Annotated in this window: 100 protein-coding genes and 4 pseudogenes; 33 read left to right on the top strand and 71 right to left on the bottom strand. The window is 62.2% G+C overall.

The window, feature by feature from the left end; translation table 11 throughout:
• Window positions 1-46 precede the first annotated feature (46 nt).
• Window positions 47-439, top strand: a complete 393-nt coding sequence (locus A2I95_RS14345; RefSeq protein ID WP_291730533.1) for a hypothetical protein — start codon at window positions 47-49, stop codon at window positions 437-439.
• Here A2I95_RS14345 and A2I95_RS14340 read toward each other — a convergent pair.
• The 3 genes from A2I95_RS14340 to A2I95_RS14330 form a co-directional block, all read right to left on the bottom strand.
• Window positions 425-1,099: a DsbA family protein gene (locus tag A2I95_RS14340; protein WP_291730532.1), complete on the bottom strand. Its 675-nt coding sequence runs from the start codon at window positions 1,097-1,099 to the stop codon at window positions 425-427. The two genes, A2I95_RS14345 and A2I95_RS14340, sit on opposite strands and share 15 nt — an antisense overlap.
• 61 nt (window positions 1,100-1,160) lie before the next feature.
• Window positions 1,161-1,973 carry a hypothetical protein gene (locus tag A2I95_RS14335; RefSeq protein WP_291730531.1) on the bottom strand — a complete coding sequence of 271 codons (813 nt, stop codon included), beginning with the start codon at window positions 1,971-1,973 and terminating at the stop codon, window positions 1,161-1,163.
• Window positions 1,974-2,034: 61 nt separating this feature from the next.
• Window positions 2,035-3,000, bottom strand: a complete 966-nt coding sequence (locus tag A2I95_RS14330; RefSeq protein ID WP_291730529.1) for a glutathione S-transferase family protein — start codon at window positions 2,998-3,000, stop codon at window positions 2,035-2,037.
• Between the two features lie 110 nt (window positions 3,001-3,110).
• Here A2I95_RS14330 and A2I95_RS14325 point away from each other — a divergent pair, with 110 nt between their 5' ends.
• From A2I95_RS14325 to A2I95_RS14315, 3 genes are all read left to right on the top strand, one after another.
• On the top strand, window positions 3,111-4,028 hold the full coding sequence (locus A2I95_RS14325) for a LysR family transcriptional regulator (RefSeq protein ID WP_291730528.1): 918 nt from the start codon (window positions 3,111-3,113) through the stop codon (window positions 4,026-4,028).
• 1,085 nt (window positions 4,029-5,113) lie between these two features.
• Window positions 5,114-5,365 carry a helix-turn-helix transcriptional regulator gene (locus A2I95_RS14320; RefSeq protein ID WP_291730527.1) on the top strand — a complete coding sequence of 84 codons (252 nt, stop codon included), beginning with the start codon at window positions 5,114-5,116 and terminating at the stop codon, window positions 5,363-5,365.
• On the top strand, window positions 5,365-6,690 hold the full coding sequence (locus A2I95_RS14315; protein ID WP_291730526.1) for a type II toxin-antitoxin system HipA family toxin: 1,326 nt from the start codon (window positions 5,365-5,367) through the stop codon (window positions 6,688-6,690). The genes A2I95_RS14320 and A2I95_RS14315 overlap by 1 nt, the downstream gene beginning before the upstream one ends.
• Here A2I95_RS14315 and A2I95_RS14310 read toward each other — a convergent pair.
• From A2I95_RS14310 to nuoH, 19 genes are all read right to left on the bottom strand, one after another.
• Window positions 6,687-7,016: a hypothetical protein gene (locus tag A2I95_RS14310; protein WP_291730525.1), complete on the bottom strand. Its 330-nt coding sequence runs from the start codon at window positions 7,014-7,016 to the stop codon at window positions 6,687-6,689. The genes A2I95_RS14315 and A2I95_RS14310 overlap by 4 nt on opposite strands.
• Entirely contained in the window at window positions 7,013-7,234 is a 222-nt protein-coding gene (gene mobC, locus A2I95_RS14305; RefSeq protein ID WP_291730524.1) for a plasmid mobilization relaxosome protein MobC, read from the bottom strand. Before mobC ends, A2I95_RS14310 begins: the two co-directional genes overlap by 4 nt.
• A gap of 195 nt (window positions 7,235-7,429) precedes the next feature.
• Window positions 7,430-9,829: an NADH-quinone oxidoreductase subunit NuoG gene (nuoG, locus tag A2I95_RS14300; protein ID WP_291730523.1), complete on the bottom strand. Its 2,400-nt coding sequence runs from the start codon at window positions 9,827-9,829 to the stop codon at window positions 7,430-7,432.
• Between the two features lie 5 nt (window positions 9,830-9,834).
• Window positions 9,835-11,094, bottom strand: coding sequence for an NADH-quinone oxidoreductase subunit NuoF (nuoF, locus tag A2I95_RS14295; protein WP_291730522.1), 1,260 nt, complete (start codon window positions 11,092-11,094; stop codon window positions 9,835-9,837).
• Window positions 11,091-11,609 (bottom strand): NAD(P)H-dependent oxidoreductase subunit E, encoded by a 519-nt coding sequence (locus A2I95_RS14290; RefSeq protein ID WP_291730521.1) that lies wholly within the window; start codon window positions 11,607-11,609, stop codon window positions 11,091-11,093. Before A2I95_RS14290 ends, nuoF begins: the two co-directional genes overlap by 4 nt.
• On the bottom strand, window positions 11,606-12,823 hold the full coding sequence (nuoD, locus tag A2I95_RS14285; protein WP_291730520.1) for an NADH dehydrogenase (quinone) subunit D: 1,218 nt from the start codon (window positions 12,821-12,823) through the stop codon (window positions 11,606-11,608). The genes A2I95_RS14290 and nuoD overlap by 4 nt, the downstream gene beginning before the upstream one ends.
• Window positions 12,820-13,329: an NADH-quinone oxidoreductase subunit C gene (locus A2I95_RS14280; RefSeq protein ID WP_291730519.1), complete on the bottom strand. Its 510-nt coding sequence runs from the start codon at window positions 13,327-13,329 to the stop codon at window positions 12,820-12,822. Before A2I95_RS14280 ends, nuoD begins: the two co-directional genes overlap by 4 nt.
• A gap of 2 nt (window positions 13,330-13,331) precedes the next feature.
• On the bottom strand, window positions 13,332-13,841 hold the full coding sequence (locus tag A2I95_RS14275; protein ID WP_291730518.1) for an NADH-quinone oxidoreductase subunit B: 510 nt from the start codon (window positions 13,839-13,841) through the stop codon (window positions 13,332-13,334).
• Window positions 13,829-14,191 (bottom strand): NADH-quinone oxidoreductase subunit A, encoded by a 363-nt coding sequence (locus tag A2I95_RS14270; protein WP_039164479.1) that lies wholly within the window; start codon window positions 14,189-14,191, stop codon window positions 13,829-13,831. Before A2I95_RS14270 ends, A2I95_RS14275 begins: the two co-directional genes overlap by 13 nt.
• 259 nt (window positions 14,192-14,450) lie before the next feature.
• Window positions 14,451-15,902, bottom strand: coding sequence for an NADH-quinone oxidoreductase subunit N (locus A2I95_RS14265; protein ID WP_291730517.1), 1,452 nt, complete (start codon window positions 15,900-15,902; stop codon window positions 14,451-14,453).
• Window positions 15,893-17,392 (bottom strand): NADH-quinone oxidoreductase subunit M, encoded by a 1,500-nt coding sequence (locus tag A2I95_RS14260; protein ID WP_291730516.1) that lies wholly within the window; start codon window positions 17,390-17,392, stop codon window positions 15,893-15,895. The genes A2I95_RS14265 and A2I95_RS14260 overlap by 10 nt, the downstream gene beginning before the upstream one ends.
• Window positions 17,389-19,161, bottom strand: coding sequence for a Na(+)/H(+) antiporter subunit D (locus tag A2I95_RS14255; RefSeq protein ID WP_291730515.1), 1,773 nt, complete (start codon window positions 19,159-19,161; stop codon window positions 17,389-17,391). The genes A2I95_RS14260 and A2I95_RS14255 overlap by 4 nt, the downstream gene beginning before the upstream one ends.
• Complete coding sequence (locus A2I95_RS14250) at window positions 19,154-19,408, bottom strand: hypothetical protein (protein WP_291730514.1); 255 nt, start codon at window positions 19,406-19,408, stop codon at window positions 19,154-19,156. The genes A2I95_RS14255 and A2I95_RS14250 overlap by 8 nt, the downstream gene beginning before the upstream one ends.
• Complete coding sequence (locus A2I95_RS14245; RefSeq protein ID WP_291730513.1) at window positions 19,408-20,898, bottom strand: monovalent cation/H+ antiporter subunit D family protein; 1,491 nt, start codon at window positions 20,896-20,898, stop codon at window positions 19,408-19,410. The genes A2I95_RS14250 and A2I95_RS14245 overlap by 1 nt, the downstream gene beginning before the upstream one ends.
• 4 nt (window positions 20,899-20,902) lie before the next feature.
• The gene (gene nuoK, locus A2I95_RS14240; protein WP_291730512.1) at window positions 20,903-21,205 is read right to left on the bottom strand and encodes an NADH-quinone oxidoreductase subunit NuoK; all 303 of its coding nucleotides are present in this window, start codon (window positions 21,203-21,205) and stop codon (window positions 20,903-20,905) included.
• Complete coding sequence (locus tag A2I95_RS14235) at window positions 21,202-21,753, bottom strand: NADH-quinone oxidoreductase subunit J (RefSeq protein ID WP_291730511.1); 552 nt, start codon at window positions 21,751-21,753, stop codon at window positions 21,202-21,204. Before A2I95_RS14235 ends, nuoK begins: the two co-directional genes overlap by 4 nt.
• Before the next feature lie 60 nt (window positions 21,754-21,813).
• Entirely contained in the window at window positions 21,814-22,257 is a 444-nt protein-coding gene (locus A2I95_RS14230; protein WP_291730510.1) for a CBS domain-containing protein, read from the bottom strand.
• A 59-nt stretch (window positions 22,258-22,316) separates the two neighbouring features.
• Window positions 22,317-22,895 (bottom strand): 4Fe-4S dicluster domain-containing protein, encoded by a 579-nt coding sequence (locus A2I95_RS14225; RefSeq protein ID WP_291730509.1) that lies wholly within the window; start codon window positions 22,893-22,895, stop codon window positions 22,317-22,319.
• A gap of 16 nt (window positions 22,896-22,911) precedes the next feature.
• The gene (gene nuoH, locus A2I95_RS14220; RefSeq protein WP_291730508.1) at window positions 22,912-23,898 is read right to left on the bottom strand and encodes an NADH-quinone oxidoreductase subunit NuoH; all 987 of its coding nucleotides are present in this window, start codon (window positions 23,896-23,898) and stop codon (window positions 22,912-22,914) included.
• 569 nt (window positions 23,899-24,467) lie between these two features.
• Between nuoH and A2I95_RS14215 the strand changes: the two are divergent.
• Window positions 24,468-24,684 (top strand): annotated as a pseudogene (locus A2I95_RS14215) (IS3 family transposase); the annotation flags it as partial.
• 498 nt (window positions 24,685-25,182) lie between these two features.
• Here the strand turns inward: A2I95_RS14215 and A2I95_RS14210 are convergent.
• Both A2I95_RS14210 and A2I95_RS14205 read right to left on the bottom strand, forming a co-directional pair.
• A pseudogene (locus A2I95_RS14210) lies at window positions 25,183-25,371 on the bottom strand (integrase core domain-containing protein); the annotation flags it as partial.
• An 809-nt stretch (window positions 25,372-26,180) separates the two neighbouring features.
• Complete coding sequence (locus A2I95_RS14205; RefSeq protein ID WP_367151577.1) at window positions 26,181-26,909, bottom strand: GSU2403 family nucleotidyltransferase fold protein; 729 nt, start codon at window positions 26,907-26,909, stop codon at window positions 26,181-26,183.
• Between the two features lie 214 nt (window positions 26,910-27,123).
• Here A2I95_RS14205 and A2I95_RS14200 point away from each other — a divergent pair.
• Window positions 27,124-27,228 (top strand): annotated as a pseudogene (locus A2I95_RS14200) (IS6 family transposase); the annotation flags it as partial.
• Window positions 27,229-27,261: 33 nt separating this feature from the next.
• On the opposite strand, the gene A2I95_RS14195 reads toward A2I95_RS14200, so the two are convergent.
• The 6 genes from A2I95_RS14195 to A2I95_RS14170 form a co-directional block, all read right to left on the bottom strand.
• On the bottom strand, window positions 27,262-27,951 hold the full coding sequence (locus A2I95_RS14195; RefSeq protein WP_291730507.1) for an ABC transporter ATP-binding protein: 690 nt from the start codon (window positions 27,949-27,951) through the stop codon (window positions 27,262-27,264).
• Window positions 27,948-28,703 (bottom strand): ABC transporter ATP-binding protein, encoded by a 756-nt coding sequence (locus tag A2I95_RS14190; RefSeq protein WP_291730506.1) that lies wholly within the window; start codon window positions 28,701-28,703, stop codon window positions 27,948-27,950. The genes A2I95_RS14195 and A2I95_RS14190 overlap by 4 nt, the downstream gene beginning before the upstream one ends.
• Window positions 28,696-29,679 (bottom strand): branched-chain amino acid ABC transporter permease, encoded by a 984-nt coding sequence (locus A2I95_RS14185; protein ID WP_291730536.1) that lies wholly within the window; start codon window positions 29,677-29,679, stop codon window positions 28,696-28,698. Before A2I95_RS14185 ends, A2I95_RS14190 begins: the two co-directional genes overlap by 8 nt.
• A gap of 2 nt (window positions 29,680-29,681) precedes the next feature.
• Entirely contained in the window at window positions 29,682-30,602 is a 921-nt protein-coding gene (locus tag A2I95_RS14180) for a branched-chain amino acid ABC transporter permease (RefSeq protein ID WP_291730505.1), read from the bottom strand.
• A 67-nt stretch (window positions 30,603-30,669) separates the two neighbouring features.
• A complete protein-coding gene (locus A2I95_RS14175) occupies window positions 30,670-31,806 on the bottom strand; it encodes an ABC transporter substrate-binding protein (RefSeq protein ID WP_291730504.1) in 1,137 nt (378 codons plus the stop codon).
• A gap of 315 nt (window positions 31,807-32,121) precedes the next feature.
• Window positions 32,122-33,009: a LysR family transcriptional regulator gene (locus A2I95_RS14170; RefSeq protein ID WP_291730502.1), complete on the bottom strand. Its 888-nt coding sequence runs from the start codon at window positions 33,007-33,009 to the stop codon at window positions 32,122-32,124.
• Between the two features lie 144 nt (window positions 33,010-33,153).
• Between A2I95_RS14170 and A2I95_RS14165 the strand changes: the two genes are divergently transcribed.
• From A2I95_RS14165 to A2I95_RS14145, 5 genes are all read left to right on the top strand, one after another.
• On the top strand, window positions 33,154-33,774 hold the full coding sequence (locus A2I95_RS14165) for a glutathione S-transferase family protein (protein ID WP_291730501.1): 621 nt from the start codon (window positions 33,154-33,156) through the stop codon (window positions 33,772-33,774).
• A gap of 63 nt (window positions 33,775-33,837) precedes the next feature.
• Window positions 33,838-35,889 carry a pyridoxamine 5'-phosphate oxidase family protein gene (locus A2I95_RS14160; protein WP_291730499.1) on the top strand — a complete coding sequence of 684 codons (2,052 nt, stop codon included), beginning with the start codon at window positions 33,838-33,840 and terminating at the stop codon, window positions 35,887-35,889.
• A gap of 144 nt (window positions 35,890-36,033) precedes the next feature.
• Window positions 36,034-38,439, top strand: coding sequence for an FAD-dependent oxidoreductase (locus tag A2I95_RS14155; protein ID WP_291730498.1), 2,406 nt, complete (start codon window positions 36,034-36,036; stop codon window positions 38,437-38,439).
• 4 nt (window positions 38,440-38,443) lie between these two features.
• On the top strand, window positions 38,444-40,000 hold the full coding sequence (locus A2I95_RS14150) for a trimethylamine methyltransferase family protein (RefSeq protein WP_291730496.1): 1,557 nt from the start codon (window positions 38,444-38,446) through the stop codon (window positions 39,998-40,000).
• Window position 40,001: 1 nt separating this feature from the next.
• The gene (locus tag A2I95_RS14145; RefSeq protein ID WP_291730494.1) at window positions 40,002-40,673 is read left to right on the top strand and encodes a TetR/AcrR family transcriptional regulator; all 672 of its coding nucleotides are present in this window, start codon (window positions 40,002-40,004) and stop codon (window positions 40,671-40,673) included.
• A 127-nt stretch (window positions 40,674-40,800) separates the two neighbouring features.
• Here A2I95_RS14145 and speB read toward each other — a convergent pair whose 3' ends face one another.
• Window positions 40,801-41,766, bottom strand: coding sequence for an agmatinase (speB, locus tag A2I95_RS14140; RefSeq protein WP_291730492.1), 966 nt, complete (start codon window positions 41,764-41,766; stop codon window positions 40,801-40,803).
• 128 nt (window positions 41,767-41,894) lie between these two features.
• On the opposite strand from speB, the gene A2I95_RS14135 reads away from it, so the two are divergent.
• The 4 genes from A2I95_RS14135 to A2I95_RS14120 all read left to right on the top strand — a co-directional run bounded on the left by A2I95_RS14135 (window position 41,895) and on the right by A2I95_RS14120 (window position 43,978).
• The gene (locus A2I95_RS14135) at window positions 41,895-42,788 is read left to right on the top strand and encodes a LysR family transcriptional regulator (protein WP_291730490.1); all 894 of its coding nucleotides are present in this window, start codon (window positions 41,895-41,897) and stop codon (window positions 42,786-42,788) included.
• A gap of 242 nt (window positions 42,789-43,030) precedes the next feature.
• Entirely contained in the window at window positions 43,031-43,162 is a 132-nt protein-coding gene (locus A2I95_RS14130; RefSeq protein WP_291730488.1) for a hypothetical protein, read from the top strand.
• 100 nt (window positions 43,163-43,262) lie between these two features.
• Complete coding sequence (locus tag A2I95_RS14125) at window positions 43,263-43,802, top strand: hypothetical protein (protein ID WP_291730486.1); 540 nt, start codon at window positions 43,263-43,265, stop codon at window positions 43,800-43,802.
• Window positions 43,727-43,978: a TonB-dependent receptor gene (locus A2I95_RS14120; RefSeq protein WP_291730484.1), complete on the top strand. Its 252-nt coding sequence runs from the start codon at window positions 43,727-43,729 to the stop codon at window positions 43,976-43,978. Before A2I95_RS14125 ends, A2I95_RS14120 begins: the two co-directional genes overlap by 76 nt.
• 67 nt (window positions 43,979-44,045) lie before the next feature.
• Here the strand turns inward: A2I95_RS14120 and A2I95_RS14115 are convergent, their stop codons facing one another.
• Window positions 44,046-44,915 (bottom strand): LysR substrate-binding domain-containing protein, encoded by an 870-nt coding sequence (locus tag A2I95_RS14115; RefSeq protein ID WP_291730483.1) that lies wholly within the window; start codon window positions 44,913-44,915, stop codon window positions 44,046-44,048.
• Window positions 44,916-45,030: 115 nt separating this feature from the next.
• On the opposite strand from A2I95_RS14115, the gene A2I95_RS14110 reads away from it, so the two are divergent.
• The 5 genes from A2I95_RS14110 to A2I95_RS14090 all read left to right on the top strand — a co-directional run bounded on the left by A2I95_RS14110 (window position 45,031) and on the right by A2I95_RS14090 (window position 51,502).
• A complete protein-coding gene (locus tag A2I95_RS14110) occupies window positions 45,031-46,068 on the top strand; it encodes a sterol desaturase family protein (protein ID WP_291730480.1) in 1,038 nt (345 codons plus the stop codon).
• Window positions 46,069-46,434: 366 nt separating this feature from the next.
• Window positions 46,435-47,943 carry an FMN-binding glutamate synthase family protein gene (locus A2I95_RS14105; RefSeq protein ID WP_291730479.1) on the top strand — a complete coding sequence of 503 codons (1,509 nt, stop codon included), beginning with the start codon at window positions 46,435-46,437 and terminating at the stop codon, window positions 47,941-47,943.
• Between the two features lie 36 nt (window positions 47,944-47,979).
• Window positions 47,980-49,653, top strand: coding sequence for an acetolactate synthase large subunit (locus A2I95_RS14100; RefSeq protein ID WP_291730478.1), 1,674 nt, complete (start codon window positions 47,980-47,982; stop codon window positions 49,651-49,653).
• Window positions 49,650-51,035, top strand: coding sequence for an aldehyde dehydrogenase family protein (locus A2I95_RS14095; protein WP_291730477.1), 1,386 nt, complete (start codon window positions 49,650-49,652; stop codon window positions 51,033-51,035). The genes A2I95_RS14100 and A2I95_RS14095 overlap by 4 nt, the downstream gene beginning before the upstream one ends.
• 122 nt (window positions 51,036-51,157) lie before the next feature.
• Window positions 51,158-51,502, top strand: coding sequence for a RidA family protein (locus tag A2I95_RS14090; RefSeq protein ID WP_291730476.1), 345 nt, complete (start codon window positions 51,158-51,160; stop codon window positions 51,500-51,502).
• A gap of 89 nt (window positions 51,503-51,591) precedes the next feature.
• Here A2I95_RS14090 and A2I95_RS14085 read toward each other — a convergent pair whose 3' ends face one another.
• The 4 genes from A2I95_RS14085 to A2I95_RS14070 form a co-directional block, all read right to left on the bottom strand.
• The gene (locus tag A2I95_RS14085; protein WP_291730474.1) at window positions 51,592-53,283 is read right to left on the bottom strand and encodes a BCCT family transporter; all 1,692 of its coding nucleotides are present in this window, start codon (window positions 53,281-53,283) and stop codon (window positions 51,592-51,594) included.
• 223 nt (window positions 53,284-53,506) lie between these two features.
• Entirely contained in the window at window positions 53,507-54,928 is a 1,422-nt protein-coding gene (locus A2I95_RS14080) for a carnitine 3-dehydrogenase (RefSeq protein WP_291730473.1), read from the bottom strand.
• An 88-nt stretch (window positions 54,929-55,016) separates the two neighbouring features.
• The gene (locus A2I95_RS14075; RefSeq protein WP_291730472.1) at window positions 55,017-55,934 is read right to left on the bottom strand and encodes a 3-keto-5-aminohexanoate cleavage protein; all 918 of its coding nucleotides are present in this window, start codon (window positions 55,932-55,934) and stop codon (window positions 55,017-55,019) included.
• Between the two features lie 18 nt (window positions 55,935-55,952).
• The gene (locus tag A2I95_RS14070) at window positions 55,953-57,899 is read right to left on the bottom strand and encodes an acetoacetate--CoA ligase (RefSeq protein WP_291730471.1); all 1,947 of its coding nucleotides are present in this window, start codon (window positions 57,897-57,899) and stop codon (window positions 55,953-55,955) included.
• 128 nt (window positions 57,900-58,027) lie between these two features.
• Between A2I95_RS14070 and A2I95_RS14065 the strand changes: the two genes are divergently transcribed.
• The gene (locus A2I95_RS14065) at window positions 58,028-59,014 is read left to right on the top strand and encodes a GlxA family transcriptional regulator (protein WP_291730469.1); all 987 of its coding nucleotides are present in this window, start codon (window positions 58,028-58,030) and stop codon (window positions 59,012-59,014) included.
• Here A2I95_RS14065 and A2I95_RS14060 read toward each other — a convergent pair.
• Window positions 59,011-59,901 (bottom strand): AraC family transcriptional regulator, encoded by an 891-nt coding sequence (locus A2I95_RS14060; protein ID WP_291730468.1) that lies wholly within the window; start codon window positions 59,899-59,901, stop codon window positions 59,011-59,013. The two genes, A2I95_RS14065 and A2I95_RS14060, sit on opposite strands and share 4 nt — an antisense overlap.
• 214 nt (window positions 59,902-60,115) lie before the next feature.
• On the opposite strand from A2I95_RS14060, the gene A2I95_RS14055 reads away from it, so the two are divergent.
• Complete coding sequence (locus A2I95_RS14055; RefSeq protein ID WP_291730467.1) at window positions 60,116-60,577, top strand: (2Fe-2S)-binding protein; 462 nt, start codon at window positions 60,116-60,118, stop codon at window positions 60,575-60,577.
• 1 nt (window position 60,578) lies between these two features.
• Complete coding sequence (locus tag A2I95_RS14050) at window positions 60,579-62,762, top strand: molybdopterin cofactor-binding domain-containing protein (protein ID WP_291730466.1); 2,184 nt, start codon at window positions 60,579-60,581, stop codon at window positions 62,760-62,762.
• 51 nt (window positions 62,763-62,813) lie between these two features.
• On the opposite strand, the gene A2I95_RS14045 is transcribed toward A2I95_RS14050, so the two are convergent.
• From A2I95_RS14045 to A2I95_RS14035, 3 genes are all read right to left on the bottom strand, one after another.
• The gene (locus A2I95_RS14045) at window positions 62,814-63,716 is read right to left on the bottom strand and encodes a complex I NDUFA9 subunit family protein (RefSeq protein ID WP_291730465.1); all 903 of its coding nucleotides are present in this window, start codon (window positions 63,714-63,716) and stop codon (window positions 62,814-62,816) included.
• A 214-nt stretch (window positions 63,717-63,930) separates the two neighbouring features.
• Entirely contained in the window at window positions 63,931-66,342 is a 2,412-nt protein-coding gene (locus A2I95_RS14040; RefSeq protein ID WP_291730464.1) for an FAD-dependent oxidoreductase, read from the bottom strand.
• Window positions 66,339-68,726 carry an FAD-dependent oxidoreductase gene (locus tag A2I95_RS14035; RefSeq protein ID WP_291730463.1) on the bottom strand — a complete coding sequence of 796 codons (2,388 nt, stop codon included), beginning with the start codon at window positions 68,724-68,726 and terminating at the stop codon, window positions 66,339-66,341. Before A2I95_RS14035 ends, A2I95_RS14040 begins: the two co-directional genes overlap by 4 nt.
• Before the next feature lie 100 nt (window positions 68,727-68,826).
• On the opposite strand from A2I95_RS14035, the gene A2I95_RS14030 reads away from it, so the two are divergent.
• The 3 genes from A2I95_RS14030 (at window position 68,827) to A2I95_RS14020 (ending at window position 72,728) form a co-directional block, all read left to right on the top strand.
• The gene (locus A2I95_RS14030; RefSeq protein WP_291730462.1) at window positions 68,827-69,792 is read left to right on the top strand and encodes a LysR family transcriptional regulator; all 966 of its coding nucleotides are present in this window, start codon (window positions 68,827-68,829) and stop codon (window positions 69,790-69,792) included.
• 99 nt (window positions 69,793-69,891) lie between these two features.
• Window positions 69,892-71,424 (top strand): trimethylamine methyltransferase family protein, encoded by a 1,533-nt coding sequence (locus A2I95_RS14025; RefSeq protein ID WP_291730461.1) that lies wholly within the window; start codon window positions 69,892-69,894, stop codon window positions 71,422-71,424.
• Window positions 71,421-72,728, top strand: coding sequence for an aspartate aminotransferase family protein (locus A2I95_RS14020; RefSeq protein WP_291730460.1), 1,308 nt, complete (start codon window positions 71,421-71,423; stop codon window positions 72,726-72,728). The genes A2I95_RS14025 and A2I95_RS14020 overlap by 4 nt, the downstream gene beginning before the upstream one ends.
• Window positions 72,729-73,041: 313 nt before the next feature.
• On the opposite strand, the gene A2I95_RS14015 is transcribed toward A2I95_RS14020, so the two are convergent.
• Window positions 73,042-73,398: an Eco57I restriction-modification methylase domain-containing protein gene (locus A2I95_RS14015; protein ID WP_291730459.1), complete on the bottom strand. Its 357-nt coding sequence runs from the start codon at window positions 73,396-73,398 to the stop codon at window positions 73,042-73,044.
• Window positions 73,399-74,176: 778 nt separating this feature from the next.
• Between A2I95_RS14015 and A2I95_RS14010 the strand changes: the two genes are divergently transcribed.
• Both A2I95_RS14010 and A2I95_RS14005 read left to right on the top strand, forming a co-directional pair.
• A complete protein-coding gene (locus A2I95_RS14010) occupies window positions 74,177-74,776 on the top strand; it encodes an efflux RND transporter permease subunit (protein ID WP_291730458.1) in 600 nt (199 codons plus the stop codon).
• Window positions 74,777-74,811: 35 nt separating this feature from the next.
• Window positions 74,812-75,153, top strand: coding sequence for a copper-binding protein (locus tag A2I95_RS14005; protein WP_291730457.1), 342 nt, complete (start codon window positions 74,812-74,814; stop codon window positions 75,151-75,153).
• A 211-nt stretch (window positions 75,154-75,364) separates the two neighbouring features.
• On the opposite strand, the gene A2I95_RS14000 is transcribed toward A2I95_RS14005, so the two are convergent.
• Both A2I95_RS14000 and A2I95_RS13995 read right to left on the bottom strand, forming a co-directional pair.
• Complete coding sequence (locus tag A2I95_RS14000; protein ID WP_291730456.1) at window positions 75,365-76,039, bottom strand: hypothetical protein; 675 nt, start codon at window positions 76,037-76,039, stop codon at window positions 75,365-75,367.
• A 226-nt stretch (window positions 76,040-76,265) separates the two neighbouring features.
• The gene (locus A2I95_RS13995; protein ID WP_291730455.1) at window positions 76,266-76,691 is read right to left on the bottom strand and encodes a MerR family DNA-binding protein; all 426 of its coding nucleotides are present in this window, start codon (window positions 76,689-76,691) and stop codon (window positions 76,266-76,268) included.
• A gap of 90 nt (window positions 76,692-76,781) precedes the next feature.
• On the opposite strand from A2I95_RS13995, the gene A2I95_RS13990 reads away from it, so the two are divergent.
• Window positions 76,782-77,810 (top strand): lysylphosphatidylglycerol synthase domain-containing protein, encoded by a 1,029-nt coding sequence (locus A2I95_RS13990; RefSeq protein ID WP_291730454.1) that lies wholly within the window; start codon window positions 76,782-76,784, stop codon window positions 77,808-77,810.
• The gene (locus tag A2I95_RS13985) at window positions 77,797-79,065 is read left to right on the top strand and encodes an MFS transporter (RefSeq protein ID WP_291730453.1); all 1,269 of its coding nucleotides are present in this window, start codon (window positions 77,797-77,799) and stop codon (window positions 79,063-79,065) included. Before A2I95_RS13990 ends, A2I95_RS13985 begins: the two co-directional genes overlap by 14 nt.
• 43 nt (window positions 79,066-79,108) lie before the next feature.
• On the opposite strand, the gene A2I95_RS13980 is transcribed toward A2I95_RS13985, so the two are convergent.
• The 8 genes from A2I95_RS13980 to A2I95_RS13945 all read right to left on the bottom strand — a co-directional run bounded on the left by A2I95_RS13980 (window position 79,109) and on the right by A2I95_RS13945 (window position 88,034).
• The gene (locus tag A2I95_RS13980; protein WP_291730452.1) at window positions 79,109-79,549 is read right to left on the bottom strand and encodes a cytochrome c; all 441 of its coding nucleotides are present in this window, start codon (window positions 79,547-79,549) and stop codon (window positions 79,109-79,111) included.
• A complete protein-coding gene (locus tag A2I95_RS13975) occupies window positions 79,546-80,847 on the bottom strand; it encodes an ABC transporter ATP-binding protein (protein WP_291730451.1) in 1,302 nt (433 codons plus the stop codon). Before A2I95_RS13975 ends, A2I95_RS13980 begins: the two co-directional genes overlap by 4 nt.
• A 102-nt stretch (window positions 80,848-80,949) precedes the next feature.
• Window positions 80,950-81,645 carry a copper-binding protein gene (locus A2I95_RS13970; protein ID WP_291730450.1) on the bottom strand — a complete coding sequence of 232 codons (696 nt, stop codon included), beginning with the start codon at window positions 81,643-81,645 and terminating at the stop codon, window positions 80,950-80,952.
• A gap of 41 nt (window positions 81,646-81,686) precedes the next feature.
• Entirely contained in the window at window positions 81,687-83,045 is a 1,359-nt protein-coding gene (locus A2I95_RS13965; RefSeq protein ID WP_291730449.1) for a copper oxidase, read from the bottom strand.
• A gap of 14 nt (window positions 83,046-83,059) precedes the next feature.
• Window positions 83,060-84,520, bottom strand: a complete 1,461-nt coding sequence (locus A2I95_RS13960) for a TolC family protein (RefSeq protein ID WP_291730448.1) — start codon at window positions 84,518-84,520, stop codon at window positions 83,060-83,062.
• Window positions 84,520-84,744, bottom strand: coding sequence for a hypothetical protein (locus A2I95_RS13955; protein ID WP_291730447.1), 225 nt, complete (start codon window positions 84,742-84,744; stop codon window positions 84,520-84,522). The genes A2I95_RS13960 and A2I95_RS13955 overlap by 1 nt, the downstream gene beginning before the upstream one ends.
• A gap of 82 nt (window positions 84,745-84,826) precedes the next feature.
• Entirely contained in the window at window positions 84,827-85,255 is a 429-nt protein-coding gene (locus A2I95_RS13950) for a hypothetical protein (protein WP_291730446.1), read from the bottom strand.
• Window positions 85,256-85,523: 268 nt separating this feature from the next.
• Complete coding sequence (locus A2I95_RS13945) at window positions 85,524-88,034, bottom strand: heavy metal translocating P-type ATPase (RefSeq protein WP_291730445.1); 2,511 nt, start codon at window positions 88,032-88,034, stop codon at window positions 85,524-85,526.
• 177 nt (window positions 88,035-88,211) lie between these two features.
• On the opposite strand from A2I95_RS13945, the gene A2I95_RS13940 reads away from it, so the two are divergent.
• Entirely contained in the window at window positions 88,212-88,409 is a 198-nt protein-coding gene (locus A2I95_RS13940; RefSeq protein ID WP_291730444.1) for a heavy-metal-associated domain-containing protein, read from the top strand.
• Window positions 88,410-88,663: 254 nt separating this feature from the next.
• On the opposite strand, the gene petA is transcribed toward A2I95_RS13940, so the two are convergent.
• From petA to A2I95_RS13845, 19 genes are all read right to left on the bottom strand, one after another.
• Window positions 88,664-89,212 carry a ubiquinol-cytochrome c reductase iron-sulfur subunit gene (gene petA / locus A2I95_RS13935; protein ID WP_291730443.1) on the bottom strand — a complete coding sequence of 183 codons (549 nt, stop codon included), beginning with the start codon at window positions 89,210-89,212 and terminating at the stop codon, window positions 88,664-88,666.
• Between the two features lie 62 nt (window positions 89,213-89,274).
• The gene (locus A2I95_RS13930; protein ID WP_291730442.1) at window positions 89,275-89,775 is read right to left on the bottom strand and encodes a c-type cytochrome; all 501 of its coding nucleotides are present in this window, start codon (window positions 89,773-89,775) and stop codon (window positions 89,275-89,277) included.
• 42 nt (window positions 89,776-89,817) lie between these two features.
• Window positions 89,818-90,261, bottom strand: coding sequence for a hypothetical protein (locus tag A2I95_RS13925; protein WP_291730441.1), 444 nt, complete (start codon window positions 90,259-90,261; stop codon window positions 89,818-89,820).
• The gene (locus A2I95_RS13920) at window positions 90,258-90,548 is read right to left on the bottom strand and encodes a DUF2933 domain-containing protein (protein ID WP_291730440.1); all 291 of its coding nucleotides are present in this window, start codon (window positions 90,546-90,548) and stop codon (window positions 90,258-90,260) included. Before A2I95_RS13920 ends, A2I95_RS13925 begins: the two co-directional genes overlap by 4 nt.
• Window positions 90,545-91,930, bottom strand: a complete 1,386-nt coding sequence (locus tag A2I95_RS13915; RefSeq protein WP_291730439.1) for an APC family permease — start codon at window positions 91,928-91,930, stop codon at window positions 90,545-90,547. The genes A2I95_RS13920 and A2I95_RS13915 overlap by 4 nt, the downstream gene beginning before the upstream one ends.
• Before the next feature lie 141 nt (window positions 91,931-92,071).
• Complete coding sequence (locus A2I95_RS13910; RefSeq protein ID WP_291730535.1) at window positions 92,072-94,369, bottom strand: copper-translocating P-type ATPase; 2,298 nt, start codon at window positions 94,367-94,369, stop codon at window positions 92,072-92,074.
• Between the two features lie 64 nt (window positions 94,370-94,433).
• The gene (locus tag A2I95_RS13905) at window positions 94,434-95,381 is read right to left on the bottom strand and encodes a ribose-phosphate diphosphokinase (protein WP_291730438.1); all 948 of its coding nucleotides are present in this window, start codon (window positions 95,379-95,381) and stop codon (window positions 94,434-94,436) included.
• Entirely contained in the window at window positions 95,378-96,883 is a 1,506-nt protein-coding gene (locus tag A2I95_RS13900; protein WP_291730437.1) for a thymidine phosphorylase family protein, read from the bottom strand. Before A2I95_RS13900 ends, A2I95_RS13905 begins: the two co-directional genes overlap by 4 nt.
• The gene (locus A2I95_RS13895) at window positions 96,880-98,265 is read right to left on the bottom strand and encodes an MBL fold metallo-hydrolase (protein ID WP_291730436.1); all 1,386 of its coding nucleotides are present in this window, start codon (window positions 98,263-98,265) and stop codon (window positions 96,880-96,882) included. Before A2I95_RS13895 ends, A2I95_RS13900 begins: the two co-directional genes overlap by 4 nt.
• A gap of 60 nt (window positions 98,266-98,325) precedes the next feature.
• Entirely contained in the window at window positions 98,326-98,700 is a 375-nt protein-coding gene (locus A2I95_RS13890; protein WP_291730435.1) for a DUF5676 family membrane protein, read from the bottom strand.
• Window positions 98,701-99,244: 544 nt separating this feature from the next.
• A complete protein-coding gene (locus A2I95_RS13885) occupies window positions 99,245-99,805 on the bottom strand; it encodes a VTT domain-containing protein (RefSeq protein WP_291730434.1) in 561 nt (186 codons plus the stop codon).
• Between the two features lie 340 nt (window positions 99,806-100,145).
• Complete coding sequence (locus A2I95_RS13880) at window positions 100,146-100,877, bottom strand: DsbA family protein (protein WP_291730433.1); 732 nt, start codon at window positions 100,875-100,877, stop codon at window positions 100,146-100,148.
• A complete protein-coding gene (locus A2I95_RS13875; protein ID WP_291730534.1) occupies window positions 100,874-101,296 on the bottom strand; it encodes a cytochrome c in 423 nt (140 codons plus the stop codon). Before A2I95_RS13875 ends, A2I95_RS13880 begins: the two co-directional genes overlap by 4 nt.
• Before the next feature lie 62 nt (window positions 101,297-101,358).
• A complete protein-coding gene (locus A2I95_RS13870) occupies window positions 101,359-102,753 on the bottom strand; it encodes a multicopper oxidase family protein (RefSeq protein ID WP_291730432.1) in 1,395 nt (464 codons plus the stop codon).
• Entirely contained in the window at window positions 102,729-103,010 is a 282-nt protein-coding gene (locus A2I95_RS13865) for a hypothetical protein (RefSeq protein WP_291730431.1), read from the bottom strand. Before A2I95_RS13865 ends, A2I95_RS13870 begins: the two co-directional genes overlap by 25 nt.
• Before the next feature lie 306 nt (window positions 103,011-103,316).
• Entirely contained in the window at window positions 103,317-103,904 is a 588-nt protein-coding gene (locus A2I95_RS13860) for a L,D-transpeptidase (protein ID WP_291730430.1), read from the bottom strand.
• A gap of 183 nt (window positions 103,905-104,087) precedes the next feature.
• On the bottom strand, window positions 104,088-104,414 hold the full coding sequence (locus A2I95_RS13855) for an SHOCT domain-containing protein (protein ID WP_291730429.1): 327 nt from the start codon (window positions 104,412-104,414) through the stop codon (window positions 104,088-104,090).
• Window positions 104,415-104,427: 13 nt separating this feature from the next.
• The gene (locus A2I95_RS13850; protein ID WP_291730427.1) at window positions 104,428-105,828 is read right to left on the bottom strand and encodes an ATP-binding protein; all 1,401 of its coding nucleotides are present in this window, start codon (window positions 105,826-105,828) and stop codon (window positions 104,428-104,430) included.
• Complete coding sequence (locus A2I95_RS13845; RefSeq protein WP_291730426.1) at window positions 105,825-106,550, bottom strand: response regulator; 726 nt, start codon at window positions 106,548-106,550, stop codon at window positions 105,825-105,827. Before A2I95_RS13845 ends, A2I95_RS13850 begins: the two co-directional genes overlap by 4 nt.
• 173 nt (window positions 106,551-106,723) lie before the next feature.
• Between A2I95_RS13845 and A2I95_RS13840 the strand changes: the two genes are divergently transcribed.
• Entirely contained in the window at window positions 106,724-107,287 is a 564-nt protein-coding gene (locus A2I95_RS13840) for an EF-hand domain-containing protein (protein WP_291730425.1), read from the top strand.
• Between the two features lie 474 nt (window positions 107,288-107,761).
• The gene (locus tag A2I95_RS13835) at window positions 107,762-108,202 is read left to right on the top strand and encodes a hypothetical protein (protein ID WP_291730424.1); all 441 of its coding nucleotides are present in this window, start codon (window positions 107,762-107,764) and stop codon (window positions 108,200-108,202) included.
• Window positions 108,203-108,420: 218 nt separating this feature from the next.
• On the opposite strand, the pseudogene A2I95_RS13830 reads toward A2I95_RS13835, so the two are convergent.
• Window positions 108,421-109,167: pseudogene (locus A2I95_RS13830) on the bottom strand (IS5 family transposase); the annotation flags it as partial.
• Window positions 109,168-109,313: the final 146 nt, after the last annotated feature.

Here is a 109,313-nt window from a genome sequence, read left to right as displayed (position 1 = left end):
GTGATGATGCGGAATCAAGTCAACCAAGAGCCAGGAAACTCCGGGAATGTCCGTGGCCCTAAGAGGCCGTAGAGCCGATTGGAACCTCGCTTGCGGAAATCATCAGGGCCAGTGGCAGACCGCCACGAAAACAGGCCGGACAGACGACTGTGCTGACAAAAACGCCGCTGAAACCACCAAAAAATGTCTTGCAATGCAGGAGCCATCCACAGAGGGCATTCGCAATCATTTGCAGAATTTCAAACCAAGCGGTGACCCAGGTCGGGAAAATTCCACCACACCAGCCGCTGGAGACAACGACTTCAAGCAGCCCGTTGCAGACCTTCGTTCAGGGCGCCGCTCAGATCCAGCCCTGAACGCAGAAGGCGAGAAGCTAATAATTTCTGTGTCATTTACGAATAGCCGCATTCGCTTAGCAGCGAAATCACTGCATATCTGAACCAGCTGGGGTTCTGGCCTGCTCATCAGAGACAACCAAAGCCAGCTCCGCGCGCATCTGGCTGAGCGAGCCATGGCGCAGCTGCCATTTGCCGCCGGAAACCGCCAGCGTCGGCACCGCGCTGATCCGCCAGGACGCAGCCAGCTGCCGGTCCCGGGAAACCAGTTGCGCAACTTCGGGACTATGTATGTCCTTGCGCAGCCGACCGGCATCCAGCCCGCAGGCGCGGGCCGCGTCCAGCAGCACGGTTTCATCTGCGATATTTCGGTTTTCTATCAAATGCGCCGCCTGCACTGCATCAAAATAGTCCCAGTGCCCGGCGTCCGCTGCCTGCAGTTCTGCGGCTTTGCAGGCTTTGGCGCTCAGCAGTCCGGTGGGATAGGGAAAGCGCTGGCGGCGCATCCCCTCCACATTGATGCGGCCGCCTTCGTCATGTTCGGCGCATCGCTCCCAATGGCCCAGAATGGCGGACTTGGCTTTCTCTGCAGAGCCGAAGGCGGCGGCCAGTTTGGCGGGTGTGTCCTGCAGGACAAAGGTGTGATGACGCACCCGGATTGGAAATTCGGCTGCCAGCTTGCGCAACTTCGGGGACATCACAAAGCACCAGCCGCAAACCGCGTCGTGGAAGAAGTTGATAGTAAGAACGGGGTATTTCATCATTTCACCTGTAAGATAGGGGAAAGCGCTGCCGGCGGGTCAGGCGCCGGCAGCCGGGGAAGTGTCAGTTGCCGGTCAGCGGGGTATCAAGAAGCAGCGGCTTGTCCCCGGACATGTCGATCCAGGCATTGGTGCCGTTCAGGCGGGAGCCGGCCACATTGTCCGCGTCAAAATGGATCTCGAACTGCTCCGGCCCGTGGGCATAGGCGACGACCAGGCCATAGTCCGGGTCCAGGAAGCCGCCGTGCGGGCGGATGCCGGGGTAGCTGATGCGCCAGGCCTCGCCCTCCGGGCTGACATGGCCCAGAGTCAGTTTGCCGATGACATCGCCGGGCAGTTCGAAGAACCAGACCCAGGCGCCGCCGCTTACGATGGTCATCACCTCGTCGATGCCGGTGCCGTCTTCGGCGTGGTTGATGTGCAGCGGGCCGAACTTCTTATGGACCCAGACCCGGGTGTCCGCGTCCATCTTGTTCATGTCATAGACCTTGGGATAAGGCGCGACGCCCGGCTCAGAGGTGGTCAGGGAGCCGCCGTTTTCGACCGCAGGCTGCCGTCCTGCAGCGGCGATTTCCGCCAGCAGGTCTTTGCGGCTGAGTGCGAAATCGGAGATCAGCTGCGCCTCTTCCTCCGCGGTGATGGCGCGGCGGCGGGAAGCTTCAAGGACCGGCAGTGCTTGATCCGGGATCGCAACGGTGCTGACGCGGACCCCGATGCCCTGCAGCACGGCGTTCACGTCCTCCACGCCGACCGAGGCCGGGCGGCCGTCGGTGTATTCCAGTTTCAGGATGCCGGCAGTGTCCTCTGCGCCGGCAAAGCCTTGGGCGGGCAGCCACAGCACGGCGGCTGCGAGGGCAAGTTTCGAAAACAGTTTCATAGTGGAATTCTCCAGTTCAGTGTTCGGGGAAGCGGCCCCGGTCCGGTTGCGGGTGACGGGGTCAGGCGGGATGGGCTGTGCCGTCCCGCCCGTGCTGCTGGCTAAGATCTTGCTCCGGGCCGGCAGAGATGATTCCATGCGGGTTGATGTGCCGGTGGCTTAGGAAATAGTGCTGGCGGATGGCCTCCATATCGATCGTTCCGGCGACGCCGGGCACCTGGTAGAGGTCGCGCAGATAGGGGCCGAGGTTGCGGTAACCGGCGATCCGCTTGCGGTCGGTCTTGAAGTGGGTCGCATAGACCGGATCAAACCGGACAAGGGTGGTGAACAGGCGCCAGTCCGCCTCGGTGATCCGCTCGCCCGTCAGGTAGCGGCGGGTGCCGAGCAGGGCGTCCAGTTCGTCCAGCTTGCCGAACAGGGCGGTGATTGCTGTGTCATAGGCGGCCTGGGTGGTGGCAAAGCCTGCGCGGTAGACGCCATTGTTGACCGGGGCATAGATTTCGGCGCTGATCCGGCCGATCTCCTGCTGCAGCTCCGGCGGATAGAAATCCGGGGCGGCATCTGTCAGCTCGCCGAAGGCCGAATTCAGCATCCGCATGATGTCGCCGGAATCGTTGCTGACGATGCGGCCGGTCTGCTTGTCGAGCAGAACCGGCACCGCGACCGGGCCGGTGTGGCCGGGATCTGCCCGCTGATAGACCTGATAGAGGTACTCATCCCGCGGCACCCCGGCCGCCGGGTCATGGGCCGAGGTGTCGATTTGCCACCCGTCAGGGCCTGCCAGCGGCAGCATTTGGGTGACGGTGATGATCTCTTCCAGCCCCTTCAGCGCGCGCAGGATCGTGGTCCGGTGGCTCCAGGGGCAGGCCATGGACACATAGAGGTGGTAGCGGCCCGTTTCAGTCGGGAAATCGGCGTCCGGCCGCGGCTCGACCCATCCGCGGAAGCCGCTGCTCATGCGGCGGAACACCCCGTCGCCGGGTTTTGGCTTTTCGGTGAGCACACCGTCGATCAGCATCTTTGCCATGGTTCATCTCCTTGATGACCAGGCAAAGGTAAGGCGTTTCCGTTGGCGCGATAATCGGTCTAAGGTGAAACCTAATGTTGAGAAAAACTCACCCAAGCCGGAGATAGCTAATGGAAGGAATGGGAGATATCCCGGTGGTCGTGGCGGTTGCCGAAACACAGGGGTTTGCCGCAGCGGCGCGGCGGCTGGGGGTGACCAAGTCCGCGGTCAGCAAGCGGATTACCCAGATCGAGAAGCGGCTGGGGGCGCAGCTGTTTCACCGCTCCACCCGCAACGTCAGCCTGACCGAGGCGGGCGAGCATTTCTATGCCCATGCGGTCCGGGCGCAGGAGGCGGCGCAAGAGGCCGAAGACAGCGTGCTGGCGCTGCAGGAGGCACCCAAGGGGCGTCTGAGGGTGAATGTGCCGATGGCGTTCGGGCGGTTGCATGTGGCGCCGCTGATCTGCGGATTTCTGGCGCGCTATCCCGGCGTGTCTGTGGACATGGTGATGGATGACCGGGTGGCAGATCTGATTGCGGACGGGTTCGACCTGGCACTGCGCGGCGGCACGCTGGCGGATTCCGCGCTGGTGGCCCGCAAGATTGCGCCATTGCACAACGTTCTGGTTGCCGCCCCGGAATATCTGGAGCGCCACGGCGTGCCGGAAACGGTCAGTGATCTGCACCGCCACAACTGCCTGCAGTATTCCTATAGCAGGGATTTTCAGGAGTGGGTTTTCAACTGCGGCGGCGATGTGGAGACCTTCCGGCCCGGCGGCAGCTACAGTGTCAACAACGGCGAAGCGCTGCGGGAGGCGATCCTGGGCGGGACCGGGATCGGCCGGCTCCCGACGTTCACCGCCGGCCCGGACTTGGCGGCGGGGCGGCTGGTCCGGGTGCTGCCGCACTGCAGGCTGCCGTCACAGACGCTTTATGCTCTCTATCCGGAGCGCCGCTATCTGCCCGCCAAGGTGCGGGTGTTCATTGATTTCGTCCTGGAACATCTTGGCGGTGAGGTGCCGCCCTGGGACCGGGACGCCTGTGTGTGAATTCAGCCACCGTGCTGTCCACTGTACTGAGGAGGTTGAGCCCAATCAAAATTGCACGACGGTCAATGTCCGCCTCCGCGCAAATATACCAAAGTTTCGCATTTGCAGCGAACTTCCGGACACCGCCCGACCTCCCGAAACCCGCGCGGACGCAGCGGACGCAGCGGAATCCAAGCAGGTGCAGCGAAAGGCAGCAAAGTCCCGATTTTGTTGAAAAACTCCGAATTCGGCGCAAACTGCTGAAATTTTTTGCAGCACAGGGCGGGTTGCCGAATTCGGCGAGGGGGTCGGCCAATTCCATCCTTCGGCCCTGTAGCGCCACCTCACAATCTGGGATCCGCAATCTGGCGTGACTTTTGCGTGTCATGCGATTTCTGCGAAAAACCACGACTTTCACATTTTGGAGTTTTTCAACAAAATCTCCCGAATGTGTGAGTTCACCAGTCTCAATGCTTCGCAGTCGCAGCGAACGGCAGGATCTGCCAACTACGCCGCAGCATATCCTCGGTCGGTTGCGTCAAACGGCCAAGTTTGCAATGGGCGCTTCTTGCACTTCGCTGCCGCACGGGGCGACCTGGACTGCACACACGGCCAAAGGCGGTTCCTTTTCCTTTCTGAATCCCATTTGCTGCTCTGCAAGGAGCTCACTTTCAACGGTCTGTATCATCCCGGAAAGCTAGGGGCACAGGATCTAACATGAGAAAGTGTGGGCCGTTGTCGGGGCTGGCATGTTGATCCTGCCTGCGCTAGAAATTTTTCTGAGGTCAGCGACTTCAGGAAAAACCAGCCATTCGGCTATCCACATTTCGGAGCTGTTTTCATAGGTATACAGGGTCATGTGGCCGGACATATGAAAATTCGCTCCGGCAGCTTGCTGCGTTATGTGTGGACTCTCAACGATGCCTAACCCGCCTCAGCCGTGCGAAATAGGAATAGACCCAGCCGGCGTCTTCAAACTTTCCCAGGTCAGTGCGTCTCATACGTTACGGCGCATAAAGCTAACTTACTCGCTTGAGCGTATAATTTAAGATTACTCCCTACAGCGTATATTGCAAATTTATTCGCTATATCGTATTTTCATTCGCATGAAAGAACTCGCGCGCACACCCAAACAGATCGGCTCCATCATCCAGCGCGCGCGCAAAAAGCGCTGCTGGTCACAATCGCAACTTGCTGAACGCGCTGGGTTGCGCCAGGCCACGATCTCCCAAGTCGAAACCGGCGAAAAGCTTTCGAAGCTCGACACCATCCTGGCCGTCCTTGCAGCTCTTGACCTGGAATTCAGGATCGGCGAGCGCACCAAAGGGCACGGGCAGGATATCGAGGAGCTTTTCTAATGGGACGGCGCCCCGCATATATGCCATTGCGGATTTACCTGAACAACCGTCGCGTCGGAACACTCACCCGTGAAAGAAGCGGTGCCATCGGCTTTGTCTATCACCACGACTGGCTGACCTGGGAGCACGCCTTGCCTGTCTCACTTTCGCTGCCATTGCGCGAAACGCTGTATCGGGGGGAGCCTGTTGCGGCGGTTTTCGAGAATCTATTACCTGACTCGGACAAGCTTCGCCGCCTTGTTGCCGAAAAAGTCGGCGCCCGAGGCATTGACGCCTATAATATGCTGACCAAGATCGGCCATGACTGTGTAGGCGCGCTGCAATTCATCGCGGGGGATGACTATGCGCCCGACGCCACCGGCAAGCTGGAGGGCGAAACGGTTGATGCCGGGGCCATCGAGAACATCCTGAAAGGCCTGAGCCAAGCACCCCTCGGCCTTACGGGAGATGACGCGTTCCGGATTTCCGTGGCGGGCGCACAAGAAAAAACCGCCCTGCTTCGGCATGACGGGCAATGGATCAAGCCGCACCGCGCGACCCCAACCACACATCTCATCAAAACCCAGATTGGCGAACTGCCCGGCGGCATTGATCTCTCGGACAGCGTCGAGAACGAATACTACTGCCTCAAACTCACAGCAGCCTTCGGCCTGCCGGTAAACAACGCCGCTATTGAAACCTTCGGGGATACCAAAGCCCTTGTGATAGAGCGTTTCGACCGCCGTTGGACAAAGGACGGACGCCTCCTGCGCCTGCCGCAGGAAGACTGCTGCCAAGCTCTGTCCGTACCGCCAACCCTAAAATACCAGAATGAGGGCGGACCGGGCATGGCCGACATACTCGGCCTGCTCAAAGGCAGCGATACGCCCCTCGAAGATCAGGAAACCTTCCTGAAGGCTCAATTGGTCTTCTGGCTGATCGGCGCAACAGACGGCCATGCCAAGAACTTCAGCGTGTTTCTCAGTCCGGGTGGCAGCTACCGCATGACCCCGCTCTATGACATCCTGACTGCCCAGCCTGCGCTGAACGCCCGCCAGATCGAGCGCAAGCAGATGAAAATGGCGATGTCGGTGGGAAACAGCCGCCATTATCGCTTCGACCAGATTCACGGGCGGCATTTCGTGCAAACGGCCATGCGGGCGGGGCTCTCGAAAAAACGTGCGAGCAGCCTCATTGAAGACATTGCAGAGCGTGCACCCAAGGCGCTCGAAACAGCAGCAGAGTCCATGCCGGCGGGTTTCCCACCCGATGTAATTGAAGCCATCAGCGAGGCCGTCCACAGACGCCTGGGCGGATTACTATCGGCTGTTGTCCCTGAGGGCTAGTACGCCGCACGCGCCTCAGTTCCCCGCGTGACCTTGATCGGGTTCCCGTGCTTGTCGGTCTTGGCTGGCTTGGTCACCTTCACCATGACCTCCGTCGTGCCTTTGACCACCCGCGCCAGGCGCGCCTTGTCAGCCGCAGTAATTGTCTGCCCGCCCCGGGCAGAAAACGTGGCCTGGTCTGCTTGCACGCCCGGCTTGAACTCCTGAGAGCTGTTGTCCCTGTCAGTCTCTGCAACAAAAAAGCCGGACGCCGCGTTCCGCACCATGCGGCCCCTCCGGGGCGGCCAGCAGTCCTGAAATCCATAGGTGTCCTTGAAGTCGCTCAATCTGCAAGCTCCTCTTCCTCAAGACCCAGCTGAAACGCCAGCCGTCCCCGGGCAAAGTCGCGCACCTGCTGGCGCAGCTCCGCCACCTCACCGCGCAGCTGCTCCACTTCACTTCTGGTTGGTGCGTAGCTGTTCCCGGTGAAGACCCCGCGGTTCATTGCATAGGCAATCTGGTTCACGTTCGTGGCCAGACCGTGGATCTGCCGCAGGCCTGACATGAAGCGGCGGCGGTCCCGCACTGTCGGCTGAGGGGCTGCGCGAACCGCCGCCAGGCACAATCACTTTCCGTGCGCTGGTCTCCATCGGGGACTCCTCGCCAGGCGGTGCTGATGGTTCGGTCACTTCCTAGCCAGGGTTCATTCGATGCAAGAATTCAGCCTGGGAAGGGGTCGCCAGCATTACAGCCAATGGCTTCATTTGCCTGGATTATAAAGTTCCACCGTTACTTCCGGGGGGTAATCCGCATCAGAAAGAAAGCTTGCGCTCTGCTGTGCCAGAAAACTTTCCGGGACAAACACAAGCCTCTGATCATAGGCTTTGTTTATTTTCAGAGGAGCAGAATAACTTTCTCCATTACTGGTAATCCGCACAAAGGTTCTGCCGTTTGCAACATGGTCACAGCCCGGGTTCATTTCCACAAACGGTTCACCGCTCAACGCGGACAAACACTTTGAACGGGAAGACATTTTTCCGGACTGAAACAGGCTGTCACCGGTAATCAGAAAGTGCCGAGAAGCGGTGAAGTCGCTGCAGGCAGTGAACGGCGGCAGTATTGGCGCCTGCGATACTTGGGCGGGCGCATCAGCAGAATTTTCTTGTTCGAACACTCCAAATCCAGAGGCTTCTGCAGATATGGCTGCGAGGATCTGGTCCGCTTCAGATAGCTGCAAATCCTTGCCCATGGCTTCGGCGATCAATTTGAACACCTGCCATGGAGCTAGCCTGTCAGAAAGGGCCGGCCGGACTGCTTGAACCTGCTGAACACGCCCCTCATTGCTGGTGAATGTGCCGTTTTCCTCACCATAGGACGGAGCCGGCAGCAGAACATCTGCCAATTCCGCAGTTTTGTTCATATGCGTGCTGTGTACAACCAGGCAATCAGTATCCCGCAAGAAGCGGCCGTACGAGCCAGAGGCCGGATCGGCGCCCAGGACATAGAACAGTCCTTGCCTGCCACTCAGTGGTGCGGTGCCCCGCTCGCACTGCAGCCAACCGGGCAGCACCCCGGGCAGGCAGCCCATGTCCCATAGGCCAAGCTGATTGGGCCGGTCGAACAGAAATTGCAGTTGCACGGCCTTACCTTCGGCCCTGAAATGTGCAACCGCATGAGCCAGCCATTGCAGCACGGCGGCAGCGGCAAGGCTGCGGAGGAATTCGGTTCCAACGAGTAATGAAATGCTGTCCGCTTCTGCCAGAATTGGAGCTGCGGCAGTGGCGAATTCTGCCATCGAGTCATCAGCCGCCTCGCCGGCCCCTTCGGTCAGCAGGGCAAGGAGCTGCGCCTCCAATCCAGGTCTCAGGCGCAGCTTGGCGGTGGCCAGACCGTCCAGGCTGCCGGGCCGGGAAGAGGCGATCACCAGGCGTTTGCCATGATCCTTCATCGCCGCACGGATCAGATAACCAGTGACCGGGTTTTCTTCTGTCACATTAGACCCCAGCAGGAACAGGCAATCGGCCTGCAGCAAGGTTGCCAATGGCCTACGGGCGGCCAGCTTGCCTGCTGCCAGCGTCAGCGCCTCGATTGCGCCATCCTCCTGCAACCCGTCAAACCGGCTGCTGGACGTGATGTCGCCGGACTTGAAGACCCGCCGCATCAGCCGTTGGAACATAAAGGCTGTTTCGTTGGTCTGCCGCGGTGAAATCTGCCCCCGGATAGCGCCGCCGCGCACCTGGACTTCGCGGGCACTCGCGGCAATAAAACCGATGGCTTCCTGCCATTTGACCGGTGTCAGGTGGCCGTCTTTCCGGATCATCGGCTCAAGAATCCGGGTGCCGCCGTCAATGGCATCAAACCCGAACCGCCCCTTGGCGCAAAGCAATTCGCCGTTGATCCCAGTGTCAAACCTGCTCTTGACGCGCTTAAAGGCTCCGTCGCGGGTTTCCACCGTCAGGCTGCAGCCGGTGCCGCACATGCCGCAGATGGTTTCGGTGCGCTGCAGGTCCCATGGCCGCGCCTTGTAGCGGTAGGGGATGCTCATCAGCGCGCCGACCGGGCAGACTTCGATGCAATTGCCGCAATGGCTGCAGTCCTTGAGGCTGTTGCCGGTGCCGGTGATCTCGGAATCCAGCCCCCGTTCACCGGTGCCGAGCGCCACGTCGCCGACGATCTCCTCGCAGATGCGAACGCAGCGCTGGCACTGGATGCAGCGATTGGCGTTGAACACAATCACCTGATTGAGCTCGATGTCGCGATCCCGGAATACCCGCTTGGGATCGCGCAGCCGCGAGCTGCCGCGGCCATATTCGAACACGGTATCCTGCAGTTCGCACTCACCGCCCTTGTCGCAGACCGGGCAGTCCAGCGGGTGGTTGGCCAGCAGGATTTCCAGCATGTCCTCGCGGGTTTCCACCACCCTGTCCGAATGGCTGTGAACCACCATGCCCTCTCCCACGGCGGTGGCGCAGGAGGGTTCCAGCTTGCCCCGGCCCTCGATCTCGACCAGGCACATCCGGCAGGAGGCGGAGATCGACAGGCGCTCCTGGTAACAGAATGTGGGGATTTCGATCGCCGCCGCCCGCGCTGCCTGCAGGATCGTGGTGCCCGGTTCGACCTGCATTTCCCGCCCGTCCAGGGTGAATGTCACCATCGCCATACTCCCTATCCCGCCATGGTCTGCGGTTTGATCAGCGCTTCGAACTCGGGCCGGAAGTGTTTCAACGCCGCCCCCAAAGCCCAGGCCGCGCCGTCGCCAAGCGCGCAGAAGGATTTGCCGAAGATGCTGCCGCAGAGCATTTTCAGCTGATCCACATCGCCGGTTGCGCCTTCGCCCGCCTCGATCCGGCGAAGGATCTTGGCGGCCCAGGTCAGCCCCTCGCGGCAGGGGGTGCATTTGCCGCAGCTTTCGTGACTGAAGAATTCGGTGATCCGCCGCGCCACCCGGGGAATTGAGGCGGTCTCGTCCAAGCCGATCACCCCGGCCGAGCCCAGCATGCTCCCCGCCGCCGCCAGGGAGCTGAAATCCATCCTCACGTCAAAGCCGCTTTCGGGGAACATCGGCGCCGACACCCCGCCGGGGATCGCCGCCTTGAACCGGCCGCTGAGGGCGCCGCCGCCATAGACCTCCAGCATTTCTCCCAAGGGCATCCCCATCGGCGCCTCATAGACGCCGGGGCGGTTCACCTGGCCGCTGAAACAGAACAGCTTGGGACCCGGCCCGTCCTGGGGGCCGATCGAGGTGAACCACTCCACCCCGCGGCGGAACAGATGCGGCAGGCAGGCGAGGGTTTCGACGTTGTTGACGACGGTGGGGCATTCATACAGCCCCGCCACCGCCGGGAACGGCGGTTTCAGCTTGGGCTGGCCGCGCTTGCCCTCGATGGATTCCAAGAGCGCGGTTTCCTCGCCGCAGATATAGGCGCCGGCGCCCTTGTGGATGTGAATGTCCAGGTCAAAGCCGCTACCTAGGATGTCCTTGCCGAGATAGCCCTTGGCATAGGCCGCAGCGATGGCCTGTTCGCATTGCCGGATCGAGAGCCCGTATTCGCCGCGGATGTAAAGATAGGCGGTGTTGGCGCCAATCGCATAGGCCGCGATCACCATGCCCTCGATCAGCTGATGCGGATCGCGCTCCATCAGGATGCGGTCCTTAAAGGTGCCCGGCTCGCCCTCATCCGCGTTGCAGCACAGGTAATGCGGTTTGCCGCTGTCCTTGGGCACGAAGCTCCACTTCATGCCGGTGGGAAAGCCGGCCCCGCCGCGGCCGCGCAGGCTGGAGTCCTTGACGGTTTCGATCACCTGATCCGGCGCAAAATCACGTAGGGCAAGACGCAGCCCCTCATAGCCGCCGCAGCCTTCATAAGCCGCGATGTCCGGCGCATCCGGGTTGTCGATATTGCGCAAAAGGACCAGATCGCTCATGCCGCACCCTCCTTTGCCGCCTGCTCTTGCGCCTCGCGCTGGAGCGCCGCCAGCAGCGCCTCCAGTTTGGCGGGGGTGATGTCTTCGATGTAGTCCTCATTCACCATCAGCACCGGCGCCTTGTCGCAGGCGCCCAGGCATTCGACCGCGCTCAAGCTGAACAGCCCGTTGGCGCAAAGCTCCGCCGCCAAATGCATTTGCAGCTCTTCCAGCAGTTCCTCAGCTCCGGCCAGCATGCAGGAGACATTGGTGCAGAGCTGCAGGTGATAGCGTCCCGCCCTGGCCCGGTCGAACAGGGTATAGAAACTGGCGACCTCGAACACCCAGATTTCCGGCACATCCAGCAATTCGGCAATGGCCTGGTAGATGGTGCCATCGACGACACCGTATTCCTTTTGCGCCAGGTCCAGCGACGGCATGATGGCGCTGCGCCGGACAGGGTAGCGCGCTGCGGCCTCCTGCACCTGCGGGCCGAGCGTCTGCTTGATGCTGGCAACGGTTCGGTCATCGCTCATTTATCGACCTCCCCCATCACCGGATCGAGACTGCCGAGCATGGCGATCACATCAGCCAGGTATTTCATGTTGGTGGTGCGTTCGGTCAGCGCCTGCAGGTTCACAAATGACGGCGCGCGCACCTTGAGCCGGAAGGGTTTCTCGCTGCCGTCGGAAATCAGGTAATAGCCGAGCTCCCCCTTGGGTGCCTCGATCGCCTGATAGATCTCGCCCTTGGGCACTTTGAAGCCATAAGCGGCGAGTTCGAAGTGGTGGATATGGGTCTCCATCGAATGGGCCAGCAGGTCCTTGTCCACCGGGAAGGCGATCTTGGGATCATCGACCAGAATGTCGCCTGCGGGCATCTGTTCGACGCATTGCCGGATCATGCTCAGGCTTTCGCGCATCTCGTCCAGGCGGCATTTCCAGCGGTCGTAACAGTCACCGTCCTTGCGAGTGATGACCTTGAAGTCCAGCCGGTCGTAGATTTCATAAGGCGCGTCGCGGCGCAGGTCCCAGTCGACGCCAGAGGCGCGCAGGTTCGGCCCGCTCAGGCCAAGTGCGATGGCATCCTCGGCGGCGATATTGCCGATGTGCTCGACCCGGGCCAGGAAGATCCGGTTGTTCTTGAGCAGCGTTTCATAATCGGAGATCCGGTCGGCAAAGATATCGCAGAATTCCAGGATCCGTTCCTCGCAGCCCTCGGGCAGGTCCTCGCGCACGCCGCCGACCCGGCAGAAGGAGGTGTGCATCCTCACGCCGCTGATCATCTCCATCAAGTCCATCACCATCTCGCGGTCACGCATGGTATAAAGCAGCGAAGTCATCGCGCCGACATCCATCGGCAAGGCGCCGGAGATCAGCAAGTGGCCGGAAATGCGGGACAGTTCCGCCATGATCACCCTTATGTACTGGGCGCGGACCGGCGCCTCGATCCCCAGCAGCGCCTCGACCGCCAGCGCGTAGCCGAGGTTGTTCGACGGCGGGCAGAGGTAGTCCAGCCGGTCGGTCAGCGGAAATATTTGCGTGTAGGTGAAGCTTTCGAACAGCTTTTCGGTGCCCCGGTGCAGCAGGCCGATATGCGGCTCAATCCGCTCGACAATCTCGCCGTCCATCTGCAGCAGCAGGCGCAGCACGCCATGGGTGCTGGGATGCTGCGGGCCGAGGTTCATCAGCACTTCGCGGGCATAGCCGCTGTCTGTCGGAGTTTCTTGCAGGGTGGTGACTTCGGTCATGCCCCGCCTCCGTTTTCCGTCCGCTCAACGCCCAGCGGGTTCATGTCGTCCTTGTAGCCGCGCAAGGGAAAGTCGCGGCGCATCGGGTAGCCATCGAACCCGTCCCACATATATAGCCGCCGCAGGTCCGGGTGGCCGTCAAAATGGATGCCGTACATGTCGTAGGTCTCGCGCTCGTGCCAATTGGCGGTGGTCCAGACCGGGGTGACGGTCGGCGCCGCAGGCGGATCGCCCAGACGGCATTTCAGCCGCAGCCGCCAATGGTTCGGGATCGACGCAAGGTGATAGACCAGCAGGAAACGGGGCTCCTCCGGGTGGAAATCCACGCCGCAGATGTCGGACAGGAAATTGAACTGCAGGCCTGCATCATCGCGCAGGAACAGGCACAGCTCCGTCAACTCTTCCGGCGCCACCCAAAGGCACGGCATATCCGCTGCGGTTTCGTCCAGCGTCACCCTGCTGCCGAACCGGTCCAGAACGCCTGCAAGGGAAACCGCCTCCGCCATGATCACGCCCCCTCCGGGGACGGCAGCACGTCCGGTTCGGCCCGCAATACCCTGGTGCCGGTGATCTTCTCCTGCAGCTGCAGGAAACCATGCAGCAGCGCCTCGGGCCGCGGCGGGCAGCCGGCCACATGGATATCGACCGGAATGATGCAATCGACGCCCTGCACCACGGCGTAAGTGTTGTAGACGCCGCCGGAAATCGCGCAGGTGCCCATGGCGATAACATAACGCGGCTCAGCCATCTGATCATAGAGCCGCCGCACGATCGGCGCCATCTTGCGGGTCACCGTGCCCGCCACGATCATTACATCAGATTGCCGGGGCGAGGGCCGGAACACGACGCCGAACCGGTCCAGATCATAGCGCGCGCAGCCTGCCGAAATCATCTCGATCGCACAGCAGGCGATGCCGAAGGTCTGCGGCCAGAGCGAGGATTTGCGGCTCCAGTTGATGATATTGTCGGAGGTGGTGAACAGCACGCTGTCCTGGAAACGGTTGGTCAGGACACCCATTCGAGCGCTCCCTTGATCCAGGCATAGGCAAAGCCGACCAGCAGCAGCGCTATGAACACGAACATTTCTATATAGCCGAACAGGCCTAGGTCGCTCAGCACCACCGCCCAGGGGAACAGGAACATGGTCTCGACATCGAAGACCACAAACAGGATGGCGATCACAAAGTATTGAACCTTGAACAGCCCGCCCGAAGCCTCGCCGACATGGTCGACGCCGCATTCATAGGGGCGGTTCTTTTCCGGGTAGGGGTTGTCCGGCCGGATCAGCCGCGACAGGGTCAGGATGAAGACCGACAGCGCGACAACCACCGCAACCATCAGAAACACGGGCAGAAAGTCGATAGGCATGCTGTTTTCCTCATATTTCAGGCGGGCCTTAGCCCTTCCCGAGTTCGCGAATGCGCTTCTCGCCAGCTGCAACGCCGTTCGGATTCTCTGAAGGCAGTGCCCGCCCGTTTTGCCGAAGGCGAACCTTCCGTTCGGCGGACCGGTCGGGTGCTGCCCGGCGTGCCGCCGGGCGGATCAGCGTCTAGGGAAACGCTGCTCTTGTCTTCAGCACGGTCATTGCTGTGCTTTTCAAGGAACAATGATACACCAAAGCTCCCATTCAACCAAATCCCGCCGCCGCTGCCGTCTGCGCCAGCCCCAGGAACCAGGCAGGCAGAATGCCAGTGGCCAAAGTGCCCGCCAGAGTCACCGCCAGAACCAGCCGCAGCGGCACGGAAACCGCAATCGGCGCCGGGCCGGCGGGCGCCTGGGTGTACATCAGCATGATGATCCGCAGATAGAACCAGGCCGCCACCGCGCTCAGCAGCACCGCGATCACCGCCAGCACCGCATGGCCTGTCTCGATCAGCGCCATCAGCACATAGAACTTGGCAAAGAAGCCTCCTGTCGGCGGGATGCCTGCCAGCGAGAACAGGAACACCAGCGCCAGCGCCGCCAAGGCAGCATGGGTCCGGGCCAGGCCCGCAAAGGCCGTGATCGGCTCGCCCTGCGCGGCGCCTTCGTTCAGCAGGACAACGACGGCAAACAGGCCCAGCGTCATGAAGGTGAAAATCAGCAGGTAGAGCATCACGCTGGCCAGCCCTTCGGGGCCGCCCGCAATCAGCCCCAGCAGCAGGAAGCCGGCATGGGCGACCGAGGAATAGGCCAGCATCCGCTTGATATTGTCCTGCACCAGCGCCGCCAGGCTGCCCAGCCCCAGGGTCAGCACCGCCACCGCCGCCACGCTGGCGCGCCAGACAGGGTCGAGCGCCACCAGATCCAGCATCAGGATGCGCAGCACCACCGCAAAAGCCGCGGCCTTGCCCACCGCTGCCATGAAACCGGTGATCGGCGACGGCGCGCCTTCGTAGATATCAGGCACCCACATGTGGAACGGCACTGCGCCGATCTTGAACAAAAGCCCCGCCACCAGAAACAGCGCCGCCAGCACCAAAAGCGGGCTGGCAACATCCTGCGCCGACAGCGCGGATTGCAGCGCCTGCAGCTGGGTGGTGCCTGCAAGGCCATAGAACAGCGACAGGCCAAACAGAAGCAGGCCTGAGGAAAAGGCGCCGAGGATCACATATTTCAGCGCCGCCTCGTTCGAGCGCCCATTGGTTTTCAGGAACCCCACCAGCACATAAACCGACAGCGCCTGCAGCTCGAGACCGACGTAGATGATCACCAGATCGGTGCCCGACACCATGATCATTGCCCCCGCCAGCGCGCAGAGCAGCAGGGCGTAGTATTCGCCTCTGACCATTCTCTCCGTGGCCAGGTAGCCGCCGGACATCAGGATGGTCAGCGCGGTGCCAAGGTACAGCACCATCTTGAAAAACGTGGAGAAGGGATCGGCCGCAAACATGCCGGAATAGGCCAGTTGCGAGGTGCCGCCGAGGCCCCAGCTCATACCCGCTGCCAGGGCGATCATCAAGAGGCTCAGCCCCGCCAGCCATCTGACATGGCCCGGATCAGGCAGCAGCGACAGCATCAGCACCGTGCAGGCGCCTAGGATGATGATGATCTCGGGGCCAGAAGCCAAAACCGAGGCGGTGACGGATGTCATCTCCATGCCAGCCCCCCCGTTGCTACTTCCTCCGCTTGCGTGATCTGCGTCATCAGATGGTCGAGCGACGGCTGCAGGACGGTCAGGAAGGGTTTCGGGTAGAGGCCGAACCAGAACACGAACAGCAGCAGCGGCAACGCGCATGCCAGCTCACGGCGGCGCAGATCCTGCATCACCGACCCCTCCGGCACTTTGACCGGGCCCAACAGCACCTGCCGGTAAAGCCCCAGCAGATAGGCCGCACCAATCAGCGCGCCCAGAACACCCGCGGTTCCGGCCCAGCCGCTCACTCCGAAGGTGCCCGCCAGCACCAGAATCTCGCCGATAAACCCATTGGTGCCGGGCACCGCCATCGAGGCCAGCAGGAAGGCAGCAAACAAGATGCCGAACAGCGGCACCGCCTTGATCATGCCGCCATAGGCGGCAATCTCGCGGCTATGGGTGCGCTCGTAGATCAGCCCGACAAACAGGAACAGAGCGCTGGTTGTGATCCCGTGGTTGAACATTTGAATCACCGCGCCGGACATACCGTTCACCTCGAATGTGAACAGGCCGAGGGTGACAAACCCCATGTGGCTGACGCTGGAATAGGCGATCAGCTTCTTGATGTCGCTTTGGGCCAGCGCCAGCAGCCCGCCATAAACAATCGCTGCCGCCGACAGGGTGATCATCAGCGGGGCCAGGTATTGCGAGGCATCCGGCAGCATCGGCAGCGAGAAGCGCAGGAAGCCATAGGCGCCCATCTTCAGCAACACACCGGCAAGAATGATGCTGCCTGCCGTCGGCGCCTGCACATGGGCGTCCGGCAGCCAGGTGTGCACCGGCACCATCGGCACCTTAACCGCAAAGGCGACCAGAAAGGCCAGGAACACCCAGACTTGCAGGCGGAACGGGTACTCCACCGCCATCAGCGCCAGCATGTCAAAGGTACGCCCGCCGGCAAAATACAGCGCCAGCAGGCCAACCAGAAACAGCAGGCTACCCGCCAGCGTGTAGAGAAAGAACTTGAAGGCCGCATAGGTCCGGTTGCCGCCGCCCCAGATGCCGATGATCAGATACATCGGCACCAGCATCACCTCCCACAGCACGTAGAACAGCACCAGATCAAGCGCACAGAACACGCCGACCATCATGCTCTGGATTGCCAAGAGGCAGGTCATGAACTCCTTCACCCGCTCGGCAATGGCGCGCCAGGAGGCCAGCACGCAGATCCAGCCCAAGAGCGTGGTCAGCAGCACAAACCAGACGCTGATGCCGTCGATGCCCAGCCGATAACCCATGTTGAGCGCAGGCACCCAGATACGGGTCTCGCGGAACTGCATCTCTGCGGTTGCCGGATCAAAGGCAGCCAGTATCCAGACCGCCAGCAGGAAATCCGCCAGCAGCACCAGCAGGGTGAACCAGCGCACAGTGTCCTTGCTGCGCAGGAACGGCACCGCGATTGCCCCCACTGCCGGCAGCAGGATCAGAATGCTGAGGATCGGCAGCCCGCTCATGGCGCACCGATCCCGGCCACCAGCGGCCACCCCAGCACTGCAATCAGCCCGGCGATGATCCAGAAGGCATAATGAGACACCACTCCGGTCTGCAGCCGTTGCAGCACAAGCCCGCCCCGCCGGGCGGTCCTGGCCACGCCATTGACCAGCGCATCAACCACCCGGATGTCCGCCAGCAAGCTCAGCCGCGACAGACTGTGCATCAGCCGCAGCCCGGTGCCGTCGCCCAGGGTGATCAGCATCTGCTCCCAGACCAGCACCGGCCCCCGGGCCAGCCGCATGAACAGCCGCGCGCCGCGCCGGTAGACCCAGTCGGTGTCCAGGCTGATGGTGTCCTCCGGGTCCAGATGTTTCAGCAGCAGCACAAAGGCCAGCAAGGTGAACATCAGGACTCCCAGGCTCTCGGTCACATGCACAGCCGTATAAGGCTGATAGTTCACCGGATAGGGCAGTAAGGCATACAGCGCCTGCGGATACACCCCGATGCCGATGCAGAACATTGCGGCAATTCCCATCGCCAGCAGCATGTTCAGCGGCGGCTCCGGCGGCCTCAGCCCGCAGTCCTTGCCGAAGAACATGTAATAAGGCAGCTTCAGCCCGGTGTGCAGGAAGGTGCCGGAGGACGCCACGGTCAGCAGCAGCGCCGCGATGGCCCGGTGATCCCCCGCCGCTGCGGAGACCACCATGGATTTGCTGACAAAACCGCTGAACAGCGGGAAGGCTGAGATGGCAAAGGCGCCGATCATGTAAAGCACGACGGTCAGCGGCATCGTCCGGTAAAGGCCGCCCAGCTCGGTCAGCTTGCGCCGCCCTGCCATCAGGATTACGGCTCCTGCCCCCATGAACAGAAGCCCCTTGTAGAGGATATGCGCAAAGGCATGGCTGGCAGCCCCGTTCAGCGCCATTTCCGTGCCGATGCCAACGCCCGCCACCATGTAGCCGACCTGGCTGACGATGTGATAGGCCAGCAGCCGGCGGCAGTCGTTCTCCAGCACCGCAAACACCACGCCGTAAAGCGCCATTGCGACGCCGAATCCCACCAGGATCTCAGCCCCCGGGTAATTGCGGATCAGCACATAGACGGCGGTCTTGGTGGTAAAGGCGCTGAGGAAGACCGCCCCGGTCACGGTGGCTTCGGGGTAAGCATCAGTCAGCCAGGCATTGAGCGGCGGCACCGCGGCGTTCACCATGAAGGAAATCAGGATCAGCCAGTAGGCCAAGCCCCCCTGCCCGGGCTCCAGCGGCCCCACCAGCCAGGAACCGGTCTGCACCCCGTGCAGTACAATGCCGCCGAACAGCAGCACCCCTCCCGCCACATGCACCAGCAGATAGCGGAAGCCCGCTGCTACCGCCGCCGCGTTGCGGGAGGCGAAGATCAGATAAGCCGAGGCAAAGGCCATTACTTCCCAGGCCATCAGCAGAGTGAACCAGTCGCCGGCAAAGACCACGCCAAAGGCGCTGCCGGCATATAGGAAGGCGCTTACCCGCTGACCGGTGTCCGCAATATGCCAGGCATAAAGGTTGCCGATCACCGACATGATGGCAAAGACCCAGGCAAAAACCAGCGACAGCCTGTCGGCTTTGAACAGCACCAGATCGATCCCGGCAAAAGCAATCCCGCCAGCGGTGCCCGGCGTCATTTGCGCCACGCTCAACAGAACCAGCAGCGGCACGATCAGCGACAGCGCCTTTTGCGCCAGGCCGCGGGTCAGCGGCAGCAGCGCGGCTCCGAGGAGCATCAGCAATGCGGGGTGCAGCCACTCAGTCATAATAGTCCTCGTCCCGCATGATGCCGCCGCTGTGGCCGATGAACTTGCTGACGAAAATGATGGCAACACAGCTGGCAAAACCGAACACCGCGCCCCAGCCGGGGATGGCGTCCCAGAAGTGCTCGCTGTGATGGCGCGGCACCAGCAGATCGGCAATCAGGATCAGCGCCAGCACCGCAACAAGCAGCCGCCAGCGCATTTTCTGATAACGCGCATCGCCAAAGAAATTCACCAGCCGCGCAATCATCACAACCCCGCCCCGCGCATCACAAGCTGCGCCAGTTCAACGAAAAATCCCGGGTACAGCCCCAGCGCCAGCGACAACAGCGCGGTGATCAGCAGCGGCACCGCCACCATCGGGATCTCGCGCACTTCCTGCATCGCCACCAGCCCCGGAGCGCCGGGCTTTTCCGGTTCGAAGAACGCGGTGTAGGTCACCGGCAGGAAATAGGCGGCATTCAGCAGCGCGCTGACCAGCAGCACGATCAGGAACACTATTTCCTGCCCGCCGGCCGAACCCAGCACCAGATACCATTTGCTGACAAATCCGCCCGACGGCGGGATGCCGATCATGCCAAGCGAGCCGATAAAGAACGCCGCCATGGTCCAGGGCAGCCGCCGCCCGATGCCTGCCAGATCGCTGATCTTGCGCCGGTTCGAGGCGCAGTAGATCGAGCCCGCACAGAAGAACAGGGTGATCTTGGAAAACGCATGTGCTGCGATATGGGTGATACCGCCAATCGCTGCCATCGGCGTCAGCAGCACCGCGCCAAGGATGATGTAGGAGAGCTGGCTGACGGTCGAATAGGCCAGCCGCGCCTTAAGGTCGTCGCGGGTCAGCGCATAAATGGACGCCATCACGATGGTGAAAGAGACCAGATAGGCGGTGGCGATGCCCAGCCCCAGGCTGCCCATCAGATCGACGCCCATCACGTGGAAGATCACCCGCAGCATGCAGAAAACGCCCATTTTCACCACCGCCACCGCGTGCAGCAGCGCGGAAACGGGCGTCGGGGCCACCATCGCCGCCGGCAGCCAGGCATGGAACGGCATCACCGCCGCCTTGGCAAAGCCGGCAAGGTAGCAGAGGTAGACAGCGCTCAGCAGCCAGCCCTCGGCGCCGGAGCCGGCCAGCAGCCCCTGCGGCAGGAAATCCAGGGAGCCGGCCAGCTGATAGGTCAGCGCCAGTGCCGCCAGCAGAAAGGATTTGGAGGCGCCGATCAGATAGACCACGTAACGGCGGCTGCCGGTCCAGCTTTCGCTGTCCTCCTTGTGGTAAACCAGCGGATAGGTCACCAGACTGAGCAGCTCGTAAAAGATCACCAAGGTGAACAGGTTGGCGGCAAAGGCACCGCCCACGGCCGCCGACAGGGACACCGCAAAGGCGGCAAAGAACCGGGTCTGCGCATGTTCGTTCAGGCTGCGCATATAGCCGATCGAATAGAGTGCGGCGAAGATCCACAGCAGGCTGGAGACAGTGGCAAACACCATCCCCAGGGCATCGACGCGGAAGGCGAAATCCACCCCCGGCAGGACTTCGAACAGGGTGAGTTCCAGCGTGCTGCCTGCCAGCACCAAGGGTGCCAGCGAGATGACAATCCCGAATTTCAGCACCGCCGCCGCCACCGAGACCGCATCCCGTGCATCCGGGCGTTTGTGCAGGCACAGGATCAGCCCCGCTGCCGCCAGGCTGACGGCAATGGCCAGTATTGGCCGGGTCGACAGCAGGAACTCCACCAATTCACCCTTTCAAAACGGTCAGCTTGTCCACTTCCAGCGTGTGATTGTTGCGCAGCAGCGCGACCAGGATTCCCAACGCCACCGCCACTTCGGCGGCGGTGATGGCAATAACAAAAATGGCAATGATCTGGCCCCGCAGGTCCTGCAGCACATGGCCAAAGGCAACTAGGTTGATTGTCACGCTGTTCAGCATGAGTTCGAGTGACATCAGCACGATCAGCACATTTCGGCGCAGCAGAACCCCGGCGGCGCCGATTACAAACAGCACCGCCGCCAGGATCAGATACCAAGAAGTGGAGATCATCGCGCCGCCCCGCGCGGCTGTTCAGACACGGGTTTCGGCGCCTTGGCGCCGTCCTCGCGCGCCAGCACGACCGCACCGATCAGCGCAACCAGCAGAATAACCGAGGCGACTTCAAACGGCAGCAGGTATTCCCGGAACAACAACAGGCTGAGCTCCGCCACCCGGGGCTGTTCCGCTACCGGCTGGCCGGGCCCCATGACCGCATGCAGCCGGGTGCTTTGCAGCAGCAGGAAAATCAGCTCTCCGGCCAGGATCGCCAGCACCGCCAGCCCGGGCAGCGGTGTGCCGCGCAAAAACCGCGCCTGAGCCTCCTTGCGCACGTCCAGCATCATGATGACAAACAGGAACAGCACCATGACCGCGCCGACATAGACAAAAATCTGGATCACTGCGAGGAAGGGCGCCCCCAGCATCACGTAAAGCGCGGCGATCTGCACCAGGCAGGCCACCAGGGCAAGCGCGCTGTGGATCGGATTCCGGGCCGCCACCACCAGCAGCGCCGCCGCCACCGCAACCGCCGCAAGCAGCAGGAAAAATGCCTGTTCCATAAATGCCCTCCCTGTATGTGATCTCCCGCTCTCGAATCCGCATGGGCCGGCGTTTCGGCCTCAGACGCTGTAGCCGGTGCCCTCGATGTATTTCAGCAGCTCTTCTTCCTCGCGCATGATCTCATCCAGACGGTGCTTCACCACATCGCCGATGCTGATGACGCCTTGCAGGCCCGCGTCGTCATAGACCAGCATGTGCCGGTTTCTCTTTTCCGTCATGACCGCCATAAGCCTGATAAGATTGTCCTCGGGCGCACAGGTGAGGATATCTGTGGTCATCACCTCGCGCACTGCGGATCTCCGGCCGGCCCCTTCCGGGTCCGATAGCGCAATGCAGATATCGCGTTCCGAGATCCCGCCAACCACCTTGCCGGCTGCGTCCCGGACAACCGCAAATCCGACCTTCTTGGAATTAAACAGCTGCAGCGCCGTCAGGACGCTGTCGTCCGGGGCCACCGAATAGGTTTCAAATCCCTTTGCCCCCAGCACCGCCTTGACATACATTTGCACCCCCTTTTACCCAGCCGCCCGCGCCATGCCTCCATGGCGCCAGCCGCAACAAACTACTTTCCCTTCCTTATGTGCCGCCACCAGTCCTGGCCTTCAGCCTCCCCTCCGGCAACAGCCACCGAGCGCCCGCTGCCGCCCGGCTCCAGCCGGGCGGGCCGCAGCTGGCCGCCGTCCGCTGCCTTGCGCGGCGCGGCCACCAGATCCTCCAGATGCACCACCAGCTTGGGCCGGTGATCGCAGGCGACCTCATATTCTTGACCTAGTTTGATTGCGTCCGCCGGACAGGCATCTTCGCACAGCCCGCAATAAAGGCAGCGCGCCAGGTTGATATCAAACACTTCCGGGCGCCGGTCGCCTTTCTCGTTTTCATACGGGATGACAATGATGCAATCGCAGGGGCAGATTTGCGAGCACAATTCGCAGGCCACGCAATTCACGTCGCCTTCGTCGTTGGTCTTGATGAAGTGATGACCGCGGTGACGCTGGTAGGGCACCCATTTTTCGTGATCCGGATAGCGGTGGGTCACGGTGCGCGAAACCATATAGCGCAGCGTCAGCCGCAGCCCGGCCAACAGGTCCGCAAAGAAGATCCTGCCGATCCAGCCTGACTTTCTGACCGATGTTCTTGCCATCTTCGTTTCCTTCCGTTCACAGCATCCACAACCCGCTGACCAGGATGTTCAGCAGGGACAAGGGCAGCAGCACCTTCCAGCCGATGGTCATCAGCTGGTCATAGCGGTAACGCGGGAAGGTGAAGCGGAACCACATGAAGACCCAGACAAAGAAGCCGATCTTAAGCAGGAACCAGACCGGCTCCGGCACAAAAAAGGGCGACCCTTGCCAGCCGCCAAAGAACAAGAGCACATTCAGCGCCGCCAGCATCACCACCACCAGGTACTCCGCCAGCATAAACAGCGAAAACCGGATGCCGCTGTACTCGGTATGATAGCCCGCCCCCAGGTCGCCCTCGGCTTCGGGCAGGTCAAAGGGGATGCGCTGCGCCTCGGCCAGGCCGGCCACGAAAAAGACGAAGAACCCGACCGGTTGCAGCACTACGTTCCACAGGCCCGACTGGGCCGTCACAATCTGGCTCAGGTTCATTGACTGCGCCAGCATCACCACCCCGATCACCGAAAAGCCCATCGGGATTTCATACGAGATCATCTGTGCAATCGAGCGCAGGCTGCCCAGCACCGCGTATTTGCTGTTGGAGGACCAGCCCGCCAGGATGGTGCCGAACACCCCGATGCCGGAGACCGCCAGGATGAACAGCAGCCCCACATTCATGTCGGAGATCATCAAAGTGACCTCCTGCCCGAACATCTGTACCGGCGCGCCGAATGGGATCGCGGTGAACACCAGGAACGGCGGCACCAGCGCCACCACCGGCGCCATGGCAAACAGGCGGCGGTCGGCGTCTGCGGGAATGTGGTCTTCCTTGGTCAGCAGCTTGAGCGCATCCGCCAGGGGCTGCAGCAGCCCGTGCCAACCCACCCGCATCGGCCCCGGACGCTGCTGGATATGGGCGGCAATCTTGCGCTCCATCCAGGTCAGCGGCAGGGGCAGCAGCAGCAGCACGCCCACGACGATGGCCATTTTGACCAGCATCGGCAATAGCGTCAGAAGGCTGTCCATAGCGCCGATCCTTCTCTCCCGGCAGGGTGTTGCACCGCAGGTTCGTCCGCTGTCTGAGAAGTGCGGCTGTTTCTCTGCCAAGAGACCAGCAAGCCATAGAAATTTCCGCAGAGCATTGCGAACAAATCCGATTAATCTGAACTGATAGTATCAATGTTCAGGAAAATTTGCAAAACGGCACCAGCGCCATCCGGCGGCTTCTGTGCGTATCTCGTTTCCAGGCTACCGGGCCGCTCCCGCCAGGAGAGAAGCAATTGCAGCTTCAGGCTAGGCTTTGGCCGGGTAGATCAGCCGCAGTTTTATACGGGGCTAGCCAGCAGGAATGGCTGGATCTGATCGAAAGTGGGTGAGCGGACGAAAGCCGGTGCGATCCTTGCGATAATTCTGGCTGGCAGATTAAAGCTTGCCGCTGTCCAGCAGCGGCTGTACCAGTGCGTCATAGGCAATCAGCACGCCACCGCCATGTCGGGCCTCTTCCGGGGCAACCGAAAACGAGGTATGCACGGTGCCGCTGAGCCTCCCTCTTTGAAGTGGTCCGCGCCTATGTTTAGGAAAGCGGAGGACCATAGATGGCCACAAAGAGACCGAAGCCTGAAGAGATTGTCGTGAGGTTACGGCAGGTTGAAGTTCTGATGGGGCAAGGCATGCTCCGGATTGCCGCAATCAGACAGATTGGCGTGACTGAACAAACTTTTTACCGCTGGAAGAAAAGTACGGCGGAATGGGCACAAACGCCATCTGGACCGTGTGGATCTTCTTTCAAGATACCAAGCCGAACACGGTCGTTACATAGAGGCAGATCAAGTGGAGGTGGTTTCTTGTTTGTGCTGTGACGGTTCTGTACTGATGCAGTACGCCAAGATCCCAGCACTTGAAGAGACATGGGTTGGCACAACAGCAGAATTGATCGCTTGCTGCGATAGCTAACCGAGGCCAGACCCGCTTCGGATAGATTTCATCCGGTTCCCAATGTCATCTGTGGGTGGCTCCCGCATTGCAAGAGTTTTTTGGTGATATTTGCGGGCATTCTCGTCAGTACCGTCGTCTGTTCCCAATGCCCGGCAGTTGATTGCGGAGCAATCAATGAGAGGGGCCTGTTTGCGTGGCGGCATTGTCGCCACTGGCCTTGATGAATTCCGCGAGCGAGGTTCCAATCGGCTTATCGACCTCTGAGGGCCGCTGCCATTCCCGGAGGGTTCTTGCTCTTGGTTGACTCAATTCCGCAGCATCACTTCAACGTCTTGCATCTCGTGGGCAGTGACCTGCCCCCCACTGGTCTCTCGCTCATGACGAGAGTCTGCGGGTTTGATTTTGGTAGTCGTCAGTCTCGGGCCTGGCAAGCGCGGAGGCCTCAAATAGCTCAAGCGCCTGCCGCGCTTGCCTGAGCGTTTTGTTCCCCAGCGAAGAGTGCGGCCTGACGTTGTTGTAATCGTAGCGCCACAGCGCCAGCTTGCGGCGGGCATCGTCCAGGGTAGGTCTGTAAAGAACGCTCGTCGCAGGTCAGAAAGTTCTACTTCTTCCAGTGGCAAACCTATGTGTCAAAAAAGGAAAGATAAGTGCGAGCATCGGTCATTCTCTGACACAAAATCAATAGCTTAACGGAAATTGAATGGAAGAACTATGTATCGCCCGACAACTGTCACGGGGGCGGATGGAGGCTGGCGCGGCCCGCAGGCACTGCCGAGGACACGGGCCTCCCGGAGCCGCCGCGCACCACGCGGCGCTTGCCCCTTGACCGGCCCGGCCCAGGATGCGGGCGGACAATTCAATGAAACATGCCGGGGCTGAGGTGAGCGGGCAAAGCCCGCCGATCCCCTGCCCCGTCGCTTGAACAACGCAATCCGCGCGCCCCGCGCGGATTTCTCCTGTTTCAGAGTGAAGGCCGACGCGCAGACGAGGTGGTGGCCGTCAGAGACAGATGGCCTCGCTTCTGACAATGACGCCACGCTCTGCCCGCAAATCTTCGACATCCGCCGCGCTATCCGAGAAGCGGAATGCGATCAACTTGGCAGTGCCGTTCGCCACCGCCTCGTGCAGGGGCCAGGGTCCGGATTGCTGTTTGCCCGGAATGGCCAGTCTTCAGCTTGACGCCTGGCATCTGGATCAGGGAATAGATGTCCGGGGCTGACTGCCCATTACAACCGCCCGCGCAAAACCGACGGGGATGGATCGCCATCAGGAGGCCCACTAAAGAGGGACGGTATCAGGAGGCGGTCCGGTGAAGCGCTCAAGGAGAGCTTCTACCAAGACAAGCAGAACCACGACGACCACCGTCTTGAGGATCACGCGCCCAGGCTCTCCAGGATAGCCTTCGTTTCCGGCATCCGCTTCAGCGAATTGCCGATATGCTCTCGCCAGCGCGGGCCGGCCTCCGTGGCGGTGGCATAGGCCGCGGCCAAATCATCGAGCCGGTCCTCGGCCATCGCCTTAATCAGGAACGCTGCCTGCTCCCGGTCCTTTACCGGCTTGAGACTTCCTGCCCCGTCACGCCGCCGGGCGGCGATGATCAGCTTGTGGATCGCATAGCGCTCCGGGCGCGGGACCTGCACCAGAACCCCGGACCGATAGATGGCCGCTGCATGGATCGGCTCCGCGATCAGGAAGTTGAGGTAGTTCAGCGCCTGCGCGCCCACACCCAATGCCTGCAAATCGCGGATCGTCTCATCCCCGAAAGCCGGTGTCAGGAACTCGACCAATTGGCCGCTGCCCTCCTGCGCCCACCGCCAGGTCCGGCCTTTGCCGAGTCCGGGCACCGGGTCGAACTTCAGCGCCGAGAAGGTTTCCGCCAGACCCGGCTCGACCTGATCCTGCAGGGCGACGCTGAGCTTTTCGAACTGGGCGATGTCGATATCGCCGGTATTGGCCATTCCGCCCAGGGGCAGGCGAACACCCAGCTCGCCCTCATATAGCCGAAACGCATTGGTCCCGACGAGGGTGCCACCCAACCGAAAGATACCGGCGGCGGCCATGGCGGAGAGGATGGAACCGGTCGCCCGACCGGTAGGCGTCATACCTTCCGCTCGCAGCAAACGGACCAGCCGAGGACGCTCGGCCTGACGTTCCTTCGCGGTCGCTCGCAACTCCTCGATGCGCGCGCGCGTCTCGCCACTGTCTTCGCCAATATACCAATATAGATGAACCGCATCTCCGTGCCGACACGGCGCACAACAGCGGTGCCGGCTTTATCAGGTTGCTGACGCCGCAGCGGCGGGATAGTTCGCTCTCATGCTGCATATCGAAGATCTGCCCGAGATCAAAGGTTTCCGGTTTCCTCGGAGCGTGATTGGTTTCGCCGTATGGGCCTATCATCAGTTTGCCCTTAGCCTGCGCAGCCGGTGACATTTCTGAATGGTTGCAACACCCCTACACACCCAAGAACCGGTTTGCCACTTCGGCCGGAAGCTCTTCGATCCGGCCGCCCCAAGCATTGCTGCCCTTGTTGAGGATCACCGCACGGTCCGCAATGGCCGAAAGCTCCTTCAGCGATTTGTCGACCACCAGAATGGCCAGCCCGGCGGTGGTTTTGAGCCGGGCAATCGCTGCCCAGATCTCCTGCCGCACCACCGGCGCCAAACCCTCGGTCGCCTCGTCCAGGATGAGCAGCCTTGGGTTGGTCATCAGAGCGCGGCTGATGGTCAGCATCTGCTGTTCGCCGCCCGACAACGACCCGGCTTTCTGGCTTCGCCGCTCCTCCAGCCGCGGGAACAGCTCTGCAACTTTCTGGAAATCCCACGGGCCGGGGCGCGCTGCAGCCGTCAGGTTTTCCTCAACCGTCAGCGGCGCAAAGCAGCGCCGCCCTTCGGGCACCAGCCCGACACCCAGCCGGGCGATTTTATACGAGGGCAGCTGGCGCAGATCCTGGCCGTCAAACCGCAGCTCTCCCTTGGTGGCTGCAAGCATCCCGCAAATGGTCTTGATGGTGGTGGATTTGCCCATGCCGTTGCGGCCCATCAGCGCCACAACCTCGCCCTCGGCGATCTCCAGATCGACCCCGAACAGGGCCTGCGCTGGACCGTATGCGGCTTCAACCCCTTGTAAAGACAGCAGGTTCATGCGGCGTCCTCCTCTCCCAGATAGGCACGGCGCACCTCGGCATTGGCACGGATGTCATCGGCGGTGCCGGTGGCAATGATCTGGCCGTAAACCAGCACGCTGATCCGGTCGGCCAAGGCAAAAACCGCGTCCATGTCGTGCTCCACCAGCAGGATCGGCGCCTCCTGCCGCAAGCCGTCAAGGAAGCCGGTCAGCGCCTTGGAGCCTGCCGATCCAAGCCCCGCCATCGGCTCATCCATCAGGAACAACCTTGGCTGCAGCGTCAGCGCCACGGCCACTTCCAGTTGGCGGCGCTGGCCGTGGGACAGATCGGCAGTGCGGCGCTGCGCATCCTCTGTCAGCCCGACCCGCTCCAGCGCGTCGCCTGCTTGCTCCAGCAGCTCCGGATCCTTCATCACGTTGCGGAAGAAACGGAACGGGCGGCCCCGCCCGCCGAGCGCGCCCAGCACCGCGTTCTGCAAAACGGTGTAGTCCATCGCCAGCGCCGAGATCTGAAACGTCCGCCCCAGCCCCATCCGCGCCCGCGCCACTGTATTCAATGCGGTCACGTCGCGCCCCAGCAACTCCACCGCGCCGCTGTCGGGCGCCAGATTGCCTGCGATCTGCTTGATCAAGGTCGATTTCCCGGCCCCGTTGGGACCAATCAGCGCGTGGATTTCTCCCGCCCGCAGATCCAGCGAGACATCGCGGCTCGCCTGCAGTGCGCCAAAGCTCTTGTTCAGGCCCTTGGCCCTCAGCACCGCCTCAGCCATGCGCCTTCTCCCGTCCTGCCAGCGCCCCGATCAACCCGCCGCGGGCAAACAGCACGATCAGCAGCAGCAGGATCCCAAGGAAGATCTGCCAATAATCGCTGATCCCGCCCAGAAGATGCTCAAGCATGATGTACAAAGCGGCACCCGCCACCGGACCGTACAGCCGCCCCACCCCGCCAAGGATCACAAAAATCATGATCTCGCCGCTGGTGTGCCAGCTGAGCATGGTGGGGCTGACAAAGCGATTGAGGTCAGCAAACAGCGCCCCGGCCAGCCCGGTGATGGCGCCGGAAATCACAAAGGCCGTCAGCCGCAGGGTAAAGGGCGTCAGACCCACTGCCTCTACCCGGTCCTCATTCTGGCGCGCAGCGGCCAGCGCCAGTCCGAATGGCGAGCGCGCCAGCCGTGCGGCGAAAAACAGCGCCAGGCACAGGATTACATAGGCAATCGCAAAGAACTGGATCGGGTCCAATGTGTTCAAGCCGGGGAATTCATTGCGGACCCAGATCGGCAGCCCGTCCTCGCCGCCATAAGCGCTCCAGCTGATCGCGAAATAATAGAGCATCTGGCCAAAGGCGAGTGTGATCATGATGAAGTAGACACCGGACGTGCGCAAAGACAGGGCGCCAATCATCAGAGCCGCCAGCGCGCTGGCGGCAACCGCCACCAGCCAGATCAACGGCATCTGGTTGCTGCCCTCGAACAGGAACGGCCAGTCAAACAGCGGTTCATAATTCTGGGCATGGGCTGCAAGGATCCCCATGGCATAGCCGCCAATGCCGAAAAATGCCGCATGGCCCAGGCTGATCAGACCGCCAAGGCCAAGGGCGATATTCAGCCCCACCCCGGCCAGCGCCAGGATCGCGGCCTTGGTCGCCAAGGTGATGATGAACGGCTCATCCAGCGTCCAGGCCGCCAGCGGCACCAGCAGGAGGGCTGCAATCATCGCCCAGTTCAGCAGATTTTCACGGGTCAGCATCATGCGCTCCCTCCATAAAGGCCCGAAGGGCGCACCAGCAGAACTCCGGCCATCAGGATGTAGATCAGCATCGACGCCAGCGACGCACCCGCCGAGGCAGCGCTGGCAGGCTCCATGAACAGGGTGAAAAGCCGCGGCAGGAACACCCCGCCCAAAGTGTCGGTCATCCCCACCAGCAGCGCGCCGGCCAGGGCGCCCTTAATCGAACCGATGCCGCCGATGACGATCACCACAAAGGCGAGGATCAAAACCGGCTCACCCATGCCGACCTGCACCGATTGAATGGCGCCCACCAGCGCGCCGGCCAGCCCGGCCAATGCGGCGCCAAGGGCGAACACCAGCGTGTAGAGTTTGGAGATATCGACGCCAAGGGCCGCGATCATCTCGCGATCGGCCTCGCCTGCGCGGATCTGGATGCCAATCCGCGTACGGGCGATGAGCAGGAACAAGCCCGCGGCAATTGCCAATCCGATCAGGATGATCGCCAGCCGGTACAGCGGGTATTCAATGCCGCCCGGCAGCGTAACCGGCCCTGACAGATAAGGCGGCACGTCCAGAAACAGCGGGAAGGAGCCGAACAGCCAGCGGGTGCCTTCGGAGAAGATCAGGATCAGTGCAAAGGTCGCCAGCACCTGGTCCAGATGGTCGCGCCGGTACAGGCGCCGGATCACCACCAGCTCCATCAGCGCGCCCGCGGCGGCGGCAGCGGCAAGGCTGGCGATCAGCGCCAGCACGAACGATCCAGTCCACCCGGCAACGGCGGCAGCAGCAAAAGCGCCCACCATATAGAGCGAACCATGGGCCAGGTTGATCAGCCCCATCACCCCGAACACCAGCGTCAGCCCGGCTGCCATCAGAAACAGCATGACGCCGAACTGCAGCCCGTTCAGGATCTGCTCCAGAACTAGAATATAGGTCATTTGAATTTCCGAAGGGGAAGCATTGCCGCGGCGGAGGCGCTGTGGCGCCTCCGCTTGGCGGTCTGTCTTACATCTTGCACTCGCCGGCGTAGGCGTCGGCGTGGTTGGTCAGGCCGGTGGCGATGATTTTATTGGTGAAGACGTCACCTTCCTTGATCACTTCGCGGACATAAATGTCCTGCACCGGGTGATGGTTGTCGCCGAACTTGAAATCACCGCGGACAGACGCGAACTCCGCCGCCTTCAGCGCCGAACGGAACGCGTCCTGATCGGAAGGTTCAGCCTTGTCCAGCGCGCTTAGGATCAGGTTGGCAGTGTCAAAGCCCTGGCTGGCATAAAGCGAAGGCAAACGGCCGTATTTCTCCTGGAAGGCGGCGACAAAACCGGCGTTGGCCGCATTGTCGATATCCTTGTTCCACTGCGAGGTGTTTTTGACCCCCAGCGCGGCATCACCCACCGCCTGCAGGATACCCTGATCAAACGAGAACGCAGGCCCAACCACCGGCAGATCAACACCGCTGCCCGCGTATTGCTTCAGGAAGGAAATCCCCATGCCGCCGGGCAAGAAGAAATAGACCGAGTCGGCGCCCGAGGCGCGGATCTGGGCGATCTCGGCGGCGTAATCGGTCTGGCCCAGCTTGGTGTAGATCTCACCGGCCAGCTCGCCGCCGTACATCCGCTTGTACCCGGTCAGCGCGTCCTTGCCCGCCGGGTAGTTCGGCGCCAGGATGAAGCTGTTTTTCAACCCCGCCTCATTGGCATAGGCGCCTGCGGCCTCGTGCAGGTTGTCGTTCTGCCAGGCAACGTTGAAGTAATTCGGATGGCAGCGCTTGCCTGCCAGGGCCGAAGGGCCGGCGTTCGGTGACAGATAGAACACGCCTTGCGCAGTGGCAGCGGGCACCACCGCCATCGCCAGGTTGGACCAGATGATACCGGTCAGGATATCGACCTTCTCCGACTGGATCATCCGGTCGGCGATCTGCACCGCGGCATCGGGTTTGCGCTGATCGTCCTCGATCACCACCTCGACACCGTCGCGGCCGTCCTGTTCGATCGCCAGCATGAAACCGTCGCGCACATCCACGCCCAGCCCGGCGCCGCCGCCGGACAATGTGGTGATCATGCCGATCTTGGTGTCGGCCTGGGCCGCAGCCGCCAGCGCCGGGACCGCCGCTGCCATGGCGAGCATCCGAATGGTCTTCATTACGTCTTTCCTCCCAGAATATGCCCTGGCCTTCAGACCTGGGTTCTTGATCAAATGCTTGCGACTTTAACGCCGTCCCGGCAGAAGCCAAGACCCGCAACAGCCCGCATCTCCCCGGCTGATCTTGCGCCAGCCCTAGGGACAAGCCTACGCAGGCTTGAATATATATTTCAAGTATAAAATAAATGGGGCAATATTGTTGCCCTGTTTGCTGCATTTGCGTCTTCAATCAGCTCTGTGAGGACTGCGAGGGGCCGGCCCCTCGCGCTCCCCGGGGTATTGGTCACCAGAAAGAAGCGGCAGGTTCTGACAATGTCAGCCCTGCCCGAAACAGCGGGCCAAGTGGTCGATCAGCGCCCGGATCCGCGCCGTCAGATGGCGGCTGGAGGGGTAGACAGCGTAAAGTGTCGCAGGATCGGTTTCCTGTTGCTCGAAAAGCACTTGCAGCCTGCCGTCGCGCAGGAACGGAAGCGCAGTGTAGTGCGGGCACCGGGCAATGCCGAGGCCGCTGGCCGCCATATGCGCCACCGCCCGGGGCGAGTTGGCACGGAAGCTGCCGCCGACAGTGACGGCCCTTTGTGCAGACCCTTTGCCAAAGACCCAGACGTCCGGCTGCGGCGAGGTCATTTGCAACAGGCAGTTGTGTGTCGCCAGTGCTTCCGGCTCTGCCGGTTCGCCCTGAGCGGCCAGGTACTCAGGCGACGCCACTACCACCAGCCGCATGCTGCAGAGTTTGCGGGCAACCAGTGTCGAGTCCTTCAAAGCACCGAAACGCACCGCCAGATCGACACCTTCCTCCAGCATCGGAAGGTGGCGGTCGGACAACACCAGTTCCACCGAAACCTTGGGATGCGCCTGCTGGAACGGTTGCAGCGCCTCAACCAGTTCGCGGCTGCCCAAACCCGTGGGCGCCGTGATCCGGATGGGGCCGGCCAGCTCCTGCTGGCGCAGCTGTACTACATCCTCCAGCTCGTCGAACTGATCCAGCAACGGCAGGCAGCGCTCCAGATAGGCGCGGCCCGTATCGGTCAGCGTCACCTTGCGGGTGGTGCGGTTCAACAGCTGCGCGCCCAGTTGTTCCTCCAGCCGGGCGACATATTTGCTGGCCAGCTTGGTGCTGATCCCCAGCTGCAAGGCCCCGCTGGTAAAGGAGCTTTGCGCCGCAACCGCCGCAAAGGTGCGCATGCAGTCCAATTTGTCCATCACGTCTCCCCCCGGTGCGGCATTTTATGAACTCCTCATACATAATCAATCGCCAAAAGAGAATATTGTCGCCCATACATGCGGCCGGTATCTTGCCTGTGTCTTCAAAGACTCCCGGCACATGCCACAGCAAAGGATCCCAACATGCCGCATTCCATCCGTATTCACAGCTTCCCGCTTTCCGGCCACGCCCACCGGGTGGAGCTGTTCGCCAATCTTGCCGGCATCGCCCATGAGGTGATCAATGTCGACCTCGCAGGCGGTGAACACAAACAGCCCGCCTTCCTGGCGCTGAACCCTGCCGGCCAGGTGCCGGTGATCGAGGACGGCAGCACCGTCGTCACCGATTCCAACGCCATCCTGGTCTATCTCGCCCGCAAATATGCACCCTCCTGGCTGCCATCCGATCCGGTTCTGGAAGCGGAAGTGCAGAAATTCCTGACCCTGGCCGCAGGTGAAATTGCCTTTGGGCCCGCTGCAGCGCGGCTGATCACCGTCTTCAACGCGCCGCTGGACGCGGAGTTCTGCGCCACCGTCGCCGCCCGCGTTCTGGGTAAGATCGACGCCCATATGGAAGGCCGCAGCTTCCTGGCCGGCGACGCCCCCACAATCGCCGACGCCGCGGTCTATTCCTATGTTGCCCACGCGCCCGAGGGCGGGATCTCGCTGGAGCCCTACCCGAATATACGTGCCCATCTGGCCCGCATCGAGGGTCTGAAAGGCTTTAAGCCGATGCCCGCCACCAAGGTTGGCCTGGCGGCCTGACCCCTTGCGCGGCGGCCCCTCTGGCGGCCGCCGCCTCTCTCATTCGGAACACTGGAGGTTTCCATGACTCCCTTTGACACAGACAGCCCTTCCCCCTTCCATGAGGGAGAGCAGGAAATGCAGCGCCGCGCAGGCAAGCGCGACACAATGGAAGCCTTCGCCCGCCGGGTGATCCGCCCCTGCATGCCGGATCAGCACCGGGAATTTTATGCGCAGCTGCCCTTTCTGGCGGCAGGCGCAGTGGACCACCAGGGCTGGCCCTGGGCAAGCCTGCTGAGCGGCCCGCCCGGATTTGCCGCAACGCCGGACGCACAGCATCTGCATGTTTCGCTGAGCGGCGGCGCGCAGGATCCTGTCCGTGCCGCCATCCGCAAAGGCGCGCCGTTGGGGCTGTTGGGGATCGAGCTGCACAGCCGCCGCCGCAACCGGGTCAACGGCCGGGTCATTGCCGCCGCGCGCAACGGGTTTACCCTGCGCGTCGATCAGTCCTTTGGCAATTGCCCGCAATACATCCAGCTGCGGGATTTGGCGCCGGCAGAAGCGCAGAACCCTGCCAAGCCGCAGCGCTTTGACAGGTTTGACGGCACCCACACCGCGCTGATTTCCGATGCCGACATGTTCTTTGTCGCCAGCCATGTGCCTGCGGCGGAACGCCCTGAACGCGAAGGCGTCGATGTCTCGCACCGGGGCGGGCGGCCCGGCTTTGTCCGCATCGACGGCAACACCCTGACCATCCCCGACTTCCCCGGCAACAACCACTTCAACACGCTGGGAAACTTCCTGCTGAACCCGCGCGCGGGCCTGGCATTCACGGACTTTACCACCGGCAGCCTGCTGCTGTTGACCGGCACGGTTGAACTGCTGGACGAAACCCACCCGGATGTCACCGCCTTTCAGGGCGCCGAGCGCGGCTGGCGCTTCACCCTGCACCAAGGCGTCTGGCTGGAGGGCGCCCTGCCCTTCCGCGCCGAACGTGGTGATTTTTCGCCAAACTCACTGATGACGGATACCTGGGCCGAGGCAGACGCCCGCAAAACCCTGGAGACACAGCGCAACACCTGGCGCCGTTTCCGGATTGCTCGGGTTGAACAGGAAAGCACCGCTATCCGCTCCTTTTACCTGCAGCCGGAGGATGGCGGCCCGCTGCTGCCGTTTGAGGCTGGCCAGTTCCTGACCCTCCGCACCGCGCCGCCCGGCGCAGAAAAGCCGCTGGTGCGGACTTACACGGTCTCCTCAGCCCCAGGTGAAGACCACTACCGTATCTCGGTCAAACGCGAGGAGGGTGGAACCGTGTCCCGCCTGCTGCATGACACCCTGCAGCCGGGTTCGGTGATTGAGGCCAAAGCCCCGCGCGGCGCCTTCTTTCTGGATGCTTCAGACCCGCGCCCGGCGGTTTTGGTTGCCGGCGGCGTGGGGATCACGCCCATGATGGCCATGGCCCGCCACGCCCTGCGCGAGGGGCTGCGCACCCGCCATCAACGCCCGCTCACCATTGTTCACGCGGCGCGCAGCGTCCAGGACCGCGCCTTTGCCAGCGAATTGCGCAGACTTGAGCAGGTCTCCGGCGGCATGATCCGATACATTTCGCTGATCAGCACGCCTGCAGCGGGCGAAACTGAGGGCCGGAATTTCGATCTGGCGGGCCGCGTCAATGCCCAATTCCTGCAACAGCTGCTGCCGCAGGAAGACGCTGATATCTACCTCTGCGGTCCCGGCGGGTTCATGCAAGCCGCCTATGACAGCCTCCTCAGCCTTGGGGTTCATGACACGGACATTCATGCCGAAGCGTTCGGGCCATCCGCCTTGGCGCGCACCCAAGATGCCCCGCGCCTCAAGGAAGCCGTGGCCGAGGCCGAAACAGCCATCGTCCGTTTCACCAGATCCGGATTTGAACAGCCATGGACCCCGGCTGACGGGACCCTGCTGGATCTGGCCGAAAACCATGGGCTGACGCCGGAATTCAGCTGCCGCGCCGGAAATTGCGGCAGTTGCAGCACCCGGCTCGGCGCAGGCAAAGTGACCTACCGCAGCGCACCGTCGGCGGCGCTTGCAGAGGGGGAAACACTGATCTGCTGCGCTGTTCCTGCGTCAGACACAATCGAACTGGATTTGTAACCCGCTTCCGCGCCTTGATCTGCTGCGCAAGATTTTTCTGGACAAGACTGTCCAGGATCGCCGATGAATTGGACAACAATGTCCAAAGGGTGGATTCGGCGGCACGCCCCGCTGGCCCGGCGGCAGCAGACAGGGAGCAAATCCATGAAGTCGCACTATCGTGCCGTTGTCATCGGGGGCGGCGTTGTCGGCGCCTCCGTCCTTTATCACCTGGCGAAATTTGGCTGGACCGACGTCTGCCTGATCGAACGCTCAGTGCTGACAGCCGGGTCCAGCTGGCACGCGGCGGGCGGCTTTCATGCGCTGAACGCCGACCCCAACATCGCTTCGCTGCAGGCCTATACCATCGACTTGCTGAGCGAGATCGAACAGGAATCCGGCCAGTCCGTCGGCATGCATATGACCGGCGGCATGACGCTGGCGGGCACCCCGGACCGCTGGGAATGGCTGCAATCGGCCTATCGTACTTTCCAGTCCATCGGCATCGACGATTGCCGCCTGATCACCCCGCAGGAGGCGGGTGAGCTGTGCCCGATCATGTCGACCGAGGGCATCCTCGGCGGCATGTGGGCCGACCGCGAGGGCTATGTGGACACCACCGGCACAGTCCACGCCTATGCCGGGGCGGCCAAGAAACGCGGTGCGGAAGTCATTGAAAACAACCGGGTGCTGGAGCTGCATCAGGAGGCTGACGGCTGGCGGATCGTAACCGAAAAAGGCACCATCCACGCCGAACATGTGGTCAACGCCGCGGGCCTTTGGGCCAAGCAGGTGGGGCGCATGGCCGGGGTCGAACTGCCGATCTCACCGCTCAATCACCATTACCTGATCTCCGACACCATTCCAGAGCTGGAACAGCTCGATTTCGAGGTGCCGATGACCGTCGACCTCGAAGGTTTCACCTATATGCGGCAGGACCAGAAGGGCATTCTGCTGGGCATCTACGAGATCGACCATCAGCACTGGATGATGGACGGCGCGCCCTGGGAATACGGGTTCGAGCTGCAGCAGGAAGACCCCGACAGGATCGAACGCGAACTGACCCTGGGCTTTGAGCGCTACCCGGCGCTGCAAACCACCGGTGTGAAAACTTGGGTCAATGGTGCCTTCACCTTTGCCCCCGACGGCAACCCTCTGGTCGGCCCGGTGCGCGGCAAACCCGGCTACTGGTGCGCCTGCGGCGTGATGGCCGGCTTCCTGCAGGGCGGCGGCGTCGGCAAGTCGCTGGCCGAATGGATGATCCACGGCGAGCCGGAGGCGGATGTCTTCGGCATGGATGTGGCCCGTTTCGGCGACTACGCCCAGAACAAACGCTTCATCAAGGAAACCACCGGCCAATTCTACACCCGCCGCTTTGTGATGACCTACCCGAACGAGCAGCTGCCCGCAGGCCGCCCGCTGAAAAAGGCCCCCGCCTATGATGGCATGACCGCCGCAGGCTGCCGCTGGGGCGCCAGCTACGGGCTGGAAATCCCGCTCTATTTCGCGCCCTCCGCAGATTTCACCGAAACCCCGACCCTGAAACGCTCCAACGCATTCGACATCGTGGCCGATGAATGCAAGGCGGTGCGCGAGGCAGTGGGCCTCCTCGACATCTCCGCCTTCTCCCGGTTCGAGGTTTCGGGCAATGGCGCCGAGGCCTGGCTCAACCGCCTCATGGCGTCGAAACTGCCCAAGCCGGGCCGCGCCAAACTGGCGCCGATGCTATCATCCGAGGGCCGCCTCAAGGGCGACCTGACCGTGTTCAACTGGGGTGACGGCACCTGGTGGATCATGGGCAGCTATTACCTGCGCGAGTGGCACATGCGCTGGTTCCAGGACCACATGGGCGAAGACGTCGAGGTGCGCGACATGACCGATGCCATTACCGGTTTCAGCCTGTCCGGCCCAAACAGCCGCAAGGTGCTGGAAAAACTGACAGATGGCCCCCTCGCAGACCTTCCGTTCATGGGCTGCTGTACGCTGGACATCGGTATGCTGCGGGTCAAGGTTGGCCGCCTCTCGGTCGCGGGGGAGCTGGGCTATGAACTCCACTGCTCCGCCGCCGAACACATCACCCTGCGCGACACCCTGCTGCAGGCGGGCACCGATCTGGGGCTGCGCGAATACGGCTTCAACGCGCTTCTGAGCCTGCGGCTGGAGAAAAGCTTTGGCATCTGGAGCGCGGAATTCACCCAAGGCTACACTGCCGCGCAAACCGGCATGGACCGCTGGATCGACTGGGGCAAGGACTTCATCGGCCGCGCGGCGGCGCTGAAAGAACGCGATGCAGGCGGCCCGGCGCAGGTCGTGGTGCCGCTGGAGGTCGAGGCAACAGACGCCGACGCCAGCGGCTACGAACCGGTCTGGCGGGGAGACAAACGCGTCGGCTTTGTCACCTCCGGCGGCTATGGCCACACTTTGGGCAAATCGCTGGCGATGGCGATGGTGGACCGCGAGGCCGCGGCCGAAGGCACCGAACTGACCGTCCATATCGTCGGCCAGGAACGCGCCGCGCGGGTGATTGCACCCTCCCCCTACGACCCATCCGGCACAGCGATGAGAGGCTGAGGCTATGACCATCGAAAACACCAGCGCCGCCCGCGGACGCAGACGGCGGGGACGCGGGGGTGACGCCGCCCCTGCCCCGCAGCGCAACGTGAACTACCGCCAGCTGAAAAACCCCTTTCCGCTGATGGAGGTCTTCCCGGCGCATCAGATCGCGGAGATGCATGAAACCGCGCTGAAAATGCTGGAAGAGCTGGGCATGAAGGTGCTGCTGCCCGAGGCCCGCCGGATCTATGCCCAGGGCGGCGCCCGCGTCGATGAAGACACGGAAATGGTCTATATCGGCCGCGACATCATCGAGGCCGCGCTGGCCACCGCGCCCCGCTCCATCACCTGCCGCGCCGGGGCGCGGGAACGCGATATCACGCTGGAGCTGGGCAGCCTGGTGTTCCAGGCCGGCGCCGGCGCCCCCAATGCCACCGATCTGGAGCGCGGCCGCCGTCCAGGTTCGGCCCAGGACTATCTGGAATACCTCAAGCTCACCCATCACTTCGACGTCTTCCATATGATCTCGCCCCAGGTGGAGCCGCAGGACGTGCCGATGCATCTGCGCCACTATTTTACCACCGAGGCGCAGATGACCCGGACCGACAAGTTCCCGTTCATCTTCTCGCGCGGCACGCCGCAGGTGATGGACTGCTTCGAGATGATCCGCGATTTCCGCGGGTTGTCCGACGCGGAGTTCCAGGCGGAACCGCGCTGTTACACCATCATCAACACCAACAGCCCGCGCACGCTGGATATTCCGATGGCGCAGGGGCTGATCGACTTTGCCCGCCACGGGCAGGTCTCAATCATCACGCCCTTCACACTGATGGGAGCAATGGCGCCGATCACCGTGGCGGGCGCCATCACCCTCAGCCATGCCGAGGTACTGGCCGCCCTGACATTGACCCAGCTGACCAACCCCGGCGCGCCGGTGTGTTACGGCACTTTTACCTCTAACGTGGACATGAAATCCGGCGCGCCGGCCTTTGGCACCCCGTCGCATTTCCAGGCGTCCTTGGCAGCAGGCCAGCTGGCGCGGTTCCTTGGCTTGCCCTGGCGGTCGGCGGCGGGATCAGCCTCCAACACCAACGACGTGCAGGCGGCCAATGAAAACCAGATGGGTCTTTGGGGCTGCCTGATGGCCGGCGCCACGGTGATCATCCATTCAGCCGGCTGGCTGGAAGGCGGGTTGTCGGTCTCTTACGAAAAGCTGATCACCGACGCCGAGGTGCTGAGCATGGTTGCCGAGCTGTGCGCCGGCGCGCAGGCAGGCACGGACGAGATCGGCTATGACACTGCGATCAAGGAGGTGGAGCCAAGCGGCCATTTCTTTGCCAGCTCGCAGACCATGGCGCGGTATAATACTGAATTCTACGAACCCGTGGTGCATGACTACGCCAATTTCGGCACCTGGACCGAACGCGGCGGCCTGGATGCCAATCAGCGCGCCACCCGGGTCTGGAAGGAGATCCTGGCCCATGATACCCGGCCCAAGACTGATGAAACCCGCGTTGAGGCGCTGCAAGCCTTCATCGCCAAGCGCACCGCAGAAGGCGGCGCCCCGCCGGAGAGCTGACATGGCCAAACGCGCCGCCCCGCTGCTGCACCGGGACAACCCCGACAAGGAACCCCTCAGCGGCCATGTCAAAGTGACACCCGAGGACTGGCTGAACGTCGCCCGCGACTTGCTGATCAGCGACGGTGTTGCGGGGGTCAAGGTGCTGGCCATCGGCGAGCGGCTGGGGGTCTCGCGCTCCAGCTTCTACTGGTACTTCAAAAGCCGCAAACACCTGCTGGAGGCGCTGCTGGACGACTGGGAGACGCGCAACACCGATCCGATCCTGACCCATTGCGAATTGCCGGCCGGCAATATTTCCTGGGCGGTTTGCAATTTCTTCCGCTGTTTTGTCGATCCGGAGCTGTTCGACGCCAATCTGGACTTTGCGGTGCGCGAATGGTCGCGGCGCGACGGCAACGTGCGCAACCGGATCGATGCGGCGGATGCGCTGCGGCTGAAGGCTGTCACCGCGATGTTCATGCGCCATGGGTATTCGCCGTATGAAGCCGACTCGCGGGCGCGGATCCTGTATTTCATGCAATGCGGCTACCACGCACTGGAAGTGCGCGAACCGATGCAGGCCCGTACCGCCCGGCTGGAAGGATACCTGCTGGGATTCACCGGGGTGGCGCCGGATCAGGCGGCAGTGGCCGCAGCCCGGGTGTTTGCAGAAGGCAAGATGCCCGCTTGAGGCATTGGCGTTTGCGGCGGCGTCAGAAGCGAGGGGCCGGCCCCTCGCGCTCCCCGAGGTACTTTTGACCAGAAAGAAGCAATCGGGCCGGTCCAATAAATGCCTTGGCACGCCAACGGGAGGAAGCCTACTTCTTGTTGTGGAAGATGAAGCCGATGAAGTTCAAGAGCAGCTGCGCGGCCAGTATCTGGGTGCTTTCCGAAGGATCATAGGCCGGAGCGACCTCGACCAGGTCGATCCCGGCCACGTCGCCGCGTTTGCTGAGACCCTGCAGGATCTCCAGCACGTCGTAATACTGGAAACCGCCGTGGCTGGGAGTGCCGGTGCCCGGCGCGATTGAGGGGCAGAAGGCGTCGATGTCGATGGTGACGTAATAGCGCGCGCCTTCGGGGATACGCGCCAGCAGCGCATCCGTCCCCAGCTTGCGCACCTGACGCACGGATAGGATATCCGAGCCGCGCGCCCGTGCGTCCTCGTACCCCTCACGCGCAGTGGAGGAGACATTGCGGATGCCCAGCTGGGTCATACCGGAGACATAGTCCTTTTCAATCGCACGGCGCATCGGGTTGCCGTGACCATCCGTAACCCCATGTCGCATATCGACAAAATCCAAGTGTGCGTCGATCTGCACCACGTGGATCGGGCCGTTTTCGGCGCAATCTCCGGCGTAGGCACTGATGCAGGGAATGTTGATCGAATGATCGCCGCCGATGGTGACGGGCAAGGCGCCAGCCGCCAGGATCTTCTTCACCCCGTATTCGATATTGGCGTGGCTTTCTTCGGTCTTGGTGTGGATGATGTCGGCATCGCCCAGGTCGACGATGCGTACCTCTTCGCCCAGATAGGTGGCGTCGTCCTCGTGGTCGTAAGCGCCGGCATGGCCGAAGCTGAACAGCGTCGAGGCCTCGCGCACTGCGCGCGGGCCAAAGCGCGCGCCCGAGCGGAACTGGCAGCCGGAATCAAACGGCGCACCAAGGATGGCGACGTCAGCGTTTATGCTGTCCCAATCCTCGACGTAAGGTTTCTTGCCGAAGGTGGCGATGCCGACAAAGGGCAGGTTCAGGCGGCCGGCTTCGTAACCGTGTCCAGACATATGTCTCTCCATTTAAGGGTCTGGCGGCAACTCAGCACAGCACAATATGTGACGAAATATCATACTTCTTATACTCATATCAAATTTTTTCATGTAACGCCTGCATGACCGCCAGGGAGGACGGCCCCATGAAACTGCTGCGCAACACGCTGCTGGAAACTTTTGTCACCGTGGCCGACTGCGGCGGGTTCTCCGATGCGCAATATGCGCTGGGGATCACCCAGTCCGCCATCAGCATCCGTATCCGCGACCTGGAAACCGCGCTCGGCTACCGGGTGTGCGAACGCGGCCGCGGCGGGTTCCGGCTGACGGAACGCGGCGCCATCGCCTGTCAGAAGGCCCGCGGCATCCTGCGGAGCGCCCGCGATTTCGACGCCGAACTGCTGGAGCTGCGCGATACGGTCACCGGCGATCTGCGTATCGGCGTGGTTGATGCCGTGAGCAGCCTGCCCGGCCTCAACCTGGCCCAGGCCCTTCAGCGTTTTCTGGCCCGCCCGAACGAGGTGCGGCTGGAAATCGTTGTCGCCTCCCCCGCCGATTTGATCCAGCAGCTGATCTCCGGCGCGCTGAATCTGGCCATAGCGCCGTTCCGCAACCAGATCACGGACCTGTCTTATGAGCCGCTGTGCTGCGAAGAGCACCGGCTTTATTGCGGCCGGGACCACCCTCTGTTCACTGAGCCGGATACCCGGATCAACCCGCAGGAGATTGCAAGGTATCCGCTCTGCCAGCGCTCTTATGACAGGCTTGTCTCTCCCGGTCTTGGCCGCCCGGATCCAACTGCAGTGGTCGCCAATATGGAAGCAATGGCGATGCTGATCGAGACCGGGCAGTATCTGGGCCCGCTGCCGGTGCATTTCGCGGAAAGCCGGATCAGGGCAGGCCGGTTCCGGGAGCTGGCACACCCGCAGTTGCGCTGGCAGTCCGCCTTTTCGCTTGCCGTCCGGCACAGTCAGGTTCAGCGGCGTGCGGTGGAATTGTTTGGCCAGGATATGCGCGACGCCTGCAGCGCGGCCCTATAAAGCCCGGGAACGCCGGGCCAGACACATGTGCGGCACCCGGACTCCGCACAGCCGATTGACAGCGCTTTTCGAATTTGCATTTTGCGGCGACCCAAGGAAGCCCCCAGGCAAATCCAAGCCTTTTGCCAACAAACAGGCACCGGCCGGTGCATTGCGCCCTTTGAGCCGCAAACCTGGGACACCATTATGGCTTTCCAACCTGTGACCCGGCAGCCGCTGGCCGGCCCGCCCTACGCGCCCTCATGCGCCGTACCGCCCTTGGCGTTTGCGCCATTGCCGCCGTGCCCGCCGCCGCCCAGGATCAAGAGTTGGTCGAGCTGGCCCCGGTCATCGTCCGCGACAAGTTGCAATATGCGGGCGCCGTCGAAAGCTAGCTGGCGCTCGCCACCGAAACCGGGGTGAAATCCGGTGTGCCGCTTGCCGAGGTGCCGCAATCGGTTCCGGTTGCAACCTCCACCAAGCTGGAGCGGCGCATTGTACCGCGACGGGCTGCCGAACAAATCGCACAACTCTGCCAGCTTCAAGATCGCCCCCTACATCTTGGACCGGATTGATTACCAGCATCTGTACCTGGCCTCTACGGACTGCGCCACCGGTGACATGGGCTTTACCGCGCAAGCCAATGCCGAGGACGCCGATAACATCGGTGCCGACAACTATCTGGAGTGGAAAAGCGGCGGCAACAGCCTGATCGCCGGCGCCGGCTGCCAGCGCCGCAAGACGGCATACCGCCAGCATCTGGCCTATGGCGTCTATTCCGTCAGCTTTGCCGATCCGGTGTTCGATTTCGACGTCGCCCACCCGCCGTTGGCGGCATATACCCGCGGGGAATACACCGAAAAGGGCTTCTACCTGCAGGACCACTTCAAGTTCAGCAATGGCCTAGGCCTGCACCGCACCAGCTATCGCTGTGGCTGGATTACGATGCCTCGCAGCTTGTGCCCGGCCTCAGCATTGGCGGCGGGCGGCGGTATAACGACGATGCGTTCTCCACCCAGGACAATCTGCGGGTGACGCCGTCGTACACTCTGGCGGATCTGGCACTGCGCTATGAATGGCAGGAGATGGAGCTGAACCTGCGGGTTTCCAACCTGTTTGACCGCGGCTATGACAGCATTTGCTATGACAGCTACGGCTGCTCCCGCGGCCAAGGGCGCGCCGTGTCTTTCACGAACGGCAAAACCTTCTGACCCTTCGGGCGGCGCGGGGCAGCCTGCGCCGCCGCAGCCCGGCACCCGCCAAGGGACGCGGCGGGCACTACTGAAAGATCTCTTCCAGCCAGGCTTCAAACAATTGCTTTCCGGCATCCTGTTCTGCCGGCGCGGCCACCCCCAGCAAATAATGCGCCTGATCGACCGGCACCGGATCACCGGCAATTTCAATCCGCTTGCCGGTCCCGATCGCGGTGAGGGCAAAGCGTTCCAGCACCACCGCGTAACCGCCCCCCGCCGCGACAATCTCCAGCGCCGCCACCGTGGTATCGACCGCAAACTGCGCCGCATCGCCGGGCGGCACCAACCCATGCGCATTCAGATAACGCAGCAGCATGTCCTCGAACCCCAGGATCTGCACCAGCGGCCCCTGCCGCAGCTTTTCCGGCGTCAGCCTGCCGCCGCCCGCCGCGCAAACCGGCACCAGCCGCTCGGCTGAGATCTTGCGGGTCGCCACCCCGTCCCAGCCGCCCGAGCCGAAGCGCAGCTCGACATCCACCTGTTCCGGCGCCTCGGATCTGGCCCAGATGTTGGAGACCAGCCGTACCGAAATGCCCGGATGCCGCTTTGCAAATTCCGGCAGCCTGGGCGCCAGCCACAGCCCGGCGGTGGACATCTGCACCCGCACTGTCAGCATCTGCCCGGTCTCCGCTCCAAACAGGCTGGCAGTGGAAAACGCCATATCCCCCAGCGCCTGACGCAGCGAATAGGCATAGGCCTTGCCCATTTCCGTCAGCGCCAGCCTGCGCGCGGCGCGGGTGAACAGCTTGCAGCCCAGCTCCGCCTCCAACGAGCGCACATGCAGGCTGACCGCGGTCTGGGTCAGCCCCAGCTCCTGCGCCGCCACTGTGAAGCTCAGATGCTGCGCCGCGCTTTCAAACGAGCGCAGCCAGGCCAGATTAGGCAGTTTTCGCATTTATCACCAAAATTTCTTTGTGATTTTCCTTCGAATTACTCGTTTTACTTGGCGCAGACTATCCCCTTATTCCTGTTTTCAAAGCCGCAACCCGTTTCAGGCGAGGATTTCTCTGATGACCACCACCGACGTGAACACCGCCAGCCCGCAGGCAGAGCGCGCCGAGCCCGGCCCGATGAGCCGCGAATGGCATTGGCATCCGGACCTGCCGGTGAACCACGCCCCCTACTGGCACTGGCCGCCCGAACCCCGCACGCTGGCAAAATGGCTGTGGCAGAACTGGCTGCAGGTCTCCGACCGCTCAATCTATCTGGCGCTGGCTTTTGCGGTGGCCTACTGGCTGCAGCCGGTGACCGCAGCGCAGTCCGGTTTCGCCTTTGACTGGACCGCCATGGTCTTCCTGCGCAACTGGGGGCTGCTGCTGATCGTGGCCGGTGGGTTGCACCTGTGGTTCTATGGCATCGATGGTCAGGGCAAGCTGCTGAAATACGACCCGCGCCCCTACATGAAACGCAAGAATGCGCTCTATAAATTCGGCTATCAGACCTGGGACAACATCTATTACTCGATGGTCTATGGCGCGAGTTTCCTGTCGGTCCTGGAATGTTTCCTGCGCTGGACCTTCGCCAACGAATACATCGGCACCCTCAGCTTTGCCGCCCATCCGGTCTGGTTCATTGCCCTGTTCCCGCTGCTGGCCCTGTGGCAAAGCCTGCATTTCTACCTGGTGCATCTGTTCCTGCATCAGCCTTTCATCTACCGCCATGTGCACGCGGTGCATCACCGCAACGTCAACACCGGTCCCTGGTCCGGCATGTCGATGCATCCGGTCGAGGCCGCGGTCTTTCTCAGCGCCATCCTGATCGTACTGGTGCTGCCCAGCCATCCGGTCCACATGCTATTCCTCGGCTACTGGCTGGTACTGGGCGCGGCCTCGTCCCATTCGGGGTACGAGGCGATCTGGGCCCGCGACCGCCAGGCCCTGCTGCTGGGCGCTTTCTTTCACCAGCTGCATCACCGCTATTACGAGTGCAACTACGGCAATGCGGAAATGCCCTGGGACAAGTGGTTCGGCACCTATCATGACGGCTCTGAGGACGCGACCCGCCGCACCCGCGACCGCAAACGCCAGATGCACGCGCAGGGAAAGTAATCCCCCGGAACCGCCGCCGCACCAGAACGTCAGGCGCTGCGCAGCCCGGCCAGCCAAACCGGCCTCCCTGCACAGGGGGGGCCGGTTGATCTGTCTTGCGCGGGCCCAGCCGCGGCCGCCGCACCCGCAGGCTGGACAAGGTTCCCCCCCTTGCCGCACTATCCGGGTATTGGCCGCTCCGTGCGGAACCATTGCGCGATACCGCGCGTTCTCCTTTGCGACAGCAATCTGCCCGTCTCTGCGGCTCCAAAGGAAGTGATCACCCCGTGAATGCAATGCCCGTTACAAAGGCGCATTCTCTATAGGCAAAAACCAGGCCCGCGGAACCAACCGCGCCGCCAAACCTCCAAAGGAGCGACGGAACACATGTCCCAGATATCCAGCACCGTCCTGGCGCTGCTCGAATTCCTGTCTTATGCGTTCATTTTTGTCTTCGGCGTCGGCGTTTTGTGGCTGGTGGTGATCTACATCCGCGACAAGACCCAGACCGACAGCACCCTGCGCCGCAATTACCCGGTGGTGGCCCGTTTCCGCTATTTCTTCGAGCATATGGGGGAATTCTTCCGGCAGTATTTCTTTGCCCTGGACCGCGAAGAAATGCCGTTCAACCGTGCTGAACGCTCCTGGGCGTACCGCGCTGCTAAAAACGTGGATTCCACCGTCGCCTTCGGTTCCACCCGCGATCTGCGTCCCGCGGGCACGGTCTATTTTGCCAATTGCCCCTTTCCGGCGCTGGAACAGGACGCCAAGGACCCTGCGGCCGTCACCATCGGCCCCTATGCACGCACGCCTTATACCACCGCGTCGATCTTTAACATTTCCGGCATGAGCTATGGCGCCATTTCCGTTCCCGCCGTGCGGGCGCTTTCGCATGGCGCCAAAAAGGCAGGCATCTGGCTCAACACCGGCGAGGGCGGGCTGTCGCCCTATCACCTGGAAGGCGGCGCCGACATCGTGTTCCAGATCGGCACCGGCAAGTTCGGCGTGCGCAAGCCCGAGGGCGGCTTTGACGAGGATAAGCTGCGCGCGGTCGCGGCGCATGACACCGTGCGCATGTTCGAACTCAAGCTCAGCCAGGGTGCCAAACCCGGTAAGGGCGGCATCCTGCCCGGCGCCAAGGTGACCGAGGAAATCGCCGCCATCCGCGGCCTCACCCCCGGCGAGGACGCGATCAGCCCCAACCGTCACCCCGAAGTTGACTGCGTCGGCGACCTGCTGGACATGATCGCCTATGTCCGCGACGTGACCGGCAAGCCGGTCGGCTTCAAGGCGGTGGTCGGCGCCTATGGGTTTTTCGAGGGGCTGTGCCAGGAGATCCTGTCGCGCGGCGTGGAAAGCGCCCCGGATTTCATCACCATCGACAGTGCCGATGGCGGCACCGGTGCCGCCCCGATGAGCCTGATCGACAATATGGGCATGCCCCTGCGCGAAAGCCTGCCGCTGACGGTTGATATTCTCACGCGCTATGGGCTGCGCGAGCGGATCAAGGTCTGCGCCAGCGGCAAGCTGATCAACCCCTCCGAGGTCGCCTGGGCGTTCTGCGCAGGGGCGGATTTTGTCAACTCGGCGCGCGGCTTCATGTTCGCGCTTGGCTGCATCCAGGCGCTGCAGTGCAACAAGAACACCTGCCCCACTGGCATCACCACCCATGACCCCAAGCTGCAATTCGGCCTGGACCCGGCCAGCAAATCCGAGCGCGTCGCTTACTATGCCAAGAACATGAAAAAGGAGGTCGGCATCCTCGCCCACAGCTGCGGCGTCGCCGAACCGCGGTTGCTGAAACGCTACCACGCGCGGATTGTGATGGATAATGGCCGCTCCGTCTCGATGGAGGAGCTGTTTCCGGTTCCCGCGCAGCAGCACGCCGCGCAATAAGCCGCCCCTACGCAATTTCAACCAACAGGAGCCCCCATGTCCCAGACCCGCTCTGTGCCCCATTCCCCCGCCAAAGCCTCCGACCTGCTGGTCGCCGCGCTGGAGGCCGAAGGCGTCGAATACGTCTTTGCTGTGCCGGGCGAGGAAAACCTCGACCTGCTGGAATCCCTGCGCACCTCCAAGATCGAACTGGTGCTGACCCGCCATGAACAGGGCGCCGCCTTTATGGCCGCAACCTATGGCCGTCTCACCGGCAAGGCGGGTGTCTGCATGGCCACCCTTGGTCCCGGCGCAACCAACCTGGCCACCCCCGCGGCCTATGCCCATCTGGGCGGCATGCCGCTGATCATGATCACCGGCCAGAAGCCGATTAAGAAATCGAAACAAGGTCAGTTCCAGATCATTGATGTGGTCAATCTGTTTGATCCGATCTGCAAGATGTCCAAGCAGATCGTGCACGGCAACACCATTCCCGCACTGATCCGCGAGGCCTTCCGCACAGCTGAGGAAGAACGCCCCGGCGCTGTGCTGCTGGAACTGCCCGAAGATATCGCCGCCGAAGAAACCGATACCTCGGTCCTGCAGCCGCATCCCCGCCACTACGCGGTGGCCGGCGACGCGGTGCTGAATGAGGCGGCAGAAATGATCAGCAATGCCAAGATGCCGCTGCTGCTGGTGGGGGCCGGCGCCAACCGGCGCAAGGCGCGCTCTGCCTTGTGTGATTTTGCCGATCTGACACGGATTCCCTTCTTCAACACCCAGATGGGCAAGGGCGTGATCGACGAACGTTCGGACCTGTTCCTGGGCACCGCCGCGCTGTCCGACGGCGACTATCTGCATTGCGCCATTGAACGCGCAGACCTGATCATCAATGTCGGCCACGACGTGGTTGAAAAACCGCCCTTCTTCATGGTCGAAGGCGGCACCAAGGTGATCCATGTGAACTATAAGGCGGCCCAGGTCGATCAGGTCTATTTTCCGCAGGTTGAGGTGGTCGGCGATCTGGCCCAGACCATCACCCGGCTGGGGGATATCCTGGGCGGGCCGCTGGATTTCGACCGCGGCTACTTCAAGCGCATCAAGAAAGAAACCGACGTGCATATCGCCGAAGGCGCCGATGATCCGCGCTTTCCGGTGATCCCGCAGCGGCTGGTGGCCGACACCCGCAAGGTGATGGGCGACTGCGATATCATCGCGCTCGACAATGGCATCTACAAGATCTGGTACGCCCGCAACTACAAGGCCTATCAGCCCAACACCGTGCTTTTGGACAACGCGCTGGCGACCATGGGCGCCGGCCTGCCCTCGGCGATGATGGCAGCGCAGCTGAACCCGGACCGCCGGGTGATGGCGATCTGCGGCGACGGCGGCTTCATGATGAACAGCCAGGAGATGGAAACCGCTGTCCGGCTTGGACTCAACCTGGTGGTGACAGTGCTGAACGACAGCTCCTATGGCATGATCCGCTGGAAACAGGCGCACGCGGGCTTTGCCGACTGGGGGTTGGAGTTCGGCAACCCGGATTTCGTGCAGTATGCGGGCAGCTATGGCGCCACCGGCCACCGCATTGAACGCACCGAAGACCTGGCGCCAACCTTCGAGGCCGCCTTTGCCGCGGGCGGCGTGCATCTGATTGACGTGCCAGTGGACTACAGCGAAAATCAGCGCGTGCTGATTGATGAGCTGGCCGCAAAGGTGTGCCTGATATGAGCAAGACAATCGAGGTTGTGAACCCCTACTCGCTGGAACGCATCGGCAGCGTTGAAACAACCGGCTGGGAGCAGATCGACGCAATGCTGGACACGGCGCACGGGTTGTTCCGCCAGCGGGAGGGCTGGCTGCCGGCCTATCAGCGCATTGAAATCTTAAAGAAAACCGCCCGGCTGATGGAGGCGCGGTTTGACGAGCTGGCCTTGCTGATCGCCAGCGAGGGCGGCAAGCCGCTGGTGGACGCCCGCGTCGAGGTCAAACGCGCCATCGACGGGGTGGAGCTGTGTGTGCATGAGATCGGCCAGATGACGGGGCGGGAAATCCCGATGGGCCTGACCGAGGCAGGCGCCGGCCGCATCGCCTTTACCCAGCGCGAGCCGATCGGGGTGGTGGTGGCGGCCAGCGCCTTCAATCACCCGCTGAACCTGATCGTGCATCAGGTGGCGCCGGCCGTCGCCACCGGCTGCCCGGTGATCGTAAAACCCGCAGGGGACACGCCGCTGTCGTGCCAGACCTTTGTTGCGATGCTGCACGAGGCCGGGCTGCCGCAAGACTGGTGCCGTTCGGTGGTCTGCAGCAACGAGGTGGCCGAGCAGATGATCACCGACGCCCGCGTCGGATTCTTCTCCTTCATCGGCTCTGCCCGGGTCGGCTGGATGCTGCGCTCCAAACTCGCCCCCGGCACCCGCTGCGCGCTGGAACACGGCGGCGCCGCCCCGGTGATCGTGGCAGAGGATGCAGACATTGACGCAATGATCCCGGCGCTGGCCAAGGGCGGTTTCTACCATTCCGGCCAGGTCTGTGTTTCGGTCCAGCGGGTGTTTGCGCCTGCCGCCAAGGCCGAAGAAATTGCGCAGAGGCTGGCCCAGGCCGCACAGGCGCTGAAAGTCGGCGATGCCACCGATCCAAGCGTTGATTGCGGCCCGCTGATCCGTCCTGCCGAGGTTGACCGTGTCGAGGACTGGGTGAATGAAGCCGTGCAGGGCGGCGCCAAGGTCCTGACCGGCGGCAAGCGCCTGGGCGAGACCACCTATGCCCCCACTGTGCTGCTGGACCCGCCTGCCGAGGCCCGCGTATCGCAGCAGGAAATCTTCGGCCCGGTGATCTGCGTCTACAGCTCCGCCAGCATCCCGCAAGCGATTGAGATTGCCAACAGCCTGCCCGTCGCGTTTCAGGCCGCGGTCTTCACCAAAAGCCTGGACACCGCGATGCAGGCTGTGCAGCAGCTGGATGCCACGGCCGTGATGGTCAACGACCACACCGCCTTCCGCGTCGATTGGATGCCCTTCGCTGGCCGCCGCCAATCCGGCTACAACACCGGCGGCATCGGTTACACCATGCATGACATGACCCAGGACAAGATGGCGGTGATCAAACTCTGACACCGCCGTACCGGGGCGCGGCCCGAGACTGGCCATGCCCCGGCACATCCCGTTTCACCCTTTCAGCCCTGCCGCTCTGCCGTTATGACCGCCTCATCCCTGCAAATGAGAGGCACCAAACCATGACCATCACCCGTTCCGGCACCACCGCCCGCTCCAGCAAGATCGTCAAGCATAACGGTGTTGCCTACTTCAGCGGCCAGGTTTCCGAGGCCGAAACTGCCGCAGATCAAACCCGCGAGATCCTGGCCAAAGTCGACGCCCTGCTGGCTGAGGCCGGCAGCGACAAGACCCGCCTGCTGCAAACCGTGATCTGGCTGTCCGACATGAGCTATTTTGCTGAGCTGAATGAAGTCTGGAACGCCTGGGTCCCCGAAGGCCACGCACCCGCCCGCGCCTGCGGCGAGGCCAAGCTGGCGCGCGAAATCCTAAAGGTGGAAATCATCGTCACCGCCGCCTGCGACTGATGCAGACTGAAAAGATTGTCAGCTGACAATTTTTGCGTGCCGGGCCTTTCTTAGGCCCGGCACCTTTTGTTTCAGCGGCCTGAGCCGCCTCAGGCGTGCAGATCCTGCGTAATCCTTGTGCCGTCCGGCGCAGGCCCCGCCTCGCTGATCGGTGCCGCCGACGGGTCGGTTTTCAGTGATTTATAAAGCCCTACGGTCATCCCGATGATCACAAAGGAAATCGGGAAGGCCGCCGCAATCGACGCGGTCTGCAAGGCGCCAAGACCGCCTGCCATCAGCAGCACAATCGCAGTGGCGCCAATGCCGGCGCCCCAGATGATGCGGAACTTCTTCGGCGGGTTGTCATCCCCCATCGACAGCATGGTGGTGATCACCAGCGTGCCGGAGTCCGCCGAGGTCACAAACCACGAGAACAGCAGCAGCGTTGCCAGCGCCGACAGCGGCCAAGCGGTCCAGCTCAGGTCGCCGAGCCAGGAAGTGGCGCCCAGATTGCCGATGGTGCCATAAAGCGCCGCAGGCAGATCCCAGTCACGCACGGTCTGGATCACGCCCGCGCCGCCTTCCGCAGCCGGGCCGGCGCCCATGTTCATTTCCTGCCAGATCGCATTGCCGCCGAACATGCAAAGCCAGAAGAAGCCGATTGCTGTCGGGACAAACAGCACGCCCACCATGAACTCGCGGATGGTGCGCCCGCGCGAAATGCGGGCGATGAACATGCCCACCATCGGCGCCCATGCGATCCACCAGCCCCAGTAGAAGATGGTCCAGCCGCCCTGCCAGGCGATGTTCTCATCCGAGCTCGCGGTCCAGAAACCCATCGGGATGAAGTTCCAGATGTAATCGCCCAGCGTGGTCACATAGAAGCCGAGCAGCCACTTGACCGGCCCGATCACCACAAAAGCCAGCAGCAGGAACATCGACAGCCAGATGTTCCATTCGGAGATGATCCGGATACCCTTGCCGACGCCCGAAACGGTCGAGGCGGTGGCGATGATGGTCACGACCACGATCAGCACGATCTTCAGCGTCATCGTCGGCTCCAGCCCGAACAGCACATTGAGGCCGGTGGCCATCTGGCTGGTGCCCAGCCCCAGCGAAGTCGCGATGCCAAAGACCGAGCCGAACACTGCCAGCAGGTCGATGCAATGCCCCCAGGGGCCATAGATCCTGTCACCGATCAACGGATAAAACGCCGACCGGATGGTCAGCGGCAGCTTCTTGCGGAAACCGAAATAGGCAAGGCACAGCCCGACGATCACATACAAGGCCCAGCCGTGGAACCCCCAGTGGAAATAGGTCACCCGCATCGCGTCAACCGCGCGCTGCATGTCCATGTCCGAATGGCCCGCCAGCTCGGCATGGGGGTTGTTCGGATAGCCCCAGACCGCCGAGTTATCAAAGTAGAAAATCGGCTCGGCCACGCCGAAGAACAGGATGCCGATGCCGATGCCGGCCGAGAACAGCATCGCAAACCAGCTGAAATTGCTGAACTCGGGACGTGAATCGTCATCCCCCAGCCGCAGGCTGCCGAACTTCGAGAACATCAGGAAAAAGCAGAAAAACACGATCCCGGCCAGAACCGAAATGTAATACCAGCTGAGCCCGCCTTCGATCCAGCTGCGCACCGATTTATACAGGCCGCCTGCGAACTCCACGTTCAAAACCGTGAAAATCACAAAGGCGGCGATCATCGCCTTGGCGGCGATGCCCATCCCCGGATGCAGACCGGTAAAGAAACCGGATTTCGCCACCAGGTGGCTGTTGGAATTGCTCTCGGACATTTGGTCCTCCCTTTGTCCCTATACACTTGCGCTCCCCGGATCCTCCCCCCAGGAAAGCTGCCCGGTCCGTGCAGACGGGATGAAGCCCTCCCGTTTGCACAGCTGTCCGGAAAATCCCTCCCCCGGGGTGCCGCCTCTGCGGCGGGCAAATTGCGGACCGGATCGGGGAGGAGACCCGGCCCGCACGCGGAAAGCCGGCAGCCGCAAACTGCCGGCTCCCAAGTTACCCGCGCTGGCCGACGTGGCGCCCGGCGCCCTCCGGCAATGCCAGCCCGGCGTGGGCGGCGGCAAAACTTGCCAGGTTGTCGGCGACCTCCGGTGACGGCAGCGAGGTGCCGCGCGCGTTCAGGTCCATATGCAAAAGCAGCGTTTCCACCGTCGCCGCCAGCTTGCCCTCCGGGCCGTGCAGGCGGTGGAACAGATGCATCTTCTTGCCGGTCCCCCGCAGCACCTGGGTGGTGACGGTCAGCGCATCGCCCTCATGCAGCTCGTCCAGGAACCGCACATGGTTCTCGACGGTGAAATAGCTGCCGCCCGCGGCGATGTACTCCGCATCGCAGCCGATCATCTCCATGAAGCGGTCGGTCGCCTGGGCCGAGGCCTCGGTGTAATGCGCCTCGTTCATGTGGCCGTTGTAATCGGTCCAGCTCTGCGGCACAGGACGGCTGACGGTGACCGGCAGCTCCACCGCTTCCGGCACGGGTAGCGTTGCCTCATGGGTGTTGATGACACCGCCGGCGCCGCTGCCGGATTTCTTCAGCGCCCGCATCATGCCGACCAGGTTGTCGTCGCGCAGACGCTCCAGCGCGCGGATCGGCATATGGCCGGACTGCGCATCCGACTGGCCTGCGATCAGGTCCACCAGCTCCTCGGTGAACTCCGGCACATCCATCAGCTTGGTCCAGGGCCACTCCAGCGCCGGGCCGAACTGCGCCATGAAGTGCTTCATGCCCGCCTCGCCGCCTGCGATCCGGTAGGTCTCGAACAGCCCCATCTGCGCCCAGCGGAGGCCAAAGCCCATGCGGATCGACTCGTCCAGCTCTTCGGTGGTGCAGATGCCGTCTTTGATCAGCCACAGGCCCTCGCGCCAGACCGCTTCCAGCAGCCGGTCGGCGATATGGGCGTCGATCTCCTTGCGCACGGTCAGCGGGTACATCCCCACCTCGCGCAGCAGGTCCGAGGCCCGCGCGCAAGTCTCTGCATCGCCCACCAGCTCGACCAGCGGCAGCAGGTAAACCGGATTGAACGGATGCGCCACCACGGCCCGGGCGCCCTCAGCATTCAGCTCCGACGGCTTGAAACCGCTGGTAGACGAGCCGATTACCGCGCTGGACGGCGCATGCGCCTGGATCTGCGCGTGGATCTTATGTTTCAGATCCAGCCGTTCCGGCACGCTTTCCTGGATCCAGAACGCACCCGCCACGGCCTCAGCCATTTCTGCGTGGAAGGTCAGTTCACCTTCGGCCGGCAGTGCCTTGTCATAGAGCGAGGGCAGCGAACGGCGGGCGTTGGCCAGCACCTCATTGATCTTGCGTTCCGCTTCCGGGTCCGGGTCGAACACCCGCACATTCCATCCGTTCAGAAGGAACCGCGCGGCCCAGCCGCCGCCGATGACTCCGCCGCCGATGATTGCTGCTGTTTTCATGATCTATCCTTTGATCGCCGTCCCCGCGCGCCTGCCGGTGCACAGGGGGTGTACAGGGGGTGCACGCATGGCACCCCCGCATTTCCGCTTACTGCGCCACCGGCACGCGCTTGGTCAGGCCCAGCTTCTCGCGGACCGCTTCGGGGCCGATGATCCGGGCACCCATGCCCTCGATCACACCGGCTGCGCGCTCCACCAGCTGCGCATTGGTGGCCAACACGCCTTTCTCCAGGAACAGGTTGTCCTCCAGGCCCACACGCACATTGCCGCCCGCCAGCACCGCAGCGGCGGCATAGGGCATCTGATCCCGGCCCAGGGAGAACGCCGACCAGGTCCAATCGGACGGCACATTGTTGACCATCGCCATGAAAGTGTTCAGGTCGTTCGGCGCGCCCCACGGCACCCCCATGCACAGCTGCACCAGCGCGTTCGACTCCAGAATTCCCTCTTTTACCAATTGCTTGGCAAACCACAGGTGGCCGGTGTCAAAGGCCTCGATCTCGGGCTTCACGCCCAGATCGGTCATCATCCGGCCCATCGTGCGCAGCATGCCGGGGAAGTTGGTCATGACGTAATCGGCCTCGGCAAAGTTCATGGTGCCGCAGTCGAGGGTGCAGATTTCCGGCAGGCATTCGGCGATATGGGCCATCCGCTCCGTCGCACCGATCATGTCGGTGGCCGCCTCGTTGACCGGGAACGGGCTCTCAACCCCGCCAAAGACGATGTCGCCGCCCATGCCGGCGGTCAGGTTCAGCACCACATCCACCTCGGAATCGCGGATACGGTCGGTAAGCTCCCGGTACAACTCAAGTTTCCGGGACGGTGCACCGGTTTCCGGGTCGCGCACGTGGCAGTGGACGACAGCCGCACCGGCCTTGGCCGCCTTGATTGCCGACTCGGCAATCTCTTTGGGCGAGCGCGGCACGTGGGGGGATTTGCCCTGGGTGCCGCCAGAGCCGGTCACGGCGCATGTGATGAAAACGTCTCGGTTCATGGTCAGGGGCATGGTCTCGCTCCTTTGAGGTTAAGCTTGCAATTCGGGGTGATCCGCAAACAGCTCCAGCGCGTGCGGGTTGGCGAGGCCGGAGAGGTTGCGGACGGGGTGGTTGTTCACCACGTCGCGCACCGCCAGTTCGGCGGTCTTGCCGGATTTGGTGCGGGGGATGTCAGCGACGGCAATGATCTTGGCGGGCACATGGCGCGGCGAGGCGTTTCTGCGGATTTCCGTTTTGATTCGGGTGGTTAGAGCGTCATCCAGCGCAGCACCATCGGCGGTCACCACAAACAGCACCACCCGCACATCATTGTCGAGGGCATGGCCGACAACCACTGCGTCGGCGACCTCCTCGATCTTGTCGAGCTGCCGGTAAATCTCCGCCGTGCCAATCCGCACGCCGCCGGGGTTCAGAGTTGCATCGGAGCGGCCAAGCACGACAAAACCGCCATGCTCCGTGCGGATGGTGAAATCACCCTGCCGCCAGATGTTCGGATAGGTTTCAAAGTAGCTGGCACGGTAGCGGGCATTGCCGGGATCGTTCAGAAACCGCGTTGGCATCGACGGATGCGCATTGCGGCAGACCAGCTCGCCTGCCACGCCCTCAACCGGCTCGCCCTGATCGTTCAGGGTCGCCACATCCAGCCCCAGCATCGGCGCCTGGATCTCGCCCTGATGCACCGGCAGCACCGGGCAGCCGCCGATGAAACAGCCCAGAATATCGGTGCCGCCGCAGATCGAGGCCAGCTGCACATCCGCCTTCCAGTCGGCATAGACATGGGCAAAGCCTTCGGGCGAGAGCGGCGAGCCGGTGGACAGAACCACCCGCAGGGCGGCCAGATCGTGGCTCTCCACCGGGCGGTTCCGGCGTTTCAGCGAGGCATCTATGTATTTGGCGGAAATGCCAAAATGGGTGACTTTCTCGGCCTCCACGACGTCGAACAGCCGGCTGATGCCGGGATGCGCCGGGTTGCCGTCGAACAGCACGATAGAGGCCTCCGACGCCAGCGCCGCCACCTGCCAGTTCCACATCATCCAGTTGCAGGTGGTGTAATAGAACATCCGGTCGCCGGGGCCCAGGTCGCAATGCAACTGCTGCTCCACCAGCATCCGCAGCAGGGTGCCGCCGCCCGAATGCTCGATGCACTTGGGTTTGCCCGTGGTGCCGGAGGAAAACATCACATAGAGCGGATCGCGAAAGCCCATCGGACGGCAGGCCAGCGCCGGGGCGTCCGCCTGCTTGAAGGCCTCATAGGCCATCATCCCCTCGGGCAAATCCTCGGCCTCGCCTGCATAGGGCCAGACCACGATCTGCTGGATCGATGGCACTCGGGTCGCGACCTCGGCAATGGCGGCGCGGGTCCCGAAGGTCTTGCCGTTGTAGAAATAGCCATCGGCGGCAAACATCAGCTTGGGCGCGATCTGGCCGAAGCGGTCCACCACCACATCCGGCCCGCTCTCAGGCGCGCAGGAGGACCAGACCGCCCCCAGCGAAGCTGTGGCCAGCATCGCCGCCACAGTCTGCGGCATGTTCGGCACATAGCCGGCAACATGGTCGCCCGCCGCAATCCCGGCCTCGCGCAGGGCGGCAGCAAGCTGTTCGACCTCGCGCTTCAGCTCCGTACGGGTCCAGTGCATGCGGCGGCCGTCCTCGCCAATGAAAACAATCGCTTCGCGCCCGTCAGCGTTTTTCAGGAAGGTGTCCACGATGTTCAGCCGCGCCTCGGGGAAGAACCGCACCTGCATCGGGTCGGCATCCGCCACCAGCGGCACCGCACCCTTGTCCCCCGCCATCCCGCAGAAATCCCAGGCCAGCGGCCAGAACGCCTGCGGCTGTGCGACCGACCAGGCGTGCAAACCGGCATAGCTGTCCAGCACCCTGCCGGCAGCGGCAGAGGCCTGCAACATGAAGCCAGACAGCAGAGGTTTGCGGCGCGCCGAAAGATCCGGCTGCCAGAGAAGGGGAGCAGTTGTCATGGGACTATCAGTGATTAGAGAGCGGGCGTCGGTTCAGCGTCGGCGGGTGGTCAAGAGGCTTGACTTCGGCTGTGATTAGCCCACGAATTGACCCTACGTTTATACAGTTTTGGTCAAAAAACATACAGATGCCGTCAAATCAGCCGCCAATCTTCGAATTTCTGCTGTTCGACGGCTTTTCGAACATGGTGCTGGCCAGCGCCATGGAGCCGCTGCGGGACGTGCGGATGAATGCGGGCCAGGACACCGCAGGCTGGCGGGTCAGCACCTTGGACGGGGCGCCGGTACGCAGTTCCAGCGGGCTGCAGATCACCCCGGACGGTGCCTTTGACGAAAGCGCGGGCAACCGCACCCTGGTGCTGGTTGCGGGCTACCGCGTGCGTGAACAGCTCAGCCCGGCGTTGCTTGCAAAACTCAGAACCGCCACCCGGCGGGCCAAGATGGTTCTGGCGCTGGACACCGCCGCCTGGCTGCTGGCCGCAGCAGGGCTGCTGAACGGCCATACTGCCACGATCCACTGGCAGGAGCTGGACGCCTTTGCCGAAACCTTCCCCAAGGTCGAAGTCTCCACCGCGCGGTTTGTACGCTCCGGTGCGTTCCTGACCTGCGGCGGCGCCAGCACTGCGCTCGACATGATGCTGAGCCTCATCCAGGACCTCTATGGATCTGCCGCGGCCTTTGGCGCCTCAACCATGTTTGTCTATGACCCCTCGCGCCAGTCGGAACTAAACCGCGGCGCGGCACGGCTGGAGCAGAAGGGCTCAGCCAAGATCCTGAAGGCCGCCAACCTGATGGCGGAGAACATCGAAACACCATTGAACACCGCCGAACTGGCAAAGCGGGTGTCGCTGTCCGAACGCACCCTGGCCCGCGCTTTTCAGCGTGAATTGGGCATGACGCCGGGCAAATACAACAAGATGCTGCGGCTTCAGCACGCCCGCTACCTGTCCGAGGAAACCAATTTGAGCCTGGAGCAGATCGCGCTGCGCTGCGGGTTTTCCTCGGCGTCCTCATTGGGGCGGTCCTACAGCGGGCTTTATGGCAGGACCCTCCGCGAGGCGCGGGTTCAAGAAGGGCCTTGGGCGGCATCCAGCCATAAAACCACAGGACGCTAGGACGCTGCAGCCGGCAGCGGTTTTTCATCCCGCGGCGGCACTCCGAATTTACGGGCATATTCGCGGCTGAACTGTGTCGGGCTTTCATAACCCACGTCATAAGCCGCCGCCGCGACCGAAGTGCCGCCGCTGATCAGCAGGCGGCGGGCCTCCATCAGGCGCAGCTCCTTCTGGTACTGCAGCGGCGTGGTCGAGGTCAGGGTTTTGAAATGCTCATGAAAGGTTGACTGGCTCATCCCCGCTGCGGCCGCCAGATCCGCCACCGGCAGCTGGGCCTTGTACCGCTCCCGGATCATCGCAATCGCCTTGGAAATCCGGCTGGCCGGACTTTCGTGCAGCAACAGCTGCCGCAGCATGCCGCCGTGCTGGGCGCGCAGCAGGCGGAAATGGATCTCCTTCAGCACCAGGGGTGCCAGCGCCTGGACCTCAACCGGGTTCTGCGACAAACGGAACAACCGTCCGATTGCATCAATCAGCGCCGCATCGCTGTCTGCCACGCTCATCGAATGCGACGCCCGTTCCTGCCCCTCCGCGGCGCCGATCTCGTCATAGAGGCTGCGGGCAGTGGCCAGGTCCAGCCGCAGCGCCAGCGCGACATAGGGCTGGTCCGGGGTTGCATCTGTCACCCCGGCACTGACCGGCAGCGCGTGACTGACGATCAGCGACATCCCCGCGCCGTAGCGGACCCTGCGGTCGTCCAGCTGTGCCTCCTTGGCGCCTTGCAGAACCAAACACATGATCGGCTCATATATGATCGCCTCGAACCGGGTCGGGTTTTCGCGGCAGATGGCAAAGAGACCGTCAACCCCGGTTCCGCAGCCGGTCTCCAGACCGCCCTGTTCGCGGACATAAGAAGCGACATCGTTTATCAGATCCTGCGGCACCATGGCGTATCTCCCTGTCGGGTTTGAACATAGCCCGCCATGCCCCGGCATTGAACCGCCAATCCCGGCCCTGCGGAGGATCAGGCAGATCATCCGGAGGATCAGGCACGGCGATCCGCCGCGCGGCCCCTAAGTTGCAGGCTAGAATAACCGCAGCACCTGCAGCGCCCCGGTCCGGACCGGGCGGCTGCGTCAGCCAAGGGGAGGCCCCAAAGCCATGGCATTGTCACTGAAACTCAACGGTCACACACATCAGGTGGAGGCCGAGCCGGGCACCCCGCTGTTGTGGGTGATCCGGGATGAACTGAAACTGACCGGCACCAAATTCGGCTGCGGCGTTGCGTCTTGCGGGGCTTGCACCGTGCACCTGGACGGCGAGCCGGTGCGTGCCTGCCAGACCTATATCGAGGACGTGGAAGGTGCCGAAATCACCACCATCGAAGGGCTGGAGTCGAAGGTATCGCAAGCAGTGCAGGCCGCCTGGGTCGAGCTGGACGTGGTGCAATGCGGTTATTGCCAGTCGGGTCAGATCATGTCTGCCGTGGGCTTGCTGAGCGAAAACCCCAAGCCGACAGCCGAGGAGATCGACGAATACATGAACGGCAATGCCTGCCGCTGCGCCACCTACCAGCGCATCCGCGCCGCGATCCTGCGCGCATCCGACATGATGGAGGCCTGATATGACCCTGAACACCTCCCGCCGCGGCTTTCTGAAAAGCGCTGCCGCCGCCGCCGCTGCCCTCTATGTGGGCGCCCGCGCCGATGGCGCCCTGGCGGCCGGGTCCGCTCCGGCCCAGCTGAACCCCTTTGTAAAGATCGACGCCGACGGCACCGTCACCGCCATCGTCAAGCATTTCGAGAAGGGCCAGGGACCGGCCACCGGCCTGACCACCCTGATCGCCGAGGAGCTGGGCGTTCCGATCGAAGACATCCAGTATGAATTCGCGCCCTCCGATCCCTCGCGTTACAACAACCTGGCGTTCGGGCCGTTCCAGGGCACCGGCGGCTCTACCGCAATGGCGAATTCGTTCATGCAGTACCGCCAGGCCGGGGCGGCCGCGCGGGAAATGCTGATCTCTGCAGCGGCCAAGGACTGGGGGGCCGACCCCGCCGGGCTGACAATTGAGGGCGGCATAATCAAAGGGGCAGGCCAGGAGGCACCGCTGGCGGAGTTTGTTGCCGCCGCCGCGCAGATGGAAGCCCCGGCCGAGCCGCGCCTGAAAGACCCCGCCGAGTTCCGCCTGATCGGCAATGCCGCGGTGAAGCGCAAGGATTCCCTGCCAAAAACCGACGGCACCGCGAAATATGCGATGGACCTGCATCTGCCGGGCCAGATGGTTGTAGTGATTGCCCGCAGCCCGCGCATGGGCGGTCAGGCTGCCGGTTTTGATGACAGCGATGCCAAGGCAGTCAAAGGCTACATCCGCGCCGCCGTCCTGCCCAACAAGGCCGGTGTTGCGGTCTATGCCGAGGACACCTGGGGCGCCTTCCAGGCGCGTGAAGCGATCACCGTGGAGTGGGATTTTTCCGCCGCCGAAAGCCGCAGCTCGGACCAGATCCGCGCGGAGCTGCTGGCGGCTGTGAACGCGGAGCCGCAGTATAACGTCACCGGCGCCGATCACGCCGCAACCGCGGCGCTGATCGACGAGGCCGGCAAGGTGGTCGAGCAGACCTTTTATTTCCCGCTGCTGGCGCATGCGCCGATGGAGCCGCTGACCTGCACCATCGAGGCTGACGCGGACGGCGGCATCACCCTGCATGACGGAGCCCAGATGCCGACCGGCCCGCATATGGCACTGGCGCAGATCTTCCAGCTGCCGATGGAGAAGATCCGCATTAATACAATGTTCGCGGGCGGCTCCTTTGGACGCCGCGCCACCCCGACGGCGGATTATCAGGTGGAGGCGGCGCTGGCGTTTGCCATGACGGACCGTACCCGCCCGGTAAAGCTGGTCTGGTCGCGTGAGGATGACATCACCGGCGGCTATTACCGCCCCGCTGTGGCGCACCGGGTGCGGGTCGGTTTGGATGCGGAGGGCGAGATCACCGGCTGGGACCACCGCATTGCGGCGCAATCGATCATGAAGGGCACACCATTTGAGAGTATGGTTGTGCATAACGGCGTCGACCACAGCTCGGTTGAGGGGGTGGCGGACAGCCTTTACCGGATCCCCGGTCAGTTCGTCGGCCTCAGCGATACGGCCAAGGCTACCACGGTGCTGTGGTGGCGCTCGGTCGGGCACACCCACACGGCCTATGTGATGGAGACCATGATGGACGCGGCCGCCGGCGCCGCAGGCCGCGATCCTGTGGAGTTCCGGCTGGCGTTGCTGGAAGGCGAAGGCGGCAGCCAGGAACAGCAGCGTTTGGCAGGGGTACTGAAACTGGCCGCAGACAAGGGCAACTGGGGCCATCCCCCCGAGGGCCGCAGCCAGGGCATCGCTGTCCACAAAAGCTTTGGCAGCTATGTGGCCGAGGTGGTGGAAATCTCGGGCAACGCCGATGACGGGGTGCAGGTTGAAAAAGTCACCTGCGCCGTCGATTGCGGCATCGCGGTCAACCCGGATGTGGTCAAGGCGCAGATGGAGGGCGGTATCGGCTATGGCCTTGGCCATGCGATGCGCAACGAAATCACCCTGACGGACGGCGAAGTGGACCAATTCAACTTCCCGGATTACGAGCCGTTGCGGATCGGTGATATTGCCGCCATCGAGGTGCACATCGTGCCGTCCGCCGAAGCCCCCACCGGGGTGGGCGAACCGGGCACACCGCCCTCGGGCCCCGCCCTGGCCAATGCCATTGCGGTGTCCGGCCCGCGGGTGACGGAACTGCCGATGGCCCGCAACGGGGTCAGCTTTGCCTGATCCTTTGCCCCGCACCGGGTGTTGCGCCTGGTGCGGGGTTTGCAGCGGTGTTTAAACCAGCCCCATGGCAATCGCCGAATGCGGCGTGATACCGAGATCGGCAAAGCCTGCCATGGCCTCGCCGGCGGTATTGTCCCGCCGCATCAAGGCGACCTGCGCCTGGGTCAGCGGCGGATTTCGCATCACCCAAAGCACCGCCGCTGCCATCCGCCACAGTGCAAAAGGCACCGGCAGCAGCACACGGCGGCGGCCGGAACGGGCCGCCAGGCGCTGCAGGATACCGCGGTAGGTGAGGGTATCCGGCCCGCCCAGCTCAAACACTCTTCTGCGCGCGCGCGGACCGTCGAGCAACCGGCAGACGGCTTCCGCCACATCCCCCGCCCAGACCGGCTGCAACCGCGTGCGCCCGGTGCCGAACAGCGGGACCACGGGCAGGCGGTCAACGATTTTCTGCAGGTCGCCGAAAAAGGCGCCGCTGCGGCTGAACATCACGCTGGGCCGCAACACAATGGCACCAGGGCAGATACTGCGGACGGCAGCCTCGCCTTCGGCACGGCTCCGCACATAGGCTGACGGGGAATGCAGGCTGGCGCCGATCCCGGAAATGTGGATCAGCCGCTGGCCGTTGTTCTGGCGCACCTGCCGGGCAATTCTTTGGGCGCCATCGACGTGAACGTCCTGGAAACTCTGGCCGTGGCTTTCGGCGTAACAGCCGATGCAGTTGACCACGGCCCCAAAGCCCGCCAGAGCCTGTGCCAATCCCACCGGGTCTGTCAGATCCGTTTTGACCAGCCGGATGCCGTTGCTGCCAGAGCCGCTCCGCGCTGCCGCGGCCTCCGGGAAGCGTGTCCCGATGCTGACCCGGCAGCCGTGCTCCTGCAGCCGGCGCACCACCCGCCGGCCGAGAAACCCCGTGCCGCCAAGCACAATCACAAACCGGGCACTGGTCATCATGGGGAAACGCTCCTCATCAGGCCGGGCACTGGAGGCCGGCCCCGCAGGGTCCCGCCACGCGCAGCGCCCGCCCGGGGCACGAAACGCACCGGACGGGAACAACCCATAGCCTCCCATCACATAGCGCGGCGGCCCATGCGGGCCACTTGCGGACAGTCCGGCAGCCTCGCAAAAAGGTTTGCCGCCCCGGATGGCACCGGCCGGCTCGGGCGGCCTACCCTTTCAGCCGTGCATTGCCCGGATCAAACGGCGGCTCTTCCAGCACCCGCGCAGGCAGCTGGGCTCCCAGCAGCTCCACCGTCAGCCCGTTGCGCGCACTCCGGTCGCGCAAGTAAGCCAGCGCCAGCGTCTTGCCGGTGCGGTGGCCATGGGCGGCAGAGGTCACGATGCCCACCACCCGGCCCCCCTGCAGCACGCCGTGGGCATAAAACGGGTCAACCTCTCCGGCCTCCACCTCCAGCAGCACCATCTCCCAGCGGTCCTTCGCCTGCATCCGATGCGCCAGCGCCTCCTTGCCGGTGAAGTCATGGTCCATCCTGATCATATGGCCCGCGCCGGTCTCTGCCGGGGTGCGCTCGGTGGTGAAATCCGCGCCCCAGGCGCGATAGCCTTTTTCCAGCCGCATCGCGTTCATCGCATAGGCGCCGAAGAAGCCCAGCCCGTGCGGCCGGCCCGCGGCCTCCAGCGCCAGGAACAGCTCAGGCATCCGGGCAGCTTCCACATGCAGCTCCCAGCCCAGTTCGCCCGCGTATGAGACCCTAAGGGCGCGCAGCGGGATGCCCGCGACGGTGATTTCCCGCACCGACAACCAGGGAAAGCCTGTCAGATTGGCATCTGTCAGCGCGGCCAGCACATCGCGTGATTTCGGGCCCATCAGACCGAGTACACCATAATCTTCGGTGACGTTGGTTATCGAAACATCGAACCCCGCGGAGCGGGCACGCAGCAAGTCCGCGTCCATCTCCTCCGCCGCGGCGGCGGAAGTCAGATAGATATGGTCCTCCGCCAGCACGCTTACGGTGAACTCCGACTGGGTCCCGCCTGCCGGGGTCAGCGCGTGGGTCAGGCCGATCCGCCCCGCCTTGGGCGCGCGATTGGCGCCGATCAAGTCCGCAAAGGCGCGGGCCTCCGGGCCTGTCACCTCAAACTTGGAGAACACCGACAAATCCGCCAGACCCACAGCCTCCGTAACCGTCTGGCATTCCTGCGCCACCGGCGCGAACCAGTTGGAACGGCGGAAGCTTGGCACCGCCTCATCGCCAGCCTTGTCCGAGAACCAATTGGGCCGCTCCCAGCCATAAGCGGCGCCCATCACCGCGCCGCGTTCCACCATCAAGTCGTGGATGGGCGACAGGCGTTTTCCGCGGGCGGCCGGGCGTTCCTCATGCGGGTAATGCACGCCGAATTGCAGGCCGAAGCACTCGATGGCCTTTTCCACCCGGTAATCGCGGTCGGCCCAGCTGCCGAACCGGCGGCTGTCCACTGCCAGCGCATCCATCGGCGGCGCGCCGTGGGTCATCCAAAAAGCCAGGAACCAGCCCGCGCCGCCGCCCTCCATCACACCCATGGAGGAACCGGTCAGCAGCCAGGCGTTTTCCAGCCCATGCGCCGGACCGATCAAGGGGTTGGCATCGGGGGTAAAGGTGATCGGACCGTTCACCACCGATTTCACCCCGCCGGTTTCCAGTGCCGGGATGCGGTCCATCGCCGCCATGATGATGTGTTCGACCCGGTCCAAATCCGGCGGCATCAGGTCTGCGCCGAACTCCGGCGGGCAGCCGTCGATGGACCAGGGCTGGGCGTCTTTCTCATACGGTCCAAGAATCAGCCCGTCGCGCTCCTGGCGCACATACCAGCTTTCTTCCGGGTCGCGGATCATCGGCAGTTCCGGCAACCCCTTGGCGATGCGTTCGGCCACCGCGGGCACCGTATCCGTCACCAGATACTGATGCAGCACCGGAACCGAGGGGATGTTCAGCCCCATCATATGCCCGACTTCCCAGCCCCAGGTGCCTGCTGCATTGACAAGGTGCTTGGCGCGGATCGTGGTCTTTTTCGTCTCCACCACCCAGACGCCCTCTTCGCGCCGGATCGAAGTGACCGGGTTATAGCGCAGGACGGTGGCGCCTTTGACACGCGCCGCCTTGGCCATCGCATTGGTCGCCAGCGACGGATCCACATGGCCGTCGTCCGGCTCAAAAATCCCGCCGAGAATGCCTTCGGTGCGGGCCAGCGGGTGCAGCCGCGCCACATCATCGGGCGTCAGCATCTGCAGGTCGTAACCGGTAAAACGGCTGAGACCCGCGACATGTGCAAACTCATCCATCCGGTCCGGGTTCGAGGTGATCCGCATCGCGCCCGAGCGGTGGAAACCGCAGGTGTCCCCCGTCTCTTCCGGCAGGATATCGCGGTAAAGCCGCACCGACGTCGCGCGCAGCTCCTGAATGGTGGGGTTATGGGCGAAATGGGTGCAGAGGCCCGCTGCATGCCAGGTGGAGCCATGGGTGAGGTCGTTCTTCTCGGTCAGCACCACGTCGCTCCAGCCCGCCTTGGCCAGGTGGTACATCAGCGACACCCCCATAGCGCCGCCGCCGATGATCAGGACATTTGCGTTTGTGATGGTCATGCTTTCATCCGTTCGCCTGAAGGGTCAAAGGGCGGGCGCCGCAGCGCCTCTGCGGCATAGCGCTGCCCTGCGATGTCGATTTCAAACTGCCGTGCACAGGTCTGGGCCAGCGTCTCGCCCGGCGGCACCTCCACCAATGCCAGCGCCAGCGTCAGGCCCATGCGCGCACCGCGCCCGCCGGAGGTGGTGAAGCCCACGGTGCGGCCATTTTCCAGCACCGGCTCGTCATGCAGCACCAGCGGGTGGCCGGGCAGGTTGAACAGGACCATCCGGCGGCTGAGGCCGGCCTCCTTCTGCACCGAAAGGGCAGCCTTGCCCAGAAACTCCTTGGACCAGTCGACTGTAAACCCCAGTCCCGCCTCCAGCGGCGTGATCTCCGGCCCCAGGTCATGGCCCCAGGCGCGAAAGCCCTTTTCGATCCGGCAGGCCTCCAGCGCGAAATGACCCATTGGCTGCACCCCGGCAGATTTGAGCGCATCGAACACCTGGCCCGCAGCGGCAACCGGGACGGACAGCTCCCACCCCAGCTCGCCCACAAAGCTCACGCGGGTTGCGCGCACCGCCTGACCGGCCACACTTACGTCGCGGGCGGTGGCAAAGGGAAAGGCCCACCAATCATCACGGCCCAAACCTTGCAGCACCGCCCGCGCGCCGGCGCCCATGACGCCGATCACAGATTCCAGTTCTGTCACATCCCGGACCTGCACATCCCGGCCCGCTGCGTGGCGGCGCAGCCAGGCCAGATCCTTGCGCCGGGTGGCCGCGCCGGACGTCACCCGGAAATGATCCGCCGCCAACCGGGTGATGGTCACATCCGCCTCGATCCCGCCTTTGGCGTTCAGCAGCGGCGTATAGACCGCGCGGCCCACCTCCACGTCCAGATTGCCCGCCGCCAAGTATTGTATCAAAGCCAGCGCACCCGGCCCCTGCGCATCGAACTTGCCGAATGGGGAGAGGTCCAGCATCACCGCGCCCTGCGCCATCGCCGCTGCCTCGCGGCAGGCAATCAGATACCAGGGCTGATCCCCGACCGAATAGGGCAAGTTCCGTTCGCCGTCGTCCCGCGCGTACCACAGGCCCCGCTCCCAGCCTGCCGTCAGGCCGAAATGCGCCCCCGCCGCGGCCCAGCGGTCATGCAGAGCAGATTTGCGCAGCCCCCGGCCTGCTTTCGGCTGCTTGAACGGCCAATGCAGGGCAAAGGCATCGCTGACCGCCTCTTCCATGCGGGTTTCGATATGCGCCTGCCCGGCGGCCAATGGATCAACGCGAGCGATATCCACCTCCCACAGGTCCATCGGCGGCGCGCCCGCCAGCATCCAGTCGGCCAGCACCCGGCCCGCCCCGGCCGAGGACATCACCCCGACCGAGTTCATCCCCGCCGCCACATAAAGCCCGTCCACCTCCGGCGTCTGGCCGATCAAGGGGCGGGTGTCGGCGGTGAAGCTTTCCGGCCCGTTCATGAAGTGCTGGATCCCGGCGCGTTCCAAAGCAGGCACCAAGGCCAGAGCCGCCTCCATAAAGGGCATGAACTGGTCCCAATCCTCGGGCAGTTCCAAGAACGGGCGGTCGCCCTCGGGGCCGAAGGCATCCCAGACCTTGGCCTGCGGCTCAAAGCCGCCAAAGACCAGCTTACCGGCGTCGCCCTTCACATAGATCCCGCGGTCCAGGTCGCGCAGCACCGGATAGGGATGAGGCAGGCCCTGCATGGGTTCGGTCACCGCATACATGTGTTCGACTGCCTGCAGCGGCAGCGCCACCCCGGCAGCATCGGCGAGGCGTTTCGACCACGCGCCCGCACACAGCGCCACCTGATCCGCCAGCAGCTCCGACCCATCCGCCAGACGCACGCCCTTGCAGCTGCCGTTCTCGATCAGCAATGCTTCCACCTGCTCGCCCTCGCGGATTACGGCGCCCTTGGCACGGGCTGCCTTGGCATAGGCCATGCACAGGTCCACCGGGTTCACATTGGCGTCTTCCTCGACCCGCAAGGCACCGGTGACACCCCGCAAATCCAGCCCCGGCACATCAATCCCGCCCGCCCCGACGATGGAAGGCGTCAGCCCGAAATGCCGCCCCAGGGCCGCAATGCGGTGCAGCTCATCCATCCGCGCCTCTTCACGCGCAATCCAGTAGCCGCCGGTCCGGCGGTAGCCAGTCGACAGGCCTGCCTCTTCTTCCAACTTGGGGAACAGCTGCCCCGCATACATCGCCAGCTTGGTCATGTTCGGCGTTGCCCGCAGCGGCCCGACAATACCCGCAGCATGCCAGCTGGTGCCGCTGGTCAGCTGGTTGCGCTCCAGCACCGTGACCTCGGCCCGCCCGGCCAGGTGATAGGCCAGCCCCAGCCCGATCGCGCCGCCGCCTATGATGATAACTCGCGCCATGCCCGGCACTCCCAGATGTTTGACGCAGGATTGACTTGGGCGCGGGTGCAGCACAAGAATTTGCTCCGACAATTAGAAAGACTAATGAAAGTCAGAAACAATGAAGAAAACGCAGGCGGAATCGGATGTTAACCTGCTGCGCGCGCTGGAGGTGTTCATGGCCGTGGCCGACTCCCGCCATGTGACCGCGGCGGCGGCGGCCCTGGGGATGACACAATCGGCGGTTTCCCAGCAGCTGAAAAAGCTGGAATGGGCGCTGGACGCGCCGCTGTTCAACCGCGCCCGCCGCCCGCTGGAGCTGACCCACGCGGGCGAGATCCTGCGCCGCCGCGCCTTCCGTATCCTCAGCGAAGTGGAGGATCTGCGCTCCGAGCTGCGCCATGTGCAATCCAGCTCGATCCCGATCCTGCGGGTGGCCTTGCTGGCCTCGATTGCCACCACGCTGACGCCCGGCCTGCTCGATATGGTGCGCGGCGGTCTGGGGATCCCGGAACTCAGCCTGTCGGCGGGGCTGGCCACCGACCATCAGGCGGCATTAAACGACCGCAGCATCGATATCGCTATCACCTCGGATCCGCAGTTCGATCTGACGGATTACACCTGCACGCCCATTCTGGAAGAGCCATTTTTTCTCGTTTTACCAACGGATTACGATGGCCCCACGGATGACATTCACGCCCTGTCCGAACGTCTGTCCCTGGTCCGCTTCAGCGCCGATGCGCCGGTCGGGCGCCGCACCGACCAGCACCTGCAGCGCTGCCGTCTGAACCTGCCGCGCTCTATGGAAGCTGACCGCGCATCGATGGTGGTGGCGGGGGTGATCACCGGCAAATGCTATGCCATCCTGACGCCTTCGCTGCTGATCGATGCAATTGCCGAAGGCATGGCCCTGCGGATCGAACCGCTGCCCTTTGCCGGCTTCAAACGCGCCATTGTGGCGATCCACCGCGCCGGGGAAATGGGCGATATCCCCGCCCAGGTCGCGCAGGAAAGCCGCCGCCTGCTGCAGCAAAGTTTGAAGCGGCTGCTGCCCCGCGCCGCGGACCATGTTATCTACCCCGCCTAATCTGCATCATTAATGAAACTAATGCTGTATGGTTTTGCTGTGCAGGCTACGGCTTCCTTGCCATGTCTAGTGCCAGACATGACCGCAACGGAGGCCCCAATGGCCCGCACACCCTCCCGCCGCTCCGGACGGCAAGAGCGCATGGCCGCCCGCGCCGCCCAGGGCGCGCTGGCCGCGCCCTATACGATCCGCAAAACCGGCCTAGTCAGCCTGATCAATGACGAGGCCGTTGCCATCATCGAACGCAACGCCGACCGCATCCTGGATGAGATCGGCATGGACTTTCGCGGCGATCCCGAAACGCTGGAGCTGTTCCGCAAACACGGCGCCCGGGTCGACGGTGAGCGGGTCCGGTTCGATCCCGGCTGGTGCCGCGACAAGATCAAGACCGCCCCCCGCGTCTTTACCCAGCACGCCCGCAACGCGGAGCGTTCGGTTCAGATCGGCGGAGATGCGCAGGTCTACGCCCCCAGCTTCGGCCCGCCTTTCGTGCATGACATGGAAAAGGGCCGCCGCTATGCCACGCTGGAGGATTTCCGGAACATCACCAGGCTGCACCACCAATTGGGCGCGGTGAACCATTCCGGCGGAGTGGTGGTGGAGCCTGTTGATGTGGCCGTAGAACTGCGCCACCTGCATATGGCGCACACCCACCTGACGATGAACGACAAACCCTTCATGGGTGCCGTCACCGCGCCAGAACGCGCCCGCGACACCATCGAGATGTGCCGCATCGCCATGGGGCAGGAGTTCGTTGACAACAACTGCGTGCTTTACTCCGTGGTCAACACCAACGCGCCCTTGGTGATGGATGAAACCATGCTGTGGGCACTGAAGGAATACGCGCAGGCCAGGCAATGCACCGTGGTCTCGCCCTTTGTGCTGGGCGGCGCGATGTCGCCGGTTTCCGTCGCGGCCACCCTGGCGCAGGTGCTGGCCGAAGTGATGGCCTCCGTCGCGCTGATCCAGCTGATCCGCCCCGGCGCGCCTGCGGCATTCGGCACCTTCTTTTCCCCCATCAGCCTCAAGACCGGCGCGCCCACCTTCGGCACCCCCGAAGGCACCCAGTTCCAGATGTGCGCCAAGACGCTGGCGGACCGGCTGGGCCTGCCGTTCCACTCGGTCGGCGGGCTGACCGCGGCCAAGGTGCCGGACGCGCAAGCCGGCTATGAAAGCCAGGCGCAGCTGATGGGGGCCGCACTGGCGGGCGTCAACTTCATCATCCACGCCACCGGCTGCCTGGAGGGGCTGCTGACCACCGGTTACGAGAAGATCGTGATGGACGCCGACCGCTGCTCGGCCATGCAGCGGTTCATCGGCGGCGTCGATTTCTCTGAAGCCGCGCAGGCGATGGATGCGTTTTTCGAGGTGGAGCCCGGCGGCCATTTCCTCGGCGCCCAGCACACCCAGGACAACTACCAAACCGCCTTTTGGATGGGCGATATGTCGGACAACGGCACGTATGAACAATGGGCCGCCGAAGGCGCCGAATGGCAGCACGAGCGCGCCAGCGCCCGGGTGAAACAGCTGCTCGAGACTTACGAACAACCATCAATGGACACCGGAATACGCGCGGCGCTGGACGATTTTGTCGCCCGCCGCACCGCAGAGATCGAGGGAGGAAAGACATGACCCTGCACACGGATTGGACCCTGACTGAGACCGCTGAACGGCGCGATAACTATTACGCCGCAAGCCAGCGCAAATTCATCCCCTTCAAGGACCCGATGGTCTTCAAGAAGGGCTCGATGCAGTACCTGTGGGATGTGGAGGGGCGCAAATACACCGACCTTCTGGGCATGAACGTCTGCATCTCCGTCGGCCATTCCCACCCCAAGGTGGTCGCAGCCGCGATGGAACAGGCGCAGGAGCTGACCCATTGCACCACCATGTTCTATCACCCCGTCCCGGCCCACTTTGCCGAGGAACTGGCGGCCACCATGCCGAACCCCAACGGCGATATCGAATGGGTGGTGCATTTCACCAATTCCGGCTCCGAGGCGATTGATCTGGCGATGACCATGGCGCGCAGCTATACCGGCAATCTGGACTTGCTGGCCCTGCGCTCCGCCTATCACGGGCCCACGGCGGCGGCGCAGTCGATCACCGGCATTTCCGGCTGGCGCCACCCTGGCATGCCGGGCAACGTGGCCTTCGTGGCGGAACCCAACCAATACCGTGGCATCTTCGGCGCAGGCGTTGATCCCTATCTGGACGAGATCGAGCGCACCATCCACACCGCCACCACCGGGCGGATCGCGGGCATGTTCATCGAAAGCGTGCAAGGCTACGGCGGCATAATTGAGATGCCCAAAGGATACATGTCCGGCGCCGCCGAACGGGTCCGCGCGGCAGGCGGGTTGCTGATTGCGGATGAAGTCCAGGCCGGGTTCGGGCGCACCGGCGATCACATGTGGGGGTTCGAGGCCGATGGCGTGATCCCCGACATTGTGGTGATGGCCAAGGGCATCGGCAACGGCTTTCCCCTGGGCGCCGTAGTCGCGCGCAAGGAAATCGCCGCCCCGATGGCGGAGAAATTCATGTTCCACACCTATGGCGCCAACCCGACCTCCTGCGCTGCCGGCCGTGCCGTGCTGCAGGTCCTCAAGGAAGACAAGGTGCAGGAAAACGCCCGCACCGTCGGCGCCGCCCTCTTGGAACGCTTGCACGCGCTGAAGGAAAAACACCCGGCGATCGGCGACGTGCGCGGCCGCGGCCTGATGCTGGCGATTGAAATGGTCAAGGACCGCAAGACCAAGGAGCCGGATCCGCAAACCACTGCCGCCGTTTTTGAGGCGACACGCGATAGCGGGATTATCCTTTCAAAATCAGGCGCCTACCAGTCCTGCCTGCGCATGGTGCCGCCGATGTGCCTGTCGCTGGCGAACGTCGATCAGGTCCACGACGGCCTCGACCGCGCTTTTGCCAGCCTCTGACCCCTCGCCGCAAAAGAGATCCTTCATTCATCTGGCAAAAATATCTACCGTGTACCTTTGGTCAACATCTGTGCCCTTGCGGATTCAACAAAGCAGCCGTTCATGTGTCGCGTGGCGAAATCTGACTGAGAGCCCATTCTGTGAATTCGATTTTCTCGCTGCGCGCGCTCGCAGCGTGGAAAATGCTGCACAGGCAATAAACTCGGTGTTGCCGCACAGCGAGAAAACCGGTCGTTCGCCGGGGCTGCAGAATGGATCAGGCGTCGAATTCACAGGAGGCGGGACCTTCCTGATGGGCTGGATGGCTCCTGCTTCAACCGGCGTCGCAGTCGCCATAGTGCAGGTGTCGATATTCGCGCAGGGGCTTCCCAGAGCCGGTCTTAAAACAGGTGTTCGAGGAAATATAGCCCAAGCGCCCGCCCGGTTTCAGGAGGCGCAGGCCACGCTCGTAGAAATAGCAGTAAAGATCCGCCCGGTCAGAAACGACCTCATAGCGCTTTTCCAGATAGGGTTTCAGCAACTTCAGGAATTCCATCCGCACATAGGGCGGATTGCCCAGGACCACGTCGAAGCCGCCTTCGGCAAAGACGCCGGGGAATGCGGTCTCCCAGGTGAAGGCGTGATCGAGATAGGCGAAGTTGCTGTCCTCGATCAGGCTGTCTCCGGACATTCTCTGTGGACGCGAGCATTACAGGAGCAAGCGACTGATGCGGATCAAGGCCGGCTACTGAAGCTGCGATTGAATTCTGCGTTGAAACGATCCAGTCAGAGTCCTTAGTTCCCCAAACACCGAACGGGGACCATTCTTGGTGGTGTCGACCCGAAAACTCTATTCCAAACCACCGACACGGCTGTGTGGAAGGCGTATTAGCGACCCCAAATTCGCCGAGGCGGCTGCGTTTTGTCTACGAACGTCGGGTAAATTGGAATAGTCTCGATGTGATCTGACACCGCCCCCTTCCCAGTGAGCTGGAATGGGGGCGGCGCATCGCCCAATCTGACCACACTCAGGCAGCGATACCGGCCTTTGTCCTTGGCCATGGATACGCAGACCTGATCTGGAAGGAAAAGTTCGTGAACTGAACTTCACCTGACAGACGCCGCCGCCTTCCAACGCGCCGCTCAACACATTGGCAGGATCATAGTAGAATTCAAACGTCTTGTCCCCGGCTCTGGCGGTTACACGTTTCCCGACGATAAGATCGGCAATTTGATCCGAATTCAACCTGTTGCCGCCGTTCGCCAGGGCCGTGTCCAACTCACTACCTGCCAGAGCAGGTACTGTCGCCAACGTCACGACCGTGGCTGCTATTGTTGTAAGTGATAACCGCATTATTCTTCCCCTTCTTGCTGAAACCCCACCCGCGCAAATCTGCGCCGGTCTCTTCACGATCACGAAACGGGCGGAGGAAAACTTGATAGCCATCTGACACGAATACATTCAGCGGATGCAGCAGCGGCTGACGGTGGTGGCACCTGCCACGCTGCTGCTCATCACGCTGATGCTGTTCCTGGCGTTCAACCGCGTGATCGAGGTGGGCATCATCCTTGCCGCACTGCCAGTAGCTCTGGCGGGCGGGGTCTGGTTCCTGTGGCACCTCGGCTTCGACATTTCGGTCGCCGTTCTGGTGGGCTTCATTGCACTGGCCGGGGTCGCCGTCGAGACCGCCATCGTTATGCTTCTGTATCTCAATCTGGCTAGGGAGAAGCGAAAGAAGCTTGCCATCTCGGAGAACCGGAGGCTGGCGCCACTCGATATTGAAGAAGCAGTGTTCGAGGGCGCACTGCTGCGCGTGCGCCCGAAAGTGATGACGGTTGCGACGATTTTTGCCGGTCTAATCCCGATCATGTACGGCCACGGCACCGGATCAGAAATCATGCAACGCATTGCGGCGCCGATGGTCGGAGGCATGGTCACGGCAACGTTGCTGACGCTCTTCGTCGTCCCCGCAATCTTCGTCATCTGGAAGCGTCTGGCTTTGCGGCGCGTCAATCGCGATATCGGCAGCCTATTACCAGCGGGCGAAACGGCCGTTCCGGCCGAATGAAACACACGAAACTCTAACCCTTGAGAGAAAATCCAGTGAAAAACTTTCCCTTCTCCAGCATCGTCCTTGCCTTTTGCGCCAGCGGCGCTTTGGCTCAAACAACCCACAGCATGGATCACTCCGGCATGCACATGAGTGATAGCCAGATGGAGGGCGCAGTACACGCCACCGCCGTCGTCAACTCGATCAGCGATGGCTCCGTAAATGTCAGCCACGACCCCATTCCCGATATCGGCTGGCCCGGCATGACGATGGACTTGCCACTCCTGGCCGACGCGCAAATCGTGGGAGACGTTGCACTCAGCGACAAGGTTACCCTCATGCTGCTCAAGGGCGCTGACGGAATGTACACAATCGGAGCCATGATGCTGAATTGACCGACGCAGCATCGAAGCCGCACCAGAAGCGCTGAAACTCACCTTGAGGCGTCGAACGCCGCGCCGCTGATCCGGTGCCACCCGCAAACCCGGTACGGATCACTCATCATGCGCGGCGTTCACATTTGCAGCGGCGCTGCCGGCCGTTGCAGCACTGCCCGCCACCGCTCAAACCCGCTATGCACTTCATGCGCTGAAGGATCCGTGCGCCTCAGATCCAAACCGATTGCAGTTTCATGATCAATGCTGCGGCACCCGTCAATGCCAGTGTGAATAAACCGAAGAAAGCCAGCGCTAGCAGGATCGGCCCGAACTTGCCCGGCAGCTTGTATACCAAGCCGCGCAGCCATTCCCATCGCCCGGAGCCCCTTTCAAGACTGCTGTCGATCACTGTTGCGTATAGGGGCAAGGCGCTGACCAGCGTCGCGTAAAGGTATACACCGGAAATGTTCTCAAAAAAGGCGGACCGGACAAGTGTGGGCCCAACCACCTGCAACGCCTGCCAGTGATCCCCTCCGAACGAGCCGAACCAGTCCGCCGAGACGAAATAGATTACCCCATGCAGCAGGACAAAAATGACGACCCTTGCAGGCAGGTCGATCAGGAGGATACGGGCCGGCACGGCTCTTTCTCGCTGTTTGTCGGCAACTACGGCAAAAAGAATAAAGCTCACGTAGTTGACGGCAAATACAACAGGTAAACCGTTTGTCACGACCTGCCGCAGAAACCGGCTGAACGCGGGCCCGCTACTCAGCAGCAACGCCCCGAAGCCCGGAGTGAGGGCGATATAGAGGAGCAGTAGCGGAAACAGGCCTGCGCAACTGACAACCATGGTGTTGCGGGCAAATTGCCAGGCAGGCATATTGAGGCCGAAGTATGTATTCATTGCACTGCACATTGCCAGCCATTCCGGCGCGAAGCCTAGGGGAAGGGCTCAAAAAGTCCTCAGAACGTTATGTCTTACCGCTTAGTTTACCCGCCAACATATTCAAGCAACGACGGGCAGAGAACGGCATTTACGAAAACCATTCATCCGCTGCGGTCACGAAACCGCTTCCTGCCCAGCCCTGGTAAACTGTCATCACGCCGTCATCATGAACAGGCATTTCTTTTCAGGAAGTGCCTTCTGAATTCTCAGCACTCTCGATTGCCTCAAGGATTGCACAGTCAGCAAGGCTTCCCTCTCCAGGGCAGGCGTCAACGAGGCGGTCAAGCGACTCCCGGATGCGGATCAAACCTTCGATCTTGGCTTGCACTTCGCCGCGCTTGGCTTTGGCTTGTGCCTGCACATCCTTGCAGCTTACACCGGGCGCCTCCAGCAGCGCCAGCAGGCCAGCCGTCTCTGCCAGCGAAAACCCGAGCCGCTTGGCCCCGGTAATGAACCTGAGCCGCTGCAATGTCCCGCCGCCATAGTCACGCGGGCCGCCTGCACTTGGCCGCGGCGGCTGGCGGATCAGCCCCTTGCGCTCATAGAAACGGATAGTCTCCACTCCGATCCCCGCAGAATGGGCGGCTTTTCCGATCGTCAATGCTGTCATGGCAGCCTCCTCTCCGGATGAATCATTGACTCCGTACCATGATACGGAGGGTAGCATGTCTGGCAGGCGAGGGCTGCAAGCAGGATCGGCATGGGACTTTTCATCAAACGCTGGCTTCTTCCCGTCTTGGGGGCAGGATTGGCGCTCTGGCTGATCTTCTGGCTGTACGGGAGCCTCGACTTCGTTCGCTTCCTCGACGGGTTGCGCCATGCCAATCCGGTTTGGCTGTTTGTGCTGGCCGCCACGATCCTGCTGGAACAGCTGCTGAGCGGCTGGAAGTGGCGGCAGATCCTTTATGACGTGAAGCCGGTTGGCACGCTGCCGCTGACAGGTGCGCTGCTCGCGGGATACGGCGTGAACGTGCTTGTGCCGCTGGGCGTCAGCCCGCTGGTTCGGGCCTGGCTGATTGCGCGCCTGCACGGGTTGAAAATGGGCACGGTTCTTTCGACAGCAATCATTGCGCGGTTTCTTGACGGCGTCGTGTTTGCGCTTTTCGCCGGTGCGGTGGCTGCGGCGGGGCGCATTCCGCAGATTGATGGGGACCTGCGCCTCGGCCTCAGCGTTGCGGGCGCCGTGAATCTTCTGCTGTTCGGCGGGCTGCTTTGGGGGCTCTTTCGTTTCCGCAGCCTCTTCACCCGCAGGGAACCGCTGATCAACGGTCTCTTCGACTGGATCAGCGGGCGCATGGGCGCGGACGGCCCCGGGCTGCGGGCGTCACTTGGCGCGGGCATCGTCTGGCCAAGGGCGCGTGCGCGGCGCATCGCGGCAATCACTGCCGCCGTCGCGGGCAAGCTGGTGGCGGCGACGCATTTTCTCTGGGCAGGATTTGCGGCGGGTGTGGTGCTGAGACCCTGGGACTACCTGTTTCTCATGGTTTTTGCAGGCTTTGCCATGGTCCTCGGGCGGTTTGTGCGGATTCCGGCGGGATTTGTTTTCGGAGCGGGCTTTGCGCTCAAGGCACTTGGGGTTGCTGACGAGCCGGCGCTTCTGATGATCCTCTTCAGCTATATCCTCACGATTATCTTTGTGGTCGGCATTGGGCTTGTTGTGCTTTGGCAATCGGGTCTCGACATCCGCGATGCGCGGCTTGAGGCGGAGACAGGCAATGCCGGGCCATGAAGCGCAAAAAGCCGCCGACCAGCGGCGGTTCTGGCGGATTGCCGGAGCGGGGGCGGCCTTTCAGGGCGGATCCGCGGCAGTGGACAGCGCAACGGTGGTTGCCAGCCTGACCCACATGCTGACGGGCAGCGCTCTGGCCGTCGGCTATGCCAGCGCCGTGCTGCGGCTGGGATGGCTGCTGCCGCAGCTGCCGGTGGGATACCTCGCCGAACGCACCGAGCGCAGGATGCCGTTTTATGCTTTTGGTGCTTTTGGCCGGGCTGCTGCAGCCGGAGCCATCGCGGTTCTGCTCTGGCAGGGAGCGGACTGGCCGCAGATTCCGCTCGCCGCAGGTTTTCTCGCGCTCTGGACAGTCTATGCTTTTGTCAGCGGTGTCGTTGCGGTGCCATACAACGACATTGTCGGGCGTGCGATCCCCTCCGGCCGCCGCAGCCGGATGCTGGCCTGGCGGTTCTTCGGCGGCGGGCTGCTCGCCATCGCCGCCGCGGGCGCGTTGCGGCTGGCCTTCGGCGTGATGCCGCCGCTGAAGGCATATGCGTTCATGTTTGCTCTGGGTTCGGCGCTGATGCTCCTCTCCTCAGCGCTATTTGTCTCGGCAGGAGAGCCGCCTTCAGCCCACCGCAAGCGCACAAGCGCCCGAAACGTAGGAGTGGCTGGCTTTCTGCGCGAGGGGCTGGCCACCTTCCGGAAGGACCGCGCCTTCCGCCTGTTCCTGATCTTTCACTGGCTTGGCTCCGCGACGCTGATGGCGCTGCCGTTCTACGTCGTTGCAGCACGCGAGAGTGGGATTGGGTTGGCCGGAGTTGGCACGCTGCTGGCCGCGCAGACTGCCGGAGCGCTGGTCTCGAACCCGCTATGGGGCCGCATTGGCGATGGCATCGGTAAGCTGCAGCTATTGCGGATGGTATCGATGCTCCGCCTCCTGTCCCCCGCCCTCGTGCTTGTCCTGCTCGCCACCGGGACGGGCATTGCCGGCTTTGCAGCGCTCTATCTTGTCATCGGCGCAATGATGAATGGCGTGACCATCGGCTACCTGAGCTTTCTCATGGAAATCTCGCCGGAGGAGCGGCGCCCCGCCTATTCAGCGTGGTTCAACACCTTCGCTGCGCCTGCCGCGCTGTCTCCCTTGCTGGGCGCCCTGCTCGTCAGCCTGATCGCCACCCCTGCGGTTTTTGCCGCGGCCATCGCCGCCGCTCTTGCCCAGTTTGCGGTGTTGAACCAACTGGACCGGCTGGCCGGGGAGGCTGCACCTTGATCCAAGAGCCGTACTGCCTCCGGCCCGACCTCCCGCATCCGGGCTATTCAATCCCGTTTACGCGCTGCAGCTCCCGCACATATTGGGTGATGCCCTTGACGTCGCCATTGGTCAGGCCCTGCTGCGGCGGCATGCTGCCGAAATCCCAGTGGTGCGCGCGCACGCCGTTGCGGACGGCGAGCAAAAAGGCGGCGTCGCCATGGTGCGAGGGTTCATAGATCTTATGAACCAGCGGCGGCCCCATCCCGTTGCGGCCCGCGGCATTGTCCCCGTGGCAGTCGGCACAGACGGCGTCGAAGGCGCGCTTGCCGATCTTTGCAGTCTCACTCAAATCCGGCGGCAGCTTAACCTCGGCAAGCAAGGCACCGGTTTCCAGCACAGCGCGCTGAGTAGATGCGTCGTTTCCGCTCGCGCTGCTGTAAACGTAATAGGCCACCACCACTGCCACGGCTGCAGCGGCCATGATGGCAAGGTTCTTGTTCATGAGGGTCTCTTTCTTTCAATGGTGAATGATTTACCGCGACGGGCTGGTTTCGGGTCAAACTGATGCTGGCCTTCAGCGGACGCCGGTCTGAACACTCCGCCGGAGCGGAACGCGAAGGCGCGGATTTCCTGGTAGCGGATCCGCACATCCTCGCTTTGCTGGTAGAAGCGGAACAGATCCTTCAGCGGCGATGAAAACTCCTTGTGGGCCGAAAGCATCGCCACAAGTGCGCCAAGCGAGACCCGTTCCTGCAATACAAAATAGCCGCCCAGAGAATAGAACAGAAACGGGGTCAGGGCGGTCAGGAAGTTGTTGATCGCCTTGGCCAGGAATTTCAGCCGGTGGATTTGCAGGCGCAGGTCCTGCAGTCGCCGGAAACTGCGCGCAACCGGCAGCACGCCCTGCCCCGAAGCCCGCATGTCCCGGTCCAGATTTTCCCCCAGAAGGCGCATCTCGCGGATCCGTTTGCGGGACGCGGCGTTCACCCGCCGCTGCAACCTCGGTACGATGATCAGCTGCAGCGGAAGCACCGTCAGGGCGGCTGCGGCGAGGATCGGATCCTGCACGAACATGAACAGAAGGATCGTCGCCAGCGTCCCGCCCTGCAGCAGCGGGACGGTCAGCAGTTCAGAGGCAAAGCCGCCGACAGGTTCAACCTCGGGGCCAAGAACCGGCATGATGGAAGGCTGGCGCTCCGCGGGCTGATCCTGCCTCCACTGGCGGTAGACGGCCAGCCGCAGCCGGCGCACGAAGCTTTCGGCAACCCGGCCCTTGCGGATGTTCAGCCAGTATTTGTTGAGACCGATGAGCGAAATGGCCGCCAGATAGGCGCCGCAGAGCAGAAACAGCAGCGAGACTTGCGAGAGTTCGAAGCCCAGGACCGGAACCGCGGCGTCTCCGCCTTCGAAGACACGGTTCACAATCTGCTTGGGCAATTCTAGCGTCAGATAGAGGATCGGCATTGCGGTCAAGCTGAGCAGGACCAGGATCTTTTGCTGCCGTCCGGTCATCCGCAGGATATAGCGCGGCAACCCCGGTTCCAATCCGCCAGTCCGCAGCGGGGCGGAAATGAACGGTGCTTTTCCCCGCAAAAAACGCCGGCGCAGCAGCCAGGCGGCCTGGCCTGCCAAGGTCAGCACAAGCAGCGCCGGCGCCAGCACCAACACCAGATGCATCACCGGATGCAGCCATCCGGGTGCGGTATCATCATACCAGAACCCGAAAGCGCCCGCGGCGTCGTGTGTGAGAGTATGCAGATCCAGCATCGCGGGAATGATTGCCTGTTGTCTGATGTTCACCTGCGGCGCCGAAACGTTAGTGTTCTTCTGCTCCTGGGCGCCGGCTGGGACCGCTGGGGTTTGACAAGGGCGGAGGCCGGTCTGCCGGCCTCCGCCGCCCGATTATTTCAGGGCGGTCAGGGTCAGCTTTCCCTTGACCCTTTCAGCCACAAACTCGATGTTCTCGCCCGGCTTCAGCTGCTCCAGCATCGCGTCATCGGCGACCCGGAACACCATTGTCATTGCGGGCATTTCCAGATCCACGAGCTCTTCGTGTTTGACGGTGACCTTGCCGGACTTGGTGTCGACCTTCTTGACCGTGCCTGCGGTGAAGGTGCCGCCGGCTTCGAGCACCGCAACCGGCCCGGACATGCCGGATTCGTAGTGACCGGGGATCAGGCAGGCGAACTCGAAGGTGCCGGGGTTGGAAAAGGTCCAGACGATTTCACCAGCTGCACCCGGATCCAGGCGCACTGAATTGGGGTCGTCGTGCTCCATGTCCATCTTGGCCATCAGCTCCTTGTGGTGGACGTTGCGCTCCGGCGTGTCCAGCACGAACTCATGCTCCAGCTCACCGGCGTTGGTGATCACGAATTTAACCGTCTCGCCCTTGGCAAAGGAAAAGCTGGACGGCTCGAACAGCATTTCGCCGTCATCGGTCTCCTTCATGGTGACGGCGATTTCGCGATCCGCATGGGCGGCCTCGCCGGGTTTGCCTACTTCCATCTCGTCATGGTGTCCGCCGCCGTGGCTGCCGGCGGCAAGGGCCGGGTTGGCCGCCCACGCGGCAAGAAGGGCTGCGGAAAGGATCTTGTTCATGTCTGTCTCCTCATTTGGTTTGGTTGGGTGCCAGGGGCTGGTCAGCCCTTGGCGGTTGGTTTCGGGGTGACTTGGGTTTGGGCGTTGTCGGCACGATTGAGCTCCGGCAGCTCGCCGGTCCACTCATAGGCCTGGGTGCCGGGCGGGTTTTCGTACCAGCCGGGATCGCTGTAATCGTTCGCCTCGATGCCTTCGCGCACCTTAACGACCGAGAACATGCCGCCCATCTCCAGCGGCCCGTATGGCCCCCAGCCCGCCATCATCGGCACGGTGTTGTCGGGCAGCGGCATCGACATCTCGCCCATGTCGGCCATGCCGGCGGTGCCCATCGGCATGTATTCGGGCTGCAATTTGCGGATCTGGCCGGTCAGCTTGCGCTTGTCGGTGCCGATGAAGGTCGGCACGTCGTGGCCCATGGCGTTCATCGTGTGATGCGATTTGTGGCAGTGGATCGCCCAGTCGCCCGGATGCACGGCGTCGAACTCATAGGCGCGCATGGCGCCGACCGGAATGTCGATCGACACTTCAGGCCAGCGGGCGCTTTCGGGCACCCAGCCGCCATCGGTGCAGGTGACCTCGAAGTCGTAGCCGTGCATGTGGATCGGGTGGTTGGTCATCGTCAGGTTGCCGGTCCGCACCCGCACCCGGTCGCCCTGATTGACCACCAGCGGATCGATGTCCGGGAAAATCCGGCTGTTCCAGCACCACAGGTTGAAGTCCGTCATCTCCATAACCCGCGGCACGTAGGAGCCCGGATCGATGTCGAAAGCATTGAGCATAATCAGGAAATCCCGGTCGACGGGCATGAAGGCCGGATCCTTGGGATGCACGATGAACATCCCCATCATGCCCATTGCCATCTGCACCATCTCATCCGCATGCGGGTGGTACATGAAGGTGCCGGACTTGATCAGGTCGAATTCATAGACAAAGGTCTTGCCCGGCGGAATGCCAGGGTGGCTGAGCCCGCCGACCCCGTCCATGCCCGACGGCAGGATCATCCCGTGCCAATGCACCGAGGTATGCTCCGGCAGCTTGTTGGTGACGAAGATGCGGACCCGGTCGCCCTCCACCGCTTCGATGGTGGGGCCGGTGGACTGGCCGTTGTAACCCCACAGATGCGCGGTCATGCCCTCGGCCATCTCACGCTCGACCGGTTCGGCCACCAGATGGAACTCCTTCACCCCGTTGTTCATCCGGAATGGCAGAGTCCAGCCGTTGAGGGTGACCACCGGGTTGTAGTCCGGCCCGGTGGACGGGGCCAGCGGCGGCTGGGTCGCCGCGGTATCCATGCTGGCAGCTTCGGGCAGGCCCATGTTGGAGGTCTGGCCCCAGGCCTGGGTGGAGACCAGAGCTGCACCCGCAGCGCCTGCCCCCAGGATTTGACGTCTGTTCATCATATCGTTTGATCCTTTCAATGGCCTGCCCCGCCGCCAGCGGAAATCTCTCCGCCGCCGACCTGCGGGGCCGAGCCTGTGCCGCCGCCGTAGATCGCGGCACCTACATTCGCCTGCGCCAGCCAGAAGTCGCGTTTGGCATTCGCAGCCTCCAGCGAGCTCGCCAGCTTTTCGCGGACGTCTGTCAGCAGTTCGAAGGTATTGGTGATCATGCCATTATAGCTAAGCAGCCCTTCCTCCTCGATCGACTTGCGCAGCGGCACCAGAACGTCACGGTAGTGACGGGCAATTTCGTAAGAGGAATGGTAGGCCAGTTCCGCGCTGCGGGCCTCCGACCGGACATTCACCGCCCGTTCCGCCAAGGCATTGGCCGCCTGCATGTAGGACAGCTCCGCTTTGCGCATCCGCGCCTTGCCGGTGTCAAACACCGGAATGGCAAACTCCAGCTCCAGCTGCGGCAGGGTTTCGGTTTCTGTCGTCCCGTCCTCACGCTCGCGTTCTGCCTCAAAGCCGGCAATCAGTTCCAGATCGGTGACCAGCCGGGTCCGGTCCGTCAGGCCAAAGGCCCGGGCCTGCGCCTCAAGCCCTAGCTTGGCGACCTGCAGATCGACCCGGTTCTTCAGCGCCGCCTTCTCGATTGAGGACACTTTCGGCAAAGACTTCGGCAAGGATGGCAGCGCATCCGGCACATAGTAGTTGGCGTCACTGCCCCACAGGCCCATCAGCCGCGTCAGCTCCTCCTTGGCAAGCTTCGCTTCCAGCCGGGCGCGGGCGACCTGGCCCGCAAGCTCCGCGTTGAAGGCGAATTCCCGCGCCTGGCCGGCCTTGTTCAGCGCCCCGGTCTTGCCCAGCTGGCTGGCCAGTTCCGCGCCCGCGGCGGCCGTCTCGCTAGCCTTGCGCAGATAACTCAGCCGCTCAAAAGCCGCCACGGCATTGATCCAGGCCTGCCGGGTCTGCCCCGCCAGCGCCAAGGTGTCATTCACCGCATTCAGCTGCGCCTGCTGGAACTGCGCCTCAGCCACGGCAATGCGCTGCTTGCGGGTTTTTACATCCAGCAGATTGACCGCAATGGTGGATTCCAGCGCCCGGTACAGGCCCAGCTCCGGCGCCCCGATCCCCATCAGGCCGATGGACACCACCGGATTCTCCGGCGTCATCTGCTGCCAAGCCTCGGCTGCCGACAGCCCGACCGCAGCATAAGATGCCTGCAGCCCCTTGTTGTTCAGAAGCGCAGCCTGCACCGCAGTATCGGCGGAGATTGTCTTGCCCTGCACAAGACTGCGGACCTCCCGGGCCAAGGCCTCGTTATCGGCCTGTGTCTGCGCAAAGGCCGTGCGTTTCCCGATGGCCGCCGAGGTCTGGCTGGCCACCTCTTGAAACCCGGACTGCGGGCTAGTGTATATCTCCGGCACAGCGGCCGAGCAGGCGGCAAGCACCATGGGCGACGCCAGCACGGCGCGCCAAACTTTTACTGTCATCAGTGGTCCTCCTGCTGCTGCTCATTGACCCCGCGCCAGGACCCGGGGCCGCTGGGCTCGTTGTTTTCAAAGCCCGCGAGGGGAGACTGGTAATTCAAAGTACGATAAGGGCCGGATTGCGCCGCCGCACGCTCCAGGGCTGCGGTTTCGGGCAGCGCTGCGGGATTGCTGGCGCACGCCCCCAGCAGCAGGGCGCCCGCCCCGGCCAGAAAGAGAGATTTCATCTGTTTTTCCTGAGAATGATCTGTAGGAGTTCTGCACTTGAGCGCAGAACAGCTCTAATGACCGCTGATGCGGTTCAGATTCTCAGGTTTTTGGAGGGCGCAGGACCTTGATCTGGTCCTGAGAGGGAAGCTGGGCGGAAGCCATTACCCAGCGGATAGGCTGCTGCACAAAGTCTGCATCCGGCTGCAGGGAAAGCACCGCAACTGCCATACAGGCGCCTGCGCAGCAGTTTCCGGTGTCAGCGACATTCCAGGGAGCGGCCGGGCCATCGTGTGCGTTGGTATGGGAAGCGCCGAGCACCGGGCTTGAGATGGCCGCATCGGCATCGCTGCCCCCATTATGCGAAATCGCTGCATTGCCGTGATGGCCCGCGAGGGAATGCGCGGCGGAAGGCAACGACAATCCCAGCGCAAGGATCACTGCAAATGCAGCCGCAACCCTGATCAGCCGGAGAATATGTGCCAAACACGCCATAGGGACATTTCTCAAGGCAGGAACGGCGTGCGTCAAGACAGGAATGATGCATCTCCTGCACAAATTTGCGTGCCCTTATAGAAATTCCGGGTTTTGCGCAGAATTCCGCCGAGGCATGCAATGCGTCCCGCAAACCTTCCCGCGCAGGAGGCGCAGCTGCAACTGGAAACAATGGAGAATCAACGGTTAAGCGAAATTACCCGTCAGTTTCATGAGACTGTGCATGCCTCAGCACACTGCCCGAAACGTCATGCCATCTTGGCTAAAACCGGTTTGGTTTCAAGCTGGTTCCCGATGGTCAGCCCTATTCAACTGGCGCGGATTGCAACGCGGCTTCCGGCCCTCTGATGGTCGCCTGGTGCTTTCCTGCCGCTGGCCTGATCCAGCGAAGGCGCAGCGCATTGGTCAGAACAAATACGCTGGACAGCGCCATAGCGCCTGCCGCAAGCACTGGTGACAACAATGGTCCACCCAGCGGATAAAGCACGCCCGCGGCAACCGGGATCAGCAGAGTATTGTAGCCGAACGCCCAGAATAGGTTTTCCCGGATGTTGCGCATGGTACGCTGGCTAACTTCAAAGGCGTTGACAACTCCGTTGAGGTCACCAGACATCAGCACGACATCGGCAGTCTCAATGGCCACATCGGTTCCAGTACCGATAGCAATACCTACGTCCGCAGCGGCAAGGGCCGGTGCATCATTGATACCGTCTCCGACAAAGGCCAGCTTGCCGCCATCCGCACGCAGGTTGTCAAGCGCAGCAACCTTGCCCTCGGGCAGCACTTCGGCAACCACATGGTCAATCCCGAGATCGCCGGCGATTGCTTGAGCCGTCACTGCATTGTCTCCGGTGATCATGGCAACTTTGAGTCCCAGCCGGTGCAGCGCTTCAATAACACCGGGCGTTGTCGGCTTGACCGGATCGGCCACGGCAATCACGGCGGCAATCCGTCCGTCAACAGCAGCATAGAGCGGTGTCTTGCCCTTGCTGGCCAGCGCATCGCTTTGCCCGGCCAGCGCCCCAAGATCCACACCCTCGCGTTCCATAAACCGGTCCGCGCCGATCAGCACCTGACGACCTCCGACCGATGCCTGAATGCCAAAGCCGGTGATCGAGTCAAAGCTGTCTGCTTCCGGCAGTTTGATCCCCCGCACTTCCGCCGCCGCAACAATAGCCTTGGCAATTGGATGCTCCGAACGTTCCTCTGCAGCGGCCACCAGCCGCAGCACCTCGTCTTCGGTCTGGCCACCGGCCAGGATCAAGTCGGTCAACTCCGGCCGGCCAGCGGTCAGCGTACCGGTCTTGTCGAGCGCAACCACGGTGCTTTCCTGCAATAGCTGCAGCGCATCCCCTTTGCGGAACAGCACTCCCATTTCGGCAGCCCGGCCGGTCCCGACCATGATCGAGGTCGGTGTCGCAAGGCCCATTGCACAGGGGCAGGCAATAATCAGTACCGCCACCCCTGCGACCAGAGCGAGGCTGAGTGCAGGCTCGGGGCCGAACAGAAACCAGGCCGCAATCGTCAGCACCGCAACCGCCATCACGGCAGGCACGAACCAGGCGGTAATCCGGTCCACCAACCCCTGGATCGGGAGCTTCGCTCCCTGCGCCTGCTCGACCATCCGGATGATCTGCGCCAGCATCGTGTCGCTGCCCACCTTCGCCGCCTGGAAAGTCAAGGCGCCGGTGCCGTTCACGGTGGCACCCACCACTTCCGAGCCTTCGGATTTCTGCACTGGAACGGGCTCACCTGTGATCATGCTTTCATCGACATAAGAGGAGCCGCTCAGAACCACACCATCCACAGCTATCTTTTCGCCCGGCCGCACGTGAACGATATCGCCCACCACGATGTCCTCGACCGCGCGCTCCGCCACTTCGCCTCCGCGCTCGACCCGCGCGGTTTTCGCCTGCAGCCCGACAAGTTTGTGGATCGCCTCGCCCGTGCGGCCCTTGGCACGTGCTTCCAGCAGGCGGCCCAACAGGATCAGAACGACAATCACTGCGGCGGCCTCGTAATAGACATTGGCCGTCCCCAAAGGCAGCACTGAGGGCGCGAAGGTTGAAACCAGCGAAAACCCGTAAGCCGCAGATGTGCCAAGCGCGACAAGCGAGTTCATGTCAGGCGCGCCCTTGAAGAGAGCCGGAAAGCCCTTGGTGTAGAATTGCAAGCCCGGCCCGAACAGGACGATCGTGGTCAGCAGGAATTGAAGGAAATAGCTGGTCTTCATTCCGATCACGCCTGAAATGAATTCGTGCATGCCCGGAATCACATGGCTGCCCATCTCGATCAGGAACACTGGCAGGGCAAGAACGGCTGCAACGAGCGTCCGCCGGGCCAGATGCTGGATTTCTTCTGCCTTGCGGTCCTCCGCGCTGTTCCGTGCGCTCGATTTCGGCTGCGCCGGATACCCGGCCGCCGTAGCCAGTGCTGCAATTTCGGCGGGTGATGTGACACCGGCTGCAAACCGGACCGTCGCGGTTTCAGTAGCCAGGTTGACGGCAGCGTCTAATATTCCCGCTCCCGCCTTTAGCGCCCGCTCCACGCGGCCAACGCAGGATGCGCAAGTCATGCTTTGGATTGCCAGTGTGGCTTCGTCGGTCACGGCGGGATATCCGGCCTCGTTCAAAACCGCGGCCAGGTCTGCAGGAGAGAGCGACCCGTCGTGGCTGACCTGCACGGTCTCGTTTGCCAGATTAACCGTGGCAACGGTGATTTCGGGAACGGCGTGCAGCGCACGTTCCACCCGTCCTACGCAGGACGCGCAGCTCATGCCTTCAACCTGGAACCAGACCGTTTCGTTTTGTGTCATGACATCACCAAAATGGGTTGTTTCCAGCTACATGGGGATTCCAGTGACTGGAAGGTCAATAGCCATTGCCCTGCTGTTCTGCAAAAAACTGATCCAGTGATTGATGGTGCAATGCCCGCTTGACATTCCCGCGCGGGAAACCGGTAGCAACTGGCGTGAAATAATGGAGAACCCGGAATGATCACATTTAAAGTCAACGACATGAGTTGCGGCCATTGCAAAGCGGCGATTGAGAAAGCGGTCACCGCCCTGGACAGCAGCGCGGTATTCGAGTTTGACATGGAAGCACGAAAAGTCAGGATCGGAAGCAAAGCCTCGCTAGAAAATATCCAGGCAGCGCTCAATGCGGAAGGCTACGCATCCGAAGTTTGCTGAAACCGTTCAAGGGCGCTGCTAATGGCACATCTAAACTCTTGCTAGAGAATACAACCGCCCGCCTGCCTCTACGGAATTAGCTGTCGGCTAGGCCAAGGCTGCACCGGCAGCTTCCAGATATCGGTCAGGTCTTAGGGGATGCCATTTTTGCGCCAGTGGCAAGGTCTTCCCCGCTGCCTCTGCAGCCCGTGGAATACTTCTGCGGAAGCTAGCGCTTCCCAGCCGCCTGGAAGGCCGTTATGCCCTCTTGACCATTAGCCAATCTTCACAAGCGTGCCGGTAACAAATTCGTAAGGTGGCACATCCAGGTTACGCGGGGCCGGGCCCTTGCGGATACGGCCGGAGGTATCATAGTGCGACCCGTGGCAGGGGCAAAACCATCCCCCGTATTCGCCGGTCGGATCACCACTTCCCTGGCCTAGGGGAATACAGCCCAAGTGGGTACACACGCCGACCACAATCAGCCACTCGGCTTTTTGTACCCGGTCAGCATCCAGCACCGGATCGATCAGCCCCGCCGCGTCGTCGGCCCGGGCCTGAGCAATCCGCGCTTCGGTCCGGTGATCGATGAAAACGGGTTTGCCTTTCCATTTCAATGTGATCCGGCTACCTGGCTCAACTCCTTCAAGATCAACCTGAGCAACCGACAGCGCCGATACGTCGGCGCTGGGGTTCATGCTGTCAATCAGTGGCCAGATGGCGGCCCCGGTTGCCACGGCAGCGGTTCCTCCTGTCGCGTAGTAAAGGAAATCGCGCCGAGTCTCAGGTCCGGCTTCCTCTGGATGGGCATTGGTCTGTATCATCGTCGATCTCCCTTCCCAAAAAATGGCCGCGGGACAACCTGCAGCTGCCTCGCCCAACTGCGTTAGTGATCATCATCGGCCCCTTCTGCATGGTGATCGGCTTCGCCTTGGTGATGCATCATGCTCATCACATGTTTGGGTATGGCATCTTGCGAAAAATGCTTCTGTTCCCCGGCATGATGTACAAAGGCTATAATATCGGCCAACTCCTGGCCCGTGAGCTCGATCTGGCCACCAAGCTCCTCCTCCTGCAGCGTGATCATCGCTGGAGCGCCGCGCCACATGCGGGCGGCAAATTCAAAGGGGTTCATTTTCTCCTTCATGGTATCGGCATCCAGCGCCGGAGCATCAGTGCCACCAACCCCATTGACGGAGTGGCACACAACACACCCCTTTGTGGCAAAGAGTTCCCGCCCCCGTGCTGCATTCATCTCGGGCATCATCAGGCCATTCGCCAACATGGACGACGGTTCTAAAGCGGGTTTGTTATCGTTCCCCGCTAATGCGGAAGGTGCCACCGCCACCGCGGCATAGAGCAGAACTGCAAAATTGCGAACCTTCATGGTCCTCTCCTTTACTATTAGGGTCTTGATACCGGTATGGGTTTACTCCGTTTCTGATCGAGCCTTTGTGGCGGTCTCACAGCAATACAGCCACCAGCCCAAAAGCCAGCCGCCCAAGAAGGCAGGAAGCAAGCCAGATGCGAGGAAAAGAATCCGGTGGTCGGATCCGCCAAAATAGTTAAACCGGGCATCAATCGCTCTGCACAAGAAAGCGCAATAGCTGCCAACCACCGCTACAATGGCCGCCGTGCGCCACCATGCTGTGAAGCTGCTGCGCGCGGGCTCGGCCCACATCAGAATCCCGACGCTGATCGCCATTCCCATCGCAACAGCACAAGTGAGCGTCCAAATAATCTTGCCCACCCAGCTGCCCTCCGGAAACAGCCAGAAGCCCCAGACGAGCAGATATACCAGCTCAGCCGCTGTGGTAAGCAGAAGCGCACTGCCCAATACATGGCCGATACGGAACTCTGAAATAGCAGTCACGATGGGCCGCCTGATCTGTCCTCGCTGTCTCTATCATCTTCACGCCTTTCGGCACGGCGTCGCCCGGCGTGGCCACCATGCCCCCGGTGCATCAAAAAGTGCATTGCCAAGCAGGCAAACAAAAGCGAGGCCGGCGACAATATCAGCGGCAGTACGAATTCACGGTATTCCCACCCCAATACAAGGGCGGCAAAGACAAGCGCACCAGTCAACGGCCCCCATTTACGCCAGGTCGACTGCGTCCGAGTGTCTTGAACGGTGCTATCCTGTTCAGTTTCGTTACTCATTTCAGGCTCCTTTCCTCTCTCTCTTCAGACAGTTGCCGATGCTGGCCATGTACGCGAACTGCCCCGTCCCCCTGCCCGCCCTGGGCAAGAAACAATCGCTCGGCCGCCAGAACCGAGGCGATCACCACCATGGCGATCAGCACGATCATTGGATCCGTTAGCAACTTCATCGCCGAAAATGCCGCCAAGACCATCGCATCCAGAGCCAATGCCGCCAGCAGAACCCAGCCGCGTACTTGAATCCGGTGCCGCAAGTTCCGCCAGACCCCCCAATGCACCGCCATATCCATGACCAGATAGAAGAACGCCCCCAGCGACGCGATGCGTGCCAAATCGAACAGAACGGTAAGCGCACCGGCTAAAAACACGGTATAGATCAGCAAATGGGAGCGGATGGATCCGGACATGCCGAAATGGCTGTGCGGGATCATCTTCATATCAGTCAGCATGGTCAGCATGCGGGAAACGGCGAATATGCTCGCAATCAGGCCCGATGCAGTTGCCACCATCGCCAGCGTCACGGTCAGGTAGAATCCGACCTTCCCGAGCACCGGACCCGCGGCCTCGGCAAGGGCATAATCCTGCGCCGCGCGGATCTGTTCCGTGCTGAGGCTGGCTCCGACAGCCAAGGCCACTAGCAGATATACTACGGCGCAAATGGCGATGGAGATCAGGATGGTCCTGCCGACATTGCGGTGCGGGTCGGTGATTTCTGCGCCACTGTTGGTAATCGTGGTGAACCCCTTGAACGCCAGGATCGACAGAGCCACCGAGGCGGCGAAGCCCAACAGCCCAGTCTCTGAATTGCCGCCCCTAACCTGCCATTCACCGCCGCTGGCCCAGAGCGCGGCGACGCCAAACAGCGCAATCCCCGCAATTTTTACAGCGGACATGATAATCGACCAGCGCCCGACCGAGCGGTTGCCGGAGATGTTCACCACATAGGCGAAGATGATCAGTGCCACACCAATTAGCGGCACCAGCGGGCCTCCCTCAATTCCAAACGGCCGAAGCGCATAGGCTGCAAAAGTGCGGGCCACCAGGCTTTCATTGATCACCATCGACAGTGCCATGAGAACCGAGGCTGCAGCTGCCACCGTGCCCGGTCCATAGGCTTTGGTCAGGATCATCGCGATTCCCCCAGAAGAGGGCCACGCATTTGACATTGCGATATAGCTGTAGGCGCTGAACATCGTGGCCAGCGCACCTGCAGCAAATGACAGGGGAAACCAAGGCCCGGCCAGTCCTGCAATCTGTCCGGTAAGCGCAAAGATACCGGCTCCAATCATCACCCCCGTGCCCATAGCGACTGCCCCGGTCAGGGAAATCGAGCCGGGCTTATAGTCTGCGGCCTGGGTGTGTCTTTCACTGCCCTCGCTCATCGCACCCTCCAAAGGATTGATTGCTTGATTTCTGTGATGTGTGCTGTGGACTCTGCCAATCCGGCATGTGCCAGCTCCGCGTGGTGCAGCACCAAAGCCTCCGCGGGCGCCGGTTTTTCAGAGAGGATCCGCCTATGCCCGTCATATCTGAACCCCTCGCAGGCGCAGCGAATTGAGCACCACGGAAACTGACGACGCGCTCATTGCAAAAGCGGCAAACATCGGACTGATCAGAATGCCGAAGAACGGAAACAGTACTCCAGCCGCGACCGGCACCCCGGAGGCATTGTAGATCAACGCAAAGAACAGGTTCTGCCGGATGTTGCGCATGGTCGCGCGCGCCAAGCGGCGGGCCCGCACGATACCGTCCAGGTTGCCTTTGACCAGAGTGAAACCTGCACTTTCGATGGCCACATCGGCGCCTGTGCCCATGGCAATACCGACATCCGCCTGCGCCAGCGCGGGCGCGTCATTCACGCCGTCTCCGGCCATGGCAACGCTGCGGCCCTGTTCCTGCAACTCGCGGATGATGCGGGCTTTGTCCTGCGGCAGCACATCGGCACGGATCTCGTCTATGCCCAGCTTCCCGGCCACGGCGCGTGCCGTGCGTTCATTGTCGCCGGTAGCCATGATAATGCGGAAGCCCAGATCATGCAGCGCCTTCAGCGCGGCAGGGGTCGTTTCCTTCACCGGATCGGCAACGGCTACCAAGCCGGCCACAGCACCATCCAGCACCACGAACATTACGGTTTCACCCTGGTCCCGGCGGGCATCGGCTATGGCTCCCAGACCGGCAGCCTTCAGCCCCAAGTCCGCCACCAGGCGCAGGTTGCCAAGCGCCACAGCATGACCGTCCACACGCCCCTTCACTCCCTTCCCGGTGACAGCATCGAATTCCGTGGTCTCACCAAGGTCGATACCCCGTTCCAGCGCTCCGGTCACAATGGCCTCGGCCAAAGGATGTTCCGAGCCTTTCTCCAGCGTTGCCGCCAGCCGCAGCACTTCCACTTCGTCATGGCCCGGCTCGGGCAGAACCGCGATCAGCCGCGGCTTGCCCTCGGTCAGGGTGCCGGTCTTGTCGACGATCAGCGTGTCCACCTTTTCGAACCGCTCGAGCGCCTCGGCGTTCTTGATCAGCACGCCGGCCTGTGCCCCCCGGCCAGTCGCGGTCATGATCGACATCGGCGTTGCCAAGCCAAGCGCGCAGGGACAGGCGATAATCAGCACGGCAACTGCCGCGACCAGCCCATAGCTCAGCGCAGGAGCCGGGCCCCAGATTGCCCATCCGGCGAAAGCCAGAACCGCAACAGCAATCACGGCCGGCACAAACCAGCCTGCAACCTTGTCGGCATATTTCTGAATTGGTGCGCGGCTTTTCTGGGCCTTAGCCACCATATCGACGATCTGGGATAGCATCGTGTCGGCCCCGACTCTCGTGGCTTCGATCACCAATGATCCGGTGCCATTGATTGTCGCACCGGTAACGCCGGAACCCTCGACCTTCTCAACCGGGACCGGCTCTCCCGAAATCATGCTTTCGTCGACCGAGGATCGTCCCTCCAAAACCATGCCATCCACCGGCACCTTGTTCCCCGGTCGCACCCTCAGCCGGTCTCCCACCTGCACCTCGTCAAGGGGGATCTCTTTTTCCCGGCCGCCGTCTCGGATCACGCGTGCGGTCTTCGGAGCCATATCCAGCAGCGCGCGTATTGCCCGCCCGGTACCTTCCCGGGCCCGCAATTCCATCATCTGCCCCAGCAGAACAAGCGTGACAATCACCGCCGCGGCCTCGAAATAAACCCCGACATGCCCTTCGGCGTTGCGGAAGCCGTCAGGGAACATTCCCGGTGCGAGTACTGCCGCAACGCTGAATAGCCAGGCCGCTGCCACACCCATGCTGATCAAGCTGAACATATTGAGGTTCATGGTGCGGAACGAGTTCCAGCCGCGAAGAAGAAACGGCCAGCCGCTCCACCACACAACCGGCGTGCCAAGCAGCAGTTCAATCCACAGTGTATTGCGTTCCCCGAAGATGCCCCGGACACCTGCCAGGCCGGCATAGGGCCCCATGGTTAGTACCAGCAATGGAACGGTTAGTATTGCGCCGGCCCAGAACCGCTGGGTGAACTCGACGAGTTCGGGGTTGGGGCCCTCCTCCGCTGCAGAACCGGCCTCTCGCTCCAGCCCCATCCCGCAAAGCGGGCACGCCCCCGGTTCGGTTTTCCGCACTTCCGGATGCATGGGGCAAGTATACACAGGGCCGGCCCAGCCAACGGGCACCATGTCATGACCCGCGCTCGGGGCAGCCTCCCCGTGCGCGAAAGCTGCGCGCCCATGGTGATCCGCATGACCGGCCGCTTTTTGGCCGGCCTTCGCGACAAGATGCATACCGCAAATCGGGCAGTCTTCGGCTTCGGCGCTCCGAATCTGTGGATGCATCGGGCAAACAAAAAGCTCCACGTCCGCGAGGTCGGAGCCAGTCTTGTTGGGAAGTTCGTTCATGTCAGAGCCCTTTCGATTGGGGAATGCCGCCGACGCAATCCGTCCAGCTACTGGAAGGCAACGCAGCCAGCGTATGATTTGCTGACTCGGCAAGAAGTGGGGCGATGCCGATAGCATTGCTTTCGTGCGGGATCGTATCGGTAGTCACGATTTGGCTTGCCCCAGCGGCCAGAATCTCGGCGTGGGCTTGCCCGGCAAATACTGCATGGATTACCGCGCACACGGGCGGCTTTGTCCCGGACTCGGACAGCCGTTCGATTGCCCGCACCAATGTTCTCCCCGAGGACGCAATGTCATCGACCAGAACTGGCGTGCCGGAAAATCCCCACTGGTATTCGGATTGGCTAACCTCAACGCTTCGGTCGCCGGAACGCACCTTGTGCAAAACTTCGTATGGACATTCGGCCAGCGACGCGACCTCAGCGACCCATTGCCGGCTTTCGCTGTCAGGGCCTACCAGCACCGGGCTCTCAACAGTCTCCGCAATCCACTTCGCCAGCAGTGGCGCAACTGAAACCCGGTGGGCGGGTATGGCAAACAGCTCGTTAAGAGCCTGAATCCGGTGAAGATGCGGATCCACCGTAACAAGCCAGTCAAAGCTTTCCGCGAGGAACCGGGCGAATAACCTGGCGCTGACCGCCTCGCCAGAGTGGAATCTCCGATCCTGGCGCATATACCCCAGATAGGGTGCAATCAGACCGGCATGGACCGCGCCCATCTCGCGCGCCGTATCTGCGGCGAAGCGCAGCGGCAGCGCGTGCCGGTCCGGATCGCACAAGGCACACAGGATCGCCGCCTCGCGGCCTTCGAGGTCCCCATTCAGGGTTATCAGGCTCTCGCCATCCGGAAACCGGCGCCAATCCAGTGGCGCCACTTCAGCCCCCATCAGCGCCGCCAGTTGATCCGCCAGCGGACGCATGTTGGGAAATGGAATCAGAACGGGTCTCATTTTGGCTCCTCAATGCGGAAAATCTCTTCCTGGGCGTTGGCAAAATCGCGGGCATAAGCCAATTCGCCCGGCGTCTCGGCCCAGATTTCGAACAGGGGGTGTCCGCGCTGGACCAGAGTGCCGGGCCGCGCGGCAAGCAATACGCCGGCGCGGGCCTGCTGTGGGGCGCCAGCCAGCTTGGCAACGCGGGCAATGCGGCGGTTGTCGATCGCTGTGATCACTCCGTTGCGAGAGGCTGCCATCGGTAGCCGGTGCGGGGCCGCAACCGGCTCGGTAAACCCGCCCTGAGCCGCGCAAATCGCCATAAACCGCTGTTCCGCTGCGCCGCTGTCGAGCAAAGCCCTAGCCCGCCCGGCGCCTGCAGTTTTTCCGCTCATTTCCAACAGGAGCCCAGCCAGCGCCAGCGCACGTTCTCTCAGATCATCCGGCGCATCCGGTGTGCGGCGCAGCACCTTCAGCACATCCATTGCCTCCAGTGCCGGGCCGATCCCGCGTCCGACTGGCTGGCTGCCGTCGCTGACAAAGATCGCCAGGTCCAATCCAATCGCCCGGGCTGTGGTGCGCAGCCGCGCCGACAGGGCTTCAGCCGCTTTCGCCGAACGCACTTTGGCGGTGGGTCCCACTGGGATGTCGATCACCACCCGGTCCGATCCAGCCGCTGCCTTTTTGGATAGGATGCTGGCCACCAATTGCCCGTCGCTGTCAAAGTCGAGCGGCCGCTCGATGCGGATCAGTATGTCGTCGGCCGGGCTAAGCCCCAAGGCACCGCCCCAAACGACGCAGCCGCCCTGCGCTTCGACCACCCGTCGCATGGCAGCGATGTCGAGCGCCACCGGTGCCATCACTTCCATTGTGTCAGCGGTACCCGCGGGCGAAGTAATCGCACGGCTGGACGTCTTGGGGATTACGAGCCCCGCCGCCGCGGCGATTGCCACAACGATCGGTGTAGTACGGTTACCGGGCAACCCGCCAACGCAATGCTTGTCCAGAACTGGCCCTCCGATCCAATCCAATGTCCTGCCAGCCGCCTGCATGGCGCGGGTCAAAGCGATGGTTTCGCAGGTATTCAGCTGCTCTCCTGCACAGGCGGTCACAAAGGCAGCCAGGTCCAAATCGGACAATCGGTGCGCCATCGCGTCTTCAATGATCGTGGCGAATTGCGCCTGGCCCAGCCGCTCACCATAGACCTTGGCTCGGACTAGCGATGCCGCCTCTGGCAGTTCGGGGTGGGAGAACTGGCCCATATCGCCCGGCCCAGGCCGCAATGCAGACCAGGCCGCGCCGGACAGCGCTGCCGCTTCCGGCCCCAGCCATCCAGCCCCGGTGACAACGTTCAGCGATGCGATCACCGACCGGCCGCCGCAGTCGATCCGCACCCGGGTTAGCGCACGAAATCCTTCGGCGCGGCAAACGTGGCAGTCCTGATGCATGAAGACGACAGGCTGGCTGTAGGTGTCGATTTCTGCCTGTAACAGCGGAAGGCAATGTCTATCGCGCGTCATCTCGGCGTCTCCAGACGGATGGTTTCCAGATGCTCTGGCACCCTCGCTTTCCAGCCCAGCTTATGCTTGATGCGAAAACGCAGCGTGTCGGCCGCCTCTGGCTCACCGTGGGTTACATAGGTCATCTCGGGAGGTGCCGCCGCTGCGCTCAGCCAATCAAGAATCTCGCCGGCATCGGCATGGCCGGACAGGCTGCCCAGAGTGATCACTTCAGCCTTGATCGGGACGTCACGGCCAAACATGCGCAAATGATCCGCCCCGGCGGCAAGCTCAGCGCCGCGCGTCCCGCCGGCCTGAAACCCCGACAACAGGATCGCGTTTCGGCGGTCCCCTCCATATGAACGAACGTGATGCAGGATACGTCCCCCGGTTAGCATGCCGCTGGCCGAGACAATGATTTTAGGGAAAGGCATGGTGTTAAGCTGCTTGGATTCCTCGACCGAGCGCACTCGTCTGGCGAGTTCAAACATTGCCGTGCAATCGGCCCTGCTGACGTGATGCTCGGCGTGATGTCGGTGATAGATCTCCGTCGCACTCGTTGCCATCGGGCTGTTCAGGAAGACCGGCACATCGGGAATCTCGCCGCGTTTGCGAAGCCGTGCGATGTGATACATGAGCCCCTGCGCCCGCCCTACCGCGAAGGCCGGAATGAGGATTGTGCCGCCCCGCCCGATAACCCGGCGGATAATGCGGGCGAGCTGCGCTTCGGCATCGACAGGCTCATGCTGGCGGTTGCCATAAGTGGATTCACACACGAGGACGTCCGCACCCGCAAACGGTACCGGAGGGCGCATCAGCGGATCGCTTTGACGACCGAGATCACCGCTGAAATGCAGGGACATGTTACCGAGGCGTAACCGGATTTGCGCCGCGCCCAGCAAGTGCCCTGCCGGGATGAAAGAGGCCGTGATCCCGTCGCCCAGATCGATCGGCGTGTCAAACGGCACCAGATCCAGCCTGAGCAACGTCTCCTGCGCATCCTTTCGCGTATATAGGGGCTCCGGGCGGGCATGGACCGAGAACTTCTTGCGCCGGGCAAAGGACGCCTCTTCCTCCTGCAGATGTCCGCTATCGGGCAGGATCAGGCCGCACAATTCAGCAGTCGATTGGGTGCAAATGACCTTGCCAGCGAACCCTGCCTTAACCAGCGCAGGGATATAGCCGGAATGATCGAGATGTGCGTGTGTCAGGAGAACAGTCTCGATAGATCGCGGCCGGACCGGAAAAGACTTCCGGTTGCGTAAACGGAGCTGCTTGAATCCTTGAAACAGCCCGCAATCAATCAGGATCCGGCGATAACGCCATTCAACGAGGTAGCGGGATCCGGTGACGGTCCCAGCAGCACCAAGGAAGCGCAGGGCTGATTTCTGGAACTTTCTCATTGCCCGCCTCCTCTACTGAAGCTTCGAACCCTTTGGGGCAGCAAGGTTATCTGATGTTCCTCATCCACGCGCGGCGAACACATTGAAAAGAGGGCCAAATACCAGCGCCACGAACCAGCCATAGGCAAATGCCTCTGCCAACCCGATCAAGAAGGAAGTTGCACTGAGCCAGGTCATGCCAGGCATCAGCGCAATCCAAGCGCGGTACATCGCATACTGTGGAAAGATCAGGTCGAAGCCGACACACAGCACATAAGTCACGGCCAGGAAAATGCTCAGCGCCCAGCCCAGCTTGACGACAGGGATGCGCGGGGGCGCCATCACCTTTTCGGGGCCGATGTCAGAAACATGGCCAGTTACGCAGGGGCCGCCCCCTAGCCGCAACACTGCAAAGATCAGCAGAGCTGCAATCGCGAAATACAATATGGCAAACATTTCTCGAACTCCTGAACAACACACACTGCATGCTAACCGGACCGTTTGGCTGGAAGCTCAACTGGACCGGATGGATAGTTCAGGAAAAATTCGGAGGGTGCGGAGTCGGCGAACGGGCTAATCCGGCCCGGAACAGCCAGATATCGGGCGCGGCAACCGACACTGCCGGCTTCCACTCAGGCATCAGGAATACTGGGAACAGAGCCAAAGCGTGACACATGGCATGCTGCCCGCAGTCGCCCATCGGTGCAGGCACGCTATGAGGGCTCTGAACGTGCTGAACATTCTCATGCGGCCCATAATCCGCAGCTAGCAGCAGAACGCGGTTTTGGCCGAATACTGACAGCTCTGTGCCTACCGCTCGCTCCGCCCCTGCAGACACCACCAGAATTGCAGACAGCAGCAGGACCAGAGTCAGGCGCAGCGCCGGGCGAAGCCGCCGCAGTCCTATTCTCCTATACGTTATCCCTGCAACTCCCACGATCTGGTTCTCCAAATAGCTACTCAATTCTACATGTTATTCGCTTGGTGGCCTTGATTTGCCTCAACCGACTTGTTCCCGCTTCCAAACTGCCCAAAGAATAGGAATTCCGGTCAGCAGCCCCAGCCCCAGAACCGCCCAGATGGCACTGGACCCATCCGGATCAGCCAGCTCACTGCCAAGATGCGCAAGGATGAAACTCGCCGGCAAAATGCCAGCCGCGGTTGCGAGCGCGAAGCGCCAGAACCGCAATGCTGTCAGCCCCGCTGCATAGCTGATCAGGTCGAATGAAACGAAGGGCAACAGACGGCTGCCAAACACGGTCAGCATCAGTGCATTCTGCGATCCCAAGAGGCCTGTCTCAAGCTTAGTGCCCAGATAGCGCTGGATAGCCGAGCGCCCCAACCGCCGGGCAATCAGAAAAGCAATGACTGCGCCCAACTCGGCCCCCAGTGCAACAAGACCGGTGCCCAGCACGTGCCCGTAGGCAGCCCCGGCTGCCACCGCTACAGGGGCTGAGGGCAAAGGGCTGGCAACGATCGCCGTGGTCATGAGCCCGACGATCACAAGCGGCCCCCAGAAGCCAGCCGCATTGACCCAGGCTGCTATGTTTGCACGCGTCATTGCAGGCGGCAAAGCACCAGCCGTCCAAAAAACAAGCACCAGCAACAGAGCAACGGCCACAACTGCTAGTACCGCCCTGTTGCGGCGACGGATTTCCGGAAATGTTCCTGTGCGCAGCATGTGCCTTCCTTGCCGAAATAGTTGGCTGCTTTTGTCGATTTATCGCCATTTCCCACACACTAGGGCATTCAGGCTTGACTGATCCACCTTGCCCGGATGGGCAAGTGTATCGCTCAGTCGTAATGGAGCGCATTGCGACAGTTGGATACAAAAAGTGGGAGCTTTCCAAACAGAATTGCACCGGCCCTGATTGCTGTTGACCGCAATAGAGAAATTGGTATCACTTCGCAGCTTCGCGTGCCTGGTTTACCAATTCGTAAAGTTGCGGTTGCTCGACAAAACCGGGAACCAAATTGTCGCCAATCACGAAAGATGGCGTGCCGTTGAAGCCCAACTTGCGCGACAGCGCCATGGAAGTGGCAATATGTTCCTCAACCTCCGGTGCGTCCATATCCCGACGCAGCCGTTCCACGTCCAGCCCGGTTTCACGCGCGATACGGATGACCGAAGCCTCCGTGGCCCTGCCCTGCATTCCCATCAGCGCCCAATGAAACTCCTCGTATTTTCCTTGTTTGCGCGAAGCCAGCGCGGCACGTGCTGCAAAGACAGACCCGTCGCCCAGGATGGGCCACTCGCGGTAGACCAGCCGGACATTGGCATCGTCTTTGAGCAGCCCCTGCACCGTAGCCATCGCACGGCGGCAATAGGGGCAATTGTAATCGAAGAACTCGACCACCGTGACATCCCCTTCCGGATTGCCCAGAACCGGAGCGTTGGGATCACGCTCCAGCGTGTCGCGGTTATTTTCAAGAACCGTCTGCGCAGCTCCTGCGCTGGCGGCTTCCTGTTCACGCTGCAGCTTTTCGACTGCCTGCATGATGATTTCAGGCCGCTCCAGGATCGCCTCATAGACCAGCTGCTTGATCTCAGCCTCAGTCAATTCTTTGGCCAGGCCGGGCAATGGCAGAACGGCAAGGCAAAGTGCCAGCATTGCACGTTTAGGGAGGATCATTGGTTTCTTCCTTCTTGCTGGGCCGCTTCTTCTGTTCTGTCAGCTTGGTACCGCTGCGCGCGCTCGGGCCAAAATGATTTTATGAAATTCAGGATACCGCGAATTTGCGCATCACTTAGTAGGCTGCCAAAGCCGGGCATACCGCTATCCAGGTCGACCCCGCTATTTGCTAACGCGGCCTGCCCGCCCAATTTGGTATACTCGAACAGCATACGGTCGGAGTGGTGCCAGGTGTGGCCTGCATCATCATGTGGAGGCGCCGGCAGGCGGCCATCCTCTCCCGGGCTGCGCCAGTTGGGCTGGCCCTCCAGATTTGCCCCGTGGCAAGATGCGCAATACTCCGCATAGAGCACCTTTCCCTGCGAAATAGGCACAGCTTCTGCATCCGCAGCCGGAGCAGTCGGGTCAGCCGGCAGCATAATCCACGCAGCCCCCAACCCGGCGACAGCCAGAACAACCGTCGCGCTGATGGCCGCCCGCGTCATGCCTGCACCCGGATCCAGGTCATCATGCCAGAAGCCGCATGTGAAAGCATGTGACAGTGGAAGGCCCAGTCGCCAGGGTTATCGGCAACAAAAGCGATCTCGTGGCTCTCGCCGGCAAAGCTGAGAAGCGTGTCGCGCAGGTGGCCCAGCGAACCATCGGCATGGACGGTGCGGAAATGCATCCCGTGCAGATGCATAGCGTGCGGGAATGCTGTGTCGTTGGACACTGAGACCCGGACAGTCTCGCCCTGTGCCACTGAGGCCAGCGGAGTCTGCGTCATGCCAACAGTACCGTTGAAGGCCCAGAATTGGTTGGCCTCCGCCATCTGCCGGAAGCCGGCTTGCTGCCCGTCGAGCACGGCACTGCGCAGCGACCCCATTGCCCCGCCGGCCATATCGAGCCGCAGCTGCTTCGCGGCATCCAGCCCCGTCACCTCCATCGCCGGGTTCGGCGGAAACGGCTCCGGGGGGCCACGCCGGGAGGTGCTGGACACCCCGCGTACCGGGAAGGTCGCCTGCGCATAGCCCCGGTTGTCCTCGATCCGCGCGAGAAACGCCTCTTCGCCGTCTCCCGCTGAAACATCAACAATAAGGTCAGCCCGCTGGCCGGGGCCGAGCAGCAAATCTTCCGTAACAGCCTTGGGGGCTGGCAGCGGCATCCCGTCCAGCGCCATCACCCACCCCTCGAAGTTGACCAGCGCCAGCGCAAAGATCCTGGCGCTGGAGGCATTGATCAGCCGAAGCCGAAGCCGTTCGTGCCGCTTTGCAGCCTGGGTCCAAGCTGACTGTCCGTTGGTCGATATGAAGTTGCCCAACCGGCCGGCATGTGACCGGTCGTGGCGCGATTCGAATTCCGGATAAAGCTGCCCGCCCTCCGGCTCCAGCAGCCAATCATCGAGCACCAGCACAACATCCCGGTCAACGTCCGGCAGCGTCTTTTCGTCGATGATGAGCGGGCCGTGCAGCCCGCGCGCCACCTGCTCGGCCGAGCGGTTGTGCGCGTGATACCAAAAGGTGCCTGCATCCCGAACGAAGAAATCGTAGTCGAAGCTTTCACCCGGCGGTACCGGGGCCTGGGTCAGCCCGGCCACCCCATCCATCGAATTCGCAGTACGGATGCCGTGCCAATGGACCGAGCTTGCCTGCGGCAGACCATTGACAAAGCGCCGCTGCACTCGGCTGCCTTGGGCCACCCTGATTTCCGGCCCCGGCGTGCCGCCGCCGTAACTCCAGATCCGGGTTGTCGGGTAATCCGGCGGTAATAGCTGCACCGTCTTGACGGTGGCGTGCAGTTCCATCAGGTCCGGTACCAGGGCATCCCCACGGACCGGCAGTTCCGCCAGTACGCCAGCGGCGCCCGCTGCTGTCAGAAACCCTCGTCTTGAGAACATTCTTGTTTCCTTTCAAGCAGGCAAACCGCAAGGTGCGGCCCACTGATGTTCTGATAGCCGCAATGACCAGACCACTCGGGTGCTTTGGCCGAAGGCTGATCACGGCATTCATGAATTTCGGGATCCGGCACAGCAGCACTCTCCTGCGCGGCGCCAAATGCTGGTGCCAAAGTAATCCGGAATGCCGCACCGGCCTCCAGCAATTGCTCATGCCGCCCGAGCGTTTTGCTAAAGGTCAAGCAGCGACTGCTTGCCATTCCTGCCTCCAAAACGGTTCTCTGTTTAGCTTTGAATTGCCACCTTCCAGCACGGGAAGGTCAATGCCGGCTCATCATCATTATTGTATCCGAAGGTATCCCTGGCGTGACTGCGTGTTTCACACGGTGGCCCCAGACGCCCTTATGACTATTATTGGTTTCCCGAATGCCCACACCGCATCCTGACCGAAGCTGGGCACGCCCAGAGTGGGAAAAATTCGGGACATACTTTTCAGCAATTCGGTCTTGATACCAGTGTCCGAGAACTTCTACTTCTTCAGCAAACAGCAGGTCCTGAGCGCCAACTCAGGCTGGCTTGTCCATCACCGGGTGAAGCACAACCCGGGTGCCAAACGGCACCCTATCGTAAAGATCGATCATCTGATCGTTCACCAGCCTGGCACAACCATTCGACACGCGCCGTCCAATAGTATCCGGTTCATTGGTGCCGTGGATACGCAGAAACGTATCGCCGTGCCCCGGCTGGAACAGATAAAGCGCACGCGCGCCAAGAGGATTGCCGAGGCCACCGGGCATACCATCGGCAAACCTGGCATAGCGGTGCGGTTCGCGCTGTATCATATCCGGGGTCGGCGTCCAGCTGGGCCACACCTTTTTCGCACCGACATAGAATTCACCTGCCTCATACAGACCAGGCCGGCCAATCCCCACCGCATAACGGATCGCGCGGCCCTCAGGCAGCGTCCAGTACAGCGCGAACTGTCCAGGATCCACATGCACTTCGTAAGGCGTAAGGTCGTTCTGGATGCGCACCTCGCGCGGTAAAAGCTCTTCGGGCATATCGTAGACCGGAAGCGTTGGCGTATGTGCGCTGCCCCGCGAGCCCAGCACGGTCAACACCCCTGCTCCAGCAATGAATTCCCGTCTCTGCATATCTCTTCCTTCTTGTTGTTACCCCTGTTCCGTATCGCCCTTTGTGATTTCGCCAGAGTCCAACACTGGCCTTGCGTCTTCGATAATCAGCACATCTGTCTGCTGTTTGCCTGCCATATTCACAAAGGCTGTGATTTCCCGCTCAGTCCCTGACTGGTGCCGTCGAGCCACGAACATGAAAGGTCATTCGTCGAGTGCGGCCTTGCGGCGCCTGAATTCCTCTTCGTCAATTTCACCTTGGGCAAACCTGCTGCGCAGCACCTGCAGCGCGTCGCTGGAGGCGTCCGGGCCTGCGCTACGCTTGTCAGTCAGCCACCGGACCGCCACTACGATGAGAGCAATAAACGCTCCCCAGAACAGCAGCATCATCAGGGCGCCGAGCATACCGAACCCGCCGGCCCACATCATGTGGCCATACCCTCGATCCCAATCACCCGAAGTTCCGGCCCAAGCGACAGCAGAAGTTAAGGGCAGAAGCGCAATTGCCAGCGTTGTAACCTGTCGTTTCATCTCGGTCTCCGGTTCAAGTTTCTAATTCGGTTTCATCGCCCGCGAGAGGGATTGCGAGCGTAGCCAGCAACCCGCCGTCCGGGCGGTTGGTCAGGGTGATGTCGCCGCCATGGGCGCGTGCAATTGTACGGGCGATGGATAAGCCAAGCCCATAGCCGCCGGTTTCCAGCGACCGCGACGCTTCCAGCCGCAGAAAAGGATCAAAAACCCGCTCCAAATCTTCCTCAGGGATACCTGGGCCGGAGTCCGCCACCGTGATCAACGCGTTTTTCCCGTCATGGCCATATCCAACCCGCGCCCAGCCGCCATAGCGCAGAGCGTTCTCGATCACATTGCGCAAGGCTCGCCGGATCGTATTCGGCCGCAATCCGACTTCTATCGCTGTCCCTGGGTGTAAATCGAAGCGATCAAGCATATCAGCACGCAGCTGTTTCAGGAATTCACCCAGTTCACACATCTCTAACGGCTCGGATACTGCCACCCCGCGGGCAAAAGCCAATACCGTGTCTACCATGCTCTGCATTTCCTCTATCGAGGAAATGAGGCTGTCCCGGGTTTCCTCCTCATCGACAAATTCCGCCCTGACCCGCATAGCTGTCAAAGGCGAGCGAAGGTCGTGGCCCAACGCCGCCAGCAGCCGGGTGCGATCTGCAACGAAACGTGTCAGCCGCTCTTGCATCCGGTTGAACGCACCGGTCAGATCCTGCACTTCGCGCGGCCCAACTGCAGGCAGTGCGGCCACGTCTTCTCCCCTGCCCAACCGGTCAGCAGCAACCGAAAGCCTGCGCAGCGGTCCAGTTAGCCGGCTCATCAGAAACCAGAACACAACAACTAGAATGAACCCGGCACTGAGTGCAAAAGTCAGTGTCGAATAAACCGGCCATTGCAGCGGGGGCCGTTCGAACCGGGTGCCAACATTCAGCCATTGGCCGCCGGACAAAGCGATGGACAGATTCAATTCAATCGCCGACATGTGGCCGCGCATCATTTCCCGGTGCATGACGGCCATTTCCTGATCGAGATGCGGCAGCGGCAGTTCCGCGCCATCGACCTCATGCAGCTCAACCCGGATCTCGCGGCTGAAATTTCCGTCCAGCAGTGCGCGCACGCGCTCTTCGACAATCCCGTTACCGTTATGCGATGTATGTCTGACTTCGGGCTCCGGGGCGATGCCGAACCGTACCAGCGGCGAATTCGCCGCCCGCAGAATCGAAGCATGCAAACTCGCAGGCGCTTCCTCGATCAGCCGGGCCACATTGGCGGCGCGCCCGGCGGTTTCCGCTCCGAGCGCCGCGCGTACAGCCAAACTGCGCTCGTCGACAAAGAGCCAAAGACTGACCGCCTGAGCGGCCGCCAGCGCCAGGATCACCAGCAACACCAGCTGGCCGCGCAGACTATTGAGGACCCGCCTCATCCGTCCATCACCTCCACATCTGCCGCCAAGCTATAGCCGCCGTTGCGCACCGTGATGATCAGGCGCGGCTGCATGGGGTCCTGCTCAATCTTGCGGCGCAAGCGGCTGATCTGGTTATCTATCGTCCGGTCCAGCGGCGGCGCCCGCCGGCCCGCAGTCAAATCCATAAGCTGATCCCGGCTCAGAACCAGGCGGGCACGCTCCAGTAAAACCGTCAGCAGCTTGAAATCGGCACCGGTCAGGACAGTTTCCTGCCCGCGGCCGTCAATGAGAACACGACGGTCGCTGTCCAGTACCCACTGGGCAAACCGAACCTTTTTGCCGGCTAAGCGGCCTGCCAGCGGTTCGGAGCGGCCGGATCGGCGCAAGATCGCTTTAATGCGCGCCAAGAGCTCGCGCGGGTTGAAAGGCTTGGACAAATAGTCGTCGGCACCGATCTCCAGGCCGACAATCCGGTCCGTTTCCTGCCCAAGGGCCGTCAGCATCAGGATTGGGGGGCCGCCTTCGCCGGACAATCTCCGGCAGACCGACAATCCGTCCTCCCCCGGCATCATCACGTCCAAAACGATCAGATCGAAATGCCCGGTTGCCAGTTTCGCATCCATCTCTGCCGCGTCTTGCGCTGCAGTTGCGCGCATGCCGTTCTGTTCCAGGTAGCGTGTTACCGCCGCCCGGATTTCACGGTGATCGTCAACGACGAGAATATGAGGCATTTCATTCATTTGAACCAACTATACGTCATTGCCGCAAGCGATTTTGCAGAGTTTTGTCGCGGAATGTATCAGCTGCTCTAGTTGTGACAGAGCGATACAATTCCCGAGGCCCTGTGCTCTGGCAAGGCCTTCCCTGACACCCCAGATTGGCTGCAGCCAAACACCCTGGGAAAGGTCTGGACATGACGAACTTGAAACTTCTTGCGCTTACTCTCGCGGTATCCGGCACAATGGCAGGTGCAGCACTGGCAGAGGCCAGCCATGGTCATGGCGGCAAATCTAGCGCCAGTGCATCGGGCATGATGCAACATAGTGCAGATTCACAGATGATGGGCCGCGGTATGATGCCCAATATGAAGCGCATGCATGGCATGATGATGCAGATGCACGCGCGGCACGGCATGGGCAGTGCCATGATGGACCGCCAGATGTTAGGCATGGGCAAACCTGGTCTGTTGGCGGAAAAGCTTCAAACCGCTCTGAAGGAATACGATGCAGACAGCAATGGCACGCTTTCGATCGATGAGTTCGAAACTTTCCACAGCGCTATGATCCGCGAACAAATGGTGGACCGCTTTCAACATCTCGACGCGGACGGCAATGGCACGGTGACTGAAGAAGAGATCTCAGCCCAGACCGCACGTATGAAGCAGATGATGGAAGGATCCGGCATGGACCGTAGCGGCCAGCAATCCAAAAGCAATCAGCCCGGCGATGGCATGATGAACCAGCCGCAGGACAACTGATCCTCAATATACCTTTCTGGATGCCATCTGGCACTGCTTGATGGCATCCCCTTTAGGGGCCAGCACCTCAACGTGTCCCCAAACAATTCGGTATCTGTATTGTAATTCTCAACGGCGGCAGATCGGGGTGACGATCAAACATTCGCTATTCTGCCTCCGCTGCTGTCAGGCAAATCCCTTTTCTGGGCCTCCCATAGTTACGCCAGTTTCATTTTCGCAAGTGATAAATTCGCGCGGTTTCCGACTGCAGGACTACACGCAGCTGCTTTTTGTGTTCCCGACGGCCGGTTGAACAGATTATCATCAGTCACGTCTTTCCGGATGGATCAGAAGTGCTGCGTATCCAGTGCTTTGACCCCACCTTTCAGATGGCTGCTTGATCTGCGAGTCCGTTTCCACGTGTAGACTTGGAATGGAGACGTCTTTGTTAGGACATATAGAGCACCATATGGAGGACCAGATAGGAGCAGCACATTGCGTTTCGATTTTATGAATCGTGTACCGCAGCAATTTGTGCTAAACTTGCTAGGAGGCGAGCGCTACCGGAGCGGGGATATGTATATCCTTCCAATAGTGTTTGGCCTTCTTCTTGTTGCCACCCCAAGTGCGGGCCAACAGATCATCTTCCACATTGCCACTTTCCCGGACGCCACCAAGGTTCGATTGAGCGTGACCCAGTACCAGGCCGACAGCGAGGGAGACTTCGACTTTGAAGCAGCCATCAGATTGGTTGAAACAGATGCGCACGGCGCGGTCCTCTACGAAGACACTGGGGAACACCCGGTTCGCGTCAAATGTGGAGAACCAGCTTATGTCGATACTGGTCTAAAAAGATACATGATCAACACAGTAACCCCCAGCGGCGATTGGCAGCACGACCTTTGGGATATGTTTTGCACAACAGCGATGTCCTGAATGCCGCATATTCTGATGGCAGCGCGTATAAGATGGCCTTTGGGACTCCGGACGGTCTGCTCTTCATAGGGGCGGACCACTTCATGGGGGGAGGCTCAGCAGCCGAAAGGCGATCTCGAAGCCGAAAAGATGCAAACATTGACAATCGTTTGACAGCTAATGGGGGCATTGTTGCAGAACTCACGCCTGGGGCGTGACATCCCCTTTCCCCACTGACGTCACGCTACGCGAACGATCTCGGCGGTGCCGAGAGCGTAGAAGCGGTTGATGAGAGCGATGCGGATGTGGATGTGGATTTCGGCGGTCTATCGGTCGGGGTCTCTTGCTGCCATACGTTCGCCGAATGCCTTGAGGCAGCGCATCTTCGCCTCGATCCGGCTGCGGGCGTGGTATCCCGTCCAGCGCTTCCAGAACGCCCTGCCATAGTACCGGGTCGCCCGCAGGGTTTCGTTTCGAACGCATGCCGCCGGACAGTCTTCCTTCCACGGACGCCCGTTTTTGCGGATCGGAATGATCGGGACGGCGTCGCGCTCGATGATGGCGGTGTGGCAGCGGCGTGTATCGTAGGCCCCGTCGGCGGTCACGGTGCCGATCTGCTCGTTCTCGGGGATCTGGCCAAGCAGGTCGGGAAGCACGGGGGCTGTCGCCGTCGCGGCTGGGGATGAATTCCACGGCGCGGATGTCGGATGTGGCCATGTCCATGGCCAGATGCACCTTGCGCCACTGGCGGCGCCCCTGCGGCCCATGCTTGCGAGCCTGCCATTCGCTATCGCCGGGGAACTTGATCCCGGTGCTGTCCGCTGCCCGGCAGGCGGCTTTGCCGCCGAGAGGGAATTGAGCAGGTTGAGCGGACCATCGGCACGCCGATAGGGGATCTGAACAGCAAGGGTCTTTTGCCTGCGGCACAGGGTGGAATAGTCCGGTACAGGCCCGTCCAGCCCAGCCAAGGCCAGAGCGGCTACCACAGTTCGCGGTGACAGGGGGCGGTGTTTGTCAAAGAAGTTGTCCGCTGATTTCATGCGGCGTCTCTGATTTCAGGGACGCTGGTTTCGCGTTCTGGGTTGAGCCAGACGGGTCCGGCGGGTTGCCAGTTTCGGGTTTTTCCTGACCA

It is taken from the genome of Leisingera sp. F5, from assembly GCF_001593695.1.
Note: the sequence above shows the minus strand (reverse complement) of the source record. Positions and strands in the feature narration are given on the sequence as shown.

Coding starts and splice junctions, on each gene's coding strand:
- A2I95_RS14345 (WP_291730533.1), top strand. CDS start 47: ATGTCCGTGGCCCTAAGAGGCCGTAGAGCCGATTGGAACCTCGCTTGC.
- A2I95_RS14340 (WP_291730532.1), bottom strand. CDS start 1,099: ATGATGAAATACCCCGTTCTTACTATCAACTTCTTCCACGACGCGGTT.
- A2I95_RS14335 (WP_291730531.1), bottom strand. CDS start 1,973: ATGAAACTGTTTTCGAAACTTGCCCTCGCAGCCGCCGTGCTGTGGCTG.
- A2I95_RS14330 (WP_291730529.1), bottom strand. CDS start 3,000: ATGGCAAAGATGCTGATCGACGGTGTGCTCACCGAAAAGCCAAAACCC.
- A2I95_RS14325 (WP_291730528.1), top strand. CDS start 3,111: ATGGAAGGAATGGGAGATATCCCGGTGGTCGTGGCGGTTGCCGAAACA.
- A2I95_RS14320 (WP_291730527.1), top strand. CDS start 5,114: ATGAAAGAACTCGCGCGCACACCCAAACAGATCGGCTCCATCATCCAG.
- A2I95_RS14315 (WP_291730526.1), top strand. CDS start 5,365: ATGGGACGGCGCCCCGCATATATGCCATTGCGGATTTACCTGAACAAC.
- mobC (WP_291730524.1), bottom strand. CDS start 7,234: ATGTCAGGCCTGCGGCAGATCCACGGTCTGGCCACGAACGTGAACCAG.
- nuoG (WP_291730523.1), bottom strand. CDS start 9,829: ATGGCGATGGTGACATTCACCCTGGACGGGCGGGAAATGCAGGTCGAA.
- nuoF (WP_291730522.1), bottom strand. CDS start 11,094: ATGAGCGATCTGGTCCTTTTGCGCAATATCGACAACCCGGATGCGCCG.
- A2I95_RS14290 (WP_291730521.1), bottom strand. CDS start 11,609: ATGAGCGATGACCGAACCGTTGCCAGCATCAAGCAGACGCTCGGCCCG.
- nuoD (WP_291730520.1), bottom strand. CDS start 12,823: ATGACCGAAGTCACCACCCTGCAAGAAACTCCGACAGACAGCGGCTAT.
- A2I95_RS14280 (WP_291730519.1), bottom strand. CDS start 13,329: ATGGCGGAGGCGGTTTCCCTTGCAGGCGTTCTGGACCGGTTCGGCAGC.
- A2I95_RS14275 (WP_291730518.1), bottom strand. CDS start 13,841: ATGGGTGTCCTGACCAACCGTTTCCAGGACAGCGTGCTGTTCACCACC.
- A2I95_RS14270 (WP_039164479.1), bottom strand. CDS start 14,191: ATGCCTATCGACTTTCTGCCCGTGTTTCTGATGGTTGCGGTGGTTGTC.
- A2I95_RS14265 (WP_291730517.1), bottom strand. CDS start 15,902: ATGGAGATGACATCCGTCACCGCCTCGGTTTTGGCTTCTGGCCCCGAG.
- A2I95_RS14260 (WP_291730516.1), bottom strand. CDS start 17,392: ATGAGCGGGCTGCCGATCCTCAGCATTCTGATCCTGCTGCCGGCAGTG.
- A2I95_RS14255 (WP_291730515.1), bottom strand. CDS start 19,161: ATGACTGAGTGGCTGCACCCCGCATTGCTGATGCTCCTCGGAGCCGCG.
- A2I95_RS14250 (WP_291730514.1), bottom strand. CDS start 19,408: ATGATTGCGCGGCTGGTGAATTTCTTTGGCGATGCGCGTTATCAGAAA.
- nuoK (WP_291730512.1), bottom strand. CDS start 21,205: ATGATCTCCACTTCTTGGTATCTGATCCTGGCGGCGGTGCTGTTTGTA.
- A2I95_RS14235 (WP_291730511.1), bottom strand. CDS start 21,753: ATGGAACAGGCATTTTTCCTGCTGCTTGCGGCGGTTGCGGTGGCGGCG.
- A2I95_RS14230 (WP_291730510.1), bottom strand. CDS start 22,257: ATGTATGTCAAGGCGGTGCTGGGGGCAAAGGGATTTGAAACCTATTCG.
- A2I95_RS14225 (WP_291730509.1), bottom strand. CDS start 22,895: ATGGCAAGAACATCGGTCAGAAAGTCAGGCTGGATCGGCAGGATCTTC.
- nuoH (WP_291730508.1), bottom strand. CDS start 23,898: ATGGACAGCCTTCTGACGCTATTGCCGATGCTGGTCAAAATGGCCATC.
- A2I95_RS14205 (WP_367151577.1), bottom strand. CDS start 26,909: ATGACGCCTACCGGTCGGGCGACCGGTTCCATCCTCTCCGCCATGGCC.
- A2I95_RS14195 (WP_291730507.1), bottom strand. CDS start 27,951: ATGAACCTGCTGTCTTTACAAGGGGTTGAAGCCGCATACGGTCCAGCG.
- A2I95_RS14190 (WP_291730506.1), bottom strand. CDS start 28,703: ATGGCTGAGGCGGTGCTGAGGGCCAAGGGCCTGAACAAGAGCTTTGGC.
- A2I95_RS14180 (WP_291730505.1), bottom strand. CDS start 30,602: ATGACCTATATTCTAGTTCTGGAGCAGATCCTGAACGGGCTGCAGTTC.
- A2I95_RS14175 (WP_291730504.1), bottom strand. CDS start 31,806: ATGAAGACCATTCGGATGCTCGCCATGGCAGCGGCGGTCCCGGCGCTG.
- A2I95_RS14170 (WP_291730502.1), bottom strand. CDS start 33,009: ATGGACAAATTGGACTGCATGCGCACCTTTGCGGCGGTTGCGGCGCAA.
- A2I95_RS14165 (WP_291730501.1), top strand. CDS start 33,154: ATGCCGCATTCCATCCGTATTCACAGCTTCCCGCTTTCCGGCCACGCC.
- A2I95_RS14160 (WP_291730499.1), top strand. CDS start 33,838: ATGACTCCCTTTGACACAGACAGCCCTTCCCCCTTCCATGAGGGAGAG.
- A2I95_RS14155 (WP_291730498.1), top strand. CDS start 36,034: ATGAAGTCGCACTATCGTGCCGTTGTCATCGGGGGCGGCGTTGTCGGC.
- A2I95_RS14150 (WP_291730496.1), top strand. CDS start 38,444: ATGACCATCGAAAACACCAGCGCCGCCCGCGGACGCAGACGGCGGGGA.
- A2I95_RS14145 (WP_291730494.1), top strand. CDS start 40,002: ATGGCCAAACGCGCCGCCCCGCTGCTGCACCGGGACAACCCCGACAAG.
- speB (WP_291730492.1), bottom strand. CDS start 41,766: ATGTCTGGACACGGTTACGAAGCCGGCCGCCTGAACCTGCCCTTTGTC.
- A2I95_RS14135 (WP_291730490.1), top strand. CDS start 41,895: ATGAAACTGCTGCGCAACACGCTGCTGGAAACTTTTGTCACCGTGGCC.
- A2I95_RS14130 (WP_291730488.1), top strand. CDS start 43,031: ATGCGCCGTACCGCCCTTGGCGTTTGCGCCATTGCCGCCGTGCCCGCC.
- A2I95_RS14115 (WP_291730483.1), bottom strand. CDS start 44,915: ATGCGAAAACTGCCTAATCTGGCCTGGCTGCGCTCGTTTGAAAGCGCG.
- A2I95_RS14110 (WP_291730480.1), top strand. CDS start 45,031: ATGACCACCACCGACGTGAACACCGCCAGCCCGCAGGCAGAGCGCGCC.
- A2I95_RS14105 (WP_291730479.1), top strand. CDS start 46,435: ATGTCCCAGATATCCAGCACCGTCCTGGCGCTGCTCGAATTCCTGTCT.
- A2I95_RS14100 (WP_291730478.1), top strand. CDS start 47,980: ATGTCCCAGACCCGCTCTGTGCCCCATTCCCCCGCCAAAGCCTCCGAC.
- A2I95_RS14095 (WP_291730477.1), top strand. CDS start 49,650: ATGAGCAAGACAATCGAGGTTGTGAACCCCTACTCGCTGGAACGCATC.
- A2I95_RS14090 (WP_291730476.1), top strand. CDS start 51,158: ATGACCATCACCCGTTCCGGCACCACCGCCCGCTCCAGCAAGATCGTC.
- A2I95_RS14085 (WP_291730474.1), bottom strand. CDS start 53,283: ATGTCCGAGAGCAATTCCAACAGCCACCTGGTGGCGAAATCCGGTTTC.
- A2I95_RS14080 (WP_291730473.1), bottom strand. CDS start 54,928: ATGAAAACAGCAGCAATCATCGGCGGCGGAGTCATCGGCGGCGGCTGG.
- A2I95_RS14075 (WP_291730472.1), bottom strand. CDS start 55,934: ATGCCCCTGACCATGAACCGAGACGTTTTCATCACATGCGCCGTGACC.
- A2I95_RS14070 (WP_291730471.1), bottom strand. CDS start 57,899: ATGACAACTGCTCCCCTTCTCTGGCAGCCGGATCTTTCGGCGCGCCGC.
- A2I95_RS14065 (WP_291730469.1), top strand. CDS start 58,028: ATGCCGTCAAATCAGCCGCCAATCTTCGAATTTCTGCTGTTCGACGGC.
- A2I95_RS14060 (WP_291730468.1), bottom strand. CDS start 59,901: ATGGTGCCGCAGGATCTGATAAACGATGTCGCTTCTTATGTCCGCGAA.
- A2I95_RS14055 (WP_291730467.1), top strand. CDS start 60,116: ATGGCATTGTCACTGAAACTCAACGGTCACACACATCAGGTGGAGGCC.
- A2I95_RS14050 (WP_291730466.1), top strand. CDS start 60,579: ATGACCCTGAACACCTCCCGCCGCGGCTTTCTGAAAAGCGCTGCCGCC.
- A2I95_RS14045 (WP_291730465.1), bottom strand. CDS start 63,716: ATGATGACCAGTGCCCGGTTTGTGATTGTGCTTGGCGGCACGGGGTTT.
- A2I95_RS14040 (WP_291730464.1), bottom strand. CDS start 66,342: ATGACCATCACAAACGCAAATGTCCTGATCATCGGCGGCGGCGCTATG.
- A2I95_RS14035 (WP_291730463.1), bottom strand. CDS start 68,726: ATGGCGCGAGTTATCATCATAGGCGGCGGCGCGATCGGGCTGGGGCTG.
- A2I95_RS14030 (WP_291730462.1), top strand. CDS start 68,827: ATGAAGAAAACGCAGGCGGAATCGGATGTTAACCTGCTGCGCGCGCTG.
- A2I95_RS14025 (WP_291730461.1), top strand. CDS start 69,892: ATGGCCCGCACACCCTCCCGCCGCTCCGGACGGCAAGAGCGCATGGCC.
- A2I95_RS14020 (WP_291730460.1), top strand. CDS start 71,421: ATGACCCTGCACACGGATTGGACCCTGACTGAGACCGCTGAACGGCGC.
- A2I95_RS14015 (WP_291730459.1), bottom strand. CDS start 73,398: ATGTCCGGAGACAGCCTGATCGAGGACAGCAACTTCGCCTATCTCGAT.
- A2I95_RS14010 (WP_291730458.1), top strand. CDS start 74,177: ATGCAGCAGCGGCTGACGGTGGTGGCACCTGCCACGCTGCTGCTCATC.
- A2I95_RS14000 (WP_291730456.1), bottom strand. CDS start 76,039: ATGAATACATACTTCGGCCTCAATATGCCTGCCTGGCAATTTGCCCGC.
- A2I95_RS13995 (WP_291730455.1), bottom strand. CDS start 76,691: ATGACAGCATTGACGATCGGAAAAGCCGCCCATTCTGCGGGGATCGGA.
- A2I95_RS13990 (WP_291730454.1), top strand. CDS start 76,782: ATGGGACTTTTCATCAAACGCTGGCTTCTTCCCGTCTTGGGGGCAGGA.
- A2I95_RS13985 (WP_291730453.1), top strand. CDS start 77,797: ATGCCGGGCCATGAAGCGCAAAAAGCCGCCGACCAGCGGCGGTTCTGG.
- A2I95_RS13980 (WP_291730452.1), bottom strand. CDS start 79,549: ATGAACAAGAACCTTGCCATCATGGCCGCTGCAGCCGTGGCAGTGGTG.
- A2I95_RS13970 (WP_291730450.1), bottom strand. CDS start 81,645: ATGAACAAGATCCTTTCCGCAGCCCTTCTTGCCGCGTGGGCGGCCAAC.
- A2I95_RS13965 (WP_291730449.1), bottom strand. CDS start 83,045: ATGATGAACAGACGTCAAATCCTGGGGGCAGGCGCTGCGGGTGCAGCT.
- A2I95_RS13960 (WP_291730448.1), bottom strand. CDS start 84,520: ATGACAGTAAAAGTTTGGCGCGCCGTGCTGGCGTCGCCCATGGTGCTT.
- A2I95_RS13955 (WP_291730447.1), bottom strand. CDS start 84,744: ATGAAATCTCTCTTTCTGGCCGGGGCGGGCGCCCTGCTGCTGGGGGCG.
- A2I95_RS13945 (WP_291730445.1), bottom strand. CDS start 88,034: ATGACACAAAACGAAACGGTCTGGTTCCAGGTTGAAGGCATGAGCTGC.
- A2I95_RS13940 (WP_291730444.1), top strand. CDS start 88,212: ATGATCACATTTAAAGTCAACGACATGAGTTGCGGCCATTGCAAAGCG.
- petA (WP_291730443.1), bottom strand. CDS start 89,212: ATGATACAGACCAATGCCCATCCAGAGGAAGCCGGACCTGAGACTCGG.
- A2I95_RS13930 (WP_291730442.1), bottom strand. CDS start 89,775: ATGAAGGTTCGCAATTTTGCAGTTCTGCTCTATGCCGCGGTGGCGGTG.
- A2I95_RS13920 (WP_291730440.1), bottom strand. CDS start 90,548: ATGAGTAACGAAACTGAACAGGATAGCACCGTTCAAGACACTCGGACG.
- A2I95_RS13915 (WP_291730439.1), bottom strand. CDS start 91,930: ATGAGCGAGGGCAGTGAAAGACACACCCAGGCCGCAGACTATAAGCCC.
- A2I95_RS13910 (WP_291730535.1), bottom strand. CDS start 94,369: ATGCATCCACAGATTCGGAGCGCCGAAGCCGAAGACTGCCCGATTTGC.
- A2I95_RS13905 (WP_291730438.1), bottom strand. CDS start 95,381: ATGAGACCCGTTCTGATTCCATTTCCCAACATGCGTCCGCTGGCGGAT.
- A2I95_RS13900 (WP_291730437.1), bottom strand. CDS start 96,883: ATGACGCGCGATAGACATTGCCTTCCGCTGTTACAGGCAGAAATCGAC.
- A2I95_RS13895 (WP_291730436.1), bottom strand. CDS start 98,265: ATGAGAAAGTTCCAGAAATCAGCCCTGCGCTTCCTTGGTGCTGCTGGG.
- A2I95_RS13890 (WP_291730435.1), bottom strand. CDS start 98,700: ATGTTTGCCATATTGTATTTCGCGATTGCAGCTCTGCTGATCTTTGCA.
- A2I95_RS13885 (WP_291730434.1), bottom strand. CDS start 99,805: ATGACGCGTGCAAACATAGCAGCCTGGGTCAATGCGGCTGGCTTCTGG.
- A2I95_RS13880 (WP_291730433.1), bottom strand. CDS start 100,877: ATGATCCTCCCTAAACGTGCAATGCTGGCACTTTGCCTTGCCGTTCTG.
- A2I95_RS13875 (WP_291730534.1), bottom strand. CDS start 101,296: ATGCTGCCGGCTGACCCGACTGCTCCGGCTGCGGATGCAGAAGCTGTG.
- A2I95_RS13870 (WP_291730432.1), bottom strand. CDS start 102,753: ATGTTCTCAAGACGAGGGTTTCTGACAGCAGCGGGCGCCGCTGGCGTA.
- A2I95_RS13865 (WP_291730431.1), bottom strand. CDS start 103,010: ATGGCAAGCAGTCGCTGCTTGACCTTTAGCAAAACGCTCGGGCGGCAT.
- A2I95_RS13860 (WP_291730430.1), bottom strand. CDS start 103,904: ATGCAGAGACGGGAATTCATTGCTGGAGCAGGGGTGTTGACCGTGCTG.
- A2I95_RS13855 (WP_291730429.1), bottom strand. CDS start 104,414: ATGAAACGACAGGTTACAACGCTGGCAATTGCGCTTCTGCCCTTAACT.
- A2I95_RS13850 (WP_291730427.1), bottom strand. CDS start 105,828: ATGAGGCGGGTCCTCAATAGTCTGCGCGGCCAGCTGGTGTTGCTGGTG.
- A2I95_RS13845 (WP_291730426.1), bottom strand. CDS start 106,550: ATGAATGAAATGCCTCATATTCTCGTCGTTGACGATCACCGTGAAATC.
- A2I95_RS13840 (WP_291730425.1), top strand. CDS start 106,724: ATGACGAACTTGAAACTTCTTGCGCTTACTCTCGCGGTATCCGGCACA.